This is a genomic window from Pseudomonas chlororaphis subsp. piscium (genome assembly GCF_003850345.1).
In the GTDB taxonomy this organism is placed as follows: domain Bacteria; phylum Pseudomonadota; class Gammaproteobacteria; order Pseudomonadales; family Pseudomonadaceae; genus Aquipseudomonas; species Aquipseudomonas piscium.
In genome coordinates this window covers 5,423,099-5,536,540 of the sequence record NZ_CP027707.1, presented here as the reverse complement: position 1 = coordinate 5,536,540, position 113,442 = coordinate 5,423,099, and the positions used below count along the sequence as shown (strand labels likewise).

Below are 113,442 nucleotides of genomic sequence, written 5' to 3'. Positions count from 1 at the left end.
CGCCAACATGGCTTCGGGCATGATCGAAGTCCTGGGCTACCAGCTGGAAGTGCTGAACGAAGCGGAAACCCCGCCGTTCCCGCTCAACGAATACTCCGACGTGGGCGAAGAAACCCGTCTGCGCTATCGCTTCATCGATCTGCGTCGTCCGGAAATGGCCGAGAAGCTGCGTCTGCGCTCGCGCATGACCACCAGCATCCGTCGCTACCTGGACGAGAACGGTTTCCTCGACGTCGAAACCCCGATCCTGACCCGTGCCACCCCTGAAGGCGCGCGTGACTATCTGGTACCGAGCCGTACCCACGCCGGCAGCTTCTTCGCTCTGCCGCAGTCGCCACAGCTGTTCAAGCAGTTGCTGATGGTCGCCGGCTTCGACCGCTACTACCAGATCGCCAAATGCTTCCGCGACGAAGACCTGCGTGCCGACCGTCAGCCTGAGTTCACTCAGATCGACATCGAAACCAGCTTCCTCGATGAAAAAGACATCATGGGCCTGACCGAAGGCATGATCCGCAACCTGTTCAAGGAAGTGCTGGATCTGGAATTCGGCGAATTCCCCCACATGACCTTTGAAGAAGCCATGCGTCGCTACGGTTCCGACAAGCCGGACCTGCGTAACCCGCTGGAACTGGTGGACGTTGCCGACCAGCTCAAGGAAGTGGAGTTCAAGGTGTTCAGCGGTCCGGCCAACGATCCGAAATGCCGTATCGCCGCCTTGCGCGTTCCTGGCGGGGCGAGCATGCCGCGCAAGCAGATCGACGACTACACCAAGTTCGTCGGCATCTACGGTGCCAAGGGCCTGGCCTACATCAAGGTCAACGAGCGCGCCAATGGCGTTGATGGTCTGCAGTCGCCAATCGTCAAGAACATCCCGGAAGCCAACCTGAATGTGATCCTCGATCGCGTGGGTGCGGTCGACGGCGACATCGTGTTCTTCGGCGCCGACAAGGCCAAGATCGTCAGCGAAGCCCTGGGCGCGCTGCGGATCAAGCTCGGTCACGACCTGAACCTGCTGACCTGCGAATGGGCGCCGATGTGGGTTGTCGATTTCCCGATGTTCGAAGAGAACGACGACGGCAGCTTCACCGCCTTGCACCACCCGTTCACCGCGCCGAAATGCTCGCCGGAAGAACTGGAAGCCAACCCGGCGACCGCGCTGTCCCGTGCCTACGACATGGTGCTCAACGGCACCGAGCTGGGTGGCGGTTCGATCCGTATCCACCGCAAGGAAATGCAACAGGCGGTATTCCGTCTGCTGGGCATCAACGAAGCGGAACAGGAAGAGAAATTCGGCTTCCTGCTGGACGCCCTGAAGTACGGCGCGCCGCCGCACGGTGGCCTGGCGTTCGGTCTGGACCGCCTGGTCATGCTGATGACCGGCGCCCAGTCGATCCGTGAAGTGATCGCCTTCCCGAAAACCCAGAGCGCTGCTTGTGTGATGACCCAGGCTCCTGGCCTGGTCGACGCCAAGGCGCTGCGCGAACTGCACATCCGTTTGCGCGAACAGCCAAAGGCTGAGTAAGGCCGACCTGAAGGCGCATCTGCGGATGCGCCTTTTTCTATTGGGTCGAGATATTTGTTGCCCGCCCGCCGTTACAGGCGTTGCGGGCAATGTTTCAAAGAGAATTTGGAGCGCGTTATGGCAGGTCATTCCAAGTGGGCGAACATCAAGCACCGCAAAGAGCGTCAGGATGCCAAGAGAGGCAAGATTTTCACCAAGTGGATCCGTGAACTGACGGTTGCCGCCCGTCAGGGCGGTGGCGATCCGGGTTCCAACCCGCGTCTGCGTCTTGCCCTGGACAAGGCCCTGGGTGCCAACATGAGTCGCGACATCATCGATCGCGCCATCGCCCGTGGCGCCGGTGCGACCGAGGCCGACAACGTCGAAGAGCTGACCTATGAGGGTTATGGCCCGGGCGGCGTGGCGGTGATGGTCGAATGCATGACCGACAACCGCAACCGTACCGCGGCTGCCGTGCGCCATGCTTTCAGCAAATGTGGCGGCAACCTTGGCACCGACGGTTCGGTGGCGTATCTGTTCGAACGCAAGGGGCAGATCAGCTTTGCGCCGGGCGTCGATGAGGACACACTGACCGATGCGGCGTTGGAAGCCGACGCCGATGACGTGGTTGTTCACGAAGACGGCTCGATCGATGTGTTTACCTCGTTCACTGGCTTCTATGCGGTACGTAACGCACTCGAAGAGGCCGGTTTCAAGGGCGACGACGCGGAAATCATCATGCAGCCGACCACCAGTGCCGAGCTGGATCTGGAAGGCGCCGAGAAGGTCCTCAAGCTGATCGACATGCTCGAAGACCTGGACGATGTGCAGAACGTCTACTCCAACGCGGATATTCCCGAGTCGGTGGCCGAGCAACTCGGCTGATAGCGCGATAAAAGATCGCAGCCTTCGGCGGTTTCCCCCCTTTACACACAGGGTTAGGCTGTACCTGTAGGGGAGCTGTCGAAGGCTGCGATTTTTTGTTTCTCCGGCTTCTTCCGGCGTTACCTTAGGCAACCGAATTTTCTCTTTGCAGGCGTTATGACTCTTATTCTTGGTATCGACCCGGGTTCGCGCATCACCGGTTACGGCGTAGTACGTGATACCGGGCGTGGCTGCGTGTACGTGGCTTCGGGTTGCATTCGAACAGGCGCCGGCGAGCTGCATGAGCGGCTGCAAATCGTCTATCGCGGGGTTCGTGAGGTCATTCAGACCTACGGTCCGGTGACCATGGGCATTGAGAAGGTGTTCATGGCGCGTAATGCCGACTCGGCCCTGAAACTGGGCCAGGCCCGTGGCGCGGCGATCGTGGCGGGGGCCGAGGAAAGCCTGGAAATCGCCGAATACACCGCCACTCAGGTCAAGCAGGCCGTGGCGGGCACCGGCGGGGCTAACAAGGAACAGGTGCAAATGATGGTCATGCACTTGCTCAAGTTGACCAGCAAGCCGCAGATCGACGCCTCGGACGCCCTGGCGATTGCCATCTGCCATGCCCATACCCGTTCCAGCCTGCTGCCCCACGGCCTGGGTACCGCACGCAGTCGTGGCGGCCGCCTGCGTCTCTGATAGCATCTGCGCAAACATTTGATGAGTGGAGTATCCCGCGCCTGTCTGCCCGGCCCGGAACTCCGCTCTGTGACTCGCCGGCCGCTGGTCTGGCCTGAGCTAAGGATCTGAAACGTGATTGGACGCTTGCGCGGCACCTTGGCTGAAAAACAGCCGCCGCACCTGATTCTCGATGTAAACGGTCTGGGTTACGAGGTGGAAGTGCCCATGACCACCCTGTACCGCCTGCCGTCGGTCGGTGAACCGCTTACCCTGCACACCCATTTGGTCGTGCGTGAAGATGCCCAGTTACTCTATGGCTTTGCCAGCAAGCGCGAGCGGGACTTTTTTCGCGAACTGATTCGCCTCAATGGCGTAGGGCCGAAGCTGGCGCTGGCGCTGATGTCCAGCCTGGAGGTCGATGAGCTGGTGCGTTGCGTGCAAGCGCAGGACACCTCGGCGCTGACCAAGGTGCCGGGGGTCGGTAAAAAGACCGCGGAGCGCCTGCTGGTCGAGCTCAAGGACCGCTTCAAGGCCTGGGAAACCGTACCGAGCATGTTTGCCCTGGTGCCGAACCAGCCGGACGCGCCGATGCCGGTGGCCAGCGCCGAGACCGATGCGGTCAGTGCTTTGATCTCCCTGGGCTACAAGCCGCAGGAAGCCAGCAAGGCCGTTTCCGCGATCAAGGAAAAAGGCCTGAGCAGTGAAGACATGATTCGCCGCGCCCTGAAGGGAATGATTTAAGTGATAGAAGCAGATCGTCTGATCGCCGCCACGGGCCCCCGTGAGCGCGAGGAAGTCCAGGACCGTGCGATTCGCCCCGTCAGCCTGGCCGAATACATCGGCCAGCCGACGGTGCGCGAGCAAATGGAGCTGTTCATCCAGGCTGCCCGCGGGCGCAACGAGTCGCTGGACCATACCCTGATCTTCGGCCCGCCGGGCTTGGGTAAGACCACGCTGGCCAACATCATCGCCCAGGAAATGGGGGTGTCGATCAAGAGCACTTCGGGTCCGGTGCTGGAGCGCCCCGGGGATCTGGCGGCGCTGCTGACCAATCTCGAACCGCACGACGTGCTGTTTATCGATGAAATCCATCGCCTGTCGCCGATCGTCGAAGAAGTGCTGTACCCGGCCATGGAAGATTTCCAGCTGGACATCATGATCGGCGAAGGCCCGGCGGCCCGCTCGATCAAGCTCGACCTGCCGCCATTCACCCTGGTGGGGGCGACGACTCGCGCGGGCATGCTGACCAACCCGCTGCGCGATCGCTTCGGCATCGTCCAGCGCCTGGAGTTCTATAGCACCGCGGACCTGGCGACCATCGTCGGGCGCTCCGCCGGCATTCTCGGCTTGCCGCTGGACCCGGACGGCGCCTTTGAAATCGCCCGGCGTGCCCGGGGGACGCCGCGTATCGCCAACCGTTTGTTGCGCCGGGTGCGGGACTTCGCCGAAGTTCGCGCCAAGGGCCACATCACCAAACCCATCGCCGACCTGGCGCTGAACCTGCTGGATGTCGACGAGCGTGGCTTCGATCACCAGGACCGGCGCCTGCTGCTGACCATGATCGAGAAGTTCGACGGCGGGCCGGTGGGGGTCGACAGTCTGGCGGCCGCCATCAGCGAAGAGCGGCATACCATCGAGGACGTACTCGAGCCCTATCTGATCCAGCAGGGCTATATCATGCGTACGCCGCGGGGCCGTGTGGTGACCCGGCATGCCTATCTGCATTTCGGTCTAAACATTCCGTCACGATTGGGGGAGATGCCTGTGGTAGACGAATTCCTCGATGCCGTGGACGATTAATAGCCGCTTCGGCAGCGATTTATTCGCAGCCTGTGTGGTCCTAGGGGGCTGGCATTGCCGTTATTTCGCCAGAAAGCCGTTCGAGAATGAAAAACAGTTGCCCGGCCGGATTGGCAACCTGAGGAGTAAGCACTAGAGTATGCGCGCGCAAAACGGGCTTGAGTCGTTCGCACATCGTTGTCGCGTTTATTACGAAGACACCGATGCCGGCGGCATCGTTTATTACGTTAATTACCTTAAGTTTATGGAACGGGCTCGAACCGAGCGGCTACGAGATCTGGGCTTTGCCCAATCGCAGCTGGTAGGGGAGAACCTGTTGTTCGTCGTGCATTCCAGCGAAGCGCGCTACCACGCGCCGGCGCGACTGGACGACGAGCTTCTGGTAAGTGCAGAAGTCATCGAATTGAACCGGGCCAGCCTGCGCTTCAAACAGCAGGTCAGGCGAGCCACGGATAATGCACTGCTCTGTGAAGGGCAGTTTCTGGTGGCCTGTGTGCGCACCGACAATTTGAAACCCCGGGCCATTCCCGAAGCTCTACGTGCGGCCTTTGCCGGCGTGAGCGGCGCGGGTACACACTCAGAGCAGGAGATAAAGCGTGGAAGCTAACGTCGTCGACCATTCCTCCATGTGGAGCTTGGTCAGCAATGCCAGCATCGTTGTGCAGTTGGTAATGCTGACCCTGGTAGCCGCATCGGTGACCTCATGGATCATGATCTTTCAGCGCAGCAACCTGCTGCGTGCCGGTCGACGCGCCCTGGAGAGCTTCGAAGAGCGCTTCTGGTCGGGTATCGACCTGTCCAAGCTGTACCGTCAGGCGGGCAGCAACCCGGACCCTGATTCGGGTGTGGAGCAGATCTTCCGTGCCGGTTTCAAAGAGTTCTCGCGCCTGCGCCAGCAATCGGGCGTTGATCCCGAGGCGGTCATGGAAGGTGTCGCGCGTGCCATGCGTGTCGCCATCTCCCGTGAAGAAGAGAAGCTGGAGCAGAGCCTGCCGTTCCTCGCCACTGTCGGCTCGGTCAGCCCCTACATCGGTCTGTTCGGTACCGTCTGGGGGATCATGAACTCCTTCCGCGGCCTGGCCAGCGCCCAGCAGGCGACCCTGGCGACCGTAGCACCGGGTATCGCCGAAGCCCTGATCGCTACCGCGATCGGCCTGTTTGCCGCGATCCCGGCCGTTATTGCCTACAACCGTTTTGCGGCCCGTGGCGAGACCCTGATCAGCCGTTACTACACCTTCGCCGACGAGTTCCAGGCGATCCTGCACCGTAAAGTGCACACCAGCGAAGAGTGAGCAGGTAAATCCCCATGGCCCGAGTTCGCCACAAACGCAAGCCGGTTGCCGAGATGAACGTGGTGCCCTACATCGACGTGATGTTGGTACTGCTGGTTATCTTCATGGTGACCGCGCCGATGCTCAATCAGGGCGTGAAAGTCGATCTGCCCAAGGTTTCCAGCGAAGCCTTGCCGCAGGACAACAACACCCAGGTCCTGACCATTTCGATCAAGGCTGACAAGACCTACTACTGGAACCTTGGCAGCGAAGTCGACACCGACAAGCAGATGGACAAGGCCATGACCTTGCCGCAGATGACCGACGCGGTGACCAAGATCATTCGCGCCGGCAATGAAGGCGGCAAGCATACCCAGGTGTTCATCCGCGGCGACAAGTCCGTTGACTACGGTGCCGTCATGGGCGCCATGGGCGGGCTGCAGAAGGCCGGCGTCGGTAACGTTGGCTTGATTACCGAGGCGCCCTGATGCAGCAACAGCGAGAGCCGTCCGCCTCGGAAAGCTACTTCTGGCCTAGCGTGTGGGCAATTGCCCTGCACGTTCTGGTGTTCGGCATGCTGTTCGTCAGTTTTGCCATGACGCCGGAGTTGCCGCCGTCCAAGCCGATCGTCCAGGCGACCCTGTATCAGCTGCAATCGAAAAGTCAGGCGACCACCCAGACCAATCAGAAGATTGCGGGTGAAGCGAAGAAATCCGCCGCGCGCCAGACCGAAGTCGAGCAGATGGAGCAGAAAAAGGTCGAGCAGGAAGCGGTGAAGGCTGCGGAACAAAAGAAAGAAGAGGCTGCTCAAAAAGCCGAGGAAGCGAAAAAGGCCGACGAAGCCAAGAAAGCGGATGAGGCAAAGAAGGCTTATGAAGCCAAGAAAGCCGACGACGCGAAGAAGGCTGCGGAAGCGAAGAAGGCCGAAGAGAAACAATTGGCTGATATAGCCAAGAAGAAAGCCGAAGAAGAAGCCAAGAAAGCCGCTGAAGAAGAAGCCAAGAAAAAGGCCGCTGAAGAGGCGAAGAAAAAGATAGTCGAAGACGCGAAGAAGAAAGCCGCGGAAGACGCCAAGAAGAAAGCTGAAGCAGACGAGGCGAAGAAGAAGGTCGCCGAGGACGCGAAGAAGAAAGCCGCCGCCGACGCAGCCAAGAAAAAGGCTCAGGAAGCAGCGCGTAAATCCGCCGAAGAGAAAAAGGCCCAGGCCCTGGCTGATTTGCTTTCCGACACGCCACAGCGTCAGCAGGCCTTGGCGGACGAGCAGGGCGACGAAGTCGCGGGCAGTTTCGACGATCTGATTCGTGCTCGTGCAGCGGAAGGCTGGGCTCGTCCTCCTTCGGCGCGCAATAACATGACTGTCGTGCTGCAAATCGGCATGTTGCCGGATGGTACGGTGACTTCCGTGTCGGTGGCCAAGTCCAGCGGCGATGGTCCGTTCGATGCCTCGGCGGTAGCTGCGGTCAAGAACATTGGACGTTTGACAGAAATGCAGGGAATGAAGCCGAGCGATTTCGCTCCGTATCGTTCATTCAAGATGACATTCACACCTGAGGATCTAGCCTTGTGAGAAACCTTCTTCGAGGATTGCTTGTCGTTATTTGCTGTATGGCAGGGATAGCGACAGCGGATGAAAAGAATATTCTGGTCACCAGTGGCAGTGACCGGGCCACGCCAATCGCCGTAGTGCCATTCGGTTGGCAAGGGGGCAGCGTGCTGCCCGACGACATGGCGGAAATCATCGGCAACGACCTGCGCAACTCGGGTTACTACTCGCCGATTCCAAAGCAGAACATGATCAGCCTGCCGACCCAGGCCAGCGAAGTCATCTACCGTGACTGGAAGGCCCTGGGCGCCCAGTACATCATGGTCGGCAGCATTGTTCCGGCAGGCGGCCGCCTGCAGGTGCAATACGCCCTGTTCAACGTCGCCACCGAACAGCAAGTGCTGACCGGCAGCGTCTCGGGCAGCGTCGACCAGTTGCGCGACATGGCTCACTACATCTCCGACCAGTCGTTCGAGAAACTCACCGGTATCAAGGGCGCCTTCTCGACTCGCATGCTGTACGTCACGGCAGAGCGTTTCTCCGAGAAGAACACGCGCTACACCCTGCAACGCTCCGACTACGACGGCGCGCGTGCGGTGACCCTGCTGCAATCCCGTGAGCCGATCCTGTCGCCGCGCTTCGCGCCGGACGGCAAGCGCATTGCCTATGTGTCGTTCGAGCAGAAGCGTCCGCGCATCTTCGTCCAGCACATCGACACTGGCCGTCGCGAGCAGATCACCAACTTCGAAGGCCTGAACGGCGCGCCTGCCTGGTCGCCGGACGGCCAGCGCCTGGCGTTCGTGCTGTCCAAGGACGGCAACCCGGACATCTATGTGATGAACCTGGGTTCGCGCCAGATCTCGCGTGTGACCGCAGGTCCTGGCATCAACACCGAACCGTTCTGGGGCAAGGATGGTTCGACCATCTACTTCACCTCGGACCGTGGCGGCAAACCACAGATCTACAAGACCAGCGCCGGTGGTGGCGGTGCGGAGCGGGTGACTTTCGTGGGCAACTACAACGCCAACCCGAAACTGTCCGCGGATGAAAAAACCCTGGTCATGATTCACCGGCAGGATGGCTTCACAAACTTCAAGGTAGCTGCCCAGGATTTGCAGCGTGGCAACGTAAAAATCCTTACAGACAGCACACTTGATGAGTCGCCTACTGTTGCGCCCAACGGCACCATGGTAATCTACGCCACCCGCCAGCAGGGCCGGGGAGTCTTGATGCTCGTGTCCATTAATGGACGCGTGAGGCTCCCGCTTCCTACCGCTCAAGGCGAAGTCAGAGAACCGTCCTGGTCCCCTTACCTGAACTGACGCGGCGCTTTACGTTTTACTTAACACACTGGGGTTCATTAGGAGTTTCACGATGGAAATGCTGAAGTTTGGTAAGTTTGCTGCGCTGGCTCTGGCCATGGCTGTAGCTGTAGGTTGCTCCTCCAAAGGCGGCGACAACGCTGGTGAAGGCGCTGTTGATCCAAACGCTGGTTACGGCGCTAACACCGGTGCAGTTGACGGCTCCCTGAGCGAAGAAGCTGCTCTGCGCGCAATCACCACCTTCTACTTCGAATACGACAGCTCGGACCTGAAGCCAGAAGCCATGCGCGCTCTGGACGTTCACGCCAAAGACCTGAAAGCAAACGGCGCTCGCGTTGTTCTGGAAGGCAACACCGACGAACGTGGTACTCGTGAGTACAACATGGCTCTGGGCGAGCGTCGTGCGAAAGCCGTTCAGCGCTACCTGGTGCTGCAAGGCGTTTCCCCAGCTCAGCTGGAACTGGTTTCCTACGGCGAAGAGCGTCCAGTTGCTACCGGCAACGACGAGCAGTCCTGGGCTCAAAACCGTCGCGTCGAACTGCGTAAGTAATTCGTCATGCGAACGTGCCGTCGTGCTCTAACTGTCTTGGCTCTCAGCCTCGCGCCGCTTTCGGTGTGGGCTGCGGTTCCTGTGGTCGATAACAACTCAGGCTATAACAATAGCGGAGGCAGTTATCCGCCAGCGGGTTATGGCACGAACGGCGCCTATGCCGGGGGAGGGGTTTCGACCCCTGTCTCGGCACAGGGCGAGCTGTTCCAGCAACTGCAGCAAATGCAGGAGCAAATCGCACGGCAACAAGGTGTGATTGAAGTGCTGCAAAACGATGTTGCGCGCATGAAGCAGGAAAGCCTGGAGCGTTACCAGGATCTTGATCGGCGCATTGGAGCGGGCGGTGCACCTGCCGCGACTCCTGATAATTCTTCTGCCGGTGGCGATGCAAGTGCCGCCGGTGCAGCTGCCGGGGCTGCCTCGCAAGCTCCAGCGGCAAGCAGTGAACCGGGCGATCCGGCGAAGGAAAAGCTGTATTACGACGCCGCCTTCGACTTGATCAAGGCCAAGGACTTCGACAAGGCCAGCCAGGCTTTCGCCGCGTTCCTGCGCAAATACCCGAACAGTCAGTACGCGGGCAATGCCCAGTACTGGTTGGGCGAAGTGAACCTGGCCAAGGGCGACCTGCAAGGTGCCGGCCAGGCATTCGCCAAGGTCTCCCAGCTGTATCCGAAGCATGCCAAGGTGCCGGACTCGCTGTACAAGTTGGCTGACGTAGAGCGCCGACTGGGCCACACTGACAAGGTCAAGGGCATTCTGCAGCAGGTGGTGGCCCAATATCCGGGTACTTCCGCCGCCCAGCTGGCTCAGCGCGATCTGCAACGTATGTAATCGAGTTTGAGCTGTTTTGAAGAAACCCGCGCTTGCCGCGGGTTTTTTCGTTAGAATCCATGCCCTTTTTATGAAACACGCTTCCTGGGATTACCGTGTTTGCGGGATTCCTCGAGGTGCCTGACGGAGGCGGACAGCCTGTTTAGCTGTTACGCCCGTGGCGACTATGCAAGACACATTGAGAATTACCGAAGTTTTCTACTCGTTGCAGGGTGAAACTCGGACCGCCGGCCTGCCCACGGTATTTGTGCGCCTGACCGGTTGCCCGCTGCGTTGCCAATACTGCGACAGTGCCTACGCCTTCAGTGGCGGCACCATCCGTACCCTCGAGAATATTCTTGAGCAGGTCGCCGGTTTCCGCCCGCGTTACGTCTGTGTGACCGGGGGCGAGCCTCTGGCGCAACCTAATGCCATTCCCTTGCTCAAGCAGCTGTGTGACGCCGGTTACGAGGTCTCGCTGGAAACCAGCGGGGCCCTGGATATTTCTGCGGTCGATCCGCGCGTCAGTCGAGTGCTCGACCTGAAGACGCCAGGATCGGAAGAGGTCCAGCGTAATCGTTACGAAAACATCGAGCTGCTGACGCCGAACGACCAGGTCAAGTTTGTCATCTGTTCCCGCGAGGACTACGACTGGGCGGTTTCCAAGCTGATCCAGTATGGTCTGGAGCGGCGGGCGGGCGAGGTGCTGTTCTCGCCGAGCCATCACGACCTGAATGCGCGCGATCTGGCCGACTGGATCGTTGCGGACAACCTGCCGGTGCGCCTGCAATTGCAGCTGCATAAATATCTTTGGAATGACGAGCCGGGGCGCTGAGATGACTGAACAAGCACAGAACCAGGTTGCCACTGAAAAGCGTGCAGTAATCCTGCTGTCCGGAGGCCTGGATTCGGCCACCGTGGTGGCCATGGCTCGTGCCGAAGGTTACCGCTGCTACACCATGAGCTTCGATTACGGTCAGCGTCATCGCGCCGAGTTGCAGGCGGCCGAGCGTGTCGCTCGTGATCTGGGCGTGGTCGAGCACAAGGTGATCGGTCTCAACCTCAACGGTATTGGCGGCTCCGCGCTGACCGACAGCGCCATCGATGTGCCTGAGGCCCCGAGCGAAGGGATCCCGGTCACCTACGTGCCGGCGCGTAACACGGTGTTCCTGTCCCTGGCACTGGGCTGGGCGGAGGTGCTGGGCGCGCGGGACATCTTCATTGGCGTCAACGCCGTGGACTATTCGGGTTATCCGGATTGCCGTCCGGAGTTCGTCGAGGCCTTCGAACGCATGGCCAACCTGGCGACCAAGGCCGGGGTAGAGGGGCAGGGGTTCCGTATCCAGGCACCGCTGCAGAACCTGAGCAAGGCCGATATCGTCAAGGCAGGCGTCAAGCTCGGGGTTGATTACGGCCTGACCGTGTCCTGCTACCAGGCCGATGATCAAGGGCGTGCTTGCGGTAAATGCGACAGTTGCCGTCTGCGTGCGGAAGGTTTTGCTGCGGCCGGTGTCAGCGACCCAACAGCTTATTTTTGATTTTTTTCATATTGGGTGTTGAATTCTTTTTATAAATCAGTATTATACGCGCCACCACACAGCGGGTCGTTAGCTCAGTTGGTAGAGCAGTTGGCTTTTAACCAATTGGTCGTAGGTTCGAATCCCACACGACCCACCATTTTCTAGCAGTATTTAAAATCCGAAAGGCCCACGAAAGTGAGGATTTTCGGGTTTTTTTTTGCCTGCAGAAACGTATGGGGCTGGATTGGCCTGTTCATCGGCCTTCGATACGCAGCGGCAGGCTGTCGATCACCTGAGACAGTGTTTGCTCCAGTTCCACCTCTTCTTTTTTTACCAGTTCCGGGCTTCTTCGGCGTTGCCGGTATTCGCTGGGACTGGCGCCCGCGAATTGTTTGAAGGCGCGGGCAAAGTAGGACGGGTCCTTGAAGCCGACTTCATAGCCGATGCTGGTGATGGGCATCTGGCTGTTGTCGAGCAGATTCTTGGCGCAGTCCATGCGCTTGCTCAGGATGTAGTCCATGAACCCCAGGCCATGGACCTCCTTGAACAGACGGCTGAAGCGGAACGTGGTCATGCCGCAACGTTTAGCCAGCTCTTTCTGGTCGATGCTTTCACGAAAATTCTGCTCGATGTACAGCAGCACATCGCTGAGTGCCTGATGTTTCTGGTGCTCTGCGGTCAGCCGGATGCTGTCCGGCAGGGACGGGCCATGTTCGATCTGCAGTGTCTTGGCGCCGGATCCGTTGCTGTGGCGCAGTTCGTAGAGCTGCTTCAGCGCATGCAGGAAGCGCCGGATCTCCGCACTCGCGAGAGGGAGCACCATGTATTCCCAGACACGCGAACGCATGGCCCACACGGCGAGTTCTTCGGAGTGCTGCACCGTGAACATGGCGATGGGAATGGAGGGAATCTTGTGTTTGATCTCCAGCAACAGATTGAGCCCCGGCATGTCCGGGCGGTCATAGTGCATGCAGATCATGTCCGGTAGAGGATGAGCGTCCTTTTCGGGCAGAGACGCATCTTTCGCCACCCGGCAATCGCAGGCTGGACGAAACAGCGCGATCAGTTCTTCAGACGATCGGTCGCGGGTGAGGTCGAACCATAAAAGAGAGGGTTTTTGGGCCGACTCAGGTTTCATTTCCTTATTCCTTCCTGGTGTCTCACTGTCATTTCCTGGGCTGTCAGTATCGCCATTGGGCTTTGCGGGCAAAGGATCAAGTTCTGATAACGCTTCATAAATTTTCTTGATTACCTTCTATGTCTGACAGCGAGATAAGAGTCACAGGCAGCTCCTTGCTGTTGTGATCGCCTTTCTTGCACCACCGGCCACGGCTGAATCAATTTAGTGTTATATGAGAACAGCTTCTTTTCTGAAAAAAACTCTATCTGCCTGGTTTAGTTTCATTGGGGTTCTTTGCTGTCTGGCCAAGGGTCGCAAAAAAGTCCTAGAAGCCGACAATAAACTCCTAACTCTTTCTGTTAGCCCCTGACTAGGATTCAGTCAGGCGGTACAAATACTGATCGCCTTAAAGCAACTTTACTTATATGAGGTGAATAAAATGAATCTGCAAACAATCAAAACCTCGGTGCTGGCATTCATCGCGGACGAAGATGGTTTGACCATCGTGGAATATGCCGTGGCCGGTGGCCTGATCACTCTGGGGGCCGTTGCCGCGTTCGTGACTCTGGGCGGCAACGTGGCCACTGCCATTACCAGCCTGGGCTGTGCTGTTCAGGGCCAGGTGTGCTAACGACAACCGTTGTGCCAAGTCCTCAGTCCTGGGCTGGAGTTGCTTGTTGCTCGTACGCAGCCAGACTTCTCGGGTCTGGTTGTGGAGAGCGGTTTCCCTCGGGCTGAGGCCGTACCTGTGGTGCATGTGTGTTCCCGCCGTTTTTCTGTCTGATTTCGCCTGGACAGGATGGAGCCTTCTCAATCGGTATGTGCAGTCAGCGCACAGTACATGACGGATGGCTCCAGTCTTGGTCTCGAACGAGACAAATCGTCAAATGACCTTTGGCCTAGCACGGCTCCCATCGCTCTGCAGCGGCCTGCAAATTCTCTTTGCAGCTTCTGGAGTATCGTCGCTGTATTGCTCGCGTGAAGATCAAATCCTGATATGGAAGCCTCGGGTTACTTCGTTTCGCACTATGGTTTTGGTGCAGCGAACATGGCCGGGGCTTTTGTCGTTATCGACTGTGGCTCAGGCCGTTCTCGCGCCGAGGTCGAGGCTGTTTCAAGGGGCTTCAATTACTCTTTCCTTAGATAAACCATCTGTTCCTTGGGGTGTGTTGTTCCTGGTGCTTTTTTGCTTCTTTCAACAACAGCAATAAAGTCCTAACGATCAGCAAAAAACTCCTAACCCTCCCAATGTTCCCCTGACTAATGTTCAACCAGGCAGTACGCAAGTGCTGCTCTTAAACAAAAATACTTGAGTGAGGTGGGAAAATGAATCTGCAATCGATCAAGACTTCGGTCATCAAGTTCGCCAAAGACGAAGATGGCCTGACCATTGTGGAATATGCCGTGGCCGGTGGCCTGATCACTTTGGGCGCTGTTGCTGCGTTTATCACCTTGGGCGGGAACGTGGCCACTGCCATCACCAGCCTGGGATGCGCTGTCCAGGGTCAAGTCTGCTAACGCGCCAACTTCCACCGAGGGCTGCAGTCATGGGCAAAGAGCAATTGTTCGTTATTGCATTGATGCTGGGACTGCTGGGGATTGCGGTGGTGAACGATCTTCGTCACCACCGTATTCCCAACCTCTTGGTGCTGTTGGGGCTGGGACTGGGGATTGCCGGTCAGGCCTATTCCTCAGGCGTCATCGGGTTTGGTTATGGACTGCTGGGCATGTCGATCGGTTTTGCGGTTTTTCTCCCCATGTACGCCTTTGGCGGGATGGCAGCCGGCGACGTCAAGCTCATGGCCATGGTTGGCACCTTTCTCACTCCGCAACACGCCCTCTGGGCTGCGTTTTTCAGCCTGATTGCCGGTGGCGCGTGCGGGGTACTGATCGTGTTGGTACGTGGTCAAGTTCAACAGACCATGGGGCGCTACTGGCAGATGGTGAGAGCCAGGGCCTATTTTCCGCCGGCGGATGATGAAGTGGCCGGCAAACCCTTTCCCTATTCGGTTGCGATCCTGCTCGGCACATTGGCCAGCTTTCTCTGGTTGCCCCTTGGCCAGTAGCTCAGGAGAACATTATGTATGCCATCAGTAACAGCCGTCCGACCGGCAACGACCGGGAAGCAGTGCAGCGACTGGCTCCACAGCCACGCACGATCCTTGAGACCGGGCTGGCGGACAATTTCCTCGGAGACCTGGTCTGCAAGCATCTGCACGATGCGGGCGTACTGGACATGCCTCGACTGGTAGAGCGCCTGGCGCTGACGGGGGCGGTGGTTGAAGAAATCCTGACCTTCCTGCGCCAGGATCATCGGGTCGAGGTCCTTGGCCAAGCCGGTGGCCAGGGCTTGCGCTACGGGCTGACCGAGCGCGGCCGCAATGCTGCCCGGGATGCCTTGTCGCGCAGTGGTTATATCGGTGCGGCGCCATTTCCGGTGGGCGCGTACCGCTCGCTGCTCAAGGTACAGACCATTCACCATGGCCGTATCAGCGCCCGGGACATGCAGGCTTCCTTCGGCTCCATGGTGCTGGCGCAGAACATGCTCGATCAACTGGGCGTGGCCCTGAATTCCGGGCGCGCCATCATGATTTACGGGCCAGCAGGGACCGGCAAGACCTATGTCAGCAGTCGGTTGATCCGGCTGTTTTCCGAGTCCATCTGGGTGCCCTATGCCATTGCGATCAACGATGCGGTGATCGAGATCTACGACCCCCAGGTACACCGGCGTCTGGATGTCGGTGATCCGCAGAACAGTCTGATGCTCAATGAGGGGATCGACCGCCGGCTCCTGTGCTGTGAACGGCCGATCGTCATTACCGGCGGCGAGCTGACCATGGAACAGCTGGATATCCGCTACGACCCCTTCACTCGCCAGTACCAGGCGCCGTTGCAGCTCAAGGCCAGCAATGGTCTGTTCGTCATCGACGACATGGGGCGCCAGCGCATGGCTCCCGCGGAGTTGCTCAATCGCTGGATCGTACCGATGGAGGAGAAGCGTGACTTCCTCAACCTCGGCGGCGGGCGGCACTGCGAGTTGCCGTTCGACCTGATCCTGGTGTTTTCCACCAACCTGAACCCGTTGGAGCTGGCCGATGAGGCGTTCCTGCGGCGGATTGGCTACAAGCTGCAGTTCGGCTACCTCAAGCCCGAGGAGTACGAACGTATCTGGATTCAAGAGACGGAGCGCATGAACATCCAATACGACCCGCTGCTGTTGCGCTACGTCCTGGATGAACTCTATGGCGCTGAAAACATGCCGCTGGTGCCTTGCCACCCACGGGATCTCTTGAGCATGGCGCTCGATCGCCAGCGTTATCTGGGCGCCATCGGACCACTGTCAACCCTGGAACTGGAGTGGGCCTGGCACAGCTACTTCGTCCAGCTCGATTTTCTTTGAGTAAGGAGATTTCGACATGAGTTCTCGTACTTTCACTCTGGTGACCTTGTCCGTGGTTCTGGGCCTGGGCGCGGCATGGATGGCCAACAGCTGGCTCAATGCAAGGCTCAATGCCACCCCCGACGATAACCAGCAGAACGTGGTAGTGGCGACCGTGGAAATCGCTTTCGGGCAAATGGTCGAGCCACAGCAGGTCGCGCTGGTCCGTATGCCCAAGGAGACCGTACCCGAGGATGCTTTCGACGCGACCGAGAAGGTCGTAGGCAAGATCGCCACCTTCTCCATGCTGCGCGGCGACATCCTGCGCGGTGCGCGTCTGGCCGAACACTTGGGCGGCAGTACCCTGGCGTCGCTGATCGAACCTACCAAGCGTGCGATCTCGGTCAGGGTGGACGACGTGGTCGGCGTGGGTGGGTTCCTGTTGCCGGGTAACCGGGTCGATGTGCTGGCTACCCGGCAGACCGGCAATACCGGCGACGCCGAATCCAAGACCATCCTGCAAGACCTGCGGGTGCTGGCAGTGGACCAGACGGCCAGTACCGACAAGACCCAACCGGTGGTCGTGCGCGCCGTGACCCTGGAAATGACCCCCCTCCAGGCCGAGGAATTGGTCAAGGGGATGGCGGCCGGCAAGCTGCAACTGGCTCTGCGCAACCCGCTGGACAACCAGAAGCAACCGGCGATGGTCGAGCCGGTCGCGATGATCCAGGACGTGCCTGCTCCTCCAGTGGTTCGGCCGATTGTCCGTCGTCGTGCCAGCGGCGATAGCGGGATCACGGTGATTCGTGGGATCGAGGTCAACGTTGTGAAGTCCCAGCTGTAAATGATCGGGTACGACATAGACGAACGATGAGGGCTTGATGATGAGTACGCATATCCAACAGCCATTGAGTGCATTTCCACGGCAGCAGCGCGGAGCAATGCTTGTACTGGTGGTGATTGCCCTGGCCTCGATGCTGCTGATGGGGGCCCTGGCGCTGGATGGCGGCCATATGCTGGTGAACAAGTCCCGCCTGCAAAATGCGGTGGATGCAGCGGCGCTGAGCGGTGCCAAGACGCTCAGCACGGTAATGGGCACGACAGGGGCCGCGACCCTGGCGCAGACCGCTGCGCTCAATACCCTGACCCTGAATGCCAGTGCCAGCGGCAATCAGGAGCTGGCCACCGCCATCGGCAACAATGTCGGCGGTTTTGCCACGGTGGAGTTGGCGTCCACTGTCTATGGACCTTTCTCTTTCCCGGGGCCGGCCAATGCGAGCTATGTGCGGGTGACGGTCACGAACTATTCCCTGGCCGGATTCTTCTGGGGCGTCTTTCAGACCCTGGGCAATGGTGTCGGTAACAAGTTTGTGAGCGCGGTCGCCACCGCCGGGCCAAGCCCTGCCAGCCCTTGTGACCTCACGCCGCTGATGGTGTGCGGCGATCCAACGAAAAACAACCCGGCCACCGGGATGTTCTGGGGGTTCCAGTTCGGCGATGCGCAGGTGTTGAAAACCGCCGCGGGCAACAGCTCGCCGATTGGCCCCGGCAACTTCCAGCTGCTCGATTTCGGCTCGGGCGGCAGCACGATCAGGCAGGGGCTGGCAGGCGGTATCACCCAGTGCAACAGCGTCGGTTCGAATGTCCAGACCAAGCCGGGGAACACTGTCGGGCCTGCCTCCCAGGGCCTCAATACGCGCTTCAACCAGTATTCCGGTGGCCTCAGCGCGGCGAACTATCCTCCGGACCTGGTGATCACGACCAACTCCAAGTCGTTCACTTACGACGATACGCTCAAGCAGATTCAGTACAACAATCAGGCGGTCACCTCGAGCAGCGGCAATTTGTCCGCGGGCGGCAGCGCCTTGTACGACTACAACAACTGGGTGCAGGAGTCCGCCAACTGCGTTGCCGGTGGCGGCGGTTGCCAGAACGGCGGGTCGTTCGAACGGCGGATCATCAAGATCGTGATCGGTGATTGCTCGGGCAAGAACGACGGGACGTCCTCGATACCGGTGCTGGGTTTCGCCTGCTACTTCGTCCTGCAACCGGCGTCGCAAAAGGGCAATGAGGCGCAGATATTCGGCCAGTTCGAGAAGGTGTGCGAAGGCGACAACGTGCCAGGCCCCAACCCGGCCAATACCACCGGGCCGCAGATCATCCAGCTGTACAAGACCTATATCGACAACAGCCAGACGCCAAGTACCGACTCTTAGGAGGTCTTATGGGACGCACAGGATTCAGGTCGCCGCGTAGCCAAAGCGGATTGGCGATGGTGGAGCTGGTGTTGACGCTGCCGCTGCTGCTGTTGCTGATGCTGGCCTTCGCCGAGTTCGGTCGCATGCTGTTTCAGTACAACAGCCTGATGCAGGCCAGTCGCGACGCCGGGCGTTATGTCGCTGACAAGGCGTGGAACTCCACCCTCGGCAAGCTTGAACTGAGTGGCACGCTGCAGACCCAGGCCAAGAACATCGCTGTCTATGGCGTGCCCGCCAACCCCAATGGCTACCCGGCGGCGGTGTCGGGGCTGACGCCAGCAGCTGTCGCGGTCACCGCGGTGGGTGCCCAGCATATCCAGGTCAGCATTACCTACACCTATGTGCCGGTGATCGGCAGTGCCTTGCCCGCCTTGTTTGGCAGCAACGTGCCGCTGGGCCTGGCCTTGACTTCCACCGTCGTCATGAGGGCCTTGTGATGAACGTCAAAGGTATGCGTGGGCTGTACACCGTCGAGTTCGCGATCACCAGCCTGGTGCTGTTCACCGTGCTGTTCGGTGTGCTGGAAATGGGCCGGCTGTACTTCACGGTCAATGCCCTGAATGAAACCGTGCGCCGCGGCGCCCGCCTGGCGGCGGTGTGTGACATCAACGATCCGGTGATTCTGCGTCGGGCGATGTTCAACGCTTCCACCAACGGCGGTCCGAGCAGCCTGCTCAATAATCTGACGTCCGCCAACCTGAACCTGGTTTATCTGGACGCCAACGGCGCGGTCGTCGCCAGCCCCAACGATCTGAGCGGCAGCAACGGCTTTGTCGCCATTCGTTATGTCCAGCTACAGGTATCCAACTTCAGTTTCAATCTGCTGATTCCTGGGTTCAACGGGGTGTTTGTCTTACCGGTATTCAGGTCGACCGTGCCACGTGAAAGCCTCGGTCGGCAGCCCCAGGCAGCAGTCACACCGGAGATCACACCATGTTGAGTACCCGAGAAGCGCCCGTCGCTGCCGCTACTGAAAAGCAAGGCAAACGCCTGCTGATCAGTGGGCGCGACGCGACGACCTTGAATCATCTGAAAGCGTTGAGCCAGGGACTGCCGAACATTCAGGTCAGCACTCGCCTGGTGAGCAACGGTCATACCGATCCGCTGTATGGGCTGGAGCAGATGCCCGACTTCCTGCTGTTGCGCGTCAGCCATCTGTGGCGTGAAGAGCTGGCGGCCCTGTTGCAGCATCCGCTCAAGGAGCGCCCACCGCTATTGGTCTGCGGCCCGCTGGATGAGCGTGAGGGCATGCGCCTGGCGATGCAGGCCGGCGCCCGGGATTTTCTTCCCGAGCCGGTAGCGGCCGAAGAGTTGCAGGCGGCCATCGGCCGTATGCTCATGGAAGCCAATGCGGAGCAGGGGACCGGTGGCAAGCTGGTTGCGGTGATGAATGCCAAAGGCGGTTCGGGAGCCTCGATGCTGGCTTGCAACCTGGCGCATCAGCTCGCCACCCGTGGTGGCAGGACCCTGCTGCTGGACCTGGACCTGCAGTTCGGCAGCGTGGCGCATTGCCTGGATGTGGTGCCTACCCACAGCCATGTGGATGTGCTGAAGCAGGTCGAGTCCCTGGACAGCATTGCCTTGCGTGGCTATTGCAACCATTTCAGTCCGACCCTGCATGTGCTGGGCGGGCGTACCGGGGAGCTGTGCCTGACGCAGGATGTGCACCTGGATCAGCTGGAAAAACTGTTGCGTCTGGCCCGTGGGACCTACGACTGGGTGGTGGTGGATCTGCCGCGACAGATCGATCACCTCACCGGTGTCACGCTCGAACAGGCCGACCGTATCTACGTCGTGTTGCAGCAGAGCCTGAGCCACCTGAAGGACGGCACCCGCCTGACCCGCATCCTGCGCGACGACCTGAATGTGCAGAGCAACCGGATACAGGTGGTGGTCAATCGCTACAACAAGACCTCGCCAGTGAGCCTCAAGGATGTTGCCGATGCCTTGCGCTGCACGACCCTGCAAGCCGTGCCCAATGACTATGCGGTGGTCAGTGAGAGCCAGAACACCGGTGTGCCGCTTGAGCTGCACGCTCCACGTTCGGGGGTGACCCTGGCCCTGCGTGAGCTGACCCAGAACCTGATCGGAATCGAGGTCGCCGAGAAGAGTTTGTTCAAACGTACCTTCAATCGTCTGTTCGGAGGCTAGGCCATGCTCAGCGACTTTCGTAACCGCCTGCGTCAGCAACCCGGCAAACAGGCATCGGCAGAAACGCAGGATGCGTCCCTCGACGGCAAAGAGTGCGCCAGCGTACTCATGGCCTGGGAGGCCAGTGTGCCGGACCTGCTCTATGAAACCAGGACCAAGCTTGGTCCGATGGAGGCCGAGTGGCGGGAAAAGATCTACCAGCAGTTGCTCAAGGTCATGGACCTGTCGCTCCTCGATTCCCTGGAGCCGGCCGAGGCCGGGCGGCAGATCCGTGACATCTGTCAGCGTCTGCTCGATGAGCATTCGGCGCCGATCAATGCCAGCAGCCGCCAGTTGATCCTCAAGCAGATCACCGACGAGGTGCTCGGTCTCGGACCTCTGGAGCCGTTGCTGAATGACGCGAGTGTGTCCGACATCCTGGTCAACGGTCATGCCTCGGTGTACGTCGAGCGCTTCGGCAAGCTGCAAAGGACGGATGTGCGTTTTCGCGACGACCAGCACCTGCTGAATATCATCGATCGCATCGTTTCCAGCCTGGGGCGGCGCATCGATGAGTCCTCGCCGCTGGTGGACGCGCGCCTGAAGGACGGTTCGCGGGTCAACGCCATCATTCCACCGCTGGCCATCGATGGGCCGAGCATGTCGATCCGCCGCTTCGCCGTGGATTTGCTCAACACCGAGAGCCTGGTGCAGATGGGCACCCTGACCCCGGCCATCGCCCTGATGCTCAAGGCCATCGTCCGCGGCCGGCTGAATGTCCTGATCTCCGGAGGGACTGGCAGTGGCAAGACCACCATGCTCAACGTGTTGTCCAGTTTCATTCCGCACAACGAGCGGATCGTGACCATCGAAGACTCGGCCGAGCTGCAACTGCAGCAACCCCATGTGGTGCGCCTGGAAACCCGTCCGTCGAACATCGAGGGCCGTGGCGAGGTGGGCCAGCGGGAGCTGGTGCGCAACAGCCTGCGTATGCGGCCGGACCGCATCGTGATCGGCGAGGTGCGTGGCGCCGAGGCGCTGGACATGTTGACGGCGATGAATACCGGCCACGACGGCTCGCTGACCACCATCCACGCCAACACCGCCCGCGATGCCCTGGGACGGATCGAGAACATGGTGTCGATGACGGGGGCGACCTTTCCGATCAAGGCCTTGCGTCAGCAGATCGCTTCGGCCATCGGCGTGGTCATCCAGCTGGAGCGGCAGGAGGACGGTACGCGACGGCTGGTCAGCGTGCAGGAAATCAACGGCATGGAAGGGGAAATCATCACCATGACCGAGATCTTCTCTTTCGCGCGCAGTGGTCTGGGCGAGAAAGGCGAGGTCCTGGGCGAGTTCCGCCCCACGGGCATGGTTCCGGCGTTTCGCGATGTGCTGGCCAAACGGGGCATCGAGCTGCCGCTCAGCCTGTTCCGGCCAGACTGGATGGAGGGCTAGTCATGCATCAGATCCCCAGCGAATTTATCCTGGCGTTTCTCGGCATGGTATTCACCGCCATATTCCTGCTCAGCCAGAGCGTGGCGGTGCCGGTGTTCGGCGAGGCCGGCAAGGTGCGCAAGCGTATTCGCAGTCGCCTCGACCTGCTGGAGCGGGCCAGTAACCTGGAGAACATGCAGTCGGTACTGCGCCAGAAATACCTGCGCCGTTTGTCCCCGCTGGAGGCGCGCCTGGAGCAGTTGCCGGCGATGGAGGCCCTGGCGCAGATGATCGAGCAGGCCGGGCATGAGTACCGCGCCTATCGGGTGCTGATGCTCAGCCTGGTCCTGATGATGGTGGCTGGTATGGGGATGTGGCTGTTCACGCAACTCTGGTGGGCGGCGCTCCCGGCTGCGGCTGCGGCCTTCTGGCTGCCGGTGCTGAAAATCTCCCGGGACCGCAACAAACGCTTTGCCCTGTTCGAGGAGCAGTTGCCGGATGCACTGGATGCCATGTGCCGGGCGCTGCGTGCCGGACATCCGTTCAACGAAACCCTGCAATTGGTGGCCGACGAGCACAAGGGGCCGGTTGCCCACGAGTTCGGCCTGACCTTTGCCGACATCAACTACGGTAACGATGTGCGTCGGGCCATGCTTGGCCTGCTGGAGCGCATGCCGAGCATGACGGTGATGATGCTGGTGACCACTGTGCTGATCCATCGCGAGACGGGCGGCAACCTGACAGAGGTACTGGAGCGTTTGAGCAGCCTGATTCGCGGCCGCTTCCGCTTTCAGCGCAAGGTCAAGACGCTCTCGGCCGAAGGGCGCCTGTCGGGCTGGATCCTGGTGGCGATGCCTTTTGTACTGGCGGCGGGGATTGTGCTTTCGAGCCCGACCTATCTGCCTCTGCTCATCAATGAGTCATTGGGGCGCAAGATGGTGCTTGGCGCGTTTGTGGCGATGCTGGTGGGAATCTTCTGGATACGCAAGATCATCCGGATTCAGGTGTGAGCACAATCACTCGTAGGGGGTGAGGTCATGGAGTATCTACTGAGTCTGATCAACAGTGTGGTCGGTAACGAACAACTGGCGCGCCTGCTGTTCGCCGGGGCCATCGGCCTGAGCGTGGTACTGGCCGTGGCGACCCTGGTGTTGCTGGCGCAAGGCCTGCAGGACCCCGTGCACCGTCGTCTGTTGCTGATCAAGCGCGGCCATGGCGGCGACGGTCATCGGCAGGGGGCGCCGAGCAATCTGCAATTGATGCTGGAGCAGGTCGGCCAGCGCTTTGTCTCCGGTGAGCAGGAGCAGGCCTCGGCGACCCGGACCTTGCTGATCCATGCGGGCTTTCGCTCCCAGGCCGCTGTGCAGATGTACTGGGCGGTGCGCCTGCTGACGCCGTTGGTATTGATGGCGCTGGCGGTCCTGGCGCTGCCGCTGATACCGAAGGTCTCGCTGCTTCTGGGGATGGGGCTGGTGCTCCTGGCGCTGGGGGTAGGCTGGCTGGCACCGGCCATCTATGTCGACAGCCGCAGGAACGCGCGGATGACCCGTTTGCTCGTCGCCTTTCCGGATGCGCTGGACTTGATGGTGGTCTGCGTGGAGTCAGGCCTTGCCTTGCCCCAGGCGATCGAGCGGGTGTCGGAAGAGATAGCGGTCAGCCAGCCTGAGCTGGCCATGGAGCTGGCCCTGGTCAACTCCGAGATCCGGGCCGGGATTCCCAGTACCGAAGCGCTCAAGCATCTGGCCGAGCGTACCGGGCTGGAGGACATTCGCGGGTTGGTGAGTCTGTTGGCGCAGAGCATTCGCTTCGGGACCAGTGTCGGTACGACCTTGCGTGTCTATGCCGAGGAGTTTCGTGACCGGCGCACCCAGCAGGCCGAAGAGAAGGCCGCAAAAATCGGCACCAAGCTGGTGTTTCCGCTGATCTTCTGCCTGTGGCCAAGCTTCTTTCTGGTGGCCATAGGACCGGCAATCATCGGTGTGTTCAAAGTATTCGGGAAGCTATGAAAGAGGGGAGGGGCAAGGGCCATCTGCATGGATGGCATTGCCCCCTCTGAACTGAACACCATCGCGATTCATTGTCACTTTGAACTACCCGAACTACCCGAACCTACGTACTCCTTGTAGTACTCGGGGATCGGGTGTTTGTAGTTGTCCAGCCAGCGCTGCAGGGTCAGTTCCCGTTCGCTGGGCGAGGCGTTCTGCGGAATGGGCGACTTGACCTGGTTACGACTCTGCAGCAGCAGCCAGGTTTCGGTCGACTGTTGTGACAGGGAGGCCGGGCCGGGTTCGATAGCCTGGGTCACCAGCGGAAGAAGCAAGAGTCCCAGGCAGCTAAGCGTTTGGTATTTCATCACTACCTCTGCGTTATTGGTTGATTGACACTCGATGGCGACGAGTCCGTAGCAGTGACTGCCTGATCCTTAGCTGACTTCTTCGTCGCGTTCCTGAGTTTTTCGGCCCGCTCCTTGGCACTGGTGACTTGTTCGGGTTTCAGGCCGGCACGATTGACCAGGTCCGAGGCCTGTTTCCAGTTGCCTTGATAAATCAGCAAGGTCACCAGGTTGAGGGTTGCCAGCTGGTTGTCCTGTTTCAGCTCCATGGCCGTGAGGAACTCAAAGCGGGCCCGGTTGGTATCCCCCTGGTTGAGGTAGACCACCCCCAGGTCGTTGCGGATTTTCTCGTCGGTGGGGGACAGGCGTGCCGCCCGCGTCAGATGTTCCAGGGCCAGAGCGTTATCGTTGCGTGACGCTGCCAGTTGGCCCAGGCCATGCTCGCCTTCGGCGGCCAGGCAGGTGCTGAGCAGGCTGCGGTACAGGGGTTCGGCCTCGCTTTGGCCGAGCTGGCGATAGATCTTGGCCTTGCGCATGCGAACCTGTGCCAGGTCATCCGGCAGGCGTTGCAGATTGGCCAGGCCGGCATGCAGCTTGCCTTCGCCGATCATGTCGTCGGCCAGGCTCAGCGACAGTTCCTGGTCCGAATCCAGCTTGCTGCATGCCTGCTTCGACCAGGCACCGCCGCCGTTCGTGGCACAACCGCCGAGCATGAGCAGCCCTAAGGCAGCAATGACTACTTTCATTTTTCCCTCCTGGAACAATCCGATTGTCGAGGAATGGCCGGCACCGGACTTGCCGAGTCCGGTGCCATTGAGCTTGAGCGCGGTAAGCGACGAGTCAGAACCTTGGGTCATTGCGACAGCCCGCTGGAGGCCTGGTCATAGTTGCCGTTTTCCAGGAAGTACAGACGGAACCAGTTCGGGTCGTAGTTGCGCAGTGGCTCGCCAGGCAATACTGGCAGCTTGGCGTTGACCGCCAGCGGTTGCACCAGATGCGGGGTGACGATCATCAGCAGTTCCTTCTCTTCGCGTCTGATCGAAGAATCACGGAAGAATGCGCCCAGGATCGGAATATCTCCCAGGCCGGGGAACTTGTTCACGGCCGTAGTATTGGTGGTGCTGATCAGGCCGCTGATCACGAAGCTCTCACCGTCGGCCAGGGAAATGCTGGTGTCGGTGCGACGCACAACCAGGGCTGGCACCGAGATGTCGTTGACGGTAATCCCGTTGGTGAAGTCCAGTTCGCTGACTTCCGGGGCGACCTTCAAGGCGATGCGGTCATTTCCGACGATTGTGGGGGTCAGGGTCAGGCGAATACCGAATTCCTTGTACTGGATGGTAATGCTGTCGCTGCCGCTGCTGGGGACCGGGATCGGCACCTCGCCACCGGCCAGGAAGCTTGCGCTTTGTCCGCTCAGCGCCACCAGGCTTGGACGCGCCAGGGTGTAGGCAAACCCACTGCCTTCCAGGGCGTTGATCAGCCCCAGGACGTTACCGCCGCCAAAGCCGATATTATATGCGCCGTTGTTGAGCAGTATGTTCGGTGCGAGGCCGCCGATATTGCCGGGTGTCACCCTCAGGTTCGGAACCGTGCCCGGGGAGCTGAACAGAAAGTTACCGCTCTTGCCGAAGATCGAGGTGCCGGCCTCTTTCAGCTTGGTGCGGCTGACTTCGACAAAACGGATATCGGTCTGCACCTGGCTGGGCAGAGACGGATCTTCGGAGGGGGGCAATAGCGAACTGACCATCGAATGCGGACCTTTGCCCTGAACGAATACCATGCTCTGGCGAGGTTCCTTGTCGCAGGCTGTCCAGACCATCAGGCTGGTTGCGCCGGGCGCAATGCCCGTCAGCAGGTATGAATCCCGCCCATTGAGATACACATCGGCAATTTTCGGGTCGCCCACGGCCAACCGGGTAATGGCGACGGGGGAGTGCATTATCGTCTGCTGACCCTCTCCCACTTCCACCGTCGACGGCAGTGGTTGCAATCCAGCGCAGTTATTTGATGCCGCCATGGCCATTCCGGTGGGAAGACCAGCGACAATCAATGTCCACGCCACTCTCCTGAGCACCTGTACACAATCACTGTTCATGCACTGCTTCCTTGTTTGGGCTGGGGTAAACCGCAAGGGCCGGTCAGCAGGGATCATTTCTCCGTCATCTGAACCAGAGCCCGCCAAGTGTTGCTGCAACCAACCAGCAGTTAGCTGTTTCTGTAACTGACGTTAGCGCAGAAAGATAAAATTGCTATGAAGTGTAAAAAAACGCTTGGTCGATCGAGGGGATTCGCCGCCGGGCTGAGGCTCGCCTGCCTGTGATGCTCAAAAATGGTGCAAGTGCGCATTGCGCGTCACTGAGCCGTTTGCGCTGAGGCGCTTGTGCAGAGGCTGCAATTTGTGGGCTTGCGTGCTGGGGCGAGCCCTGTGACACAGGTCAGAATCATCTTTTACATCAAGGGGATATTCTGTAGCCTTGCGCAGTTTCAACGCTGCACCTACCTGATGAATACTCACTCTCCCGGCGGTACCCTCAACGGGTCCGGAGCCGGGTGTATACTCGACTTTCGCGCATAAGCGCCCGCAGGTCTTGCGATCATGACGCAAATTTCCGAACGCCTTCTGGTTCAGGCCCACCTTGACGCCAAACAGCCCAAGCCGCTGACGGCCGCAGAGGAATCCCATTACCGTGCCGCGATAGCTGCCGAGCTCAAGGCTCAGGACGCGGTGCTGGTGGCTCACTTCTACTGTGACCCGGTGATTCAGGCCCTGGCCGAAGAGACCGGCGGCTGCGTGTCCGATTCCCTGGAAATGGCCCGCTTCGGTAACGCTCACCCGGCCAAGACCGTGGTGGTCGCCGGTGTCAGGTTCATGGGCGAGACGGCGAAGATCCTCAACCCCGAGAAACGGGTACTGATGCCCACCCTCGAAGCCACCTGCTCCCTCGACCTGGGTTGCCCGGTGGAAGAGTTCTCGGCGTTCTGCGACCAGCATCCGGAACGCACCGTGGTGGTCTACGCCAACACCTCGGCAGCGGTCAAAGCCCGGGCCGACTGGGTGGTGACCTCCAGTTGCGCCCTGGAAATCGTCGAAAGCCTGATGGATAACGGCGAAACCATCATCTGGGGGCCGGACAAGCATCTGGGCACCTACATCCAGCGCCAGACCGGTGCCGATATGCTGCTGTGGGACGGTGCCTGCATCGTCCACGAAGAGTTCAAGTCCAAGCAGTTGGAGGACATGAAGGCGCTCTATCCCGATGCGGCCATTCTGGTCCACCCGGAATCGCCTACCTCGGTCATCGAGCTGGCCGATGCGGTGGGCTCCACCAGCCAGCTGATTGCCGCCGCGCAACGTTTGCCGAACAAGACGCTGATCGTGGCGACCGACCGCGGCATCTTCTACAAGATGCAGCAGCTGTGCCCGGACAAGGTGTTTATCGAGGCGCCAACGGCCGGTAACGGCGCGGCTTGCCGCAGCTGCGCCCATTGCCCGTGGATGGCCATGAACACCCTGGAGCGCACCTTGCAGAGCCTGCGTGAGGGCAGCAACGAGATATTCGTCGACCCGGCGCTGATTCCCCAGGCCATTCGTCCGCTCAAGCGCATGCTGGATTTCACCCAGGCGGCGCGGATGAAGCTGGCGGGCAATGCCTGATCGCCTTCGACAAGCGCACAGAAAAACGCCCCGACATTCGGGGCGTTTTTGTATGCGGTGGATTATTTTTTCTGCTTGGGAATGCGCACGATCTGGCTGGAAGAGTAGATGTCGGGCCAGCTGCGCTTCTGCTTGTCGACCAGGACCCAGAGGAAACCCAGCCCGGCGCACAGCCAGGAAGCGATCGAGACCATGAAGCGCAGGAGGGCCTGCCACAGGCTGATGCGGCTGCCGTCGGCGTTCTGCACGCGAATGCCCCAGACCTGCATGCCCAGGGTCTGGCCGGAATGGGTCCAGAACTTGGCGAAGAAGGCGAACAGCACGAACAGCAGGACGGTGGAGTAGAGCGGATCGCCGTCCAGGGCGCCGGATTCGGTCAGGGTGCGCATCCGGGTTTCACCGAGGATCTGCAGCTGGATGAATTTGTAGATGCCGCCCGTGACGATCAGCAGTGCGGTGCACAGCAGGAAATCGTAGAACATCGCTGCCAGACGACGGCCCAGGCCAGCGGCGGGAAAATCGCCCTGGGGGGTTAGCAGGTGCTTTGGCATCACAGGCCTCTCGATCGAAAAAAGAAGCCATTTTACGGAATTGCGCGCACAAAAAAGCCCCTGATGTCAGCATCAGGGGCTTTTTCGTTACAGACGATCAGCCTTCGGCTTGAACTTCGTCAGCCTGCATGCCTTTTTGGCCCTGCACAGCGATGAAGGTCACTTTCTGGCCTTCTTTCAGGCTCTTGAAGCCGTTGCCCTGAATAGCGCGGAAATGCACGAACAGATCCGGACCGCTTTCTGGAGTGATAAAACCAAAACCTTTCTCGTCGTTAAACCACTTGACGGTACCGCTCTGACGTTGGGACATTTCTTATTTCCTTTGACGCTAAAAAATTAATGACAGTCTCTTCCTCATGAAAGAGTACTGGGCTGGGTTGCAGGAAAGTAAGAGACGTCGAACGGGTTGTAGCAAACTTGTTGGCTACTGCCCAGGTCACGATTCCAAGCGACCCATGCAAACACAGTGGGGAAACTCTACGCCAACTATGGGAGAAAAAACAAGCCCTGCGAAGCCCCGGTTTTCCTCAGCTTGGCAGCTGTTGCCGGAACTAGGCGTCTGGGCTTATTCGATAGAGTTGTTCAATTGTTTTCAACTGTTATAAGGCAAGTTCAATATCGAAAATATGCACTATTTTATGGCGGTTGCGTTACAGATTAGTGCACTTTTAACGCAACCGCGTTACTTATAGAAACAGTCGATCAACCGCGATAGTAGCGTTGTGCAACGAATGGCATTTTGCTTACAAGCATTGACACCTTTTTCCCACGAACAATTGCCCAAACTGGCGTATCGAGTGCGACATAGGCGCTGTCGATGTAACCCATGGCCAACGGACCGCCCAGGCTCGGACCAAAACCGCCGCTGCAGACGCTACCGATCACCTCGCCCGCTTCGTTGACGATCTCCGCGCCTTCACGCACCGGTGTGCGTTCCTGGGGCAGCAGGCCCACGCGCTTGCGCTGCACGCCATTGAGCTGCTGGGCGAACACCTGTTCCGCGCCCGGGAAGCCGCCGGCCCGCGCGCCATCGGCACGACGTGGCTTGGAGATGGCCCACAGCAGGCTGGCTTCGATCGGTGTGGTCTGGCTGTTCATGTCGTGGCCATACAGGCACAGGCCGGCTTCCAGGCGCAGCGAGTCCCGGGCGCCGAGGCCGATGGCGGCCACTTCCGGCTCGGCCAGCAGGGCGCGGGCCAGGGTTTCGGCGTCGGCCGCCGGCACCGAGATTTCGAAACCGTCTTCGCCGGTGTAGCCCGAACGGCTGACAAAGCAGTCCACGCCCAGCAGCTTCACGCGGGTGAATTGCATGAAGGTCATCTTCGCCACTTCCGGCGCCAGGCGCGCCAGCACGGTGACGGCCGCCGGGCCTTGCAGGGCGAGCAGGGCGCGCGTCTCGAACAGCGGCTCGATGCCGCACGCCTGGCCAATGTGCTGGCGCAGGTGAGCCAGGTCCTGGTCCTTGCAGGCGGCGTTGACCACCAGGAACAGTTCGTCGTTGCCCAGGTTGGCGACCATCAGGTCGTCGAGGATGCCGCCGTTTTCGTTGGTGAACATGGCATAGCGCTGCATGCCCACGGGCAGGTCGATGATGTCCACCGGCACCAGGGCTTCCAGGGCCTGGGCGGCATTGGCGCCGGTCAGGCGGATCTGGCCCATGTGCGAGACGTCGAACAGGCCGGCCTGCTCACGGGTGTGCTGGTGTTCTTTCATCACGCCCAGCGGGTATTGCACAGGCATGTCGTAACCGGCGAACGGCACCATGCGCGCGCCGAGTTCGAGGTGCAGCGAATGCAGCGGGGTCTTCAACAGTGTTTCGGTGGACATGTTCAGCTCCTGGATAAACGTGAGATGCCTGTGTGCCTGCATCAGCACTCGATAATGTTGACTGCCAAACCGCCGCGGGCGGTTTCCTTGTATTTGCTTTTCATGTCGGCGCCGGTCTGGCGCATGGTGCGGATGACCTTGTCGAGGGAGACGAAATGCTGCCCGTCGCCACGCAAGGCCATGCGCACGGCGTTGATCGCCTTGACCGAACCCATGGCGTTGCGCTCGATGCAGGGCACCTGCACCAGGCCGCCGATCGGGTCGCAGGTCAGCCCGAGGTTGTGTTCCATGCCGATCTCGGCGGCGTTTTCCACTTGTTGCACGGTACCGCCGAGCACTTCGCACAGGCCGCCGGCCGCCATCGAGCAGGCCACGCCGACCTCGCCCTGGCAGCCGACTTCGGCGCCGGAGATGGAGGCGTTTTCCTTGTAGAGAATGCCGATGGCGGCGGCGGTCAGCAGGAAACGCACCACCCCGTCTTCGTTGGCGCCGGGGATGAAGCGCATGTAGTAATGCAGCACCGCTGGGACGATGCCGGCGGCGCCATTGGTGGGCGCGGTGACGACACGCCCGCCGTTGGCGTTTTCTTCGTTGACCGCCAGGGCGTACAGGTTGACCCAGTCCAGCACCGACAAGGAATCGCGCAGGGCCGCCTCGGGGTGCTTGCACAGCTGGCGGTGGAGGGCGGCCGCACGGCGCTTGACCTTCAGGCCGCCAGGCAGGATCCCTTCGTTGCGACAGCCGGCATCCACGCAGTCCTGCATCACTTGCCAGATCTTCAGCAGGCCGGCGCGGGTTTCCGCTTCCGGTCGCCAGGCGCTTTCGTTGGTCAGCATCACCTGGCTGATGGACAGGCCATAGGTGGTGCAGTGACCGAGCAAGTCCTTGGCGCTCTTGAAGGGGAAGGTCAGCTTGGTGGTGTCTTCGACGATGCGGTCGGCCCCCGCGGCGTCCTCGTCGACCACGAAGCCGCCGCCCACCGAGTAGTACTCGCGGCTGCGAATCTGCAACCCGGCGGCATCGAAGGCGCGGAAGATCATGCCGTTGGGGTGGTAGGCCAGGGGCTTGCGGATCATGGCCAGGTGTTCTTTCTCGTTGAACGCGATGACGTGTTCGCCGAGCAGGGTCAAGCGTGCGCTGCTGCGTATTTCCTGCAGGCGCGCGGCAATGTTTTCGGTATTCACGGTATCCGGGTGTTCACCTTCCAGGCCCAGGAGCACGGCCTTGTCGCTGCCGTGGCCCTTGCCGGTGGCGCCGAGCGAGCCGTACAGCTCGACCTTGACGCAGGTGGTGGCGCCCAGCAGTCCGTCACGCCGCAGGCCTTCGACGAAGCGCGCGGCCGCGCGCATCGGGCCAACGGTGTGGGAGCTGGAGGGGCCGATGCCAATCTTGAACAGGTCGAACACGCTCAAGGACATGTTGGTTCTCCGGTTTCTTATTGTGTTGATCGGCACGCACGGGGGAAGCGGGTGTTGCGGTTCGGTCTGGCCGGTATTCGTCGCAAGCCGCCTCGCTCCTACAGGTATACGCAGAAACTGTAGGAGCGAGGCTGGCCTGCGATGGACGGCGATGCCGTTTTACGCGTCCTGATAACTTTCGATCGACGGGCAGGCGCATACCAGGTTGCGGTCGCCGAACACGTTGTCGACGCGGCCGACCGGAGGCCAGTACTTGCCGTCGATCAGCGAGGCCACCGGGTACACCGCCTGTTCGCGGCTGTAGGGGTGCGACCACTCGCCAACGATTTCCGCCGCGGTGTGCGGGGCGTTCTTCAGCGGGTTGTCGTCCTTGTCCAGGCTGCCGTTTTCCACCGCGCGGATTTCTTCGCGGATGCGGATCATGGCGTCGCAGAAGCGGTCCAGCTCTTCCTTGGATTCGCTTTCGGTCGGCTCGATCATCAGGGTGCCGGCCACCGGGAACGACATGGTCGGGGCGTGGAAACCGAAGTCGATCAGGCGCTTGGCGACGTCGTCGACGCTGATGCCGCTGCTGTCCTTGAGCGGGCGCAGGTCGAGAATGCACTCGTGGGCCACCAGGCCGTTGCTGCCGGTGTAGAGCACCGGGTAGTGCTCTTCCAGGCGACGGGAGATGTAGTTGGCATTGAGGATCGCCAGCTGTGAGGCCCGCTTGAGGCCTTCGCCGCCCATCATGCGGATGTACATCCAGGTGATCGGCAGGATGCTCGCGCTGCCGAACGGCGCGGCGCAGACCGCGCCTTCCTTGCGTTCCATGGCCGCGTGGCCCGGCAGGAACGGTGCCAGGTGCGACTTGACGCCGATCGGGCCGACGCCCGGGCCGCCACCGCCGTGGGGAATGCAGAAGGTCTTGTGCAGGTTCAGGTGCGACACGTCGCCGCCGAACTTGCCCGGGGCGCAGAGGCCGACCATGGCGTTCATGTTGGCGCCGTCGATGTACACCTGGCCGCCGTTGTCATGAATGATGCCGCAGATTTCGCGGATGCCTTCCTCGAACACGCCGTGGGTCGAGGGGTAGGTGATCATCAGCGCGGCGAGGTGCTCGCGGTGCTCGATGGCCTTGGCCCGCAGGTCATCGATATCGACGTTGCCGCGGGCGTCGCAGGCGGTGACCACCACGCGCATGCCGGCCATGTTGGCGGTGGCCGGGTTGGTACCGTGGGCGGACGAAGGGATCAGGCAGATGTCGCGACGGTCGTCGCCACGACTCTGGTGATAGGCACGAATGGCCAAGAGGCCTGCGTATTCACCCTGGGAGCCGGCGTTCGGCTGCAGGGACACCGCATCGTAGCCGGTGGCGGCGCAGAGCATGGCTTCCAGTTCGGACGTCAGTTGCTGGTAGCCGGCGCTTTGCTCGGCCGGGGCGAACGGGTGCAGGGCACCGAATTCGGCCCAGGTGACCGGGATCATTTCGCTGGCGGCGTTGAGCTTCATGGTGCACGAGCCCAGCGGGATCATGGTGCGGTCCAGGGCCAGGTCCTTGTCCGCCAGCTTGCGCAGGTAGCGCATCAGCTCGGTTTCCGAGTGATAGCGGTTGAACACCGGGTGGCTGAGGATCGCCGATTGACGCACCAGCGGCGCCGGGATACGGCTCTGTACCGTGGTGGCCAGCGCGGCGAAGTCCGGCAGCGCCTGGCCGTCGGCCAGCAGGTTCCACAGCGCTTGTACGTCGGCCTGGCCGGTGGTTTCGTCGAGGGACAGCCCCAGGCGCTCGGCGTCAATCACCCGCAGGTTGATGCGCTGGGCGCGGGCCTTGTCGTGCAGCGCCGAGGTGCGCGCGCCGGTGTGCAGGGTCAGGGTGTCGAAGAAGCTTTCCTGCTCGACCTTGATCCCCAGTTTGCTCAGGCCCTGGGCCAGGATCGCGGTCAGTTGGTGGATGCGCCGGGCAATCCGGGTCAGGCCTTTGGGGCCGTGGTACACAGCGTACATGCTGGCGATGTTGGCCAGCAGCACCTGGGCGGTGCAGATGTTGCTGGTGGCTTTCTCGCGACGAATATGTTGCTCGCGGGTCTGCATGGACAGGCGCAGCGCCGGCTTGCCGAAACGGTCCACGGACACCCCGACCAGACGGCCCGGCATGTCGCGCTTGAACGCGTCCTTGGTGGAGAAGTAGGCCGCATGCGGGCCACCGAAGCCCAGCGGCACGCCGAAGCGTTGGGCGCTGCCGATGGCCACGTCGGCGCCGAATTCGCCCGGCGGGGTCAGCACGGTCAGCGCCAGCAGGTCGGCGGCGACCGCCACCAGGGCGTTGGCGGCGTGGAAGCGCTCGGTCAGCTCGCGGTAGTCGAACAGGTCGCCGTTGCTCGCCGGGTATTGCAGCAGGGCGCCGAAGAACGGGCTGACGTCGGTCAGTTTGCGCTCGTCGCCGACCACCACGTCGATACCCAGCGGCTCGGCACGGGTGCGCAGCACGTCGAGGGTCTGCGGGTGGCAATGGCTGGAGGCGAAGAAGGCGTGGCTGCCCTTGTTCTTGCTCAGGCGTTTGCAGAAGGTCATGGCTTCGGCGGCGGCGGTGGCTTCGTCGAGCAGGGAGGCGTTGGCGATCGGCAGGCCGGTGAGGTCGCTGATCAGGGTCTGGAAGTTCAGCAGCGCTTCCAGGCGGCCCTGGGAGATTTCTGGCTGGTACGGGGTGTAGGCGGTGTACCAGGCCGGGTTTTCCAGGAGGTTACGCAGGATCGGCGACGGCGTGTGGCAGTTGTAGTAGCCCTGGCCGATGTAGGTCTTGAACAGCTGGTTCTTGGCGGCGATGGCCTTGATCGAGGCCAGTGCGTCAGCTTCGCTCTGGCCGGCGGGCAGGTCGAGGACGCTGGTGCCCTTGATGCTGTCGGGGATCACGCTGGCGCTCAAGGCTTCCAGGGAGTCGAAGCCCAGGCTGTTGAGCATGGCTTGCTCGTCGTCCTGGCGCGGGCCGATGTGGCGCGCGATGAATTCGTTGGCGGTGCTCAGGTTAACGTGAGTCATGGCGGCTCCTCAGGCGTCGGCGTTGGCTTTGATCAGGCGGTCGTAGGCGTCCTGATCCAGCAGTTGGCCGACAGCGGCGGCGTCCGCGGGAATGAAACGGAAGAACCAGCCGTCGCCCAGCGGGTCTTCGTTGACCAGCTCCGGGCTTGCTTCCAGGGCCGGGTTGGTTTCCACCACTTCCCCGTCCAGGGGCATGTACACGCCGCTGGCGGCTTTTACCGATTCCACGGTGGCGGCTTCAGCGCCCTTGTCGTAGGCCTGCAGTTCCGGCAATTGCACGAACACCACATCGCCCAGGGCGTTTTGCGCGAAAGCCGTGATGCCGACGGTAACGCTGCCATCGGCTTCGGTACGCAGCCATTCGTGATCTTCAGTAAAACGCAACTCGCTCATGGAAACTCCTCAAGGGGCCAGATTCGTCTGGTGGACGCGATTGAATGCTCGTGTAGGGCCGAGCTGAATGGATAAGCCCTTAGCAAAAATGCGGCCAATGTTTTTTAGTTGTTATAAATCAATGAGTTAAATGTTTTTCTTGGCGAGTGGAAGCTGACAGCTGTAGCGAAATCGCTACAGTTGGAGGGCCAGGGAAAAGCCTATGGGGATCAAAGCCTTGCGTAGCGCCGATTGCAACCGAGTGTAGCGATATCGTTCCGCTGTAGCGCTTTCAGTACAGGTGGAGGTCGCTTTTCGCACTGTTTTTTGTAGGAGCGAAGCTTGCTCGCGATGGTCGTCAACGATGACGCGTACTCCCTGGCTGAATGCGGCGCCCTCGGGCTCATCGCGAGCAAGCTTCGCTCCTACAGAAGCAAGAAGTGCAGGCAGAAGCGGCAGGCTCAGGGCTTGTTGGGGATGCCGTATTTGCGCAGGCGATGGGCGATGGCGGTGTGGGAGGTCTGTAGGCGGCTGGCCAGTTGGCGGGTCGAGGGGTAGTTGACGTAGAGGCCTTCGAGCAGAGTCTTCTCGAACTCCTCGACGGCCTGTTCCAGGCTCTCGACTTCGGTGTCGTTCTGGCGCGCCACCGAGGTGCCGGCGATATCCAGGTCGCCGATGTCCACCAGGCTGCTTTCGCAGATCGCCGCCGCGCGGAAGATCACGTTCTGCAGCTGGCGCACGTTGCCGGGCCAGCGGTTGCCCAGCAGCGCCGGATAGGTGCCGGGCGCCAGGCGACAGACCGGGCGCTGGATCTGCGCGCAGGCCTGCTGCATGAAGTAGCGCGCCAGCAACAGAATGTCCTGGCCGCGCTCGCGCAGGGGCGGCACTTCCACATTCAGCACGTTGAGGCGATAGAACAGGTCTTCGCGAAAGCTGCCCTCGGCGACCATCTTTTCCAGGTCGCGGTGGGTGGCGCTGAGGATCCGCACATTGACCTTGATCTCACGGTCGCCGCCCACCCGGCGAAAGCTGCCGTCGTTGAGAAAACGCAGCAGCTTGGCCTGCAAATAGGGCGACATTTCGCCGATTTCGTCGAGAAACACCGTGCCCTGGTTGGCCAGCTCCATCAGCCCCGGCTTGCCGCCGCGCTGGGCGCCGGTGAAGGCGCCGGGGGCGTAGCCGAACAGTTCGCTTTCGGCGAGGTTTTCCGGCAAGGCCGCGCAGTTCAGCGCGAGAAACGGCGCGCCGTGCCGCGCGCTGATGGCGTGGCAGGCCCGCGCCACCAGCTCCTTGCCGGTACCGGTTTCGCCCTGGATCAGCAGCGGCGCATCCAGCGCGGCGACGCGCTGGGCGCGGGCCTTGAGGGTACGGATGGCCGGGGAGTCGCCGAGCAGGGCATCGAAGCCTTCGGCATGGTCGTGGTGCAGGGCCGACAGGCGCTCGCCGATGCGATTGGGTTGATACAGGGTCAGCAGCGCGCCGGCGTCGGTGATCGGTGTGGCGTCCAGCAGCAGGGTCTGGCCGTTGAGGGTGATTTCCCGCAAGGGCAGGCGAAAGCCCTGTTCCAGCAGGGTGTCCAGCAGCGCCGGGTCGTCGAACAGCTCGGCCACGCTTTCCCCGGCCGGCTCGCGGCCATAGAGGGCGATCAGCGCCGGGTTGGCCAGCAGCACCTTGCCGGCGCTGTCCAGGGCCAGCACCGGGTCGGTCATCGCCGCCAGCAGGGCATCGAGCTGCAGGTGGCGACGCTGGCCGGGCAGGATGTCGACCACCGTCACCGCCTGCACGCCGCGCACGCTGAACAGTGCGTCGCGCAGCTCTTCCAGCACTTGTGGGCTGAGGGTCGGGGCGTCGATGTAGACGTTGGGCGGCACCATCTCCACCGCATCCAGGTTGAGGTTGCGCCCACCGAGCAGGGCCAGGACTTCCTGGGTGATACCGACGCGGTCGATAAAGCTGACGTGGATGCGCATGGGGCGATCAAGGGTTCTGGAAAACGGAGGGTGGCAAGTATGCCTTGGCGGACGGGGTTTGGTGAAATCCGCTGTAGGGTCCGCCGGGGCTTCTGTAGGAGCAAGGGGGACGCCCAGTTCTTGCTCGCGATGAACTCAACGACGCCGCGGCGTATCAGGCTGCCCGCGTCATCCTTGACGACCATCGCGGGCAAGCCTCGCTCCTACAAGTCAGAGGTAGAGGAAGCCCGCGACCCACGGGCTGGGGTTATTCGAGATGTTCGGGTTTTACCGGATCCCCGGATTTCATGTTCAACTGCACCCGCACATCCTCGAACATCGCGTCGTAGTGCTTGTGCACCGAACCGATGCTGCTCATTGCCTTGGGAATCCCATACTTCTCGGCGATTTTCGTCACGTTGCTGGCGAAGTTGTACGCCTGATCCTTGGGCAGGAAGAAGGGTTCATCGATCGTCTTGCCCTGAATCGTTCCGTGCATCTTGAACTGCATCCCTTTGCCTTCCTTGGGATCCTGCGCGACCTCGTAGTCGATGCAGATGTTGTAGCTGACATCGTCCTTGTTCAGCGCGTGTCGTTCGATGTGCAAATGACCGGGTTCGAACTGGGCCATGGTTCTCTCCTTTCAAGGCATGGGAGAGGGGGTAGGCCTGGAGCCTGCCCCCTGGGTTTCTCTTATCGGTAGGTGATGCCCGGCTGGGCCGTGCTGATGCGCGTACCGGCCTGGCCCTGGACGATCGCTTCGATGTCCGAGAGTGAACCGATCACCGCGACTTTTCCAGTATGGCGGGCGAACTCGCAGGCCGCCTGGACCTTTGGTCCCATGGAGCCGGCGGCGAAGCCGAGTTTTTCCATTTCGTCCGGGTGCGCCTGGGCGATGGCCTTCTGCGAGGGCTTGCCCCAGTCGATAAAGGCCGCGTTGACGTCGGTGGCGATCACCAGCAGATCGGCTTCCAGCTGTTCGGCCAGCAGCGCCGAGCACAGGTCCTTGTCGATCACCGCCTCGATGCCCCTGAGCTTGCCATCCTCGCCATACATGGTCGGGATGCCGCCACCGCCGGCGCAGATCACGATGCTGCTCTTTTCCAGCAGCCATTTGATCGGGCGGATTTCAAAGATGCGCTTGGGTTTCGGGCTGGCCACCACGCGGCGGTACTTGTCGCCATCGGGGGCGATGGCCCAGCCTTTTTCCTTGGCCAGCTTTTGTGCCTCTTCCTTGCCGTAGACCGGGCCGATGGGCTTGGTCGGGTTCTGGAACGCCGGGTCCTTGGCGTCGACCTCGACCTGGGTCAGCAGGGTGGCGAAGGGCACTTCGAAGTCCAGCAGGTTGCCCAGTTCCTGTTCGATGATGTAGCCGATCATGCCTTCGGTTTCGGCGCCGAGCACGTCCAGCGGGTAAGGCGACACCGAGGTGTAGGCCGCCGCCTGCAGCGACAGCAGGCCGACCTGCGGACCGTTGCCGTGGGCGATCACCAGCTGGTTGCCGGGATGGATCTTGGCGATCTGTTCGGTGGCGATCCGGATATTGGCGCGTTGATTGTCCGCGGTCATGGGTTCACCACGGCGGAGCAGGGCGTTGCCGCCCAATGCGACGACGATACGCATAATGCATTCCTTCCAGAATTCGGTGATCCCGTGGGCGCGTGGCTTGCCTGCGATGGTGTGATGTCAGGTTTGACGCCATCGCGGGCAAGCCTCGCTCCTACAGGTCGAGGGGCCGGCCGCCAGGCGGTCGGCCCGGACGTCGTGGTTACAGGTCGGCCAGGGTCGAGACCAGGATCGCCTTGATGGTGTGCATGCGGTTTTCCGCTTGCTCGAAGGCGATGCAGGCCGGCGACTCGAACACGTCGTCGGTCACTTCGATGCCGTTGGCCAGGTTCGGATACTGCTCGGCGATCTGCTTGCCGATCTTGGTATCGCTGTTGTGGAACGCCGGCAGGCAGTGCATGAACTTGGTCCGTGGGTTGCCGGTGGCCTTCATCAGCCCGGCGTTGACCTGGTACGGCAGCAGTTGCTGGATACGTTCGGCCCAGGCTTCCACCGGCTCGCCCATCGATACCCAGACGTCGGTGTGGATGAAGTCGACGCCCTTGACCGCGGCTTTCGGGTCTTCGGTCAGGGTGATGCGGGCGCCGCTTTCTTCCGCGTATTGCTTGCAGCGGCTGACCAGGTCGTCATGGGGCCACAGGGCCTTTGGCGCGCAGATGCGCACGTCCATGCCGAGCTTGGCGCCCACCAGCAGCAGGGAGTTGCCCATGTTGTTGCGGGCGTCGCCCAGGTAGGCGTAGCTGATGTCATGGATCGGCTTGTCGGCGTGCTCACGCATGGTCAGCACGTCGGCGATCATCTGGGTCGGGTGGTATTCGTCGGTCAGGCCGTTGAACACCGGCACCCCGGCGAACTTCGCCAGTTCTTCGACGATTTCCTGCTTGAAGCCGCGGTACTCGATGGCGTCGTACATGCGCCCGAGCACGCGGGCGGTGTCCTTCATGCTTTCCTTGTGGCCGATCTGCGACGAGTTCGGGTCGATGTAGGTGACGTTGGCGCCCTGGTCATAGGCGGCGACCTCGAATGCGCAGCGGGTACGGGTCGAGGTTTTCTCGAAGATCAGGGCGATGTTGTTGCCCTTGAGGTGCTGCTGCTCGGTGCCGGTGTACTTGGCGCGCTTGAGGTCGCGGGACAGGTCGAGCAGGTAGCGCAGTTCGCGCGCGGTATGGTGCTCGAGGCTGAGCAGGTTACGGTTGTGGATGTTGAAAGCCATGATGGATCTCCTTTGATTTCGGTCGTCCACTTGCCGAGGCCCTTCGTGGGGGCAACGGCAAGCTGCTATGTCGGAATAAGAGGCGCTTAGTAATCGATCGGGTCGCGCACGATCGGGCAGGTCATGCAGTGGCCGCCGCCACGGCCGCGGCCGAGTTCGCCGGCGCTGATGGTGATCACTTCCACGCCGGCCTTGCGCAGCAGGGTGTTGGTGTAGGTGTTGCGGTCATAGCCGATGACCACGCCCGGTTCCAGGGCCACCACGTTGTTGCCGTCGTCCCACTGCTCGCGTTCGGCGGCGAAGCTGTTGCCGCCGGTTTCCACCACGCGCAGTTGCTTGAGGTTCAGGGACTCGGCCACCACCTCGATGAATGATTTGTTCTCCCGTCGCACGTCCATGCCATAGGGCTTGCTGGTGTCGGGACGGATGACGAACGGCACGATTTCCTTGACCACTTCCGGGAAGACCGTGACCAGGTCGCGATCGCAGAAGCTGAACACGGTGTCCAGGTGCATTGCCGCACGGGATTTCGGCAGGCCGGCCACCACCACTTTTTCCACCGCGCCCTTGGCGAACAGGGATTGGGCAAGTTGGCCGATGGCCTGGCGCGAGGTCCGCTCGCCCATGCCGATCAGCACCACGCCATTGCCGATCGGCATGACGTCGCCGCCCTCGAGGGTGGCCTGGCCGTGATCCTTGTCCGGGTCGCCGTACCAGACCTCGAAGTCGGCGTTGGCGAACTCGGGGTGGAATTTGTAGATGGCGCTGGCCAGCAGGGTTTCCTGGCGACGGGCCGGCCAGTACATCGGGTTGAGCGTCACGCCGCCGTAGATCCAGCAGGTGGTGTCGCGGGTGAACTGGGTGTTGGGCAGCGGCGGCAGCAGGAAGCTGGAGTGGCCCAGGTAGTCGCGGTACATCTTGATCACGCTGGCGCCTTCGCTTTCCGGCAGGTCCTCGCCGGCCACGCCGCCGATCAGGAACTCGGCCAGCTTGCGCGGCTCCAGGCTTTCGAGCCAGCTGCGCACTTCGTTGGTCAGGCCGACACCGACGGTGTCGGGGGTGATCTTGCGATCCAGAATCCACTTCAGGGCTTCGGGGTTCTGCACCGTATCGGTCAGCAGGTTGTGCATTTCCAGGACTTCGATCCCACGCTCGCGCATTTTGGTGACGAAGTCGAAATGGTCGCGCTTGGCCTGGTTGACCCAGATCACATCGTCGAACAGCAGTTCATCGCAGTTGTTCGGGGTCAGCCGCTGATGGGCCAGGCCTGGGGAGCAAACCATGACTTTGCGCAGTTTGCCGGCTTCGGAATGGACGCCGTACTTAACTTTTTCCGTGGTCATTACAGTGATCCTCCAGAGGTAGAAACAATCGTGCCGTTACAGGGTCAGGAAGCCGTCGTAGAGCCCGTAGGCGGCCAACAGGGCGCCTATGACCACTGCGGCGAAAATCAGCTTCTCGACGTTGGTGAAAATCGGTTTGCCCAGCTCCAGCTTGGCCTTGGCGAACAGGATCGCGCCGGGGGCGTAGAGCAGGGCGGAGAGCAGCAGGTACTTGACCCCGCCGGCGTACAGCAGCCAGATCGCGTAGATCAGGGCAATGGAGCCGATCAACAGGTCTTTCTTGCGTTCGGCCAGGGCCGTTTCGTAAGTTTCGTTGCGCACCGCCAGCAGCACGGCATAGGCCGCCGACCACAGGTAGGGCACCAGGATCATCGAGGTGGCGAGGTAGATCAGCGACAGGTAGGTACTGGCCGAGAACAGGGTGATGACCAGGAAGATCTGCACCATGGCGTTGGTCAGCCACAGGGCGTTGACTGGCACGTGGTTGGCGTTTTCCTTACGCAGGAACTCCGGCATGGTGTGGTCCTTGGCCGCGGCGAACATGATCTCCGCGCACAGCAGCACCCACGACAACAGCGCCCCCAGCAGCGAGATGATCAGGCCGACGCTGATCAGCACCGCGCCCCAGTGGCCGACCACATGCTCCAGCACCGCCGCCATCGACGGGTTCTGCAGCTTCGCCAGTTCCGGCTGGGTCATGATGCCCAGCGACAGCACGTTCACCAGCACCAGGAACAGCAGCACGGTGATGAAGCCGATCACGGTGGCCTTGCCCACGTCCGAGCGTTTTTCCGCGCGGGACGAGAAGATGCTCGCGCCTTCGATGCCGATGAACACCCAGACGGTGACCAGCATCATGTTGCGCACCTGGTTCATCACGCTGCCCAGGTCGGGGTTCTTCACGCCCCAGATGTCCGCGGTGAAGATGTCCAGCTTGAAGGCGAACAGGGCGATCAGCACGAACAGCAGCAGCGGCACCACCTTGGCGACCGTGGTCACCAGGTTGATGAAGGCCGCTTCCTTGATCCCGCGCAGCACCAGGAAATGTACGGCCCACAGCAGGACCGAGGCGCCGATCACCGCGGCCGGCGTGTTGCCCTCGCCGAAGATCGGGAAGAAGTAGCCCAGGGTACTGAACAGCAACACGAAGTAGCCGACGTTGCCCAGCCAGGCACTGATCCAGTAGCCCCAGGCCGAAGAAAAGCCCATGTAGTCGCCGAAACCGGCCTTGGCATAGGCGTAGACACCACCGTCCAGATCGGGCTTGCGGTTGGCCAGGGTCTGGAACACGAAGGCCAGCGTCAACATACCGACAGCGGTAATAGCCCAACCAATAAGAACAGCGCCTACATCGGCACTTGCCGCCATGTTTTGTGGCAAGGAAAAGATCCCGCCGCCAATCATCGAGCCGACTACCAAGGCGACTAACGCACCAAGTCGTAGTTTTCCGGGAGTGTCAGACATTGCGTGACTCCATTGCAGGAGAAGAGAGACGTCAGAGTAGATCTGCGCGTAATAAAAACAGCTGACTTAGATCAGGTCATCGCTACATTCCATTGTGAATGAATGACTTAAGCAGTCTTTGCGGTAGTCGGCAGGAGGCCTGAAAGCAGTGTTTCAGAAGGCCTGGAAGGCAAGGTGGCAGGGCTTCTTGTTAACGCAAAGTTGAAACTAGTCTGCTTTTAAGAATGTGCAACTAGTAAAAAAGTTATAAGGAGGCTGGCCGGTTGATGGCATTCAGTCTTTACAAAAAATAAAACTCACCAAGATTCAGTAAGTTCTGATCGGTGTCATGTCATTGGATCCATAAAAGATCAATAATTGACTCTTTTAGTCTGTCGCCAGCGTGTGGAAGTAATTTATTTGCATATAGTTTGGTTGTCGGACAATTGGACCGGATGCAGAGGTAGGCATGCCACAAACCACACAAAAACTGCGACTCGGCGCCCTGATTGCCCTGGTGGTGGGTTCGATGATTGGCGGCGGGATCTTTTCCTTGCCGCAGAACATGGCGGCCCGGGCCGACGCGGGGGCGATCCTCATCGGTTGGGCGATTACCGCCGTGGGCATGCTGACCCTGGCCTTCGTGTTCCAGACCCTGGCCAACCGCAAGCCCGAGCTCGATTCGGGGGTGTATGCCTACGCCAAGGCCGGCTTCGGTGACTACATGGGCTTCTCGTCCGCCTGGGGCTACTGGATCAGTGCCTGGCTGGGCAATGTCGGCTACTTCGTGCTGCTGTTCAGTACCCTGGGTTATTTCTTCCCGGTGTTTGGCCAGGGCAACACCCCGGTGGCCATCGCCTGCGCCTCGGTCTTGCTGTGGGCGGTGCATTTCCTGGTACTGCGCGGGATCAAGGAAGCAACCTTCATCAACCTGCTGACCACCGTGGCCAAGATCGTGCCGCTGGTGATGTTCATCGTGATTGCCGCGGTGGCGTTCAAGGCGGACATTTTCACCCGCGACATCTGGGGCCGCGGCAACCCGAACTTCGGCGGGGTGATGGACCAGGTGCGCAACATGATGCTGGTCACGGTCTTCGTGTTCATCGGTATCGAAGGCGCCAGCGTCTATTCGGCCCGGGCCGAGAAGCGCGCGGATGTCGGCCGGGCCACGGTGATCGGCTTTATCGGCGTGCTGGCCCTGTTGGTGCTGGTCAACGTGCTGTCCCTGGGGATCATGAGCCAGCCGGAACTGGCGACCTTGCAGAACCCGTCCCTGGCGGCGGTGCTGGAGCACATCGTCGGTCCCTGGGGCGCATTGCTGATCAGCGTCGGCCTGGCGGTTTCCCTGCTCGGCGCCTTGCTGTCCTGGGCACTGCTGTGTGCCGAGATCCTGTTCGCCACGGCCCGCGACCGGACCATGCCGGCCTTCCTGAAAAAGGAAAACGCCAACCATGTGCCGGTCAACGCCCTGTGGCTGACCAACAGCATGATCCAGGTGTTTCTGCTGATCACCCTGTTCTCCGCCGGGACCTACACCAGCCTGATCTACCTCGCCTCGTCGATGATCCTGGTGCCTTACCTGTGGTCGGCGGCCTACGCGGTGTTGCTCAGCGGCCGCGGCGAAACCTACGAGCAGGCCTCGGCCGAGCGCATGAGAGACCTGTGCATCGGTGGCGTGGCTCTGTGTTATGCGGTCTGGCTGTTGTACGCCGGTGGGGTCAAGTACCTGCTGCTGTCGGCCCTGCTGTATGCCCCCGGAGTGATCCTGTTCGCCAAGGCCAAGCGCGAGCAGGGCGAGCCGTTGTTCACCGGCATCGAGAAGGGCATTTTCGCCTGCGTGGTCGCCGGCGCCACCCTGGCCGCCTATGGCTTGTACAGCGGTGTGCTGTCGCTGTGAGGCTCGCTTACCAGCCGCCCTATGACTGGCCGGCGATGCTGGGCTTTCTCCGGGCGCGGGCCATCGACGGGCTGGAGACTGTCAGCGGCGACTGCTACTCGCGCAGCATTAGCCTCGATGGCGTGCACGGCTGGTTCAGCGTAAGCCCGGGTGACAGCGCTGCGCTGGCCCTGACCCTGCACTTTCCCGACCCGCAAGCCCAGGCGCAGATCGTTGCGCGCATCCGCCGGCTGCTGGACCTGGACACCGACCTGGCGCCAATCCACCGGCAACTGTCCGCCGACCCGCTGATGGCCCGCTTGATCGCCTCGCGGCCGGGGCTGCGGGTACCCGGCGCCTGGGACGGTTTCGAACTGGCGGTGCGCGCGGTGCTGGGGCAACAGATCACGGTGGCGGCGGCCATCCGTCTGGCGGGCAAGCTGGTGGCGCAGTATGGCCAGCCATTGATCTGTATGGGGGCGCCGGCGGGGTTGAGCCATGTGTTTCCTGAGCCGGGGCGAATGGCCGGCGCCGATCTGGCCAGCCTGGGTATGCCGCGCAGCCGGGGGCGAACCCTGTCCGGCGTGGCTCAGGCGCTGCTCGACGATCCGCAGCTGTTTGCCCCCAAGGCCAGCCTCGAACACAGCCTGTCCGCCTTGCGGGCGCTATGGGGTGTCGGCGACTGGACCGCGCACTACGTGGCCCTGCGCCAGTTCCGCGAAGCGGATGCCTTCCCCGCGGCCGACGTGGGCCTGCTCAATGCCCTGGCGGCGCTCGAAGGCGGGCCGGTCAGCGCCAGCCAACTGCTGGCCCGCGCCGAGGCCTGGCGGCCCTGGCGCGGCTACGCGGCGCAGCATCTGTGGACTACTTTGTAATCCCCCGTACCTGTAGCCGCTGCCGAGCCTGCGAGGCTGCGATCGGCTGCGAAGCAGTCGTAAAGTCCATCAGCCAAACCGCGTTTGCAGGGTTGGCGAGGACTGCGTCGGAATGCCGCCCACCTCGTTCGCAGCCTCGCGTTGCTCGGCAGCGGCTACAGGATTACGCGTTACAGGCTCACCATTTCGCCCGATGGGCGCCCAGGTCGCTGGCGGGGTAAGCCCATTGCAGGGGCGTGCCGCTGATCTGCAAGGGCACTTGCAGGCGATGGGCCGGGCCCCAGGAAGTCTGCTCCACCAGCAGTCCCTGATCGTCCTGGTCTTCGGCGCGCAAGGCGGGCTCGGCGTTGCCATGGGAGTGCTCGATCAACAGCTTGGCGGTCCGTGCCAGCGACAGCCGCGCGCTGCCGACGGCCCCGGTTTTCAGTCGTTCGTTCAGGGTGCGGATCGCGGCGGCGGCCATCAGGTAGCCGGTGGCGTGGTCCAGGGCCTGCACCGGCAGCGGCATGGGTTTATCGGCCTGCTGCCAGCGCTGGCCGGCCTCGGCAATGCCGCTGCTCATCTGCACCAGGCTGTCGAAGCCACGGCGGTTCTGCCAGGGGCCGCTCCAGCCATAGGCATTCAGGCACACGTCGATCAGCCCCGGGGCGAGGCGCTGGCGCTCGGCCGCACCGTAGCCGAGGCGTTCCAGGGCATCGGCGCGATAGCCGTGCAGCAGCAGGTCGGCTTCGCTTAGCAGGCTTTCGAAGACCTGGCGATCGGCGGCGTCGTGCAGGTTCAGGCGGGCACAGCGTTTGCCCAGGGTGACTTCCGGGACCACGCCGGGCTCGTTCCACTCCGGCGGGTCGATGCGTAGCACGTCGGCGCCCAGCCCGGCCAGAAAGCGGCTGGCGATGGGGCCGGCCAGCACCCGGGTCAGGTCCAGCACCTTGATCCCGGCCAGGGGGCGTGACAGCGATCCGCGCCAGGGCTGCGTGGCGTCTGCACCTTGCTTCACGTAGTGCACCAGGGGCTCGGCATTCACGGCCTGCCCCTGGGGGTGGGCTTGCCACTCGCTCCAGCTGCGCATTTCCGCAGCGCAGCCGCCTGCCTCGACCACCGCCTGCTCCAGGTCGCTCTTGTTCCACTGCGCAACCTTGGCGGCCATGGCCGGCCGGTCCGTGACCCGGCCGAGCACCTGTTCGGCCGCCTGGCGATGATGGGGCGCGTTGGTGTGCAGGCGAATCCAGCCGTCCCGGGTGGCGTAGTCGCCGGCGACCGGGTCCCACAGCGGCGGCACGCTCCAGCCGAGCGGACGCAGGGAGGTGGCGAACCAGAAGGAGGCCAGGCGTCGGTCGACGCTCAGGGTGGGCTGGCGCCCGGTATGGCTGAACAGCAGCCCGGCCACCGCCTGGCCAGCCGCCGCGATGCTGGCGCTGGCCAGTTCGGTCACGGCGAAGGCCGAGGGCAGGGCGCCGCTCGAGGTCAAGGCAATCGGGGTAAGAGGCAAGCCAAGCGCGGCTTGAACAGACGACAGCACATCGGTCATTGCAGGCCCTCCGCAAGAGAGGGGCCAGCATAGATCAAAAAAGTGAAGCGCCGCAGCCCTGACTATCTGTAGGAGCGAAGCTTGCTCGCGATGCTCGTCAACCATGACGCGCACTCACAGGTTGAATGCGGCGCTCTCTGGTTCATCGCGAGCAAGCTTCGCTCCTACAGGGGCAAGGTCAAACGCGGAACTGATCCATCAGCTTCATCTGCTGGGTGGTCAGGGCATTGAGCTGGCTGCTGACCTGAGCCGATTCGGTGGCCTGTTCGGTGAGGGATTCGGTCACGCTGCGGATCGCCGAGACGTTGCGGTTGACCTCTTCGGCCACCGCGCTCTGCTGTTCGGCGGCGCTGGCGATCTGCAGGTTCATGTCGCTGATCACCGTGACCGCGTCGCTGATCTTGCCCAGGGCCTGCACCGCTTGCTGGATCTGCCCGGCGTTGCTCTGGGCCTGGGCCTGGCTCGAATGCATGGTCGCCACCACGCCCCGGGTGCCGCTCTGGATGCGCTCGATCACCAGGCGAATCTCTTCCACCGAATCCTGGGTGCGCTTGGCCAGGTTGCGCACCTCGTCGGCGACCACCGCGAAGCCGCGGCCGCTTTCCCCGGCGCGCGCCGCTTCGATGGCGGCGTTGAGGGCCAGCAGGTTGGTCTGTTCGGCAATGCTGCGGATCACTTCCAGCACCGAGCCGATCTGTTCGCTGTTGACCGCCAGGGCCTCGACCTCGACCACCGCCTTGCTGACTTCCTCGGCCAGGGTGCTGATGTCGCGGGTACTGCGCTCGATGATGGTCATGCCGTCCTTGGCCGACTGGTCGGCGCCACGGGCGGCGTTGGCGGCGTTCGAGGCACTGTTGGCGACGTCGTGGGCGGTGGCGCTCATTTCGTTGGAGGCGGTGGCCACCTGGTCGATTTCACGGAACTGCACCTGCATGCCTTCGCTGGTCTGGCGGGCGATTTCCGAGGACTGGTCGGCGGTGCCGCGGGCGTCGGTGATGCTCTGCTTGATCTGCGCAATGGTCGGTTGCAGCTTGTCGAGGAAGCGGTTGAACCAGCCCACCAGCTCGCCCAGTTCGTCTTGTTTGCTGTACTTCAGGCGCTGGGTCAGGTCGCCGTCGCCGCTGGCGATTTCCTTGAGCATCTGCGCGACGCTATTGATCGGCCGGGTCACGCCGGAGGCGGTCAGCCAGATCAGCAGCAGGCCGACCAGGCCAGCGATCGCCGCCACCAGCAGGGACACCAGGGTGCCCTGGGTCTGGGCGTCGTCGAGCACGCTCTGGAGTTTCACGGTGTCGGCCAGCAGCACCTGCTCCGGCAGGTCGATCACCACGCCCCAGGGGCGGGCGTCGGCGATCGGGCTGACCGGATACACGGCGCGGATCAGGTCGCCCTGCTTGAGGATTTTCGGGGTATTGCCGACCAGCAGTTGCAGGACATCCTTGCCTTCGGCGCCCAGGGTGTCGGCGATGCCTTTGCCGACCTTGGCCGCGTCGTTGCTGTAGGCGGCGAGGATGCCGCTGCCAGCGACGATCAGCATGTGCCCTGCACCGTCGAACAGCCCGCGCTGGGACTCGGCGGCCGCGGCCTGCAGGGCATCCAGGGCGATGTCCACGCCGACCACGCCTATGACTTTGCCATCGACGATCAGCGGCAGGGAAATGGTGGTCATCAGCATCAGCTTGCCGCCTACGGTGTCGGCGTAGGGGTCCAGCAGGCAGGTGCGCTTGCTGTCGCGCGGGCAGGTGTACCAGCTGTTGTAGGGGATGCCGCTGACGCTCAGGGTGGTCTTGTTCATGTCCTCTTCGACCATCACCGTGTTCAGCCCGGTGCCGCCGGCACGGCTCCAGTAACTGGCGAAGCGCCCGGCTTCGTTGGAGGCATGGCCGGCGTCGTTGGCGAACTCGCTGTCCTTGCCGTCGAGGGCGTTGGGCTCATAGGCGAGCCAGATGCCCAGCACCTTGGTGTTGCGTTCGAAGGCGGTTTTCAGGCTGTGGTTGAGCTCTTCACGCAGCGTCGCGGCGTCCAGCGAACGCTTGCCGGCCATGGTCCGCAGGTCGTTGATCTGGTCGGCCAGGGCGGTGATCACCAGCAGGCTTTCGCCAAAGGTTTTCTGCACCCGCACCGCCTGCTCGGCGGCCCGGGCCTGCAGCAGGTTCTGCACGCTGTCGGTGAGCATTCGCGAACTGGAGCTGCTGACCAGCTGATCGTTCTGGTTGGTCTGGTAGATGTTCATCCCGACGATCAGGCCCACCACGCCGAGCAGGCAGAGTCCGGACAACAGCACGATTTTCAGGCGAATGGACAGAGAGTCGAACATGGGGCGATCTCGCGAATGGACTGGTGGTGAGCGGTGAGTCGGATGACTCCGGTCGCCAAGTCCATTCAGCGCCATGCCCGGAACATCGGCTTGAGCGGCATTTGCCTGAGAAAAAGCCGACGAGCGGTCATGTGTTTGACATAAACGGGGAGAAGGGAGGTTTCGCTGGAGGGCATGTCGCGAGCAACCGAGCGTCGACCGGCTGCTCTTGCAGAGGAGTCAGGAGGCCTGGGCCAGAGCCTCAGGGCGCGACCAGATCCACAGGTTGCCCAGGCCCATGCCGGCCAGCGCCAGGTACAAGGTCCAGTGATGAGTGAGCAGGCTCAGCATCAGGCCGGCGCACAGCAGCATGCTGAGGGTGGCGCTGATCTTGGCCCGGCGACTGACGATCCGGCCGTTGCGCCAGTTGCTCAGGATGGGGCCGAACAGGCGGTGGTTTTCCATCCAGGCGCTCAGGCGTGGCGAGCTTTTGGTCGCGGCCCAGGCGGCGAGGAGCACGAATTCGGTGGTCGGCAGGCCGGGTATGACGATGGCGATCAGGCCGATGGCCAGGCTGACGTAAGCCAGGCAACCGAAGAACAGGCGGGAGGCTTTGGACGGGGATCGGGTTGTGCCGGTCATGGGTTCGATGATGAGGTGACGAGCATGGGGCTCAATCCACAAGGGGTGGGAAAACGGCTGACGCCAGCAGGTTCGTTCCTGCAACGGGCGTGAGTCTACGCCTTCAATACAGGAACGAGCGCGCCGGCGAAAAAATCAGGCCAGTTCAGGCGCCGTGTCGTAGGCCTTTTCCAGCAGCACAGTAAAGCGGTTGAAGGCATCCAGCGCGCCTTTTTCCGCCGCGGCTTCTTCTTCGGCGCTGAACTCCAGGCCGTCGAGGGTGCGGGTGAAGGATTTCCAGCCTTCGGCGCGACCGCCTGCGGGTTCGCCCAGGTGCCGGGCACCGAAGGTTTCGCTTAGGCCCAGGCCCACCGCGCGCTTGATCAGGAACGCCGCGCCCAGCTTGGAGCCTTCGGAGACGAACAGCCAGCCCAGGGCTTCGGCCTTGCTCGGGTTCTGCACCGCGCCTGCCACCGGGGCCGGGACTTCGGTTTCCAGGTCCGCCAGGTCGGCCTTGGCCGCTTCGGCGCGGCAACGTTCTGCCAGGTCCGGGACGATGGCGATCAGCGCCGGGTCGTTGTAGAGGGCGACCAGTTCGGACTGGAACAGGTACTGGGCGACGACAAAACGGGCAAAGCTGCTGGCGCTTTCAAACGGCGCGTGGGCCTTGACCAGGGCGTCGAGCTTGGCATGGGGTTCGTGGGTGATCTGGTTCAGGCGCTGGGAGCGCAGGCTCGGGCGCTGTGGGGAATCCTGGGTGGTCATGACAATGTCCTTGGGAAGTGAAAATGAGAGCTTGAAATGAGAAGCACTTGCTAACTAGACGAACAAGTAGACGCGGCACAGTAAAAAATCCTCACTGCGCCCCATCGAAAAGCGCAGTGAGGTAGGCCGGGTCAGATGTCCCAGATCAGGTTGACCGCGAAGTTGCGACCCGGCTGGGTCAGGCGGTCGAGGTTGGCCGGGCTGAGCACGGCGGCTTCGCCGACGCTGTCGTAGCCGCGCACGTCATCCCACAGCCAGTACTTCTTGTCGGCCAGGTTGTAGACGCCGGCGCTGAGGGTGACGTCGTCGCTGACCTTGTAGAAACCAGTCAGGTCGAGCACGCCGTAGCCCGGGGTCTTGAACTGGCTGCTGGTGCCATCCGGGGTCTTGAAGCTGCTGCTGTCGACGCGGTCCTTTTTCTTGACCAGGGTCCAGCTGAGCAGGGCGCCGTAGTTATCCTGGTCGTAGCCCAGGCCGAACACGCCGGTCAGCGGGTTGACCGCGTTCAGGGGTTCGCCGGTGTCATTGTTGCGGCCGTAGGCATAGGCCACCGAGCCCTGGGTGTACAGGCCCTGCGGCGCGCCCAGGGCGTCGAGGTTGAGCCGGCCTTTGACTTCCACGCCCTTGATGGTGGCGTGCTTGATGTTGTTGCTCTGGAACGTCAGCTCGTCGTAGCCCGGGGTCACCGCGTCTTCGTTGATGAAGTCGCGGTACTTGTTATAGAACACCGCCACGTCGAAGTTGCCGGACTCGAATTTGCCGCGCAGGCCGGTTTCATAGCTCTGGCTTTTCTCCGGCTTGAGGTTCGAGTTCGGCGCCACGCGGTAACCGGTGGTGGTGTTCTCGAAGCGGCCGTACAGCGCCTTGGCGGTCGGGGTGCGGAAACCCTCGGCGTACTGGCCGTACCAGGTGTACTGGTCGGTCAGGGCGTAGGTCAGGCCGAACTTGGGCGAGACCCGGTGCCAGGTCTTGTTCTCGTCGCTCACCTCACCCTGGCCATCGGCGGCCACGGTGTTGAGGAACTCCTGGGTGATGTGCGGCTTGAGCTGGGTGTAGTCGTAGCGCAGGCCCGGCAGGAAGGTCCACTTGTTCCAGCTGATCTGGTCCTGGGCGAACAGGCTGTAGGTGTTGATGGTCGGGTCCGGGAAGTCGCTGGACTTCTTCAGCACGTCGGACGGGCTGATGGCGCCGACCGCCGTGCAACCGCGGCCGACCGCCAGGCAGGTGCCGCTGCCGCTGCGCGAGCCGGTGACCTTTTCCTGCTTGATAGTGGTGCCGTAGGTCAGCAGGTGCTCGGTTTCACCGATGGCGAAGGCCTTGTCCGCCTGGGCGTCGAAGACCCATTGCTTCTCCTGGTAGAGGGTTTCGCGGCTGCGCATGACGTTGCGGGTGAACGGGAAGTAGTTTTCCAGGGTGCTCTGGTCGGTCTTGGCGATCTGGTAGTTCAGGCTCCACTTGACGTGGTCGGCCAGCAGGCTGTCGAGGGCGAAGCGGTTGTCCAGGCCGAAGCGTTCACGGGTGATGGTGTCGTTACCGGTGCGCGAGCGGTACATGCCCAGCGGCTGGCCGGCGTTGAACGGGCCGCCCACGGCGCTCTTCTGGTTGGTGTCGCGGTCGTCCTTGTACTTCTCGTAGGTCAGGCCCAGGCGTGCGTCGTCGGCGTAGTTCCAGCCGGCCTTGGCCAGCACGTTGGTGGTGCGCACGTCTTCCGGGTTGGCGGCGGTGCGCGCCAGGCCGGTGCCGTTGTTGCTGCCGTAGGAATCGGTTTCGTGGCCGTCGCGCTGGCTGAAGTGCAGCAAGCCATCGAACTGACCACTGCGTCCAGCCACAGTGGCGGATTTCAGCCAGCTGTCGTCGGCCGAGCTGTAGCCGGTCTTCAGGCGGGCGCCGACGTCTTTACCGGGCTTGATGATGTCGTCCGGGTCGAGGGTGAAGTAACTGACCGCGCCGCCGATGGCGTTGCTGCCGTACAGCACCGACGCCGGACCACGCAGGATCTCCACGCGCTTGACGATTTCCGGGTCGACGTAGTTGCGCTGGGTCTTGGCATAGGGGCCGTTGAAGAAACCGTTGGGAATCTCCACGCCGTCGACCTGGGTCAGGATGCGGTCGCCGTCGATGCCACGGATGTTGTAGCCGCTGATGCCGCCACGCTGGCCGGCGCCGCCGACCGAAACGCCCGGCTCGTAGCGCACCAGTTGCTTGATGGTGTTGACGTTGTTGCGGTCCAGGTCCTGGCGGTCATGCACGGTGACGGTGCTGGGCACGCTGTCGACGTCCTGCTCCTGGCGCGTGGCGCTGATGGTCACTTGTTGCAGGGTCAGGGCGCTGCCGTTGGCGCGCTTTTCCAGGACGATGTTGTTGGCGCCCAGTTTGCGGTAGCTCAGGTTGGTGCCCATCAGCAGGCGGTCCAAGGCTTTTTCCGGTGGCAGCGAACCGCGCACGCCCGGAGAAGCGATGCCTTCGCCCAGTTCCGCCGGCAGGCCGACCTGCCAGCCGGTGACGGCGGTGAAGGCGTTCAGTGCCGACACCAGCGGTTGCTGGTCGATGGCGAAGCTGTAGTCGCCCATGTTGCGCGCCGGTTGGGTGGCTGCGGTGGCGGCCATGACCGGCGCGGCCTGGGCCCCGGCCAGCAGGATGGCGGCGGTCAGCAGGGACAGCGTGCAGTGCTGCAGGCGGGCCTGGCGGGAGGGTGAAGAGGACCGGCTGTTGAGGCGAGAGGACATCGATAGCGCTCCGTGTCGCACGAATCTTTATAGGTGCTGATTCGGCATCTTTAATGCGAATCAATTGCATTGGCTATAACGAGACGAACGACCGATAGCGATCGCGTAAAAATAAATCCGTGCTAGTTGAGAATCACCAGGGCGGGGAATTCTTGAAGGCGCGCCGAGGTGATGTGAGCCAGGGAGCGCACCACGTCCAGCGGCTGGTCGAGGCGGTAGTTACCGGTGACCGCGACATCGGCCAGGCGCTCGTTGTTGTTGACGATCCAGCCCGGGTAATAGCGACGCAACTCGGCCAACACCTGGTTCAGCGGACAGTTCTCGAACACCAACCGGCCCTGGACCCAGGCCAGGTCCTTGTCGAGGTCGAGCTTGGCCGGGCGGTCGAAACCCTTGGGGCCGATGCGGATGCTTTCGCCGGCCGACAGGCGCACCCGGGCATCGTCGTGGGTGGCGCGCAGGTCGACATCGCCACGCTGCACCCGCACCTGGGCCACGCCGTCCAGGTAACGCACGGCGAAGGCGGTGTCGCGCACGCTGGCGCGTACCGGGCCGGCGTCGAGTTCCAGCGGCTGGCCGCGGCTGGCGGGGATCTCGAAGAAGGCTTCGCCCTGGTACAGGCGGGCCACGCGCTGGCGCTCGTCGATGGTGCTGGAGAAGGCCGAATTGGTGTTGAGCAGGACTTTCGAGCCGTCCTCCAACTGCAGGCGCTGGCGCTCGCCGACCACCGTCAGGTGATCGGCCTGCAGGCGCAGTGGCAGGTTGCTGAAGCTGAACAGGCCGAGGATCAGCGCCGCCGCGACCGCCAGGGGCCGCCAGTGCGGACGCAGGCGCGACAGCACCCTGACCTTGGGCTTTTGCCTGTCCAGGCTTTGCGCGCAGCGGACTATTTGCGGACCGTTCCAGATCGCCTGGGCCTTGTCGAAGGCTGCGCTGTGCAGGGGCGAGGCATTCAGCCAGTCGTGGAATTGCCGGGTCTGCTCGGGGCTCGGGTTCTCCAGCAGGATCAGCCAGTCCAGGGCCTGGTCCATGGCCTGACCTGCGGTGCAGGTGGTGGATGTTTCCCCGTCCTGGGCGGTCGGCTGGGTGCGGTGGATGTCCGTCACGGGTGTTCCTCGGCTGTGTCTGTGCACGGCTGTTTTTTAGATGGAGAGCGCAGGGCGGTCAAGGGTAGCAAAGGGCTGCGGCTGGCGCCCGCCCGGCTGGGCCTCAATGACCGTTCAAGCGCTCGGCGACGCCGATGCAGATGGCCATGATCAGCTTCAGTTCCTTTTGTACGGTGCTCTGGGAGACCTCGAGCTTCTCGGCGATCTCCAGGTAGCTGTGGCCGTGCAGGCGGCTGAGGATAAAGATCTGCTGTTGGCGCGGGCTGAGTTGGGCAAGGCTCATGTTCAGGCGTTCCAGCAACTGTTCGGCATGGGCGGCATCCTCGGCGCTGCTCAGGGGCGCGGCCACGCTTTCGACCACGTCCACCGGCACGTCTTCGAGCAGGGTGCGGGCCTGGATGCGTCGCGCGCGCAGGTGGTCGAGCGCCAGGTTGCGGGCGGTCTGGAAGACGAAGGGTTCGAGGTGGTCGATGGCCCGTTCGCTCAGGGCCCGGGTCACGCGCAGGTAGGTTTCCTGCAGCAGGTCCTCGGCGGTGCTGTGGTTGTTGACCATCCGCTCCAGCGTGCGCAGCAGCGAAACGCGCTGGGTGAGAAAGACGTGATTGAAGCGAGATTGGCTCACAACAGGACCTGGCTGATTTTTCAGCGGATGATAATGCTTATCATCTACGTCGAAGGTCAAGCCCTGAGTGAATCATCGACGCCCTGAGAGGTAGGCCGGGTAGTCCGGAATCCGGTAGCTGTGCGCTTGCTCCATCAGCGGGCTGCTGAGCAGGTAGTCGGCGCTGCATTCGTTGCAGGCCACGGGAATGTTCCAGACCGCCGCGACCCGTAGCAGGGCCTTGATGTCCGGGTCGTGGGGCTGGGGTTCGAAGGGATCCCAGAAGAACACCAGCATGTCCACCCGCTGCTCGGCGATCCGTGCGCCGAGTTGCTGGTCGCCGCCCAGGGGGCCGCTGATCATGCTTTCCATCGGCAGGCCGAGGCGTTTGTGCAGCAGCTGGCCGGTGGTGCCGGTGGCCAGCAGATCGTGCTCGGCGAGCCTGTCTTTCTGCCGCTCGGCCCAGTCCAGGAGGAAGCTCTTGCAGTGGTCGTGGGCCACCAGGGCGATACGCTTGCGCGCCGCCATGCTGGCCTGGGTGAAACTGATACCGATCATCGGTGGCGACTCCGGGAGGGAGGGGGCAGCAGGAGCTGCCGAGGCTGCGATCTTTGCGCGCTTGAACCTCGAATGTGAAGATCAAAAGATCGCAGCCTGCGGCAGCTCCCGCGTCGCAGGCCGTGGGCTTACTCGGCGCTGCACAGGGCCAGGCAGTTATCCAGCATGCGGTTGGAGAAGCCCCATTCGTTGTCGTACCAGGCCAGTACCTTGAGCAGCTTGCCGCCGCTGACCTTGGTGTGATTGGCGTCGAAGATCGACGACAGCGGGTTGTGGTTGAAGTCGCTGGAGACCAGCGGGAGGCTGTTGTAGCCCAGGATCTTCGAGTGCTGGCTGGCGCTCTTGAGCAGGGCGTTGACCTCCTCGGCGGTGGTGTTGCGCTTGAGCTGCACGGTCAGATCCACCAGCGATACGTTGATCACTGGAACCCGCACTGCCATGCCGGTCAGCTTGCCCGCCAGTTCCGGCAGCACCAGGCCCACGGCTTCGGCCGCGCCGGTCTTGCTCGGGATCATGTTCTGGGTGGCCGAACGGGCGCGGTACGGATCGCTGTGGTAAACGTCGGTCAGGTTCTGGTCGTTGGTGTAGGCGTGGATGGTGGTCATCAGCCCGCTTTCGATGCCCAGCTCGCGGTTCAGCACCTGGGCCACCGGCGCCAGGCAGTTGGTGGTGCACGAAGCGTTGGAAATGATCTGGTGCGACTGGCGCAGAATGTCGTGGTTCACGCCATACACCACGGTGGCGTCGGCGCCTTTGGCCGGGGCGGAAATAATCACTTTGCGGGCGCCGGCGCTGAGATGGGCGGCGGCCTTGGTACGGTCGGTGAACAGACCGGTGCATTCGAATACGACGTCTATCTTCTCGGCGGCCCAGGGCAGTTCGGCCGGATTGCGGATGGCGCTGACCGAGATCCGGTCACCGTTGACGGTCAGGCTTTCCTGATCGTGCTGCACATCGGCATCGAAGGTGCCGTGGACGGTGTCGTATTTGAGCAGGTGGGCATTGATCGAGCTATCACCCAGATCGTTGATGGCGACGATCTGCAGATCCTGACGATAGCCTTGGGTATAAAGTGCGCGCAGGACGTTGCGGCCGATACGGCCAAAACCATTGATTGCGATTCGTAGAGTCATTAGAAAAGCGCCTGCCGTAGTTTTGTTGTTGGAATTACAAGATTATTCGCAAAAAAATAGAAAACAAGCCTTTTTGGTGGCAATATTTTGTTTTATCTACAACGAGTGACCTGAATCAACTGGTCCAAATGGTCAAGAAACCCTCTGCCATCCCCTGTGCCGCGGGCGTTTTGACCAGCATAGACAAACAGGTCGCCACATCCGTTAGCCTGGAGTTCTACACATGCATCCCCGCGTTCTTGAGGTCACCGAACGGCTTGTCGCCCGCAGTCGCGCCACTCGCGAGGCTTACCTCGCCCTGATCCGCGGCGCCGCCAGCGATGGCCCGCAACGGGGCAAGCTGCAGTGTGCGAACTTCGCCCACGGCGTTGCCGGCTGCGGTTCCGAAGACAAACACAGCCTGCGCATGATGAATGCCGCCAACGTGGCAATTGTTTCGTCATATAACGACATGCTCTCGGCGCATCAGCCGTACGAGCACTTTCCCGAACAGATCAAGAAGGCCCTGCGCGAGATGGGGTCGGTCGGCCAGTTCGCCGGCGGCACCCCCGCCATGTGCGATGGCGTGACCCAGGGCGAGGCCGGCATGGAGCTGAGCCTGCCGAGCCGCGAGGTAATCGCGCTGTCCACCGCAGTGGCCTTGTCCCACAACATGTTCGACGCCGCGCTGATGCTCGGCATCTGCGACAAGATCGTCCCGGGCCTGATGATGGGCGCGTTGCGCTTCGGTCACCTGCCGACCATCTTCGTTCCGGGCGGGCCGATGCCGTCGGGCATTTCCAACAAGGAAAAGGCCGACGTGCGCCAGCGTTACGCCGAAGGCAAGGCGACCCGCGAAGAGCTGCTGGAATCGGAGATGAAGTCCTACCACAGCCCGGGTACCTGCACCTTCTACGGCACCGCCAACACCAACCAGCTGCTGATGGAAGTCATGGGCCTGCACTTGCCGGGCGCGTCCTTCGTCAACCCTTACACACCACTGCGCGACGCCCTGACCCATGAAGCGGCGCAGCAGGTCACCCGCCTGACCAAGCAGAGCGGCAACTTCACACCGATCGGCGAGATCGTCGACGAGCGTTCGCTGGTCAACTCCATCGTCGCCCTGCACGCCACCGGCGGTTCGACCAACCACACCCTGCACATGCCGGCGATTGCCCAGGCCGCGGGCATCCAGCTGACCTGGCAGGACATGGCCGACCTGTCCGAGGTGGTGCCGACCCTGTCCCACGTCTATCCGAACGGCAAGGCTGACATCAACCACTTCCAGGCGGCAGGCGGCATGGCGTTCCTGATCCGCGAACTGCTGGAAGCCGGCCTGCTCCACGAAGACGTCAACACCGTGGCTGGCCGTGGCCTGAGCCGCTACACCCAGGAACCCTTCCTGGACAACGGCAAGCTGGTGTGGCGTGACGGCCCGATCGAAAGCCTCGACGAAAACATCCTGCGTCCGGTGGCCCGCGCGTTCTCGCCGGAAGGCGGCCTGCGGGTGATGGAAGGCAACCTCGGTCGCGGGGTGATGAAAGTCTCCGCCGTGGCGCTGCAGCACCAGATCGTCGAAGCACCGGCGGTGGTGTTCCAGGACCAGCAGGACCTGGCCGATGCGTTCAAGGCCGGCGAGCTGGAAAAGGACTTCGTGGCGGTGATGCGCTTCCAGGGCCCGCGCTCCAACGGCATGCCGGAACTGCACAAGATGACGCCGTTCCTCGGTGTGCTGCAGGACCGTGGCTTCAAGGTCGCGCTGGTCACTGACGGGCGCATGTCCGGGGCCTCGGGCAAGATCCCGGCGGCGATCCACGTCAGCCCGGAAGCCCAGGTCGGCGGAGCGCTGGCGCGGGTACGCGATGGCGACATCATTCGCGTGGATGGCGTAAAGGGCACGCTGGAGCTTAAGGTAGACGCCGATGAATTCGCTGCCCGCGAACCGGCCAAGGGCCTGTTGGGTAACAACGTTGGCAGCGGTCGCGAATTGTTCGGTTTCATGCGCATGGCCTTCAGCTCGGCGGAGCAGGGCGCCAGCGCCTTTACCTCTGCCCTGGAGAACCTTAAGTGAAGTTAGCGCTGGTCGGTGACATTGGTGGAACCAATGCGCGTTTTGCGTTGTGGAAAGACCAGCGCCTGGAGTCGATCCAGGTGCTGGCGACGGCGGACCACGCCAGCCCGGAAGAAGCCATCGGCATTTACCTGAGCGGCCTCGGCCTGGCGCCGGGCTCGATCGGCGCGGTGTGCCTGTCGGTGGCCGGCCCGGTCGGCGGCGACGAATTTCGTTTTACCAACAACCACTGGCGCCTGAGTCGCAAGGCTTTCTGCCAGACCTTGCAGGTGGATGAGCTGCTGCTGGTCAATGACTTCTCGGCCATGGCCCTGGGCATGACCCGCCTGCAGCCTGGCGAGTTCCGGGTGGTCTGCGAAGGCACTGCCGAGCCGTTGCGCCCGGCGGTGGTGATCGGGCCGGGCACCGGCCTGGGCGTGGGCACGCTGCTGGACCTGGGCGAAGGCCGCTGGGCCGCCTTGCCGGGCGAGGGCGGGCATGTCGACCTGCCGTTGAGCAGCCCGCGGGAAACCCAGTTGTGGCAGCACATCTACAGCGAGATCGGCCACGTCAGCGCCGAGACCGCGCTCAGCGGCGGCGGTTTGCCCCGGGTGTACCGGGCAATCTGCGCGGTGGACGGGCATGAGCCGGTGCTCGATACCCCGGAAGCCATCACCGCCGCGGGCCTGGCCGGCGACCCCATCGCCCTGGAAGTGCTCGAGCAGTTCTGCTGCTGGCTGGGCCGGGTGGCGGGCAACAACGTGCTGACCACGGGTGGGCGCGGTGGCGTGTACATCGTCGGCGGGGTGATCCCGCGGTTCGCCGACTTTTTCGTCGAGAGCGGTTTCGCCCGTTGTTTTGCCGACAAGGGCTGCATGAGCGATTACTTCAAGGGCATTCCGGTGTGGCTGGTGACGGCGCCGTACTCGGGCCTGACCGGTGCCGGGGTGGCGTTGGAACAGGCGTTTGCCTGATCGAATACGCCGTCTCTGTAGCCGCTGCCGAGCTTGCGAGGCTGCGATCGAGGACGAAGTCCTCGCGAAACCTGAGCACACGACTTGCCAGGAAGAACTGGTCGCCTGGTTTACGCCCGCTTCGCGGTCGATCGCAGCCTCGCAAGCTCGGCAGCGGCTACAGCTACGTTTTGTTGATCGGTAAGGCATAATTCGGCCCCATTCATAACAACAAAGGACGGCCCGCGTGAGTTCAGTCAGTAAGTCGATCTTGTTGGTTGATGACGATCAGGAAATCCGCGAGCTGCTGGAGACCTATCTCAGTCGCGCCGGCTTCCAGGTCCGCAGCACGCCCAACGGCGCCGGCTTTCGCCAGGCGCTGAACGAGGCGCCGAGCGACCTGGTGATTCTCGACGTGATGCTGCCGGACGAAGACGGCTTCAGTCTGTGCCGCTGGATCCGCCAGCACCCGCGGGTCGGCCAGGTGCCGATCATCATGCTCACCGCCAGCTCCGACGAAGCCGACCGGGTCATCGGCCTGGAGCTGGGTGCCGACGACTATTTGGGCAAGCCCTTCAGCCCCCGGGAATTGCAGGCGCGGATCAAGGCCCTGTTGCGCCGCGCGCAGTTCGGTCAGGAGCGGGTCGGCGGCGAGGTGCTGTGCTTCGACGAGTGGCGCCTGGACATGGTCAGCCACCGGCTGTTCCACAACGACGGCGAGGAAGTGATCCTCTCCGGCGCCGATTTTGCCCTGCTCAAGCTGTTCCTCGATCACCCTCAGGAAATCCTCGACCGCGACACCATCGGCAATGCCACCCGCGGGCGCGAACTGATGCCCCTGGACCGCATCGTCGACATGGCGGTCAGCCGCCTGCGCCAACGCCTGCGCGACACCGAGAAGCCGCCGCGGCTGATCCGCACCGTGCGCGGCAGCGGTTACCAATTGGCAGCCAATGTGGTTGCCGGCAATGCTCACTGAGTTTGCGCGCAAGCTGCTGGCGCGGGTGCCGGTGCCGCGTTCGCTGCTGGGCCGGATGCTGCTGCTGACGCTGCTGGTGGTGCTGTTCGCCCAGGCCTTGTCCAGCGTGATCTGGGTTTCCCAGCTGCGCGCCACCCAGCTCGAAGGCCTGGTCACCAGCGCCCGCAGCCTGGCCCATTCGATGACCGCCAGCGTCAGCTACTTTCGTTCGTTGCCGGTGGCGTACCGGCCGCTGGTGCTCGATCAGTTGCGCAGCATGGGCGGCACCCGTTTTGTCGTGACCCTCAACGACAAGCCGCTGGGCATGGAAGTGCTGCCGATCACGCCGCGCAAGCAGGCGGTGCTCAAGGCGGTGGAGGAAGTGCTGCGCCAGTCCCTGGGCAACGACGCCTATATCTCGGTGACCTTCGTCAGCCCCGAGGACCTGCGGATTTTCAATGGCGGCCTGAAGCTCGATGAGTTGCCGCGTTCCTGGGCCCACTACGCCCTGACCTTGGAACCGGTGAACCCGCCGGTGCTGGTCACCCAAATCCAGATGGCGCCGGGGGAGTGGCTGTACATCGCCTCGCTGTTGCCCGAGCCCTACACCAGCCTCGAAGAGCAGGGGCTGCCGGCGCAGCAGGTGTGGTTCATCGTGCTTACCAGCGGTTTCCTGCTGCTGTTCATCGGCCTGCTGGTGCATTGGCAGAGCCGGCCGCTCAAGCGCCTGGCGCGGGCCGCGCGGGACATGTCCCTGGGCGCCGATGTGCAGCCGGTGGCCGAAGGCGGCGGCAGCGAAGTAGTGGAGGTCGGCCGGGCTTTCAATGCCATGCGCGAGCGCATCAGCCGTTACCTGACCGAGCGCAGCCAGCTGTTCAGTGCGATTTCCCACGACCTGCGCACGCCCATCACCCGCCTGCGGCTGCGGGTCGAACTGCTGGAAGACGAGCAGCTGCAAGCCAAGTTCGGCCGCGACCTGGATGAGCTGGAGCTGCTGGTCAAGGGCGCGCTGCAATGTGTCAAGGACACCGATATCCACGAGAATATCGAGCCGGTGGACCTCAATCAGGTGCTCGACTGCCTGGTGGAACCTTACCTCGCGCCCAACGGCAACGGCCGCGTGACCCAGCAGGGGCGGGCGTTGGCGCCTTATCCGGGCAAGCCCCTGGCGCTCAAGCGCTGCATGGGCAACCTGATCGACAACGCGCTGAAGTATGGGCAGAACGCCCATCTGCACATCGATGACGATGCCAACGCGTTCATCCTGCATGTCGACGACGAAGGCCCGGGCGTGCCGGAGCAGCGTCTGGAGCAGGTGTTCGAGCCGCACTTCCGCCTGTCCGGCCAGCAGCAGGGCTATGGCCTGGGCCTGGGTATCGCGCGCAACATTGCCCACAGCCATGGCGGCGAGGTCAGCCTGCAGAACCTGCGCGAAGGCGGTTTGCGCGTGACCCTGTACCTGCCGCGTTTCATGGATTGATGCCTCTGTGTAGGAGCGAGGCTTGCCCGCGAAGCGTCGTACCTGACACGACGCGTTGTCCTTTATCGCGAGCAAGCTTCGCTCCTACAGAATCAGGGTTATTGTCACTGTTTGGTGACATTTCCTGTGACCTTCGTTACCTGCCCGCGCGAACCCGTTGTTTAGACTCAAGTCCCTGATAAGAACAACAACAGGTCCGCCATGAACCCTATTCCCCTGACGTTCAGCAGCTGGCTGAACGCTCCTGCCCATCATCACTGGCTGGCCGCCGAAGGCCAGCGCCTGCTGGGGTTCGCCCGCGCGGCCCGGCTGCCCGAAGGCTTCGGCGACCTGGACGAGTGCGGGCGCCTGCCGAGCGGTGCCCGGGCCGGCACCATGAACACCGCACGGATGACCCACAGTTTCGCCATGGCCCATATCCAGGGCATTCCCGGTTACGCCGCGCTGGTGGACCACGGCATTGCCGCCCTCAACGGCGCGTTGCGCGACGGCGAATACGGCGGCTGGTTCGCCGCCCCCGGGCATGCCGACGGTAACAGCGGCAAGGCCGCCTACCTGCATGCCTTCGTCGCCCTGGCGGCGAGTTCCGCGGTGGTGGCCGCGCGCCCCGGCGCCGAAGCCTTGCTGGCGGAGGCGATCCGGGTCATCGAAACGCACTTCTGGAGCGAGGAGGAGGGCGCGATGCGCGAGTCCTTCAACCGCGACTGGAGCTGCGAGGAGGCCTATCGCGGCGCCAACAGCAACATGCACGCCACCGAGGCGTTCCTCGCCCTGGCCGATGTCACCCAGGACCCGCGCTGGCTCAACCGCGCCCTGCATATTGTCGAACGGGTCATCCACCAACATGCCGCCGCCGGCGATTACCGGGTCATCGAGCATTTCGACCGGCAGTGGCAGCCATTGCCGGATTACAACCAGGAGCATCCGGCCGACGGTTTCCGCCCCTATGGCACCACCCCCGGGCACGCTTTCGAGTGGGCCCGCCTGCTGCTGCACCTCGAAGCCGCGCGCTGCCAGGCCGGCATGCTCAGCCCCGGCTGGCTGCTGCTGGATGCCCAGAAGCTGTTCGAAACCGCCTGCGCTGATGCCTGGGACGTCGATGGCGCGCCGGGCATCGTCTACACCCTGGACTGGCAGCAGCGCCCCGTGGTGCGCCAGCGCCTGCACTGGACCCACGCCGAGGCCGCGGCGGCGGCCAGCGCCTTGCTGCAGCGCACCGGCGACGTGCAGTACGAAACCTGGTATCGGCGCTTCTGGGAGTTCACCGCCGAGCACTTCATCGATCCGCTGCACGGCAGCTGGCACCACGAGCTGGACAGCAGCAACAGGCCCAGCGCCGAGATCTGGGCCGGCAAGCCGGACCTGTATCACGCCTGGCAGGCGGTGCTGATTCCGCGCCTGCCCCTGGCGCCGAGCATGGCCTCGGCGCTCGCCGAAGTGTCTAGACTGCAGGTTGTGTAACCATGTGGTGACATTCGCGCATCCCTTCGTTACCTGCGCGGGTAGGCCCCCTGTTTAGAATCCTATGCAGCGCAAGCACCAGACTTGCATGCATAACAACAAGAAAGGTACACCTCAGATGAATGCGATTTCTCGTCTAGCTGCTGTCATTTCCGTTGCCTCGTTGTTTCCCCTCAGTGCATTCCCTCTCGTTTCCGTTGCCGCCGACGCCAAAGGCTCCGTGGAAGTCGTCCACTGGTGGACTTCCGGCGGTGAAAAGGCTGCGGTCGATGTGCTCAAGGCCCAGGTCGAAAAAGATGGGTTCACCTGGAAAGACGGCGCAGTCGCCGGCGGTGGCGGTGCCACGGCCATGACCGTGCTGAAAAGCCGCGCCGTTTCCGGCAACCCGCCGGGCGTTGCCCAGATCAAGGGCCCGGACATCCAGGAGTGGGGCAGCACCGGCCTGCTCAGCACCGACGCCCTGAAAGACGTGGCCAAGTCGGAAAACTGGGATGGCCTGCTCTCCAAGAAAGTCTCCGACACCGTGAAGTACGAAGGTGACTATGTCGCCGTGCCGGTGAACATCCACCGCGTCAACTGGCTGTGGATCAACCCGGAAGTCTTCAAGAAGGCCGGGATCGACAAGGCCCCGACCACCCTCGAAGAATTCTATGCCGCCGGCGACAAGCTCAAGGCCGCCGGTTTCATCGCCCTGGCCCACGGCGGCCAGCCATGGCAGGACAGCACCGTGTTCGAAGACGTGGTGCTCTCGGTCATGGGCGCCGATGGCTACAAGAAAGCCCTGGTCGACCTGGACCAGAAAACCCTCGCCGGCCCAGAGATGACCAAGGCCTTCACCGAGCTGAAGAAAGTCACCAGCTACATGGATCAGAACCGCGCCGGGCGTGACTGGAACATCGCCGCCGCCGACGTCATCAACGGCAAGGCCGGCATGCAGATGATGGGCGACTGGGCCAAGAGCGAGTGGACCGCGGCGAAGAAAGTCGCCGGCAAGGACTACCAGTGCGTGGCCTTCCCGGGCACCGACAAAGCCTTCACCTACAACATCGACTCCCTGGCGGTGTTCAAGCTCAAGGCCGATCGCAAGGGCGATATCGCCGCCCAGCAGGACCTGGCCAAGGTTGCCCTGGGCAAGGACTTCCAGAAGGTCTTCAGCATCAACAAGGGTTCGATCCCGGTGCGCACCGACATGCTCAACGACATGGCCGCGCAAGGCTTCGACTCCTGCGCCCAGGCGGCGGCCAAGGACTTCCTGGCTGACGACAAGACCGGCGGTCTGCAACCGAGCATGGCGCACAACATGGCCACCTCCCTGGCCGTGCAGGGCGCGATCTTCGATGTGGTGACCAACTTCATGAACGACAAGGACGCGGACCCGGCCAAGGCCAGTGCGCAGCTGGCATCGGCCGTCAAGGCCGCCCAGTAAGGTCCGGTGCCGCAGGCCCGCCTGCGGCTGTTCCTGAGAGCGCTCTTCCCCTGTAGGAGCGAGGCTTGCCCGCGAAAGCGTCGTACCTGACACGACGCGTGATTGTTTATCGCGAGCAAGCTTCGCTCCTGCAGATACTCACTCCTTCAACTGGATTATCCCGATGAGCTCTGTGGCGGTTTTCAGCAAAGCCTCACCGTTCGACGCGCTGCAGCGCTGGCTCCCCAAGTTGGTCCTGGCGCCAAGCATGCTGATCGTCCTGGTCGGTTTTTACGGTTACATCATCTGGACGTTCATTCTGTCCTTCACCAATTCCAGCTTCATGCCGAGCTACAAGTGGGTCGGCCTGCAGCAATACATGCGCCTGATGGACAACGACCGCTGGTGGGTGGCGAGCAAGAACCTGGCGCTGTTCGGCGGCATGTTCATCGGCATCAGCCTGGTGCTGGGCGTGTTCCTGGCGGTGCTACTGGACCAGCGCATCCGCAAGGAAGGCTTTATCCGCACCGTCTACCTGTACCCGATGGCGCTGTCGATGATCGTCACCGGTACCGCCTGGAAGTGGCTGCTCAACCCTGGCCTGGGTCTGGACAAGATGCTGCGTGACTGGGGCTGGGAAGGCTTTCGCCTGGACTGGCTGGTGGATCAGGATCGCGTGGTGTACTGCCTGGTGATCGCCGCCGTGTGGCAGGCCTCCGGCTTTGTCATGGCGATGTTCCTCGCTGGCTTGCGCGGCGTCGACCAGTCGATCATCCGCGCCGCCCAGGTCGATGGCGCGAGCCTGCCGACCATCTACCTGAAGATCGTCCTGCCGAGCCTGCGCCCGGTGTTCTTCAGCGCCTTCATGATCCTCGCGCACATCGCGATCAAGAGCTTCGACCTGGTGGCGGCGATGACCGCCGGTGGCCCTGGCTACTCGTCCGACCTGCCAGCGATGTTCATGTATTCCTTCACCTTCAGCCGTGGCCAGATGGGCATAGGTTCGGCCAGCGCCATGCTGATGCTGGGCGCCGTGTTGACCATCCTGGTGCCGTACCTGTACTCCGAACTGCGAGGCAAACGCCATGACTAACCAGCTCGGAAAACCTGCGCTGAACTTCAGCCGCATCGCCATCTACGCCACCCTGCTGCTGGCAGCGGCGGTGTACCTGGTGCCGCTGGTGGTGATGCTGCTGACCAGCTTCAAGACCCCGGAAGACATCCGCACCGGCAACCTGCTGAGCTGGCCGGCCGTGATCGACGGCATCGGCTGGATCAAGGCCTGGGACGCGGTGGGTGGCTACTTCTGGAACTCGGTGAAGATCACCGTGCCGGCGGTGGTCGTCTCGACCTTCATCGGCGCCATCAACGGCTACGTGTTGTCGATGTGGCGCTTCCGCGGTTCGCAGCTGTTCTTCGGCCTGCTGCTGTTCGGTTGCTTCCTGCCGTTCCAGACCGTGCTGCTGCCGGCGTCCTTCACCCTCGGCAAGTTCGGCCTGGCCAACACCACCAGCGGCCTGGTGCTGGTGCACGTGGTCTACGGGCTGGCGTTCACCACGCTGTTCTTCCGCAACTACTACGTGAGCATCCCGGACGCCCTGGTCAAGGCCGCGCGCCTGGACGGCGCAGGCTTCTTCACCATCTTCGGCAAGATCCTGCTGCCGATGTCGGTGCCGATCATCATGGTCTGCCTGATCTGGCAGTTCACCCAGATCTGGAACGATTTCCTGTTCGGCGTGGTGTTCGCCAGCGGCGATGCGCAACCGATCACCGTGGCCTTGAACAACCTGGTCAACACCAGCACCGGGACCAAGGAATACAACGTTGATATGGCGGCGGCGATGATCGCCGGGCTGCCGACACTGCTGGTCTACATATTCGCTGGCAAGTATTTCCTGCGTGGGCTGACGTCCGGCGCGGTCAAGGGGTAAAAGATGGCAACTCTCGAATTACGCAACGTCAACAAGACCTACGGTACTGGCCTGCCGGATACCCTGAAGAACATCGAACTGAAGATCGATGACGGTGAGTTCCTGATTCTCGTGGGGCCCTCGGGCTGCGGTAAATCCACCCTGATGAACTGCATCGCCGGCCTGGAAAACATCAGCGGCGGGGCGATCCTGGTGGACGACGCCGACATCAGCGGCATGAGCCCGAAAGACCGCGACATCGCCATGGTGTTCCAGTCCTACGCGCTGTACCCGACCATGAGCGTGCGCGACAACATCGCCTTCGGCCTGAAGATCCGCAAGATGCCGGCCGCCGAGATCGACGAGGAAGTGGCGCGGGTGGCCAAGCTGCTGCAGATCGAACACCTGCTCAACCGCAAGCCCGGCCAGCTGTCCGGCGGCCAGCAACAGCGCGTGGCCATGGGCCGGGCCCTGGCGCGGCGGCCGAAGATCTACCTGTTCGACGAACCGCTGTCCAACCTCGACGCCAAGCTGCGGGTCGAGATGCGCACCGAAATGAAACTGATGCACCAGCGCCTGAAAACCACCACGGTCTACGTCACCCACGACCAGATCGAAGCCATGACCCTGGGCGACAAGGTGGCGGTGATGAAGGACGGCATCATCCAGCAGTTCGGTACCCCGAAACAGATCTACAACGACCCGGCCAACCTGTTCGTGGCCAGCTTCATCGGCTCGCCGCCGATGAACTTCATCCCCCTGCGCCTGCAGCGCAAGGACGGCCGCCTGCTGGCCCTGCTGGACAGCGGCCAGGCCCGTTGCGAGCTGCCCCTGGGCATGCAGGACGCCGGCCTGGAAGACCGGGAAGTGATCCTCGGCATCCGCCCGGAGCAGATCGGCCTGGCGAACGGCGAGGGCAACGGCCTGCCGACCCTGCGCGCCGAGGTCCAGGTCACCGAGCCGACCGGTCCCGACACCCTGGTGTTCGTCAACCTCAACGGCACCAAGGTCTGCTGCCGCCTGGCGCCGGATGTGGCGCCGCAGGTCGGCGAAACCCTGACCCTGCAATTCGATCCGGCCAAGGTTTTGCTGTTCGATGCCAAGAGTGGCGAGCGCCTGGGTGTTGCGGCCCCTGCGCAGAGCGAAGCCCATGCCAGCAACGTGGCGCAGTTCAAGGGGCGTTGAGTCCTGGGTTGTCAAAGCAGGACGTGCGAATGCGCGGCGGATGGCCTGTCATCCGTCGCATCAGGTGTAAACCGCGTTAGAGAAAAACAGTTAATAACAATAAAGACGAGGATGTAGGGATGAAAAAGAAGAGCACCAATGCACGCTTGATCTGCCAGTTGTCAGCGATTGCGGCAATGACCCTGGCCGGTAGCGCGCACGCTGACGAAGCGTTCAGCGCCGACTCGAAATGGATGACCGGTGACTGGGGTGGCGAGCGGACCAAACTGCTCGAGAAGGGGATCGACATCAAGGCCGATTACGTTGGCGAAATGGGCGCCAACCTGCACGGCGGCTACAACGACGACAAGACCGGGCGCTACAGCGACCAGTTCGGCCTGGGCGTGGCGCTGGACCTGGAAAAGCTCTGGGGCTGGGATAACACCCAGGCGAAGATCCAGCTGACCAACCGTAACGGCCAGAACATCTCCAACGACCGTATCGGCGACCCGCGTGCCGGCACCCTGAGTTCCTCCCAGGAAGTCTACGGCCGTGGCCATATGGTGCGTCTGACCCAATTGTGGATCCAGCACCAGTTCCTCGACGGCAAGCTCGACGTCAAGGCCGGTTACTTCGGCGAAGGCGAAGACTTCAACACCTTCCCCTGCGAGTTCCAGAACCTGGCGTTCTGCGGCTCCCAGGTGGGCAACTGGGCGACCAACATCTGGTACAACTGGCCGGTCAGCCAGGCGGCACTGCGAGTGAAGTACCACATCACCCCTGAGCTGTACGCGCAGATCGGCGCGTACAACCAGAACCCGTCGCAACTGGAGCACGGCAACGGCTTCAAGCTCAGCGGCAGCGGTACCAAGGGCACCGTGCTGCCGGTCGAGCTGGTCTGGTCGCCGAAGGTCAACAACCTGCCGGGCGAGTACCGCGTCGGTTACTACAAGAGCACGGCCGATGCCAGCGACGTGCGCGAGGACGTCAATGGCCAGGACGCCGCCGTCACCGGTGACAGCTATCGCGTGCACAGCAGCAAGCACGGCTACTGGTTCGTCGGGCAGCAGCAACTCACCACCCACAACGGCGATGCGACCCGCGGCCTGAACATCGCGGCCAACGCCACCTTCCACGACAAGGACACCAACTTCATCGACAACTACCAGTCGCTGATGCTGGTGTACAAGGGCCCGTTCGACGCGCGTCCGAAGGATGACGTCGGCATCGGTTTCGCCCGTATCCATGTCAACGACGACGTGAAGAAAAACGCCCAGTTGCTCAATGACACCAACGGCGTCAGCAACTACGACGATCCGCTGTTCTCGCCGCTGCGCGAGACTGAGTACAACTACGAAATCAACTACGGCTTCCATGTCACCAACTGGCTGACCGTGCGTCCCAACCTGCAGTACATCACCCATCCAGGCGGTGTGGATGAAGTCGACAACGCCCTGGTGGCCGGCCTGAAAATTCAGTCGGTGTTCTAACGCTGTTGCGATAAGCTCCTCCTCAATGTGCGCATTTTTGCGGATGGCCCAGGCTATCCGCTTTTTTTTGGGGACGAACCCGTTCCCTGTAGCCACTGCCGCAGGGCTTTGCGCATCAATGATGAATATCGGTACAGCAATGATCTTCAGGACCGTGGCCCATGCATGAGCATCCGCTACAACGCTTTTTCAAATCCTTGCGCGAGCGTCCGACTTTCGCCTGGGAGCGCTATCAGATGCGCGACGTGCTGGTGATCGACCATCCGCTGTGCCAGGCGGTGTTCAGTCGCCAGGGCGCGCAGCTCCTGCATTTCCAGCCGACCGGGCAGAAGCCCTGGCTGTGGTGTGCGGCGAAGTGGCCGCAGGTCGGGGCGATCCGTGGCGGGGTGCCGGTGTGCTGGCCCTGGTACGGCCGTCACCCGAGCGAAAACGCCTGGCCGTCCCATGGCTGGGCCCGGCTGATCGACTGGAAGCTGCTCGACAGCCGCAGCGATGACGAGGGCGTGTACCTGCACTGGCAGTTGCAGCTGTGCGACTGGCAGGTCGACCTGCACGCGCACCTGGGCGAAAGCATGGACCTGCGCCTGAGCACCGAGCACCAGGACAGCCTGCCGTGCCAGCTGAGCCAGGCTTTGCACGCTTACTGGCGTATTGGCGACGTCGGTGAGGTAGCGCTGTCTGGGCTCGATGGCGCCGAGGGTTACGACCAGTTGAGCCGCCAGGCGTGCCGGCAAACTGGCGAGCTGCGGGTCGATGGCGGCTGCCAGCGGGTGTTCCAGCACGAGGGCGAATTGCAGCTCAAGGACCACGCCTGGCAGCGCGAATTGCGCATCGACACCGGCAATGCCGCCGACACCGTGGTCTGGCATCCGGGCAGCCGGCCGCTGCTGGGGGTGAGCTGGAGCGAGGTGTCCGGGTTCGTCTGCGTCGAAGCGGCGGCGGGGGGCACCGACAGCCTGTGCCTGGCGCCGGGGGAGCGGGCGCACCTGAGTCTGCAGGCGCGGGCGGGGACGTAGTTTTGCGGTGTGGCTGATGCCGTCATCGCGGGCAAGCCTCGCTCCTACAGAACACATGTAGGAGCGAGGCTTGCCCGCGATAAGGCCGGAGGGTCCGGCGCTGGGCTGCGCGAGCCTCAGTTGTACTCGTCGCCCACCGGATAGCGGCTGGCGTTGAGGCTTTCCTTGATCTTGCGCAGGTGCGGCTGGAAGTCCACGCCGCGGCGCAGGGTCATGCCGGTGGCGAGGACGTCGAGCACGGTGAGCTGGATGATCCGCGAGGTCATCGGCATGTAGATGTCGGTGTCTTCCGGTAGCGGGATGTTCAGGCTCAGGGTGCTGGCCTTGGCCAGCGGCGAGCCGGCGGCGGTCAGGCCAAGCACCGAGGCGCCGTTTTCCCGGGCGATGCGCGCCACTTCCACCAGCTCGCGGGTGCGCCCGGTGTAGGAGATGATCACGAACAGTTCGCCGGTATGGGCCACCGAGGCGATCATCCGCTGCATCAGCACATCGGCGTGGGCGGTCACCGCCAGGTTGAAGCGGAAGAACTTGTGCTGGGCATCGAGGGCCACCGGGGCCGAGGCGCCGAGGCCGAAGAAGTGGATCTGCCGGGCCTGGATCAACAGGTCGACGGCGCGGCTGATCAGGTTCGGGTCCAGGGCCTGGCAGGCGCTGTCCAGAGAGGCGATGGCGCTGCCGAAGATCTTCTGGGTGTAGGCTTCGGGGTTGTCGTCGGCTTCCACCGCGCGGCTGACGTAGGCCGCGCCGCTGGCCAGGCTCTGGGCCAGTTGCAGCTTGAGTTCGGGGTAGCCGCTGACGCCGAACGAGCGGCAGAAACGGTTGACCGTCGGCTCGCTGACCGAAGCGGCCTGGGCGAGGGCAGCAATACTGAAGCGGGTCGCCTGCTGTGGGTTGAGCAGGATGACTTCGGCGACTTTACGTTCCGCCTTGTTCAATTCTTCAAGGCGATTCTGGATCTGTTCCAGAAGATTTCGCACGCGGTCCATTAGGGTTTTCCTGGTTCGGCAATGCAAAGGAAGCCGGTCTTAACCGGTCTTTGGCGGTGGCCTATCCTACTGATGGCTCTGACGGACCACCACTTCGAATCTGTATTTTGCTAAAATGTTGTGGTTATTACTACATTTTCCCTTGAGTGATGCCTTGAAAAAAGGTATTTGTAGCTTAACTTGATAAAAGAACAAACATCATGCCTTCGATAACGGTAGAACCCTGCACTTTTGCCTTGTTCGGCGCGCTGGGCGATCTGGCGCTTCGCAAATTGTTTCCTGCCCTCTATCAACTCGATGGCGCCGGCCTGCTGCATGACGACACGCGCATTCTGGCCCTGGCCCGCGAGCCGGGCAGCGAACAGCAGCACCTGTCTTTCATTGAAGCCGAATTGCGCAAGTATGTCGGTGCCAAGGAGATCGACCCCGCGGTGCTGGAGCGCTTCCTGGCGCGCCTGACCTACCTGCACGTGGATTTCCTCAAGGCCGAGGATTACCTGGCCCTGGCCGAACTGGCCGGGCGCGAGCAACGCCTGATCGCCTATTTCGCCACGCCGGCGGCGGTGTACGGGGCGATCTGCGAGAACCTGTCGAAGGCTGGCCTGGCCGAAAACACCCGCGTGGTGCTGGAGAAGCCCATCGGTTCGGACCTGGAATCGTCGCGCAAGGTCAACGACGCGGTGGCGCAGTTCTTCCCGGAGAACCGCATCTATCGCATCGACCACTACCTGGGCAAGGAGACGGTGCAGAACCTGATCGCCCTGCGTTTCGCCAACAGCCTGTTCGAGACCCAGTGGAACCAGAACTACATCTCCCACGTGGAAATCACCGTGGCCGAGAAGGTCGGGATCGAAGGCCGCTGGGGTTACTTCGACAAGGCCGGCCAGCTGCGGGACATGATCCAGAACCACCTGCTGCAGCTGCTCTGCCTGATCGCCATGGACCCGCCCGCCGACCTCTCGGCCGACAGCATCCGTGACGAGAAGGTCAAGGTGCTCAAGGCCCTGGCGCCGATCAGCCCGGAAGGCCTGACCACCCAGGTGGTGCGTGGCCAGTACATCGCCGGGCACAGCGAAGGCAAGGCCGTGCCGGGGTACCTGGAGGAAGAGAACTCCAACACCCAGAGCGACACCGAGACCTTCGTCGCCCTGCGGGCCGACATCCGCAACTGGCGTTGGGCCGGGGTGCCGTTCTACCTGCGTACCGGCAAGCGCATGCCGCAGAAGCTGTCGCAGATCGTCATCCACTTCAAGGAGCCGTCGCACTACATCTTCGCCCCCGAGCAGCGCCTGCAGATCAGCAACAAGCTGATCATCCGCCTGCAGCCGGACGAAGGTATCTCCCTGCGGGTGATGACCAAGGAACAAGGCCTGGACAAGGGCATGCAACTGCGCAGCGGCCCGCTGCAGCTGAATTTTTCCGATACCTATCGCAGCGCGCGGATTCCCGATGCCTACGAGCGGTTGTTGCTGGAAGTGATGCGTGGCAATCAGAACCTGTTTGTCCGCAAAGATGAAATCGAAGCCGCGTGGAAATGGTGTGACCAGCTGATCGCCGGGTGGAAGAAATCCGGTGATGCGCCCAAGCCGTATGCGGCCGGGTCGTGGGGGCCGATGAGCTCCATCGCACTGATCACGCGGGACGGGAGGTCGTGGTATGGCGATATCTAAATTGAAACTGCCCGCGGGCGTACACGCCCACGAGTTCCGCAGCCCGATGCTGCTGGCCGAAGGCCTGGCGCTGAAGGTGGCCGGGCAACTGAGCCAGGCGATCCAGGTTCGCGGCGAAGCCACGCTGGTGGTGTCCGGCGGGCGCAGCCCGGTGGCGTTTTTCCAGCACCTGGCCAAGCAGCACCTGGACTGGTCCAAGGTCCTGGTCACCCTGGCGGACGAGCGCTGGGTACCGGTGGAGCATGCCGACAGCAACGCAGGCCTGCTCAAGCGCTACCTGCTGCAAGGCCCGGCGGCCCAGGCGAAGTTCCTCAGCCTGTACAACGCCGCGGCGAACCTCGAACAGGCCGCGGAGCAAGCCGATCGTCTGCTGGCCGAGTTGTCGGCCATCGACGCGCTGGTACTGGGCATGGGCGATGACGGTCATACCGCCTCCCTGTTCCCCAACAGCCCGAACCTGACCGAAGCCCTGCAGGCCGACGGTCAGCGTCGCTGCTGGCCGATGCTGGCGCCGAGCGTGCCGCATCAGCGCCTGAGCATGAGCCGCGCCTTGCTGGCTTCGGCCACGTACAGCGTGCTGTCGATTTCCGGTCAATCCAAGTTGACCACCCTGAGTGCCGCACTGGCCGGTGACGATGTCGCCGCGATGCCGATTCGTGCCTTCCTGCAACCTCCGTTAGAGATTTACTGGTGCCCATGAGCCAAGGATCAGCCGCTATGACAATCCCACAACCGACCGTTTCCATGGCGGACAAAGTTGCCCTGATCGACAGCCTCTGCGCCAAGGCGCGGATTCTGCCGGTGATCACCATCGCCCGCGAACAGGACGTGCTGCCCCTGGCCGACGCCCTGGCCGCCGGTGGCCTGACCGCGCTGGAAGTGACCCTGCGCTCGCAGTTCGGTCTCAAGGCGATCCAGATCCTGCGCGAGCAGCGTCCGGAACTGGTGACCGGTGCCGGTACCGTGCTCGATCGGCAGATGCTGGCCGCTGCCGAAGCCGCCGGTTCGCAGTTCATCGTCACCCCGGGCATTACCCGCGACCTGCTGGAAGCCAGCGTCGCCAGCCCGATCCCGCTGTTGCCGGGGATCAGCAATGCCTCCGGGATCATGGAGGGTTACAGCCTGGGCTATCGCCGCTTCAAGCTGTTCCCGGCGGAAGTCAGCGGCGGCGTGGCCGCGATCAAGGCCCTGGGTGGCCCGTTCGGCGAAGTGAAGTTCTGCCCGACCGGCGGTGTCGGCCCGGCCAATATCAAGAGCTACATGGCGTTGAAGAACGTGATGTGCGTCGGCGGTAGCTGGATGCTCGATCCCGAGTGGATCAAGAACGGCGACTGGGCGCGGATCCAGGAGTGCACGGCTGAGGCCCTGGCGCTGCTGGACTGACAGCTTTCCTGCTGTTTTCAAAGATTCGTTGGTGTGTTCTACGGCTTTACGGTGCGCTTGGTCGGTGCACCGTTTTTTTTTGCCTGGAGAAAAGCTGGTCGGCTATTGCCGGGTCTTCTGTAGGAGCGAAGCTTGCTCGCGATCCGCGTAGCGGCCATTCAATCGCGTTGCCTGTCCCACCCTCATCGCGCGCAAGCTGCGCTCCTACATGAGGACGTACGAAAGATCTCAACCCAACTGCACCAGCGCCTTGACCAGCAGATGGATATCCGAGGCTGGCGTGGTAAACCCCGGTGTCACCCGGATACAGGGCCCGCAACGCGAACCGCTGCGCGCCACGGTGAACAGGTTGTATTCCTCGAGCAGCCGTTCGGCCATCGCCTGCTGGTCCGGCTGGCGGGTGAAGCGAAACGAGGTGATGCCGCAATACAGCCGCGGATCGTCCGGAGTCATGACTTCAATGCCGGGCAGCTCGCGCACCTGGCTCACCCACAGGTCGCGCAGGTAATTCAGGCGCGCGCCCTTGAGGGCCGAGCCGCCCATGCTGCGATGCTCCTCGAACACCCGGGGCAAGGTCAGCCAGGCCGGAATGTTCGGCGTGCCATAAGGCGCCCGTGAGCGGATATCGTCCAGGGCATAACGTTGCTCGCCCATGTCCGGATCGATATCGGCCAGGCGTTGCGGGTCGATGTAGACAAACCCCAGGCTCAGCGGTGCGCCAATCCATTTCTGCAGGTTATAGCCGGCGAACGCCACACCCAACTCACTGAGCTGGAAATCGACCTGGGCCAGGGCATGGGCGCCGTCGAGGATGACGTCGATTCCCCGTTCGCGGGCCTCCAGGGCAATGGCCTGCACCGGCAGCACCAGCCCGGTGCGGTGCGTGACGTGCGTCAGGGCCATCAGCTTCAGTCGTGGGTAACGCTCGAAGGCCTCGCGATAGCTGGCCAGCAGGCTGTCGAAACTCGCCGGGTGGGCATGCTCGATCTCGATGATTTCGACCCCGCGATGGCGCGCCAGCCAGTGCATGGCGCCCTTGACGCTGTCGTATTCCAGGTCGCTGAGCAGCACCTGATCGCCCGGCTGGAGGCGGTTGTAGTTGCGGATCAGCGATTGCAGCGCCTCTGAAGCGCTGCGGGTGAGGGCGATGGCCTGGCGGTCGACACCGAGCAGTTCGGCCAATTGCTGTCGAATCTGCAAATTGCCGATCTGTTCGAAATGCTGGCGCACATGCACCGAGTTGCTGCGGTTCACGAAGTCGATCTGCCGCTGGTATTCCTCGACCACGGCGCGGCTCATGCGCCCGAAGTAGCCGTTCTCCAGGTTGATCGGCCCGGGCTCGACGTCATAACGCCGGGCAATGGCCAGCCAGTAGTCTTCGTCGCGGGCGAGTTGGGCATTGCTTGGCATGGCGGGCTTCTTAATGACGGGGTTTGGGTTTGCCGTGTTTGGCACGCAGCGGGTCCAGCAGATCGGAAAGGCCGTTGTGATCGATTTCCTGCATCAGGGCCAACAGGCCGCCCAGCTCGCCGTGGGGGAAACCTTCGCGGGCGAACCAGTTCAGGTAGGGGCCGGGCAGGTCGGCGAGGATGCGGCCCTTGTACTTGCCGTAGGGCATTTCGCGGGTGACCAGGAGTTCTAGTTTTTCGGGATTCATGGCAGCTGTCTGTTGAGGTGACGAACACCTTGGAAAATACAGGCATTCTGCAAGCAGGCCAAATCACAGATCCTGCAAATAACGCGGATACAGAAACCGGATTAAAAGATAAATTTTTGAAAAATCAGATAAAAATTGGATTTCAGGGCTGGGATGAGGAGCATGGCGTAGAGCGTAACCACGATCAGGCCAAAGCCCCGCGTAACCAGGCGCGCGCCGGCTTGTAACGGCGCGAAGCTATCAAAAACGCCAGCCGGTCTGGCGTTTTTTTGTGCCTGGAAATTAGTGCTGGACGACTAATAGTTAGCTAGCTAATAATTGACGGGCGTCATCTCTCGCTCCAATGCATCTATCGTTGTTTTGTCCTTCCCGGGGTTCTTTCCGTGCGTATCACTTTGCAGGCGCTGTTCGCCCCCAATCTGGCGGCCGTGCAGTTCGCGACCAAGACCGTGCTTGGCGCCGGGCTGGCGTTGTGGCTCGCCATGCGCTGGGGTCTGCAGCAGCCGTCCTGGGCCCTGATGACGGCGATCATCGTCGCCCAGCCGCTGTCCGGGATGGTCCTGCAAAAGGGCATGGCACGGTTGGTAGGGACTTTGGTGGGCACCTGCATGTCGGTGCTGTTCATGGGGTTGTTCGCCCAGACCCCCTGGCTGTTCCTGTTGGCCCTGGCGCTGTGGCTGGGCTTGTGTACCGCCAGTTCGACCCTGCTGCGCAGCGCCTGGTCCTACTCGTTCGTGCTGGCCGGCTACACCGTGGCGATCATTGCCTTGCCGGCGATTTTCCACCCGTTGTCGATATTCGACCAAGCCGTAGCGCGTTGTACGGAAATTTCCCTGGGCATTATCTGCGCCACCGCCAGCAGTGCCTTGCTCTGGCCGATGCGGGTCGAGCGGCAGCTGACCGCCCAGGCGCGCAGCGCCTGGCAAAGCGGCATGCAGGCGGCGCGGGCGACCCTGGCCGGCGATGCCCTGGCGCGCAAGGGGCTGCTGGAAATCCTCGGGCGCATCGTCGCCGTGGACTCCCAGCGCGAACATGCCTGGTTCGAAGGTCCGCTCGGTCGGCAGCGGGCGCGGGCGATCAGCGCCTTGAGCCAGAAGCTGCTGATGCTGCTGCGGATCTCCCGTTCGGTGCGCCGGCAATGGAAGCAATTGGAGCAGGCCGAGGCGGATCAACTGGCGCCGTGGATGGAGCAGGTGCAGCAGGCCCTGGCGGCGATGGACAAGCCGACCTTGCAGGCGTTGCGGCCGCAGTTGCTGGACGCTTCCCATGACTCGGCCATCAGCTCGGCGCAAAGCTATTGCCTGGCCCGCTTCACCCTGTTGCTGGATACCGCCCTGGCCGCTGGGGCGGCGATGCAGGCGGTGGAGGAGGGCAAGGCGCCGGTCGAGCAGCCGGCGACCTTGAGCCCCCATCGCGATCTGTCGCTGGCGCTGCTGTTTGGCGCGCGCAGCGCCCTGGCCTTCCTCACCGTGGCCTGTTTCTGGCTGGCCACTGCCTGGCCGGCGGCCTCGGGGGCGATGCTGCTGACCTGTGTGGTGTGCGGCCTGTTCGCCAGTCGGGAAAACGGCGCGCAGATCGGCATGAGCTTCATGCGTGGCATCTTCCTGGCGATTCCGGTGGCCTTCGTGGTCGGGCAGATCCTGCTGCCGCAGTGGAGCAGTTTTGCCCTACTGGCGATGGTCATGGGCGTGCCGTTGTTTTTCGGCGCGCTGGGCATGGCCAAGCCCCAGATCGGTGCCACGGCGACCTCGTTCTGCCTGCACTTCGTGGTGCTGATTTCGCCGCAGAACCAGATGACGTTCGACGTCGCGAACTTCTTCAACAGCGCCCAGGCGATGGTGCTCGGCGTGGGTGCCGCGGTGCTGGCGTTCCAACTGCTGATCCTGCGCAACCCGGCCTGGCATGGGCGGCGCCTGCTGGCGGCGACCCTGCAGGATCTGGTGCGCCTGACCCGGCGCAACCTGCGTGGCGCGGAAAGCTGGTTCGGCGGGCGCATGGCCGATCGCCTGCTGCAACTGGCGCGGCATTACCCGGAATTGCCGGAGCAGGCGCGCAGCCGCTGGGACGATGGCTTGCTGGGCCTGGATATCGGCGATGAACTGATGCATCTGCGCTTGAGCCTGGCGGTGGCCCAGGTGCCCGCGGATGCTTCGCAGCGACGTTATTTCGAGTACCTGGAGCAGGTGCTGGAGCGTGGGCCGGGCGCCGGGCGCGGCGACGCGCTGGTCGACGCCAGCAGCGCCATGCTCGAGGCCTTGAGCAGCCAACCGCCCAGCGATGCGTTGAAGCTGGCCCAGGGCGCGGTGGTGCAGTTGCAGAAGAGCTGGCGCACCTGGTGCCGGCAGCAGGAGGAAAACCATGGGGCTGCGTGAGTGGTCGCTGGGCGGAGTATTGCTCAGCCCGTTTCTGATTTATGTGGTGCTGGCGCTGGTGCTGACCGGGGCGTTGCGCATGCTGTTGCGCGCAACGCCGCTGGGGCGCTGGATCTGGCATGAAGCACTGTTCGATGTGGCCTTGTACGTCTGTGTCCTGACGTTGGTCACTGTCGTACTCGGACCTTTATAAGGAGTTGTTCATGCGTGCCTCCGTACGTATCGCTTTTACCCTGTGCCTGGTGGCGGCGGCGCTGTTTGCCGGCTTTCATCTGTGGCAGTACTACATGCTCACGCCCTGGACCCGGGATGCGCGGATTCGCGCCGACGTGGTGATAGTCGCCCCCGATGTGTCGGGCTGGGTGCGTGAGCTCAAGGCCTATGACAACCAGGCGGTGAAGGCCGGCGACCTGTTGCTGAGCATTGACCGCGATCGCTTCGAGGCGGCGCTGGAAAAAGCCCAGGCGGTGGTGCAGACCCGCCAGCAGCAGCTCAACCTGAAAGAACGTGAAGCCAGCCGCCGGGCCAGCCTCGGGCCGCAGGCGATCAGCGCCGAGCTGCGGGAGAACGCGCAGATCAATGCCGGTGTCGCTCGTGGCGAGCTGCGCCAGGCCCAGGCCGACGCCAAGGTCGCCGAGCTCAACCTGGCGCGCAGCCAGGTCCGCGCGCCGCGCAGCGGGCATATCACCAACCTGCGTCTGGCTGAAGGTAACTATGTGAACGCCGGGCAATCGGTGATGGCTCTGATCGACGATTCGACCTTCTACGTGCAGGCCTATTTCGAGGAAACCAAATTGCCGCGGATCAAGGTCGGCGACCCGGTCAAGGTGTGGCTGATGAGCGCTGGGGAAGCCTTGCAGGGGCATGTGGAAAGCATCAGCCGCGGCATCACCGACCGCAACGCCACGCCGGACGGGCAACTGCTGGCCGAGGTGGAGCCGACGTTCAACTGGGTGCGCCTGGCGCAGCGGATTCCGGTGCGGATCAGGCTCGACAAGGTGCCCGAAGGCGTCAACCTGAGCGCCGGGATGACGGCGAGCGTGCAGGTAGAGGAGGGGAGTCAGTGATCGTGTAGCCGCTGCCGCCAGGCTGCGATCGATTGCGCAGCAATCGCAACCTGGCGAAAGCGGGATGCCTGCTACGAGGCGGCTTAGCCGATATTGATGGCCGGCAAGGTCGGCAGGGTGACGGTCTGCTGTTTGCGCGGGGCAAGGATTTCGGCTTCGCCGTCCACCACCAGCTCATCGCGCTGGTTGAACACGCGGGTAGCGATACGCACGCGGAACTTCGGCAGTTTTTCGAGGATTTCCAGGCGCACGGTCAGGGTGTCGCCGATCTTCACCGGCTTCTGGAAGCTCATCTGCTGGCCGATATAGATAGTGCCCGGCCCGGGCAGCTCGCAGGCCACCGCGGCGCTGATCAGCGCACCGCTGAACATGCCGTGGGCGATACGCTCCTTGAACATGCTGGCGGCGGCGAACTCGGCGTCCAGGTGCACCGGGTTGTGGTCGCCGGACATGGCGGCGAACAGCTGGATGTCACGCTCTTCCACGTGCTTGCTGTAGCTGGCGGTCTGGCCGACTTCGAGGGCTTCGTACGGGGTGTTGGTAACCTGGGTCATCTCTCTCAAGTCCTGTGCTGAGCGTTGATTGGCGTATCGATTGGAAACAGGGTCATTCAGTCTTCGGCGGTCGACGATGCTGCAGGGCCTGGTCGAGCCAGGCCAATACATCGGCAGTCACTTCGTCGCGGTTGCTTTCATTGAACAATTCGTGCCGCGCCTGCGGGTAGATATTGAGCTGCAGGTACTGGCTGCCGGCCTCGCGCAGAGCGCCGGCCAGATCCTTGAGACGTATGCCATTGCTCACCGGATCACATTCTCCGCCCATCACCAGCAATGGCAGGCCCGGATCGATCTGGGCCAGGTTGGAGGCTTTGCTGATTTGCTGCAGGCCACCCAGCAGGTCGATCCACAGCTGGTTGCTGCAGCGAAAGCCGCAGAGCGGGTCCTGGACGTATTTGTCGACTTCGTCGGGGTCGCGGCTGAGCCAGTCGAAGGCGGTGCGGTTGGGCTTGAAGGCCTTGTTGAACGAGCCGAAGGACAACCATTCGATCAACGCGCTGCGGCCCTGGGCGCCCTGGCGCCAGCGTTCGAAGCGGGCGATCTGGCGGGCCGCGCGGTACAGCGCCACTGGCTGGAAATTCGAGCCGCTGAGGATCGCCCCGTACAGGCTGGCGCTGTGGTGCAGCAGGTAGGCCTGGGCGATGTAGCTGCCCATGCTGTGGCCCAGCAGCACGATCGGGGTTCCCGGGTGCTGCTGGCCGATGTGCTGGTTGAGGCTGGCCAGGTCGCCGACCACCTTGCACCAGCCGTCATCGTCGGCGAAGTGCCCGAGTACCCCGTGCTCGGCGGTCTTGCCGTGACCGCGCTGGTCCAGCGCATAGACGCCGTAGCCTTCGTTGCACAGCGCCTGCGCCAGCCTGGCGTAGCGTCCGCTGTGTTCGGCCATGCCGTGGGCCAGCAGGATCACGGCCTTGAGCGGGGCCGCCGGGAGCCACTGGTTGACGTAGAGCTGGCTGTGGTCGCTCGCGGTCAGCCAGAAAGAGTGGTGGATCATGGCGATTCCTTTGCACGGGGTCGTTGCATTGTATAGCTCATCGTCGCGGCCCCGTCCGATCTGCGCGCGCCATGGCGGCAAGATTCACGTTGTCAATGACGCCATTGCCCGTATTTGCCCTATCCGCCATAGCTGCTAACGTCCGCAGAGCCCCGCCTTTCGTCGCGTCAGAGAAGCGGCCCGGACAACTCAGGTAACGAGGACAAGAACAATGCAGCCTGATTTCTGGAATGACAAACGCCCGGCCGGAGTGCCCGTCGATATCGACCAGGGTGCCTATAAGTCGGTGATCGAGGTGTTCGAGCGTTCCTGCAAGAAATTCGCCGACCGTCCGGCCTTCAGCAACATGGGCGTGACCATGACCTACGCCGAGCTGGAGCGCTACAGCGCGGCCTTTGCCGGCTATCTGCAGAGCAGTACCGACCTGGTGCCCGGCGATCGCATCGCGGTGCAGATGCCCAATGTCCTGCATTACCCGATCGCCGTGTTCGGCGCCTTGCGCGCCGGGCTGATCGTGGTCAACACCAACCCGCTGTACACCACCCGGGAAATGCGCCACCAGTTCAAGGATTCCGGGGCGCGGGCCCTGGTGTACATGAACCTGTTCGGGCAGAAGGTCGAGCAAGTGCTGCCCGATACCGATATCCAGTTCCTGATCGAGGCGAAGATGGGCGACCTGATGCCGTCCGCCAAGGGCTGGCTGGTCAATACCCTGGTCGACAAGGTCAAGAAGATGGTGCCGGCCTATCGCTTGCCCCAGGCCGTTTCCTTCAAGAGCGCATTGCGCCTGGGCCGTGGCCAGCCGATCAAGCCTTTGAACGCCCGCCTGGACGACGTCGCCGTGCTGCAATACACCGGCGGCACCACGGGGCTGGCCAAGGGCGCGATGCTGACCCACGGCAACCTGGTGGCCAACATGCAGCAGGCCAGTGCCTGCCTCGGGCAACTGGGGCCGGACGGCCACCCGCTGCTGCGCGAGGGCCGGGAGGTGATGATCGCGCCGCTGCCGCTGTACCACATCTATGCCTTCACCGCGAACTGCATGTGCATGATGGTCACCGGCAACCACAACGTGCTGATCACCAACCCGCGGGACATCGGCGGTTTCATCAAGGAGCTGAAGAAGTGGCGTTTCTCGGCGCTGCTGGGGCTGAACACGCTGTTCACCGCGCTGATGGATCATCCCGAGTTCAAGACCCTCGACTTCTCCAATCTCAAGCTCACCAACTCCGGGGGCACGGCGCTGGTCAAGGCCACCGCCGAGCGCTGGACGGAGTTGACCGGCTGCCGCATCACCGAAGGTTACGGCCTGACCGAAACCTCGCCCGTGGCCTGCACCAACCCTTACGGCGACCAGTCGCGCCTGGGCTCGGTGGGCTTGCCGGTGCCGGGCACGACCCTCAAGGTCATCGACGACCAGGGCGTCGAGCAGCCGCTGGGCGAGCGCGGCGAGCTGTGCATCAAGGGGCCGCAGATCATGAAGGGCTACTGGCAGAGGCCGGAAGCCACCGACGAGGTGCTGGATGCCGAGGGCTGGTTCAAGTCCGGCGACATCGCGGTGATCGATCCGGATGGCTTCGTGCGCATCGTCGATCGCAAGAAGGACATGATCATCGTCTCGGGTTTCAACGTGTACCCCAACGAAATCGAGGACGTGGTGATGGCCCACCCGAAAGTCGCCAACTGCGCGGTGATCGGTGTGCCGGACGAGCGTTCGGGGGAGGCGGTGAAGCTGTTCGTGGTGGCCCGCGAGTCGGGGGTCAGCCTTGAAGAGCTGAAGGCCTACTGCAAGGAAAACTTCACCGGCTACAAGGTGCCGAAACACATTGTGTTGCGTGAGTCGTTGCCGATGACGCCGGTAGGCAAGATCCTGCGTCGGGAGTTGCGCGACATCGCCTGATGTTTCACCGGATGTAACAGTCCCGCGCCAGGGCGCGACTATCGCGAGCAAGCCTCGCTTTTACCGGAACCCAGGGTTTCTGTAGGAGCGAAGCTTGCTCGCGATGCTTTTGAAGGGCGCAAAAGCCCGTTCCAGAGCCTTGGATGGCTGGATAGAATTTTTACTCTAAAAATGACCATTTAATATTCTTGAGTCACTAAAGTGACTGTTTAGGCCGATTTTGGCTCTAGTCGGCCTTTGGCAAAGCTGCTACTCTCGGCGCGCTTTGTGACTTCTCGGCCTATATAGACAGCCAGACTCACCAACAATAGACATCAATAAAAAACACACACAAATAATAATCGCATCAAGTGCGCTGACGAATTCGCGTTGCTGAGGAGTGGGCTTCCATGATCCAAGACTTTTGGAAGGATAAGTACCCAGCTGGGATTGCTGCCGATATCAATCCAGACGAGTATCCGAATATTCAGGCGGTGTTGAAGCAGTCCTGCCAACGTTTTGCCAACAAACCGGCCTTTAGCAACCTCGGCAAGACACTCACCTACGGTGAGCTGTACGAACTGTCCGGTGCTTTTGCCGCGTACCTGCAACAGCATACCGATTTGCAACCCGGCGATCGAATCGCCGTGCAACTGCCCAACGTCCTGCAGTACCCGGTCGCGGTATTCGGCGCCATCCGCGCCGGCCTGATCGTGGTCAACACCAACCCGCTGTACACCGCGCGGGAAATGGAACACCAGTTCAACGACTCCGGCGCCAAGGCCCTGGTCTGCCTGGCCAACATGGCGCACCTGGCCGAAGCCGTGGTGCCCAAGACTAGCGTCAAGCATGTGATCGTCACCGAAGTGGCTGACCTGCTGCCGCCGCTCAAGCGCCTGCTGATCAACAGCGTCATCAAGTACGTGAAGAAGATGGTGCCGGCCTATCACCTGCCCAAGGCCGTCAAGTTCAACGACGTGCTGAGCCAGGGCCATGGCCAGCCGGTCAAGGACGCCAGCCCGGCCAGCAGCGATGTCGCCGTGCTGCAATACACCGGCGGCACCACCGGCGTGGCCAAGGGCGCGATGCTGACCCACCGCAACCTGGTGTCGAACATGCTGCAGTGCAAGGCGCTGATGGGCTCCAACCTCAATGAAGGTTGCGAGATCCTGATCACCCCACTGCCGCTGTACCACATCTATGCCTTCACCTTTCATTGCATGGCGATGATGCTGATCGGCAACCACAACATCCTGATCAGCAACCCGCGCGACCTGCCGGCGATGGTCAAGGAACTGTCGAAGTGGAAGTTCAGCGGTTTCGTCGGCCTCAACACTTTGTTCGTGGCCCTGTGCAACAACGAAGCCTTCCGCAAGCTGGATTTCTCGGCGCTGAAAGTCACCCTGTCCGGCGGCATGGCGCTGCAACTGGCGGCGGCCGAACGTTGGAAAGACGTGACCGGTTGCCCGATCTGCGAAGGTTACGGCATGACCGAAACCAGCCCGGTGGCCACCGTCAACCCGATCCAGAACATCCAGATCGGCACCATCGGCATCCCGGTACCCTCGACCCTGTGCCGGATTGTCGACGACGCCGGCGTCGAACTGCCGCTGGGCGAGACCGGCGAGCTCTGCGTCAAGGGCCCGCAGGTCATGAAGGGTTACTGGCAGCGCCAGGACGCCACCGATGAGGTGATGAGCGATGGCTGGCTGAAGACCGGCGATATCGCGCTGATCCAGCCCAATGGCTATATCCGCATCGTCGATCGCAAGAAAGACATGATCCTGGTCTCCGGCTTCAACGTTTACCCGAACGAGCTGGAAGACGTGCTGGCGGCCCTGCCGGGCGTGTTGCAGTGCGCGGCCATTGGCGTGCCGGACGAGAAGTCGGGCGAGTCGATCAAGATCTTCATCGTCGCCAAGCCGGGCGTGACCCTGACCAAGGAGCAGGTGATGGAGCACATGCGCGCCAACGTCACCGGCTACAAGGTGCCCAAGGCCGTCGAGTTCCGCGATGCGCTGCCGACCACCAACGTCGGCAAGATCCTGCGTCGCGAACTGCGCGACGAAGAGCTGAAGAAGCTGGGCGTGAAGAAGTAAAACGCCAGGCAAACAAAAAGCCCCGCAGATGCGGGGCTTTTTATTGGGCGCTTGATGTCGCCGCCGGGTTACTGCTGGAACTGCGCGAAGTTCACGCCGGTGCCGGCGGGGCGCACGTCCTTGAGGAAGGAGTCCTTGTCGGCGCTCAGTTCCAGGCTCAGGGCCGCCTTGCGCTTGCCGGCGTTGCGTACCACCAGGCCTTCGAGTTTTTCCCGCAGGAACACAGTCGGCACCTTCAGGTGCAGCAACTGGTCGGTGCTCGGGGTGTGCAGCAGCAGGTGGACCCATTCGTACTGACCGATGGCCAGGCGGCTGACCGGCAGATCGAACCACCAGATATTCCGGCTGCGGCTCAGTTCCGCGAAGTGGCAGTTGTTGACGCCCAGCACCGCGCCGCCCAGTTCCTGGTTCCGGCGGGCGATGGCCAGCTTTTTATCGAGTTTCATAACATTCCTACGGGATTGGATCTTCAGCGCAGCGCCTGAATAGGTTGCGCATTCTCGTGGGTTGGCCGCCAAACATAAAGCGCAACCTGCGTGCGGCGGGCAAATAAGGCGATGAAATGCCCCGCTGAAAATATTTGAAACTCCGTGCCACGGCCTCGGGTCAACCTCAGGGCAAGACCCCAGCCCTCGATTGCCCTACGCAGGCATGCCATGGGCAGTACAGCGGATAAGGCGACAGGCCTGGCCAACGCGGCCGTTGGTAATATCAGGCAGGTGTCAGGCCTGATCCGCCGGCTCGCACTGCAACACGACGGCCATCCGCGGATGGCCGTTTTCATGGCGGTCACGGCACCAAATGAGACGAAAGGGTTCAAAGTCGCCAAACTAGGCTAGTTTGTTGTAGAAAACTTTGTTGTAGAAAACGGCTCTTGAGTCGCCACCGACCCTGAATGCTTGCGGCGAAAGGAGACGCTATGTTTTTGCCGAATTTGAAAGGCCTGCCCCTGCATCGTGTGCTGGTGCGCACGGTCACTGAGTTCATCGACGACGAAATGTCGACCTACGCCTCGGCATTGGCCTATCAGATGCTGTTTTCGTTGTTCCCCTTCATTCTGTTCCTGATCGCCTTGATCGGTTTCCTGCACCTGCCGGACTTCTTCTCCTGGTTGCGCCTGCAATCGGAACTGGTGTTGCCGCCCCAGGCGCTGGAACAGGTCAACCCGGTGATCGACCAGTTGCAGCAGTCCAAGGGCGGCCTGCTGTCGGTGGGTATCGTGATTGCCCTGTATACCGCCTCGGCCGGCGTGCGGCTGATGATGAGCGCGATGAACGCCGCGTATGACGTGGTGGAAAAGCGCCCGTTGTGGAAACGTTTTCCGCTGTCGATTATCTACACCATCGGCATCGCCGGCATGCTCCTGGCGGCCGCGGCCTTGATGGTGCTCGGGCCGCAGGTGATGGGCTGGATCGCCGCGCAGGTGGGCTTGGAAGACTTCATCGTCACTGTCTGGACCATCCTGCGCTGGCCGGTGATCGTGATCCTGATGATGGTCGCCGTGGCGCTGATCTACTACGTGATGCCCGACGTGAAGCAGGAGTTCCGCTTCATCACCCCGGGCTCGGTGCTGGCGGTGGTGGTGTGGATCATCGCCTCGTTGGGTTTCGCGTTCTACGTGAAGACCTTTGCCAACTACAACGCCATGTATGGCAGTATCGGAGCGATCATCGTCCTGCTGCTGTACTTCTATATTTCCTCGGCGGTGCTGTTGCTGGGGGCTGAGATGAATGCGGCGATCGAGCACATGTCGTCCGACGGCAAGAACCCTGGAGAAAGGGTTCCCGGCGAGCACGACGAGCCCAAACAACACGTATCGGGACTGGGCCGGGACCACTCGCTCAAGCCGACCACTGACGAAGTCTGATCATGATCCGTGAAATCCTCAAAATGGGCGACGAGCGCCTACTGCGTATCGCGCCACCGGTGCCGCCCGAGATGTTCGACAGCCCCGAGCTGTGGCAACTGATCGACGACATGTTCCAGACCATGGAAAGCGTCGGCGGGGTCGGCCTGGCCGCGCCGCAGATCGGCGTCGACCTGCAACTGGTGATCTTCGGTTTCGAGCACAGCGAGCGTTACCCGCAAGCCGAGGCGGTGCCGCAGACCATCCTGATCAACCCGCTGATCACCCCCTTGAGCCCGGTGCTGGAAGAGGGCTGGGAAGGCTGCCTGTCGGTGCCGGGGCTGCGTGGCGCGGTCGAGCGTTATCAGCACATTCGCTACGAAGGCGTCGATCCCAAGGGCGAGCCGATCGTGCGGCTGGCTTCGGGTTTCCATGCGCGGGTAGTGCAGCACGAATGCGACCACCTGATCGGCCGCCTGTATCCGTCGCGGATCAGCGACTTCAGCAAGTTCGGTTTTACCGAGGTGATGTTCCCCGACCTCGATCCCCACGCCGACGATTGAAGGATGAGGATCGCAGCCTGCCCGCAGGTTGCGATCCGCGCGGTTATTTCGCCGGCTTGACGAAGCGCAGCGTCATCCGGTCCGACTCGCCGATCGCCAGGTATTTCGCCTTGTCCACGTCCCCCAGCTTGAGCGCCGGCGGCAAGGTCCAGACGCCTTGCGCGTAGTCCTTGGTGTCTTGCGGGTTGGCGTTGATCTCGCTTTGCCCGTCCAGCACAAACCCGGCATCCGTCGCCAGCTTCACCACATAGGCGGTGCTCAGGTAGCCGCTGTGCTTGATGTCTTCCAGGGATGCGCCGTCCTTGGCGCGATGATCCACCACGCCCAGCACGCCCCCCGGTTTCAGCACGTTGAAGAAGGCCTGGAACATCGCCGGCGCGGTGTCGGCCAGCACCCAGTTATGTACGTTGCGAAAGGTCAGCACGGCGTCCGCCGAACCGGCCTGGCCGAGCACCGGTGCCTTGGGGTCGAACTCGACGAACCGGGCCTTGGCGTAGCGGGTCGGATCGGCGCTGAATTTCTGCTTCAGGCTGTCCGCCGATTTCTGGAAATACTCGCCGCTGGACGGGGCCTGGAGGGCGGCGATGTACTGCCCGTGGTCCTTGAGCAACGGCGCGAGGATCTCGCTGTACCAGCCGCCACCGGGAGTGATCTCGATCAGTTTCTGGTCGGCCTTGAGGCCGAAGAACTGCAGGGTCTGCTGCGGATGGCGATAGCGGTCGCGGGCACTGTTCTGCGGCGCTCGCCAGTCGCCGGCCAGGACCTTGGCGTACTGCTGGGGCGAGACCGCGGCGTCGGCGGCATGGGTCAATACGGGGAGCAGCAGGGCACTGAGGGAGACAGCCAGAAGCGTCGGTTTCATGGATCATCCTGATGGGGGCCGATTTGCCGCCGAGGCTAGCACGCGCTCCAGGGCCCGCGATCACACATTATCGCTGGTCGACCTAACCAAAGGATCTATGCCCATGGCGATCAGGCTCTTGCTCCTTCGATAGCGGGCCAGGCGATCCACCAGCGCCTGGGGCAGGGCGGGGGCCGTGGCAAAGCCCATGCGTTCGTACAGGGCTTGCAGGTCCGGATGACAGAACAGCCACACAGGGCCCGGCAACTGCGCGCGCGCCTGCTCGACCAGCACTGCGGCAATGCCCTGGCCGCGATGGGCGGGGTCGACGAACAGCCCGGTCAGCCAGTGACCCTGGGCAACCGGCGTGAGGCTCAGCCCGGCGACGATCGCTCCCCGTTTCGCCACCCATGATTGCCCTTCGCCGGCCGCGCGCATCGGCGAATTGTGGGCGCGATAGAACTTGTTCAGCAGCGGTCGCAGGGTGTCGGCAAGCAGCAGGTATTCGGTGTCGGGCATGGGGTTTCGCAGGGTGGGCCGGGGCGGTGATTATAAAAGTACGGAGCGCTTGGGATAGGTGTATACCTGATGAACGATCCCCTGCGAGCGGAGTGTGCATCATGAAAGGCGTGGAAGCGAAGAAGGTCGCGAAGAAGAAACCAGCCCGTACCGCGATCGAGAAACGCGCGGACAAGCGAGCGAAAAAGGCCGAGCACAATATTTTCGGTCATTGACTGACCCTCCCACGAAGCCCGCCCCGCGGGCTTCCTTGTTTTTGCTTCTAAGTAAATAACCCATCGATCTGCAAGTTTTTCCCTTCTCGTTGCACAGAACAGCAAGACGCCGAAGGTTCGCCCCTCGGCCAGCCCCTGTCCTGAGTAGCGCCATGGCCCATTACTTTGATCCGCTGCACCGCGAACAAATCGACACCCTGCGCCAGACCTTCACCGCCCGCACCGAATGGCCCACCTGGCTGTTGCTGATCGGCACCAGCGCCAGCTGGTTCGCCGTACTGCTGGCCAGCCCGCTGCTGGGGCTCTGGCCCAGTACCCTGTTGCTGATCCCGATCCTGGTGCTGTGGCTGTCGGTGCAGCATGAGCTGCTGCACGGCCACCCCACGCGCTGGTTGTGGCTGAACAAGCTGCTGGGCTATGCGCCTTTTGCCGTCTGGTACCCCTATACCCTGTACCGCGACAGCCACCTGCAGCATCACCGCGACGAAGACCTGACCCTGCCCGGTCGCGATCCGGAAAGCCGCTACCTGGGCCAGCGCCAATGGCACAGCCGTTCGCTGTTCGAGCAGGGCCTGCACTGGTTGAACAAGACCCTGCTGGGGCGGCTGCTGCTCGGCGCGCCCCTGGCCCTGCTGGCGCTGGCGCGGGAAGAAGGGTTGCGCCTGCGCCAGGGGCAACGCCAGGCCTGGCTGATGTGGCTGACCCATGGCGCGCTGACCCTGCTGATGCTGGCCTTCATTGCCCGCTACACTGTGTTGCCGGTCTGGCATTACCTGCTGCTGGTGAGCGTGCCGGCGCTGTCGGTGGCGATGCTCCGTTCCTTCTACGAGCACCGCCCCTACGCCCAGGTGGAGCAGCGCACGGTGCTCAACGAAGCGGCGTGGCCCTGGACCTGGCTGTTCCTGCACCTCAACCTGCACCTGGTGCACCATGATTTGCCCGGGCTGCCGTGGTACTGCCTGCCACGGGCCTATCGGCAGCGCCGCGAACAATGGCAGGCGCGCAGTGGCGGCTTTGTGGTGCAGGGTTATGGCGAGCTGCTGCGGCGCCATGCCCTCAAGCCGATCGACAGCCCCGAACATCCCTTCGCCCTGTAGTCGAGCCCGAAGAGCCTGAACCATGACTGCTTGTTATGCCGAACTGCTGATGTACGTCGCCCCCGAGCCGGTTCGCCAGGCCAATGAACAGTGGCTGGCGGCGATCCTGCAGCGCCTCGACTGCATCCGGCTCGATGCCCGGGAGCTGGACCTGATGCAGCTGTGGCTGTCGCCGCGCCTGCTGCTGACCCAGACCTGCGGTTACCCGCTGATGACCGCCCTGCGCGGCCAGGTCCGGGTCATCGGCCGGCCGCGTTACGAGCTGCCGGACAGCACGGCCGGCAATCATTGCAGCCTGCTGCTCGGCCGTGACAACGACCCGCGCCGAACCTTGCAGGCCCTGCGGGGCAGTCGTGGGGTGATCAACGGCGAAGACTCCAACAGCGGCATGAACCTGTTGCGCCAGCGCCTCGCGCCACTGCAGCGCGACGGCCGGTTTTTCGCCAGTGTCGGCATCAGCGGCAGCCACCGGGAAAGCCTGCGCTGGCTGCGGCAAGGGCAGGCCGACCTGGCCGCCATCGACAGCGTGACCTTCGCCTACCTGGCCCGTTATGCCGAGGAGGAGGTGGCTGGCCTGCGGGTGATCGCCCGCAGCGCTTTCAGTCCGACCCTGCCCTATATCGGGGTGGCCGGCCTTGGCGAGGAACAGGCCGAACGCATTCGTGCGGCGATGAACCAGGCGCTGCTGGCACTGCCCGCCGTGGCCGAAACCCTCGGGCTGCGGGAGGTGCTGCCGGCCGCTGAAACGGACTACCAGATCCTCCTCGACTATCAGCGCGAGGCTGAAGAGCTGGGTTACGCACGGCTGCGCTGAAAGCATCCCTGGAGAGGCGGGCTTGCTGGCGAAAATCCAGCAGGCGCCGCTTATCTTTTAATTCCATAAAATTCTATAAAAATGAAATTTAAATATTATTAAAGAATAAGCCTTCCTTGTTAGGATCGCCGCACCGGAACACCGGACATACCGCGCAACCTTCTTCATTGGAGCCACTATGTCCGGCGCCGACACCACTCACAGCGACTATGTGGGCGGTCTGTTCCGCAGTCATTACGACTGGCTGTGCAGCCGCCTGCGCTACCACCTGCACCACTCCCTGGATGCCGGCGCCAGCGCCGAAGACATTGCCGCCGACACCTTCGTCCAGCTGTTGAGCAGGCCCGAAGTATTGCCGATCCACCAGCCACGGGCCCTGCTGACCACCATTTCGCAACGCCTGGTGTACCAGCTGTGGCGCCGTCGCGACCTGGAGCGGGCCTACCTCGATGCCTTGCAGCATGACGACGAAGCCGTGCAGCCCTCGCCCCAGGACCTGGCGCAGATGCTCGAGGCGCTGGAAGCCATCGACCGCCTGCTCGACGGCCTGCCGGCCAAGGTCAAGGCGACCTTCCTGCTGTCCCAGGTCAACGGCCTGACCTACCCGCAGATCGCCGAGCAACTGGGCATCTCGCAACGTTCGGTCAGCGACTACATGACCCGGGCCGCCCAGCGTTGTCTGCGCCTGAGCCTGGAATGACATGAGCCACGAACCGAGTCGGGAACAGCTGATCGACGACGCCACCCGCTGGTGGGTGCTGATGAATTCGGGGCAGGCCAGCGAGGCCGAGCGCCGAGCCTACCAGCGCTGGCGCAATGCGGACCCGCGGCACGAGCAGCTGTGTCGCCAGTTGGAAACCCGCCTTGGGGTGTTCCAGGTGCCGATTGCCCAGGGCGTCAATGGCCAGCTGTTGCAGCGGGCGCTGAACGCCCCGAGCAGTCGGCGCAAGGTGCTACAGCGGGCCTTGCTCGGCGCCGGCGTAGTGCTGGGGGCGGGGGCGCTGGTCAGTCAGCGCGGCCTGCCTTTGGCCGAGCTGACCGCGGACCTGCACACCGGCACCGGCCAGCGCCAGTCGTTGAGCCTGCCGGACGGCAGCGAGCTGAGCCTGAATGCCCGGAGCGCGGCGAACATCGACTTCGATCGCCAGCGTCGGGTGGTGCATTTGCTGGATGGCGAAGTGCTGCTGAACCTGGCCAGCGATCCGGCCCGACCGTTTTTCATCCACACCGCGCAGGCGCGGATCCAGGCCACGGGCAACCGCCTGTTGGTGCGCGAACGCGACGGCCAGGGGCATGCCACGGCGCTCAACGGTCCCTTGGACATCGCCGGGCGCAGTGGCGAACGCCTGCAATTGCCCGGCGGCCATGAGGTGGCCTACGACGCCTTCCATTTCGGCCCGGTGCGCCCGAGCCGTGGCAGTGCCACGGCCTGGGTCGACGGCTTGCTGGAGCTGCGCGATACGCCGCTGTCGGAAGTGGTGGAAGCATTGCGCCCGTATCGACGCGGGGTGTTGCGCCTGGATCCGGCCATCGCCGGGCTGCGGGTCAGCGGCCTGTTCCGCCTGGACAACCCGCAACAGATCCTCGACAGCCTGGCCCGCACCCTGCCGATCCGCATTACCCGCCATACCGATCTGTGGGTAACCCTGAGTGCCGCCTGACCCTGCTTCTGTAGGAGCGAGGCTTGCCCGCGATGGCGGTTTTCCTGGCCCACCGCGTTGGCTGCATCGCGCGCAAGCTGCGCTCCTACAGAAGCATTGGCCTGCGCCGCTTGAGGTGGTTCTAAGACCATAACCAAAGGATCTGCAAGTTTTCGCCCGGCCGTTGCACATCACTCCCGTAAACGCTGCGGGGAGCAGCGTTGTTGGATTTCCATTGTTGGATGCTTTTGGGGGGAGTCATGTTGCCTATATCCACAACCGTGCAGCGTCGTTCGCGTCTGGCCTTGGCCATCGGCCCCTTGGCCGCGCTGTTTCTTGCTGGCGCCCAGGGGGCCGAAGCGGCTCGCCAGCAATACCACCTGGCACCCGGTCCGCTGGACGAGGTGCTGCTGAGCATCAGCCGGCAAAGCGGCCAGGTGATTTCCTTTACCCCGCAACTGGGCAACTACTCCTCGGCCAGGGTCGATGGTTCGTTGTCCGCCGAGCAGGCGGTGGCGGCTGCCTTGCGCGGCACCGGCCTGCAACTGCAAGTCAGCCCGGATGGCGCGTTCATCATCAAGGAAGGCCCGCAACCGGCGAGCGCGACCGGCAGCAAGGCCAAGGTCCAGGCCAGCGAAGCCGCGGCCCCGACCCTCGACCGGGTGGTGGCCATCGGTACCCGGCGCAGCGACGCCACGGCCCTGACCAGCGCGGCGCCGGTGGACGTGATCAACAGCGAGGAGTTGGTGCAGACCGGCGCCACCAGCCTCAACCAGGCGCTGTTCCAACTGCTGCCGTCGTTCAACTTTCCACAGAACCAGAGCGCCACCCGCGGGCAGAACCCCAAGGGCGCTTCCCTGCGCGGGCTGTCGCCGGACCAGACCCTGGTGCTGATCAACGGCAAGCGCCGGCACGCCTCGGCGGTGGTCAACATCTCCGGCGGCGTACCCTTCATTGGCGCGCAGCCGGTGGACCTGGACATGATTCCCATCAGCGCCATCGACCATGTCGAAGTGCTGCGCGACGGCGCCTCGGCGCAGTACGGTTCCGACGCGGTGGCCGGGGTGGTCAATATCGTGCTCAAGGAGCGCGACAGCGGTGGCCAGCTCAACACCCAACTGGGCCAGTACGCCCAGGGCGACGGTTTCAGCAAGAGCGCCGATGGCTGGTACGGCCTGGGCCTGCCGGGGGATGGTTTCCTGACCCTGAGCTTCAATGGCCTGAACAACAAACCCACCGACATCGGCGACAAATATGAAGCCGGCGGCCAGTTGCAGGACCCGCGCTGGGGCGGCGCCAGTCGCGACAAATACAACCTGGCGGCCAACGCCGAAGTCGGCCTCAGCGATCAGTGGCGACTCTACAGCTTCGCCACCTTCGGCCAGGACAAGTCGGTCAACAACACGCCGCCGCTGCTGGCCAGCAACCCCAACAACGTCGCCTCGATCTACCCCAACGGCACCATTCCCAAGTACCGCTACCGCTATGAGGATGGCGCGCTGACAGTGGGCAGCCGCTACGAGGACGAGAGCCTCGGGCGCTTCGACCTCAGCGCCACCTATGGCCGCGACAAGCACGACGAACTGGCCTTCAACACGGTCAACCCCAGTTACGGCGCCAACAGCCCGACCAAGTTCGACGTGGCCACGCTGGTCAACGAACAGACCAACCTGACCCTGGACTATGCCAAGGACCTGGACGTCGCCTGGTCGGAGCATCCGCTCACAGTCTCGGCGGGGGTGGCCTATCGCGACGAGCAGTACCGGCTGGAGGAGGGCGACTATTCCTCCTATTCCTTCGGCGGCATCGATGGCGTGCAAGTGGGCGCGGTGCAGGCATCCGGCCTGACCCCGGACGATGCCGGGACCTACAAGCGGCATGTCGGCGGGGTGTATTTCGGCATGGAAAACCAGGTCACCGACAAGTTCCAGCTGGGGCTTGCCGGGCGCACCGAGCACTATTCCGACTTCGGCTCGGCCACCACCGGCAAGCTCTCGGCGCGCTACGACTTCACCCCGCAGGTGGGTTTGCGGGCCACGGTCAACAACGCCTACCGGGCGCCGACCCTGGGGCAGATCGGCACTTCCTGGACCACCACCACCAACGTCGATATCAACGGCAACCCGGTGCTGACCCGCATGCTCCCGGCCGACCACCCGGCGGCCCGCGCCCTGGGCGCGCAGCCGCTGAAGCCGGAGAAGTCCACCAACTATTCCCTGGGCCTGGTGCTGCGGCCGAGCGAGCAGGCGTCGCTGACCATCGACGCCTACCAGATCTCCATCCGCGACCGGCTGCTCTACAGCGGCGGGATTTCCGGGCCGGACGCCGAGCGGATTCTCAGCGAGGCCGGGTTCGGCCAGTACACCTGGGCGCAGTTCATGACCAACGCCGCCGACACCCGCACCCGTGGCGTCGACATCGTCGGCAAGTACAACCTCGACCTGCAGCGCTACGGCGCCCTGAGCCTGTCGGCCGGCTACACCAAGGCCCGCACCAGCATCGAGAAGATCCATTCCAACCCGTTCGGCTTCGACGTGCTGACCCGCGAAGCCCAGGGCTTCCTCGAACACGGCTACCCGGAAGACAAGCTGGTGCTGGGGGCGATCCATCGCTACGGCCCCTGGACCATCGCGCTGTCCGAGACCCGCTATGGCGAGTACCGCAAATACGCGGCGTCGGCGGCCAACGCGCAGTACGACCAGACCTTCTCTGCGCAGTGGAACACCGACCTGGACGTCAACTACGCCTTCACCCGGCAACTGCGCCTGTCGGTGGGCGCCAACAACCTGTTCGACAGCAAGCCCGACGACTTCAACACCCGCCTGCGCCAGACCCCGGGGCAGCAGTACAGCTACCTGTCGCCGTCGGCGCCGGAGGGGGCGTTCTATTACACCAGGCTCAGCTACGACTTTTAACCCTGTAGCCGCTGCCGAAGGCTGCGCCAAGGTCCGCAGGACCTTCCCGGCGGCCTCGAAAATACGCAATGCCGTCCAGACCGGTCGCAGCCTGCGGCAGCGGCTACGGAATACGTGAATAACCAGCAAGAGGTTCACCATGAAGATCATCAAACACCTGCTCGGCACCTCGCTGCTGACTTTCAGCCTGCTGGCCCAGCAGGCGCCAGCGGCGGACAAGCCGGCGCCGATCCACTTCGGCGACATCACCTGGGAAAGCGGCAGCCTGATCACCGAGGTGCTGCGGCTGATCGTCGAGAAGGGCTACGGCTATCCGACCGAGACCCTGCCCGGCAGCACGGTCAGCCTCGAAGCGGCGCTTGCCAAGAACGATATCCAGGTGATTGGCGAAGAGTGGGCCGGGCGCAGTCCGGCCTGGGTCAAGGCCGAAGCCGAGGGCAAGGTGTTCGGCCTGGGCGATACGGTCAAGGGCGCCACCGAAGGCTGGTGGGTGCCGGAATACGTGATCAAGGGCGATGCCGAGCGCGGTATCAAGCCGCTGGCGCCGGAGCTGAAATCGGTGGCTGACCTGGCACGCTACAAGGAGGTGTTCCGCGATCCGGAAGACCCGGGCCGTGGGCGCTTTCTCAACAGCCCCACTGGCTGGACCTCGGAAATCGTCAACAGCCAGAAGCTCAAGGCCTATGGGCTGAGCGACAGCTTCGTGAACTTCCGCACCGGTTCCGGCGCGGCCCTGGATGCCGAGGTCAGCTCATCGATCCGCCGCGGCAAACCGGTGCTGTTCTATTACTGGTCGCCGACGCCGCTACTGGGCAAGTTCAAGCTGGTGAAGCTGGAGGAGCCAGCCTTCAACGCCGAGGCCTGGAAGACCCTGGCCGATGCCAGCAACCCCCATCCGCAGGGCACCCGGTCGATGCCGGCGCACCTGGCCATCGGCGTGTCCGCGCCGTTCAAGGCGCAGTACCCGGAGCTGGTGAGTTTCTTTGAAAAGGTCGACCTGCCGATCGACCTGCTGAACCGCACCCTGGGCCAGATGAGCGAAACCCGCCAGCCACCGCGCCAGGTCGCCGAGGCCTTCCTGCGCGAGCAGCCGCAGGTCTGGCAAGGCTGGGTGCCGAGCGAAATCGCCAGCCGCGTCAGCGCCGCCCTGTAAGCCGCTTGCGCCTGGAGCGGCAGCGCCTCTGTAGGAGCGCAGCTTGCGCGCGATACAGGCGGTGGGGTGTGTCAGGGGGATCGCTATCGCGGGCAAGCCTCGCTCCTACATTGGCCTGCGGCGTTTCTGGCTTCTGTAGGAGCCAGGCTTGCTGGCGATGAGGCCGTCATGGCCGACCGTGTTTTCAATTCGTTTGGGAGTCACCGATGTTCAAAGGTTTTATCGTCACCCTGTGTCTCACGCTCTGCGCTGCGCTGGTCCTGGCCGCCGAGCCTGGGCAATTGCGGATCGGCTATCAGAAAAGCTCGGTGAGCATGGTCCTGGCTCGCGAGCACCAGTTGCTGGAGAAAGCCTTGCCGGGCACCCAGGTGCAATGGATCGAATTCCCCGGCGGCCCGCAACTGATCGAGGCACTGAACGGCGGCAGCGTGGATGTGGGCAATATCGGTGACATCCCGCCGATCTTTGCCCAGGCCGCGGGGATCGACTTGCAATACATCGGCGTCGAGCCCAGCGACGGCAAGACCGAAGCCATCCTGCTGCCCAAGAACAGCCAGGCGCAGAGCCTGGCCGACCTCAAGGGCAAGCGGGTGGCGCTGCTCAAGGGTTCCAGCGCGCACAATTTCTTCCTCAAGAGCCTGCAACGCGCCGGCCTGAAACTCAGCGACGTAAGCCTGGTGTACCTGTCGCCGGCCGATGCCCGCGCGGCGTTCGAGCAGGGCAAGCTGGACGCCTGGGTGATCTGGGATCCCTACTATTCGGCAGCCTTGCTCGACGGCAGCGCACGCCTGCTCAGCGATGGCCAGGGCCTGGATTCCGGCGGCAGCTTCTACATCGCCAGCGGTGCGTTCGTGCGTCAGCACGGCGCTGCCGTGGCGCCAATCCTCAAGGCCTTCGGCGCGGCCCAGCAGCTGTCCTTCGACCAGCGCGACGCCAGCATCGACAGCATGACGCGCATCCTCGGCCTGCAACGGCCGGTGGTGGAAAGCTACTTCAGCCATCGTTCGCGCTCGCCGCTGCAAGGCATCGATGCCCGGGTCGTGGCCAGCCAGCAACGCACCGCCGACCTGTTCCTCGCCAACCACTTGATCCCCAAGGCCGTGCGGATCGAGCAGATCGTATTCAAGAGCGAGTGAGCCACATGAAACCCATCTATATCGATTTTCTCAACGGCCTGGACATCGCCGAGCTGGCCCTGAGCAACGACGAGATCCTCGCCGCCATCGAAGCCAGCCTGGCGCTCCAGGGCCGTGGCGAAGCGGTGATCGAGCCGCGCACCCACCTGATTCCCGGGGGCGTTATCAACGGCCATTTCAATGTGCTGCGCGGGGTGCTCGGTGGCGACATCGGCCACGCCGGGGTCAAGGTGGTGGGCGACTTCGTCGACAACTACCGCCAGGGCCTGCCGTCGGAACTGGCGATCCTCAACCTGCTGGACCCGGCCACCGGCGTGCCCCAGGCGATCCTTGATGCCTCGGCGATCACCGATATGCGCACCGGTGCGATCACCGCCATCGGCGCCAAGTACCTGGCCCGCCCGGACAGCAAGGCGCTGGCCCATATCGGCGCTCGCGGCACGGCGTACTGGAACGTGCGGCTGCTGGACCACCTGTTCGACTTCGAGGAAATCCGCGTGCACTCGCGTCGCGAAGACAGCCGCGAAGCCTTTGCCGAACGCCTGCGCCGCGACCTGGGCAAGCCGGTGATCGTCACCCACGACTGGGAGAGCGCGGTGCGCGGCGCGGACATTGTGGTCGAGGCGTCGCGGCTGAACCAGCCCGAACCGCTGCTGCGCACCGAGTGGATCAAGCCCGGTGCCTTTGTCGTGCCTTACGGCACCATGAGCGCGGTGGAGCTGTCGCTGACCGACATCATGGACAAGCTGGTGGTGGACGACTGGGGCCAGTGCAAGGGCGGGATGTTCGGTGCGCTGCGGGCCCACGTCGAGGCCGGCAAACTCAGTGAACAAACCCTGCACGCCGAGCTCGGGCAGATAGTCGCGGGCCAGCGTAGCGGCCGGCAGCATGCCGAAGAAAACATCCTGTTCTGGCACCGTGGCCTGAGCCTCAGCGATATCGCCCTGGGCCATGCCCTGCTGCAAAAGGCCCGGCGCCTGGGCATCGGCCAGCGGCTGCGTTTCGCATGATCGGCCTGGGCCCGCAAGGCCTGGCGCTGGCTGACCTGCTGCGCGTTGCCCGCGAAAATGCGGCGCTGCAATTCACCCCGGCCACCCGGCAACGGATCGCCGCCGGTCATGGGTTGTTGCGGGAACGGATGGCCGCGGGCGACGCCATCTACGGCGTGACCACCGGCCTCGGCGCGGCGGTGGATCTGACCCTGACCCAGCCGGATGACGACCTGCAACGGCGGATCCCCCTGGGCCGGGCCGTGGGTATCGGGCGCCTGGCCACGCGGACCGAACTGCGGGTGATGATTGCCGCGCGCCTGGCCGGGCTGGCCCAGGGCCGCTCGGGGATCTCCCAGGCCAGCGCCGACAGCTTGCTGGCCTTGCTCAACGCCGGGATCGAACCCGAGGTGCCCTTGCTTGGCTCCCTGGGGGAAAGCGATCTGGCGCCATTGGCGCACCTGAGCCTGGCGCTGCTCGGCGAGGGCTGGGTGCACTGGCGCGGCGAGCGGCTGCCGGCGCGGGAGGCTTTGCAGCGCAATGGCCTGCAACCGGCACGGCTGGTAGACAAGGACGGCCTGGTGCTGGTCTCGGCGAATGCCGCGAGCATTGGCCTGGGCGCCCTGTTGCTGGCCGAGGCCGACCAGGCCCTGGACAGCCTGCTGGCGGCGCTGGCGCTGTCTTGCGAAGGTTATCGGGCGAACCTCAGTCCCTTCCAGCCCTGGGCTGCGCGCCTGCGGCCGGCGGCGGGCCAGGCCGAGCAATCGGCGGCGCTGCTGGACTTGCTGGAGGGCAGCCAGTTGCAGCAGCCAGACAGCGCCCGGCGCTTGCAGGATCCCTTGAGCTTTCGCTGTGCCGGCGTGGTGCAGGGCGCCGCGCGACAGGCTTGGGCGCAGCTGCGCGAGCATCTGCAGGTGGAACTGGCCAGCGGCGCCGATAACCCGGCATTAATCGACGAGCAGCGCCAGGTCCTGGCCACCGCCAATTTCGACAGCACCCACCTGGCGCTCGCGGGGGAAGGCCTGGGGCTGGCTGTGAGCCGGGTCGCCGCCTGTTCCGCCGAGCGCATCGCCAAGCTGCTGTCTCCAGCCTCCAGCGAACTGCCGCGCTTTCTCATCGAGCGACCCGGGCATGTCGGCATGGCCGCCTTGCAACGCAGTGCCGCGGCGCTGCTGGCGGAGATCGGCCATCTGGCCAATCCGCTGCCGGCAGTCTGCGTGCCGGTGGCCGATCGAGTGGAAGACTACGCCGGCCAGGCCCTGGCGGTGATCGAGAAAACCCGGCAACTGACCCAGCGCCTGGCCTGGCTGGCGAGCATCGAACTGATAGTCGCCGCCCAGGCCATCGACCTGCGCGGGCCCTTGCAACTGGGCGTCGGCAGCACCCGCATCCACCGTGCGGTGCGCAGCCAGGTGGCCTTTCTCGATCAGGATCGGCCGGGCTCGGTGGATGTGCTGGCCCTGACTGAATTTATTCAACGGGGAGGGCTGGGCTGAGCAGGCGAGCGGCTTCTGTAGGAGCCAAGCTTGCTGGCGATGCGGGCAGTGCGGTGTATCAGAGAAATCGCCATCGCGGGCAAGCCTCGCTCCTACAGAGGCGTGGTGGGGCTTCTGCTTCTGTAGGAGCCAAGCTTGCTGGCGATGCAGACGGCGCGGTGTGTCAGGGCAATCGCCATCGCGGGCAATCGAGCGTCGACCGGCCGCTCCTACAGGGCTGTCTCGGCCGTGAGCGCTGCTTGCACCGCTTCGCGCTGGGCGATGCGGGCCTGGAAGCGCGACAGCGCCGGCCACTGTTCCAGGTCGATGGCAAAGCCGGCGGTCCAGCGCAGCACGGTGAACAGGTAAGCGTCGGCGACGCCGAAGGCTTCGCCCAGCAGGTAGCTCTGCTGCTCCAGCCTGCGGTCCAGCAGCGCCAGGCGCTTGAACAGTTTCTGCCGGATCAGCGCTTGGGTCGCTTCGGGAAACTCTGTATTGAACAGCCAGCCGAGGCCGCCATGGATCTCGCTGGAGACGAAGTTGAGCATCTCTTGCAAACGCACCCGTTGCCAGCTGCCGTTGGCCGGTGCCAGGCCCGTGTGCGGCTTGAGGTCGGCCAGGTATTGCAGGATCGCCGGCCCTTCGGTCAGCACCTGGCCGTCCTTCAGTTCCAGCGCCGCCACATACCCCTTGGGATTGATCGCCAGGAAGTCGGCGCCGTCGGCCGTGGTCTTGTTGCGGTTGTCGACCCGGACCAGATTGAACGGCAGGGCCAGCTCGCGCAGCACGATATGCGGGGCCAGCGAGCAGGCGTTGGGCGAGAAATACAGGTTCATCGAGGGCTCTCCAGAGGGGGGAGATCAGTGTCATAGTCCGCGCTGTTCTCAGTAAAATTAATCTTCCAGAAAACTCCCATAAGGACAGCTACTGCCATGATGAACCTGATGCACTGGCGCATGCTGGTGGCCGTGGCGGATACCGGCAACATCACCCGCGCCGCCGAGCGGGTCGGCATGACCCAGTCCGGCGCCAGCCAGGCCCTGGCGCTGCTCGAAGACAGCCTGGGCGTGCAGCTGTTCACCCGGGAGAACCGCCAGACCCTGCCCACTGCCGTCGGCGAACAGGTGGTCGAACAGGCGCGGCTGATGCTCGCGGCGTTGCAGAACATCCGCGACACCGCGGACGCCTGCCGGGACATTCAGCGCGGCACCATTCGCCTGGCGAGTTTCCCCATGGTGCTGGCGACTTTCCTGCCGCCGCTGCTACGACGCTTCAAGCAGCTGTATCCGGGCATCCAGGTGGTGGCGCTGGAGGTCAGCGACGACGAGGTCGAGGCCTTGCTCGAAGCGCGATTGATCGATGTCGGGGTGCTGCTCAATCCTGCGCCCGAGCGCAGCGTCGGCCTGCTGGGACGCGATGCCTGGGTGGCGGTGCTGCCGGCTGGGCATGCCCTGGCGCGCCGCGGTCAGGAGCAGGGCGTGACCTTGCAGGAGCTGGTGAGCCAACCCTTCGTGCTGGCCACCGGCGGCTGTTCGGTGAATGCCCGCAGCCTGGCGGCGGATGCCGGCCTGGAGCTGGCGGATGTGCGGGTCGAGGTGCGGGAGTGGAGCAGCGCCTTCACCCTGGTCCGCGAGCAGGTGGGGCTGACCCTGGTGCCGCAGATGACCTTGCCGGAGCAACGCCATGGGTTGTGCGTACTGCCCTTGGACGTGCCGATCCCGCGCACCTTTGCCCTGGTGCTGGCCGAGGGCAGCGAGCCGTCGCCGGCGCTGCGGGCCTTGCTCGATATGCTGGCCCAGGGCTGAGCGCAGCCGCTCAAGCCGACCCATGAAAAAGGGTTCCCGTGGGAACCCTGTTTCGACTGGCCGCTTTTAAAGCGCCGCGAGGAACTTGTCGGTGACTTGCTTATCGACGCTGCTGGCGTCCTTCTCGACTTGCGCCAGCTTCAGCTTGTCCTGGACCCGCTGGGCGATTTCCTGAGCCACCGCCTGCTGTTTCTCCGGCGGCATGTTTTTCAGGTCTTCCTCGGTAATGCCCATCTCTTCGAGGATGCGGTCGCGCATTCGCTGTTCAGGGGACTTGCTCATGTAGTCCTTGAACTCGTCCAGGGCCGAGCTCTGCGTGGCGCTGTTGGCCTGCGCGGTGCTGGCGGTCGGCGGCGTGGCCTGGAGCAGCACGCGGGTCTTGGCGAAGGCCGCCGCGACATTGTCATTGACCGTGTTGCTGGCCTGCTGCACGGCCTGGGATATCTGGTTGTTCGCCGCGTTCTGCACGTTCTGCATCAAACCGCTGTACAGCGCGCTGGCGGCCGCGGTGCTCGGGTCCATGTCGGACCGCTGGGTGGGCTGGATCGCCGAGGTTTTCTGGGCACTGACCAACATGATTGGGTACCTGTGTGTAAGGGCTATCGCAGGGCTGCGCAGCAATTTGCATGCCGCTACTGCGCAGGGCTCTGGGACAGGGCTCTGCGCCGGTTGCCCGGCAAGGCTGGCGGCACGCGGCGGACAAGCCTTGCCGCTTGCGGCCAGCGGCAACCGGTCAAGGATGGGCGATGTTCTCCAGGGCCAGGTTGCGGGTACGCGGGCCGAAACGGCCGATGGTGAACATCACGATCAGCATGCTGCTGACGATGAACGCCAGGACCCCGGGCGTGCCGAAGCGGTCGAGGAAAAAGCCGATCAGCAGGCTGCTGAACACCGTCGACAGGCGGCTGAACGAGTAGCAGAAACCCACCGCCCGGGCGCGGATATTGGTGGGGAACAGCTCGCTTTGATAGGAGTGGTAACTGAAGCTCAGCCAGGCGTTGCAGAAGGTGATCATCACCCCGCAGACGATCAGCCCCAAAGCCGTGCTCTGCCAGGCGAACAGGGTGCCGAAGGTCATGGCGCCGAGGGCCGAGCCAACAATCTGCCACTTGTTCTCGAAGCGGTTGGCGAACTTGACGAACAGCAGCGGCCCCAGCGGATAGGCGAGGGTGATGATGAAGGCGTACATCAGGCTGTGGGTGACGCTCACGCCCTGGCCCGAGAGCAACGCCGGCAGCCAGTTGCCGAAACCGAAGAAGCCGATGGCCTGGAACACATGGAACACGATCAGCATCAGCGCCCGGCGCCGATAGGGCGGTTGCCAGATATCGGCGAAACGCCCCGCGCCCTGGACGCCGAGGGGCTCGGGCTGCGGGGTGTCCAGCGGCTTGCCGTGATCCTTGGCGCAGCGTGCCTCGATGCCGTCCATGATCCGCTCGGCCTCGGCGAAGCGCCCATGCTGGGCCAGCCAGCGCGGCGACTCCGGCAGGCGGGAACGCAGCCACCAGATAAACAGCGCGAACACCGCGCTGGCCAATACCACCCAGCGCCAGCCGGCGATGCCGAACGGGTCCTGCGGCACCAGCCACCAGGACATCAGCGCCACCGCCGGCACCGAGAGAAACTGCACGAAAAAGGCAAAGGCGAAGGCCGAACTGCGCATGTGCTTGGGCACCAGCTCGGAGAGGTAGGCGTCGATGGTCACCAGCTCGATGCCCAGGCCGATGCCCACCAGAAAGCGCATGCCGATGATCCCCAGGGCCGAGGTCTGCACGCCCATCAGCACCGTGGCGCCGGTGTACCAGATCAGGGCGAAGGTGAAGATCGCCCGGCGCCCGAAGCGGTCGGCGATCGGGCTCAGCAGGCTGGCGCCGAGGAACAGGCCGAGAAAGGTCGCCGAGGCGAAGGCCGCCTGGTCGGAGAAACCGAACACGCCCTGGCTGCCGGTGGCGAAGATCCCGTCGCGGATCAGGCCGGGGCTGATATAGGCGGTCTGGAACAGGTCATACAGCTCGAAGAAACCGCCAATGGACAGCAGCGCCACCAGGCGCCAGACCGTGGCGACGGCGGGCAGACGATCGATGCGGGCGGAGATATCGGCGGCGCGGACCGGGTCGAGGCCGTCGGTAGCGACGGTGGGGGCGAGGGACGACATGGGCGGGATTCCAGGTTGCGATGAAGAGGAATCTTAGCTGGCTAACGGAAATTAATGATTGTGAATGCTGGCCCGGAAGATGGGTCGTTCAGTGATTTATTGTTGTATTTCGTTACATTTTGCTGGTTCATGCCGCTGCATCAGCCAAAACCGCATCCGGCTTCTGTAGGAGCGAGGCTTGCCCGCGAAAGCGCCCTTAATCACAACACCGATTCAGGATCCGAATTGGGTAGCGCCTGTCATGGCTTTATCGCGGGCAAGCCTCGCTCCTACAGAAGAAAAAGACGATTCAGGGAATGCCATTGCGTCCATGCAGCAGGAAGGCCGGACGCTCGCTGAGGCGTTGGTAGTAGGCGGCGACGGCGGGGAAGTCCGGATGTTCGATGGGCGCCATGGCCCAGCGATGCACCGACAGCCCGAGGACGATATCGGCCAGGCTGAACTGCGAGCCGAGCACATAGGCCCCGGTACTCGCCAGTTGCTGTTCAAGCAGGGCCATCTTGTCGTTCCAGCCGCGAATGCCGGCGGCGATCCGCTGCGGGTCCTGGAAGTCCGGGTTCTGCCGGACCAGGGCAACGAAGGCGTAGCTCCATGCGGGGTTGAGTTCCGTGGCCTGCCAGTCCATCCATTGCTCCACCAGCGCTCGGGCCCGAGGCTCGCCGGGCAGCAGCGTTTGCCCGGTGACCTTGCTGGTCAGGTAACGGCAGATGCTGTTGGATTCCCAGAGCGCGCCGGCGTCATCGATCAGCACCGGCACCTGGGCATTGGGGTTGAGCTTGAGAAACTCCGCTGTGTGGGTCGACTGGAAGCCGCTGCCCCAATCCTCGCGTTCGTAGGGCAGGCCCAGTTCCTCACAGGTCCACAGCACCTTTCTGACGTTGATCGACGAGGCTTTACCGAGAATTCTCAGGGTTCCCATGGAGGCTTTCCTTGGCGGGTGAAGGGCCCAGGAAATCTAACAGCGACACCGGCCTTCGGCGATGCCGATTTGCACCTTGGCCTCAGGCCGGATCCGGCAGCGCCGACGCCGGCAGGCCGAACACCCGGTCGAACAGCCAGTTGAAGACGAAGGTGTAGCAGGGGATGAACAGGATCAGCGCCAGGTCCAGCAGGAAGGCCTGCACCAGGCTGATGTGCATCCACCAGGCGATCAACGGAATCAGGAACAGGATCAGCGTCAGCTGGAAACCCACGGCGTGGGCGATCCGCCGCTTGACCGTGCGGGTCCGCGAGACCTGGCGGCTTTCCCAGCGCTCGAACAGGCTGGTGTAGATGAAGTTCCAGGTCACCGCGATGCTGGTGATCACCACCGCCAGCGGGCCGGTGCTGCTCGGCGAGGTGCCGGACAGCAAGGCCAGGCCCAGGGCCGAGAAGGTCATGCCGAACACCTCGAACAGTGACACGTAAACCAGTTTGCGCTTGATGCCTTGCATGCTTTTTTCCTCCGCGTTCGTTGGCCCGGGCCGCTCCTTTTGCAGGAATGGCTGGCGAATGCGGCGCAAGATAGCTTCAATATGTCTGACAGAAAAAGTCAGAAGCTTTCAGGTTTTTTGATAGGTCGGAATCAATAGACAGGCATCCCATGAATTTCTCCAGCGACAGCATCCAGTTGTTTCTCGCCGTGCTCGAGCGCGGTTCGTTTTCCGCGGCGGCCAGGGCCCTGGGCAAGGTGCCGTCGGCGGTGAGCATGGGCATCGCCAACCTCGAGGCGGAGCTGGGATATCCCTTGTTCGATCGCAGCCATCGCGAGCCGGTGCCCACCGCCATGGCCAACGCCCTGGCGCCCCACGCGCGGCTGATCGCCGAGCAGCTCAAGCACCTGCAGGTACATGCGGTGGAGCTGTCCCTGGGGCTGGAAAGCCGGCTGTCCATCGGCGTGGTCGAGGACATCGACAAGTCCCGGGTGCTGGCGGCGATCAAGCTGATCGCCGAGCGTCATCCGTTGCTCGATATCGAGGTGCTGAGCGCGCCCCAGGACGATGTGCTGCAGCTGCTGCACACTGGCCGGATCGCGGTCGGCGTGGCTTTCGCCGGGCTCAGCCTGAACGTGCTGGAGTATTTCCAGTACGTCGGCAGCGAACGGATGATCGCCTGCATTTCCGCGCGCCATCCCTTACCCGAGGCGCCGGACGCCACCCTCTATCTGGAGGAACTGGTCAACGTCCGCCAGGTGGTGGTCGCCAGTCGCGACCTGCCGATCCGCGATACCCGGCCGCTGATCGCCGAGTCCTACTGGCGCACCGACAGCCTGGCCATGGCCCTAGACATGGTCGAGTCCGGCATCGGCTGGGGCAACTTCCCGCTGTCGGTGATCGCGCCCTTGCTCAAGGCTGGAAGGTTCAAGCGCCTGACCTTCAAGAACATCGACAACGGCCTGCTGCTGCCGGTGCACGCGGTGTGGCTGAAGAACCAGCCGCTGCAAAAGGCTGCCCAGGCCTTTGTGCAGTTGCTGGGTGGGCAGGATCCGGCGCTGGCGCCGGAGGTTCATGCAGAGGTGAGGCCGTGAGCCCGTCTGCTTATGTGGCTGGGCGGGTGGCGCCGTGCTGCTCACCGTCCAGCGGCAGCGCCTGGTGGCGCAGCCAGTCGAGTAAGCGGGCGACGGCTGAGTCCGGGTCGATCGCCTCGGGTGACAACAGGTAATACGCGCTGCCGTCGGCGATAAAACCGAAAGGCGCGACCAGCAGGCCCGACTCCAGGTCGTCGCGCACCAGTTGCCAGGGCGCGATCGCCAGTCCCAACCCGGCGACCGCCGCTTGCAGGCTGAAGTAGAAATGCTCGAAGACCTGCTCCTTGCCCGGCGCCTGTTCCATTCCCTTGAGGGTCAACCATTGCTCCCAGGCCTGCGCCCGGGTCGCGCTGTGCAGGCGCGGTGCAGTGCTCGATAACCGGGCCGTGCCTGCTACATTGCGGGCCCAGTGGGCAGCCTGTTCCGGGCGGCATACCGGGCCGATGGCTTCGTCGAACAGCCACTGCGCATGGGTGTGCGGCGGCCAGGGAAAGTCGTTGCGGCGGATCGCCAGGTCGATGCCTTGAGCAAAAGCGAAGGGCCCGCCGCCGGCCACCAGTTGCAGGGGGATATCCGGATGAGCGGCGAAAAATGCCGGGATTCGGGGAATCAGCCAGCGCATCAGCAGGGTCGGCTCACAGGACAGCACCAGGGCCGCGGTCTTGTCCGGCGTTCGCAGTTTGCGTGCGGCGGCGTCGATCAGGTCGAAGGCATGCTCCACGCTGTGCAGCAATTCGCGGCCGGCCTCGGTGAGAAATACCCGGTGGCTGCGACGTTCGAATAGCCGTGTGCCGAGGTCTTCTTCCAGGGCGCGCACGGCACGGCTGATGGCGCCGTGGGTCAGGTGCAGGGCTTCGCCGGCGCGGGTGAAACTCTCCAGGCGAGCGGCGGCCTCGAAACAGCGCAGGGCGCTCAGGGGCGGCAGGCGGCGATTGGCTGTCTGTGAGTTTTTATCACCGAGAATGTCAGTTTTCATCGTTCGCTCTGTGAGGGTTCGTGCCCATAAAGTATGGGCCGGATTCTATAGCGAAGGTGTTTGAAAATGACTGAACTGTTAGTGGTAATCACCATCACTGTGCTGGCGGTGCTCAGCCCGGGGCCGGATTTCGCCATGGTCACGCGCAACAGCCTGGTGCTGTCGCGCCGGCACGGCGTGTTCACGGCACTGGGGATCGGGCTCGGGGTGATGCTGCATATCGGCTACACGCTGTTTGGCGTCGGCCTGCTGGTCAAGGAGTCGCTGCTGCTGTTCAGCGCGTTGAAGATCGCCGGGGCGCTGTACCTGGTTTATCTCGGTATCCGGATGCTGCGTACTCGCGCAGTCGAGGAGGAGGTGGCGACGGATGCGCCGCGGGTTTCGGCATGGACGGCGCTGCGCACCGGCTTTTTGACCAATGCGCTGAACCCCAAGACCATGATTTTTGTGGTCAGCCTGTTCATGCAGGTGATGCAGCCAGGGACCGCGCCGGGTGTGCAGATCGGCTATGGCGCGATCATTGTCCTGGCCCATGTGCTGTGGTTCGTGGCGGTGGCGCTGTTCTTCTCGACGCCGGGCATCCGGGCCCGGCTCATGGCTTACAAGCGGCGTATCGACCAGCTGTTCGGCGTTCTGCTGGTGGGCTTCGGCGTACTGCTCAGCGCCCTGAGCCTGCGTTCCTGAATGTGGCTCAGGTGCTTTCGCGCACCTTCAGTTCGAAGCCCATGTCCACCACCGGCTTGGCCACGCTGTTGCCGGCCATCAGGGTCAGCAGTTGTTCCGCGGCGCGGCGGCCGATGGCTTCGCGCGGGGTGCTGATGCTGCTCAGGCGCGGCACCATGTGCGCCGAGGCGGGCAGGTCGTTGAAGCCCATCACCGCCACTTGCTCGGGGATCCTGATGCCGCAGCGCATGGCTTCCAGCAGGGCGCCGTGGGCCAGGTCGTCGTTGCCGAAGAAGATCGCGTCGACGTCCGGGTGGCTGTGCATCAGTTGCAGGAAGAGTTCGCCGCCCAGGCCCACCGACGAAGGGCGCGGAGTGAGGACTTTCAGTTTCGGGTCGTACAGGCCGGCTTTCTCCAGGCCACGGCGGAAACCTTCGCCGCGCATCAGGGTGCGCTGGTCGAGTTGGGCGCCTATGTAGGCCAGGCGCTTGCGCCCGCGGGAGATCAGGTGCTCGGCGGCGGTTTCCCCGGCGTTGTGCTGGGAGAAACCCACGCAGTTCAGGCCGGCCTCGGGGTTGAGGTCCATCATGTAGACGCAGGGGACGTTGCTGGCTTCGACCATCCGTCGGGCGCTTTCGGTCCGGTCGAAGCCGGTCAGCAGCAGGCCACGGGGCTGGTAGGCCATGTAGTTGCGCAGCAGGTTTTCTTCTTCGTCGCGGGAGTAGTGGAAGTTGCCGATCAGCACTTCGAAGCCCTTGGGCCGCAGAACCTGATGAATGGCTTCCAGGGTATCGATGAACAGCAGGTTGGACAGCGACGGCACCAGCACCACAACCGAATGGCTCTGGGCCGAGGCCAGGGCGCGAGCGGCGGGGTTGACCACGTAGTTGAGTTCGCTGGCGGCCTTGCGCACCTTTTCCACCAGTTCGGTGGCCACCGTGTCGATGCCGCGCAAGGCTCGCGAGGCGGTGATCGGGCTGACGCCAGCCAGACGCGCGACTTCGTTGAGAGTAGGGCGCCCCGTGGTGCGGGTATTTTTATCGTTCTTGGAGGAGGTCATCAGACGGCTTGCCAAACAAAATTCAAGTCACTAAGGTAGCGCTGTCTCGAAACAGCTGCAATGCGTGAGCGCGGTCGGCCTGACCCGCACTCTTTGGTTTCGCGGCCTATATACGCGGCAACCCACAAAAATGACAAGAAGGCGTCGGCATAAACTATTTTTGCACTAGCGTTTTCAAGAGCGAAGGTAGCGCTGTCTGCGCGCTGAGGTGTTACATGAGTCAACCCATCACCGCCCTGGTCATCATGGGCGTTGCCGGCTGCGGCAAGTCCAGCGTCAGTGAAGCGCTGTGCCAGCGCAGCGGCGCCACGGCCATTGAAGGCGATACGTTCCACCCTGCCGCCAATATCGCCAAGATGAGTGCCGGTATTCCCCTGGATGACGACGACCGTGCCGGCTGGCTCGACAGCCTGTGCGACGAGTTGCGTCGTGCCCTGGCCGCCGGACAGCGTCCGGTGCTGACCTGCTCGGCGCTCAAGCGCAAGTACCGCGACCGCCTGCGCAGCGCCACGCCCGGCCTGGGCTTCGTTTTCCTGCAATTGACACCACAGGTGGCCGCCGATCGCGTGGCCCACCGTCCGGGGCATTTCATGCCTTCGACCCTGATCGACAGTCAGTTCGCTACCCTCGAATCTCCCGTGGGCGAACCCCTGACCCTGGCATTGGACGCCACCATCCACAGCGTTGACCGGCTGGCCGAACAGGCCCATGGCTGGTGGCTGGAGCACGGGCTGGACCCATCCCGATAAGCTTCGGTTCACACAGATAGCGCTATCCCACTCGGCTCACGTTTTTAACGCTTGAATAAAAACAACAAACCGGAGGCAACCCCATGTTTGGCATGTCCCAAGAGACCTATCTGCTGGTAGACGCAGTGGTCACCATTATCGGGCTGATCGTGCTGATCACCCGATTCAAGCTGCATCCCTTCATCGCCCTGACCATCGCCGCGGGTTTCCTCGGCCTGACTTCGGGCATGCCGGTGGACAAGATCATCAAGGCGTTCCAGGACGGCTTCGGTGGTGTACTCGGTTTCGTCGGGATCATCCTCGCGCTGGGCACCATGCTCGGCAAAATGATGGCCGAATCCGGTGGCGCGGATCAGATCGCCCAGACCCTGATCCGCTCGTTCGGCAAGGAGCGGGTGCAGTGGGCGATGATGTTCGCCGCCTTCCTGGTGGGCATCCCGCTGTTCTTCGAGATCGGCTTCGTGCTGCTGATCCCGCTGGTGTTCATCGTCGCCCGGCGCACCGGCGTGTCGATCATCAAGATCGGTATCCCGCTGCTGGCCGGCCTGTCCGCGGTGCACGGCCTGGTGCCGCCGCATCCGGGCCCGCTGCTGGCCATCGGCGTGTTTGGCGCCGACATCGGCAAGACCATTCTCTACGGCCTGATCGTGGCCCTGCCGACTGCGATCATCGCCGGTCCGATCTACGGCACCTTCATCGCCAAGCACATCCCGGGTCATCCGTCCCAGGAGCTGGTGGACCAGCTGGCGCGCGAGAACACCTCGGCCAACCTGCCGAGCTTCAGCGTGACCCTGCTGACCGTGCTGCTGCCGGTGTTCCTGATGCTGCTCAAGACCTTCGCCGACGTGGCCTTCCCGGACGGGCATTTCTTCCGCATCTGGATGGACATGATCGGTCACCCGATCAGCGCGCTGCTGCTGGCCTTGCTGCTGTCGCTCTACACCTTCGGCTCGCGCCAGGGCATCGGCTCCAAGCAGATCCTCAAGCTGCTCGACGCCAGCCTGGCGCCGACCGCGGCGATCATCCTGATCATCGGTGCCGGCGGTGGCTTCAAGCAGATGCTGGTGACCAGCGGCGTGGGTGACGTGATCGGCCACATGGCGGTCAACGCGCAGATCTCGCCGATCCTCCTGGCGTGGCTGGTGGCGGCGGTGATTCGCATCGCCACCGGTTCGGCGACCGTGGCGACCATCACCGGCGCGGGCATCGTGGTGCCAGTGGTCGGCATGATTCCTGGGGTCAACCGCGAGCTGCTGGTGCTGGCCACCGGTGCCGGTTCCCTGATCCTGTCCCACGTCAACGACGCCGGTTTTTGGCTGGTGAAGCAGTACTTCAACATGACCGTGGCGGAAACCTTCAAGACCTGGACCGCGATGGAAACCATCCTCTCGGTGGTTGGCCTGATTTTTATCCTGCTGTTGTCGCTGGTGGTTTAAACCCCGCGATACACCGCCCACAAAAAAACCGCAGCGATGCGGTTTTTTTGTGCCTGCTTGTTTGTCGGGGCGTATCAGCCTTTCTGCACCAGGCCATCGGCGCGGAACATGCCGCGGATACCACGCACGGCCTGGCGGATGCGGTCCTGGTTTTCGATCAGGGCGAAGCGCACATGATCATCGCCGTACTCGCCAAAACCCACCCCTGGCGAGACGCAGACCTTGGCCTCGGCCAGCAGTTTCTTGGCGAACTCCAGCGAGCCCAGGTGGGCATAGGCCTCGGGAATCTTCGCCCAGACATACATCGAGGCCTTGGGATTTTCGACCATCCAGCCCAGCTCGTGCAGGCCCTTGACCAGCACATTGCGGCGCTGGCGGTACTGCTCGGCGATGTCTTTCACGCACTGCTGGTCACCTTCCAGTGCGGCGATGGCCGCCACCTGCAGCGGGGTGAAGGTGCCGTAGTCGTGGTAGCTCTTGATCCGCGCCAGGGCGCTGACCAGCTCCGGGTTGCCGACCATGAAGCCGATACGCCAGCCGGCCATGTTGTAGCTCTTGGACAGGGTGAAGAACTCCACCGCGATGTCCTTGGCGCCCGGCACCTGCATGATCGACGGGGCTTTCCAGCCGTCGTAGACGATGTCGGCGTAGGCCAGGTCGTGGATCACCAGCACGTCGTACTGCTTGGCCAGGGCGATCACCCGCTCGAAGAAATCCAGCTCGACGCACTGCGCGGTCGGGTTGGACGGGAAACCGAGGATCATCATCTTCGGTTTCGGGATCGAGCCGCGGATGGCTCGTTCCAGTTCGTCGAAGAAGTCCACGCCCGGCACCAGCGGCACTGAACGCACCTGGGCGCCGGCGATTACCGCGCCGTAGATGTGGATCGGGTAGCTCGGGTTGGGCACCAGCACGGTATCGCCCTGGTCCAGGGTGGCGAGCATCAGGTGCGCCAGGCCTTCCTTGGAACCGATGGTGACGATGGCTTCGCTTTCCGGGTCGATATCGACCTCGTAGCGATCCTTGTACCAGCGCGAAATGGCCCGGCGCAGACGCGGAATACCCTTGGAGGTGGAGTAGCCGTGGGTGTCTTCGCGCTGGGCGACGGTGACCAGTTTTTCGACGATGTGCGGTGGAGTCGCACCGTCGGGGTTACCCATGCTCAAGTCGATGATGTCTTCGCCGCGCCGACGCGCAGCCATCTTCAGCTCGGCAGTGATATTGAATACGTAGGGGGGGAGTCGATCTATGCGCGCAAAGCGGCGCGGCGAACCTTGTTCGGCCATTGTTGCCTCGAGTACGTGAGCGCCCGGAACCGTCCGAGCGACGTCGGCCACTGCGGTGGCCTGGGGGCAGACGATAAGGGCTGTGGCGCCAGGCTGTCCAGAGGGGGGC

Annotated in this window: 106 protein-coding genes and 1 tRNA gene (1 of these 107 running past the window's edge); 66 read left to right on the top strand and 41 right to left on the bottom strand. The window is 63.0% G+C overall.

The genetic code is table 11. From position 1 onward, the window contains the following. The 15 genes from aspS to C4K38_RS24875 all read left to right on the top strand — a co-directional run. Positions 1-1,522, top strand: the 3' portion of a protein-coding gene (aspS, locus tag C4K38_RS24945; protein WP_053280613.1) for an aspartate--tRNA ligase. The gene continues 254 nt to the left of window position 1, outside the view; the window shows 1,522 of its 1,776 coding nt (coding positions 255-1,776); its start codon lies beyond the left edge, outside the window; it ends in the stop codon at positions 1,520-1,522. Between the two features lie 117 nt (positions 1,523-1,639). Further along, positions 1,640-2,386 carry a YebC/PmpR family DNA-binding transcriptional regulator gene (locus C4K38_RS24940; RefSeq protein WP_053280612.1) on the top strand — a complete coding sequence of 249 codons (747 nt, stop codon included), beginning with the start codon at positions 1,640-1,642 and terminating at the stop codon, positions 2,384-2,386. A 156-nt stretch (positions 2,387-2,542) separates the two neighbouring features. Then, the gene (ruvC, locus tag C4K38_RS24935) at positions 2,543-3,067 is read left to right on the top strand and encodes a crossover junction endodeoxyribonuclease RuvC (protein ID WP_007931118.1); all 525 of its coding nucleotides are present in this window, start codon (positions 2,543-2,545) and stop codon (positions 3,065-3,067) included. Between the two features lie 114 nt (positions 3,068-3,181). Beyond that, complete coding sequence (gene ruvA, locus C4K38_RS24930) at positions 3,182-3,790, top strand: Holliday junction branch migration protein RuvA (protein WP_009050469.1); 609 nt, start codon at positions 3,182-3,184, stop codon at positions 3,788-3,790. Further along, positions 3,791-4,849, top strand: a complete 1,059-nt coding sequence (gene ruvB / locus C4K38_RS24925) for a Holliday junction branch migration DNA helicase RuvB (RefSeq protein ID WP_009045286.1) — start codon at positions 3,791-3,793, stop codon at positions 4,847-4,849. It begins immediately after the preceding gene. A gap of 139 nt (positions 4,850-4,988) precedes the next feature. Next, entirely contained in the window at positions 4,989-5,456 is a 468-nt protein-coding gene (ybgC, locus tag C4K38_RS24920) for a tol-pal system-associated acyl-CoA thioesterase (RefSeq protein WP_053280611.1), read from the top strand. Further along, on the top strand, positions 5,446-6,141 hold the full coding sequence (gene tolQ / locus C4K38_RS24915) for a protein TolQ (protein WP_007931111.1): 696 nt from the start codon (positions 5,446-5,448) through the stop codon (positions 6,139-6,141). The genes ybgC and tolQ overlap by 11 nt, the downstream gene beginning before the upstream one ends. 14 nt (positions 6,142-6,155) lie before the next feature. Then, positions 6,156-6,608 (top strand): protein TolR, encoded by a 453-nt coding sequence (tolR, locus tag C4K38_RS24910; RefSeq protein WP_007931110.1) that lies wholly within the window; start codon positions 6,156-6,158, stop codon positions 6,606-6,608. Continuing rightward, entirely contained in the window at positions 6,608-7,687 is a 1,080-nt protein-coding gene (gene tolA / locus C4K38_RS24905; protein ID WP_053280610.1) for a cell envelope integrity protein TolA, read from the top strand. Before tolR ends, tolA begins: the two co-directional genes overlap by 1 nt. A gap of 38 nt (positions 7,688-7,725) precedes the next feature. Then, positions 7,726-8,985, top strand: a complete 1,260-nt coding sequence (gene tolB / locus C4K38_RS24900) for a Tol-Pal system beta propeller repeat protein TolB (RefSeq protein WP_007931107.1) — start codon at positions 7,726-7,728, stop codon at positions 8,983-8,985. A gap of 52 nt (positions 8,986-9,037) precedes the next feature. Beyond that, entirely contained in the window at positions 9,038-9,535 is a 498-nt protein-coding gene (gene pal / locus C4K38_RS24895) for a peptidoglycan-associated lipoprotein Pal (RefSeq protein ID WP_003178634.1), read from the top strand. Positions 9,536-9,541: 6 nt separating this feature from the next. Next, on the top strand, positions 9,542-10,366 hold the full coding sequence (ybgF, locus tag C4K38_RS24890) for a tol-pal system protein YbgF (RefSeq protein WP_025805899.1): 825 nt from the start codon (positions 9,542-9,544) through the stop codon (positions 10,364-10,366). A 166-nt stretch (positions 10,367-10,532) separates the two neighbouring features. Beyond that, positions 10,533-11,180 carry a 7-carboxy-7-deazaguanine synthase QueE gene (queE, locus tag C4K38_RS24885; RefSeq protein ID WP_053280609.1) on the top strand — a complete coding sequence of 216 codons (648 nt, stop codon included), beginning with the start codon at positions 10,533-10,535 and terminating at the stop codon, positions 11,178-11,180. 1 nt (position 11,181) lies between these two features. Continuing rightward, on the top strand, positions 11,182-11,883 hold the full coding sequence (gene queC, locus C4K38_RS24880) for a 7-cyano-7-deazaguanine synthase QueC (RefSeq protein WP_053280608.1): 702 nt from the start codon (positions 11,182-11,184) through the stop codon (positions 11,881-11,883). A 63-nt stretch (positions 11,884-11,946) separates the two neighbouring features. Then, positions 11,947-12,022, top strand: a tRNA-Lys gene (locus C4K38_RS24875). Positions 12,023-12,118: 96 nt separating this feature from the next. Here the strand turns inward: C4K38_RS24875 and C4K38_RS24870 are convergent. Continuing rightward, a complete protein-coding gene (locus tag C4K38_RS24870; protein ID WP_053280607.1) occupies positions 12,119-13,003 on the bottom strand; it encodes a helix-turn-helix domain-containing protein in 885 nt (294 codons plus the stop codon). A gap of 421 nt (positions 13,004-13,424) precedes the next feature. On the opposite strand from C4K38_RS24870, the gene C4K38_RS24865 reads away from it, so the two are divergent. From C4K38_RS24865 to C4K38_RS24810, 12 genes are all read left to right on the top strand, one after another. Continuing rightward, on the top strand, positions 13,425-13,616 hold the full coding sequence (locus tag C4K38_RS24865; RefSeq protein WP_025805894.1) for a Flp family type IVb pilin: 192 nt from the start codon (positions 13,425-13,427) through the stop codon (positions 13,614-13,616). 695 nt (positions 13,617-14,311) lie between these two features. Further along, the gene (locus tag C4K38_RS24860; protein WP_053280606.1) at positions 14,312-14,503 is read left to right on the top strand and encodes a Flp family type IVb pilin; all 192 of its coding nucleotides are present in this window, start codon (positions 14,312-14,314) and stop codon (positions 14,501-14,503) included. A gap of 29 nt (positions 14,504-14,532) precedes the next feature. Beyond that, the gene (locus C4K38_RS24855; RefSeq protein WP_053280605.1) at positions 14,533-15,051 is read left to right on the top strand and encodes an A24 family peptidase; all 519 of its coding nucleotides are present in this window, start codon (positions 14,533-14,535) and stop codon (positions 15,049-15,051) included. Between the two features lie 14 nt (positions 15,052-15,065). Next, a complete protein-coding gene (locus tag C4K38_RS24850) occupies positions 15,066-16,385 on the top strand; it encodes a DUF8689 domain-containing protein (protein ID WP_053280604.1) in 1,320 nt (439 codons plus the stop codon). 16 nt (positions 16,386-16,401) lie between these two features. Continuing rightward, on the top strand, positions 16,402-17,208 hold the full coding sequence (cpaB, locus tag C4K38_RS24845) for a Flp pilus assembly protein CpaB (protein WP_053280603.1): 807 nt from the start codon (positions 16,402-16,404) through the stop codon (positions 17,206-17,208). A 37-nt stretch (positions 17,209-17,245) separates the two neighbouring features. Further along, a complete protein-coding gene (locus C4K38_RS24840) occupies positions 17,246-18,580 on the top strand; it encodes a TadE/TadG family type IV pilus assembly protein (protein ID WP_053280602.1) in 1,335 nt (444 codons plus the stop codon). A gap of 8 nt (positions 18,581-18,588) precedes the next feature. Further along, positions 18,589-19,059, top strand: a complete 471-nt coding sequence (locus C4K38_RS24835) for a TadE/TadG family type IV pilus assembly protein (RefSeq protein WP_053280601.1) — start codon at positions 18,589-18,591, stop codon at positions 19,057-19,059. Next, positions 19,059-19,562, top strand: coding sequence for a TadE/TadG family type IV pilus assembly protein (locus C4K38_RS24830; RefSeq protein ID WP_053280600.1), 504 nt, complete (start codon positions 19,059-19,061; stop codon positions 19,560-19,562). Before C4K38_RS24835 ends, C4K38_RS24830 begins: the two co-directional genes overlap by 1 nt. Next, positions 19,556-20,773: a DMSO reductase family iron-sulfur subunit gene (locus C4K38_RS24825; RefSeq protein ID WP_053280599.1), complete on the top strand. Its 1,218-nt coding sequence runs from the start codon at positions 19,556-19,558 to the stop codon at positions 20,771-20,773. The genes C4K38_RS24830 and C4K38_RS24825 overlap by 7 nt, the downstream gene beginning before the upstream one ends. Before the next feature lie 3 nt (positions 20,774-20,776). Then, positions 20,777-22,210 carry a TadA family conjugal transfer-associated ATPase gene (locus C4K38_RS24820; RefSeq protein ID WP_053280598.1) on the top strand — a complete coding sequence of 478 codons (1,434 nt, stop codon included), beginning with the start codon at positions 20,777-20,779 and terminating at the stop codon, positions 22,208-22,210. A gap of 2 nt (positions 22,211-22,212) precedes the next feature. Beyond that, the gene (locus C4K38_RS24815; RefSeq protein WP_053280597.1) at positions 22,213-23,199 is read left to right on the top strand and encodes a type II secretion system F family protein; all 987 of its coding nucleotides are present in this window, start codon (positions 22,213-22,215) and stop codon (positions 23,197-23,199) included. Positions 23,200-23,226: 27 nt separating this feature from the next. Then, positions 23,227-24,195, top strand: coding sequence for a type II secretion system F family protein (locus C4K38_RS24810; protein WP_025805882.1), 969 nt, complete (start codon positions 23,227-23,229; stop codon positions 24,193-24,195). Between the two features lie 74 nt (positions 24,196-24,269). On the opposite strand, the gene C4K38_RS24805 is transcribed toward C4K38_RS24810, so the two are convergent. The 3 genes from C4K38_RS24805 to C4K38_RS24795 all read right to left on the bottom strand — a co-directional run bounded on the left by C4K38_RS24805 (position 24,270) and on the right by C4K38_RS24795 (position 26,619). Further along, complete coding sequence (locus C4K38_RS24805; RefSeq protein WP_025805881.1) at positions 24,270-24,542, bottom strand: DUF3613 domain-containing protein; 273 nt, start codon at positions 24,540-24,542, stop codon at positions 24,270-24,272. Between the two features lie 2 nt (positions 24,543-24,544). Then, positions 24,545-25,267 carry a tetratricopeptide repeat protein gene (locus C4K38_RS24800; protein WP_025805880.1) on the bottom strand — a complete coding sequence of 241 codons (723 nt, stop codon included), beginning with the start codon at positions 25,265-25,267 and terminating at the stop codon, positions 24,545-24,547. A 107-nt stretch (positions 25,268-25,374) separates the two neighbouring features. Continuing rightward, positions 25,375-26,619: a type II and III secretion system protein family protein gene (locus C4K38_RS24795; RefSeq protein ID WP_053280596.1), complete on the bottom strand. Its 1,245-nt coding sequence runs from the start codon at positions 26,617-26,619 to the stop codon at positions 25,375-25,377. A gap of 501 nt (positions 26,620-27,120) precedes the next feature. Between C4K38_RS24795 and nadA the strand changes: the two genes are divergently transcribed. Continuing rightward, positions 27,121-28,179 (top strand): quinolinate synthase NadA, encoded by a 1,059-nt coding sequence (gene nadA, locus C4K38_RS24790; protein ID WP_025805878.1) that lies wholly within the window; start codon positions 27,121-27,123, stop codon positions 28,177-28,179. A 62-nt stretch (positions 28,180-28,241) separates the two neighbouring features. Here the strand turns inward: nadA and C4K38_RS24785 are convergent, their stop codons facing one another. The 12 genes from C4K38_RS24785 to arcD (C4K38_RS24725) all read right to left on the bottom strand — a co-directional run bounded on the left by C4K38_RS24785 (position 28,242) and on the right by arcD (C4K38_RS24725) (position 42,900). Beyond that, on the bottom strand, positions 28,242-28,730 hold the full coding sequence (locus C4K38_RS24785; RefSeq protein ID WP_053280595.1) for an RDD family protein: 489 nt from the start codon (positions 28,728-28,730) through the stop codon (positions 28,242-28,244). A 97-nt stretch (positions 28,731-28,827) separates the two neighbouring features. Further along, positions 28,828-29,040: a cold-shock protein gene (locus C4K38_RS24780; protein ID WP_007931076.1), complete on the bottom strand. Its 213-nt coding sequence runs from the start codon at positions 29,038-29,040 to the stop codon at positions 28,828-28,830. A gap of 392 nt (positions 29,041-29,432) precedes the next feature. Further along, the gene (gcvT, locus tag C4K38_RS24775) at positions 29,433-30,557 is read right to left on the bottom strand and encodes a glycine cleavage system aminomethyltransferase GcvT (protein WP_053280594.1); all 1,125 of its coding nucleotides are present in this window, start codon (positions 30,555-30,557) and stop codon (positions 29,433-29,435) included. 41 nt (positions 30,558-30,598) lie between these two features. Further along, positions 30,599-31,975 (bottom strand): L-serine ammonia-lyase, encoded by a 1,377-nt coding sequence (locus C4K38_RS24770; protein ID WP_053280593.1) that lies wholly within the window; start codon positions 31,973-31,975, stop codon positions 30,599-30,601. 159 nt (positions 31,976-32,134) lie between these two features. Beyond that, on the bottom strand, positions 32,135-34,993 hold the full coding sequence (gene gcvP / locus C4K38_RS24765) for an aminomethyl-transferring glycine dehydrogenase (RefSeq protein ID WP_053280592.1): 2,859 nt from the start codon (positions 34,991-34,993) through the stop codon (positions 32,135-32,137). A gap of 9 nt (positions 34,994-35,002) precedes the next feature. Then, positions 35,003-35,386 (bottom strand): glycine cleavage system protein GcvH, encoded by a 384-nt coding sequence (gene gcvH, locus C4K38_RS24760; protein ID WP_053280591.1) that lies wholly within the window; start codon positions 35,384-35,386, stop codon positions 35,003-35,005. 440 nt (positions 35,387-35,826) lie between these two features. After that, positions 35,827-37,335 (bottom strand): transcriptional regulator GcsR, encoded by a 1,509-nt coding sequence (locus tag C4K38_RS24750; RefSeq protein WP_053280590.1) that lies wholly within the window; start codon positions 37,333-37,335, stop codon positions 35,827-35,829. A gap of 247 nt (positions 37,336-37,582) precedes the next feature. After that, positions 37,583-37,945 (bottom strand): DUF5064 family protein, encoded by a 363-nt coding sequence (locus tag C4K38_RS24745; protein ID WP_053280589.1) that lies wholly within the window; start codon positions 37,943-37,945, stop codon positions 37,583-37,585. A gap of 62 nt (positions 37,946-38,007) precedes the next feature. Further along, a complete protein-coding gene (gene arcC, locus C4K38_RS24740; protein ID WP_053280588.1) occupies positions 38,008-38,937 on the bottom strand; it encodes a carbamate kinase in 930 nt (309 codons plus the stop codon). A gap of 145 nt (positions 38,938-39,082) precedes the next feature. Further along, positions 39,083-40,093 carry an ornithine carbamoyltransferase gene (locus tag C4K38_RS24735; protein WP_053280587.1) on the bottom strand — a complete coding sequence of 337 codons (1,011 nt, stop codon included), beginning with the start codon at positions 40,091-40,093 and terminating at the stop codon, positions 39,083-39,085. 86 nt (positions 40,094-40,179) lie between these two features. Then, entirely contained in the window at positions 40,180-41,436 is a 1,257-nt protein-coding gene (gene arcA / locus C4K38_RS24730) for an arginine deiminase (RefSeq protein ID WP_053280586.1), read from the bottom strand. Positions 41,437-41,472: 36 nt separating this feature from the next. Next, positions 41,473-42,900: an arginine-ornithine antiporter gene (gene arcD, locus C4K38_RS24725; protein WP_053280585.1), complete on the bottom strand. Its 1,428-nt coding sequence runs from the start codon at positions 42,898-42,900 to the stop codon at positions 41,473-41,475. 448 nt (positions 42,901-43,348) lie between these two features. On the opposite strand from arcD (C4K38_RS24725), the gene arcD (C4K38_RS24720) reads away from it, so the two are divergent. Continuing rightward, positions 43,349-44,776 carry an arginine-ornithine antiporter gene (arcD, locus tag C4K38_RS24720; RefSeq protein ID WP_053280584.1) on the top strand — a complete coding sequence of 476 codons (1,428 nt, stop codon included), beginning with the start codon at positions 43,349-43,351 and terminating at the stop codon, positions 44,774-44,776. Next, positions 44,773-45,630: a DNA-3-methyladenine glycosylase family protein gene (locus tag C4K38_RS24715; protein WP_053280583.1), complete on the top strand. Its 858-nt coding sequence runs from the start codon at positions 44,773-44,775 to the stop codon at positions 45,628-45,630. The genes arcD (C4K38_RS24720) and C4K38_RS24715 overlap by 4 nt, the downstream gene beginning before the upstream one ends. A gap of 178 nt (positions 45,631-45,808) precedes the next feature. On the opposite strand, the gene C4K38_RS24710 is transcribed toward C4K38_RS24715, so the two are convergent. From C4K38_RS24710 to gap, 9 genes are all read right to left on the bottom strand, one after another. Further along, complete coding sequence (locus tag C4K38_RS24710) at positions 45,809-47,158, bottom strand: CoA transferase (RefSeq protein ID WP_053280582.1); 1,350 nt, start codon at positions 47,156-47,158, stop codon at positions 45,809-45,811. Positions 47,159-47,336: 178 nt separating this feature from the next. Then, entirely contained in the window at positions 47,337-49,475 is a 2,139-nt protein-coding gene (locus C4K38_RS24705) for a methyl-accepting chemotaxis protein (protein WP_053280581.1), read from the bottom strand. A gap of 219 nt (positions 49,476-49,694) precedes the next feature. Further along, positions 49,695-50,096 (bottom strand): YbaN family protein, encoded by a 402-nt coding sequence (locus C4K38_RS24700; protein WP_053280925.1) that lies wholly within the window; start codon positions 50,094-50,096, stop codon positions 49,695-49,697. A gap of 135 nt (positions 50,097-50,231) precedes the next feature. Further along, positions 50,232-50,840 carry a biliverdin-producing heme oxygenase gene (locus C4K38_RS24695; protein WP_053280580.1) on the bottom strand — a complete coding sequence of 203 codons (609 nt, stop codon included), beginning with the start codon at positions 50,838-50,840 and terminating at the stop codon, positions 50,232-50,234. Between the two features lie 131 nt (positions 50,841-50,971). After that, the gene (locus C4K38_RS24690; RefSeq protein ID WP_053280579.1) at positions 50,972-53,566 is read right to left on the bottom strand and encodes a TonB-dependent receptor; all 2,595 of its coding nucleotides are present in this window, start codon (positions 53,564-53,566) and stop codon (positions 50,972-50,974) included. Positions 53,567-53,688: 122 nt separating this feature from the next. Next, positions 53,689-54,672, bottom strand: coding sequence for a FecR family protein (locus tag C4K38_RS24685; RefSeq protein WP_053280578.1), 984 nt, complete (start codon positions 54,670-54,672; stop codon positions 53,689-53,691). A 103-nt stretch (positions 54,673-54,775) separates the two neighbouring features. Beyond that, positions 54,776-55,294, bottom strand: coding sequence for an RNA polymerase sigma factor (locus C4K38_RS24680; protein ID WP_007926306.1), 519 nt, complete (start codon positions 55,292-55,294; stop codon positions 54,776-54,778). 72 nt (positions 55,295-55,366) lie between these two features. After that, on the bottom strand, positions 55,367-55,831 hold the full coding sequence (locus tag C4K38_RS24675) for a methylglyoxal synthase (protein WP_053280577.1): 465 nt from the start codon (positions 55,829-55,831) through the stop codon (positions 55,367-55,369). 128 nt (positions 55,832-55,959) lie between these two features. Further along, complete coding sequence (gap, locus tag C4K38_RS24670; RefSeq protein ID WP_053280576.1) at positions 55,960-56,964, bottom strand: type I glyceraldehyde-3-phosphate dehydrogenase; 1,005 nt, start codon at positions 56,962-56,964, stop codon at positions 55,960-55,962. Between the two features lie 223 nt (positions 56,965-57,187). On the opposite strand from gap, the gene edd reads away from it, so the two are divergent. The 11 genes from edd (at position 57,188) to C4K38_RS24615 (ending at position 70,830) form a co-directional block, all read left to right on the top strand. Continuing rightward, positions 57,188-59,014, top strand: a complete 1,827-nt coding sequence (gene edd, locus C4K38_RS24665; RefSeq protein WP_009045235.1) for a phosphogluconate dehydratase — start codon at positions 57,188-57,190, stop codon at positions 59,012-59,014. Beyond that, positions 59,011-59,967: a glucokinase gene (locus tag C4K38_RS24660; protein WP_025805851.1), complete on the top strand. Its 957-nt coding sequence runs from the start codon at positions 59,011-59,013 to the stop codon at positions 59,965-59,967. Before edd ends, C4K38_RS24660 begins: the two co-directional genes overlap by 4 nt. A 226-nt stretch (positions 59,968-60,193) precedes the next feature. After that, complete coding sequence (locus C4K38_RS24655) at positions 60,194-60,925, top strand: response regulator (protein WP_053280575.1); 732 nt, start codon at positions 60,194-60,196, stop codon at positions 60,923-60,925. Between the two features lie 31 nt (positions 60,926-60,956). Beyond that, positions 60,957-62,384: an ATP-binding protein gene (locus C4K38_RS24650; RefSeq protein WP_414860362.1), complete on the top strand. Its 1,428-nt coding sequence runs from the start codon at positions 60,957-60,959 to the stop codon at positions 62,382-62,384. A 201-nt stretch (positions 62,385-62,585) separates the two neighbouring features. Next, positions 62,586-63,845, top strand: a complete 1,260-nt coding sequence (locus C4K38_RS24645; RefSeq protein WP_053280573.1) for a D-mannose isomerase — start codon at positions 62,586-62,588, stop codon at positions 63,843-63,845. A 118-nt stretch (positions 63,846-63,963) separates the two neighbouring features. Beyond that, positions 63,964-65,271: an ABC transporter substrate-binding protein gene (locus C4K38_RS24640; RefSeq protein WP_025805847.1), complete on the top strand. Its 1,308-nt coding sequence runs from the start codon at positions 63,964-63,966 to the stop codon at positions 65,269-65,271. A 163-nt stretch (positions 65,272-65,434) separates the two neighbouring features. Beyond that, complete coding sequence (locus C4K38_RS24635; protein ID WP_008032969.1) at positions 65,435-66,343, top strand: carbohydrate ABC transporter permease; 909 nt, start codon at positions 65,435-65,437, stop codon at positions 66,341-66,343. Further along, positions 66,336-67,181: a carbohydrate ABC transporter permease gene (locus C4K38_RS24630; RefSeq protein WP_025805845.1), complete on the top strand. Its 846-nt coding sequence runs from the start codon at positions 66,336-66,338 to the stop codon at positions 67,179-67,181. Before C4K38_RS24635 ends, C4K38_RS24630 begins: the two co-directional genes overlap by 8 nt. Before the next feature lie 3 nt (positions 67,182-67,184). Continuing rightward, complete coding sequence (locus C4K38_RS24625; protein WP_025805843.1) at positions 67,185-68,345, top strand: ABC transporter ATP-binding protein; 1,161 nt, start codon at positions 67,185-67,187, stop codon at positions 68,343-68,345. Between the two features lie 119 nt (positions 68,346-68,464). Then, positions 68,465-69,814: a carbohydrate porin gene (locus C4K38_RS24620; protein ID WP_025805842.1), complete on the top strand. Its 1,350-nt coding sequence runs from the start codon at positions 68,465-68,467 to the stop codon at positions 69,812-69,814. Between the two features lie 161 nt (positions 69,815-69,975). Continuing rightward, positions 69,976-70,830 carry a D-hexose-6-phosphate mutarotase gene (locus tag C4K38_RS24615; protein WP_053280572.1) on the top strand — a complete coding sequence of 285 codons (855 nt, stop codon included), beginning with the start codon at positions 69,976-69,978 and terminating at the stop codon, positions 70,828-70,830. A gap of 116 nt (positions 70,831-70,946) precedes the next feature. Here the strand turns inward: C4K38_RS24615 and C4K38_RS24610 are convergent, their stop codons facing one another. Then, positions 70,947-71,807 (bottom strand): MurR/RpiR family transcriptional regulator, encoded by an 861-nt coding sequence (locus C4K38_RS24610; protein WP_169914959.1) that lies wholly within the window; start codon positions 71,805-71,807, stop codon positions 70,947-70,949. A gap of 209 nt (positions 71,808-72,016) precedes the next feature. On the opposite strand from C4K38_RS24610, the gene zwf reads away from it, so the two are divergent. Genes zwf through C4K38_RS24595 form a run of 3 tightly spaced genes read left to right on the top strand, consistent with a single transcriptional unit; the run spans position 72,017 to position 74,869 of the window. After that, positions 72,017-73,486 carry a glucose-6-phosphate dehydrogenase gene (zwf, locus tag C4K38_RS24605; RefSeq protein WP_025805840.1) on the top strand — a complete coding sequence of 490 codons (1,470 nt, stop codon included), beginning with the start codon at positions 72,017-72,019 and terminating at the stop codon, positions 73,484-73,486. Then, entirely contained in the window at positions 73,473-74,186 is a 714-nt protein-coding gene (gene pgl, locus C4K38_RS24600) for a 6-phosphogluconolactonase (RefSeq protein WP_053280571.1), read from the top strand. Before zwf ends, pgl begins: the two co-directional genes overlap by 14 nt. A 17-nt stretch (positions 74,187-74,203) precedes the next feature. Continuing rightward, positions 74,204-74,869, top strand: coding sequence for a bifunctional 4-hydroxy-2-oxoglutarate aldolase/2-dehydro-3-deoxy-phosphogluconate aldolase (locus C4K38_RS24595; RefSeq protein WP_007921959.1), 666 nt, complete (start codon positions 74,204-74,206; stop codon positions 74,867-74,869). Between the two features lie 228 nt (positions 74,870-75,097). Here the strand turns inward: C4K38_RS24595 and C4K38_RS24590 are convergent, their stop codons facing one another. After that, a complete protein-coding gene (locus tag C4K38_RS24590) occupies positions 75,098-76,279 on the bottom strand; it encodes an aminotransferase class V-fold PLP-dependent enzyme (RefSeq protein WP_053280570.1) in 1,182 nt (393 codons plus the stop codon). 10 nt (positions 76,280-76,289) lie between these two features. Then, entirely contained in the window at positions 76,290-76,526 is a 237-nt protein-coding gene (locus C4K38_RS24585; RefSeq protein WP_007925076.1) for a DUF3820 family protein, read from the bottom strand. Between the two features lie 29 nt (positions 76,527-76,555). Here C4K38_RS24585 and C4K38_RS24580 point away from each other — a divergent pair, with 29 nt between their 5' ends. From C4K38_RS24580 to C4K38_RS24565, 4 genes are all read left to right on the top strand, one after another. After that, positions 76,556-76,753 (top strand): hypothetical protein, encoded by a 198-nt coding sequence (locus tag C4K38_RS24580; protein WP_124345319.1) that lies wholly within the window; start codon positions 76,556-76,558, stop codon positions 76,751-76,753. A 156-nt stretch (positions 76,754-76,909) separates the two neighbouring features. Further along, positions 76,910-78,898 (top strand): FUSC family protein, encoded by a 1,989-nt coding sequence (locus C4K38_RS24575; protein WP_053280569.1) that lies wholly within the window; start codon positions 76,910-76,912, stop codon positions 78,896-78,898. Then, positions 78,885-79,091 carry a DUF1656 domain-containing protein gene (locus C4K38_RS24570; RefSeq protein ID WP_023966774.1) on the top strand — a complete coding sequence of 69 codons (207 nt, stop codon included), beginning with the start codon at positions 78,885-78,887 and terminating at the stop codon, positions 79,089-79,091. The genes C4K38_RS24575 and C4K38_RS24570 overlap by 14 nt, the downstream gene beginning before the upstream one ends. Before the next feature lie 10 nt (positions 79,092-79,101). Beyond that, the gene (locus tag C4K38_RS24565) at positions 79,102-79,965 is read left to right on the top strand and encodes an efflux RND transporter periplasmic adaptor subunit (RefSeq protein WP_053280568.1); all 864 of its coding nucleotides are present in this window, start codon (positions 79,102-79,104) and stop codon (positions 79,963-79,965) included. 83 nt (positions 79,966-80,048) lie between these two features. Here the strand turns inward: C4K38_RS24565 and C4K38_RS24560 are convergent, their stop codons facing one another. After that, positions 80,049-80,519, bottom strand: coding sequence for a MaoC family dehydratase (locus tag C4K38_RS24560; protein ID WP_007925083.1), 471 nt, complete (start codon positions 80,517-80,519; stop codon positions 80,049-80,051). A gap of 52 nt (positions 80,520-80,571) precedes the next feature. After that, a complete protein-coding gene (locus C4K38_RS24555) occupies positions 80,572-81,516 on the bottom strand; it encodes an alpha/beta hydrolase (RefSeq protein ID WP_025805835.1) in 945 nt (314 codons plus the stop codon). Positions 81,517-81,727: 211 nt separating this feature from the next. On the opposite strand from C4K38_RS24555, the gene fadD2 reads away from it, so the two are divergent. Both fadD2 and fadD1 read left to right on the top strand, forming a co-directional pair. Continuing rightward, positions 81,728-83,416, top strand: coding sequence for a long-chain-fatty-acid--CoA ligase FadD2 (gene fadD2 / locus C4K38_RS24550; protein WP_053280567.1), 1,689 nt, complete (start codon positions 81,728-81,730; stop codon positions 83,414-83,416). Between the two features lie 389 nt (positions 83,417-83,805). Beyond that, entirely contained in the window at positions 83,806-85,494 is a 1,689-nt protein-coding gene (gene fadD1 / locus C4K38_RS24545) for a long-chain-fatty-acid--CoA ligase FadD1 (RefSeq protein ID WP_053280566.1), read from the top strand. 68 nt (positions 85,495-85,562) lie between these two features. On the opposite strand, the gene C4K38_RS24540 is transcribed toward fadD1, so the two are convergent. Beyond that, positions 85,563-85,940 (bottom strand): hypothetical protein, encoded by a 378-nt coding sequence (locus tag C4K38_RS24540; RefSeq protein WP_025805832.1) that lies wholly within the window; start codon positions 85,938-85,940, stop codon positions 85,563-85,565. Between the two features lie 473 nt (positions 85,941-86,413). Between C4K38_RS24540 and C4K38_RS24535 the strand changes: the two genes are divergently transcribed. Beyond that, entirely contained in the window at positions 86,414-87,361 is a 948-nt protein-coding gene (locus C4K38_RS24535; RefSeq protein ID WP_053280564.1) for a YihY/virulence factor BrkB family protein, read from the top strand. A 2-nt stretch (positions 87,362-87,363) separates the two neighbouring features. Next, the gene (def, locus tag C4K38_RS24530; RefSeq protein WP_025805831.1) at positions 87,364-87,903 is read left to right on the top strand and encodes a peptide deformylase; all 540 of its coding nucleotides are present in this window, start codon (positions 87,364-87,366) and stop codon (positions 87,901-87,903) included. A gap of 43 nt (positions 87,904-87,946) precedes the next feature. On the opposite strand, the gene C4K38_RS24525 is transcribed toward def, so the two are convergent. Then, on the bottom strand, positions 87,947-88,765 hold the full coding sequence (locus C4K38_RS24525) for a class I SAM-dependent methyltransferase (protein ID WP_053280563.1): 819 nt from the start codon (positions 88,763-88,765) through the stop codon (positions 87,947-87,949). Between the two features lie 60 nt (positions 88,766-88,825). Beyond that, a complete protein-coding gene (locus tag C4K38_RS24520; protein ID WP_053280562.1) occupies positions 88,826-89,263 on the bottom strand; it encodes a GNAT family N-acetyltransferase in 438 nt (145 codons plus the stop codon). Positions 89,264-89,630: 367 nt separating this feature from the next. Here C4K38_RS24520 and C4K38_RS24515 point away from each other — a divergent pair, with 367 nt between their 5' ends. From C4K38_RS24515 to C4K38_RS24475, 9 genes are all read left to right on the top strand, one after another. Next, positions 89,631-90,575 carry a fatty acid desaturase gene (locus C4K38_RS24515; RefSeq protein ID WP_053280561.1) on the top strand — a complete coding sequence of 315 codons (945 nt, stop codon included), beginning with the start codon at positions 89,631-89,633 and terminating at the stop codon, positions 90,573-90,575. 22 nt (positions 90,576-90,597) lie between these two features. Then, entirely contained in the window at positions 90,598-91,389 is a 792-nt protein-coding gene (locus C4K38_RS24510; protein WP_053280560.1) for a phosphate/phosphite/phosphonate ABC transporter substrate-binding protein, read from the top strand. Positions 91,390-91,567: 178 nt separating this feature from the next. Then, positions 91,568-92,089 (top strand): sigma-70 family RNA polymerase sigma factor, encoded by a 522-nt coding sequence (locus C4K38_RS24505; protein WP_053280543.1) that lies wholly within the window; start codon positions 91,568-91,570, stop codon positions 92,087-92,089. A 1-nt stretch (position 92,090) separates the two neighbouring features. Next, a complete protein-coding gene (locus C4K38_RS24500; protein ID WP_053280542.1) occupies positions 92,091-93,050 on the top strand; it encodes a FecR domain-containing protein in 960 nt (319 codons plus the stop codon). Between the two features lie 239 nt (positions 93,051-93,289). Further along, entirely contained in the window at positions 93,290-95,944 is a 2,655-nt protein-coding gene (locus C4K38_RS24495; protein ID WP_053280541.1) for a TonB-dependent receptor, read from the top strand. Positions 95,945-96,083: 139 nt separating this feature from the next. Further along, a complete protein-coding gene (locus C4K38_RS24490) occupies positions 96,084-97,097 on the top strand; it encodes an ABC transporter substrate-binding protein (protein WP_053280540.1) in 1,014 nt (337 codons plus the stop codon). 206 nt (positions 97,098-97,303) lie between these two features. Further along, on the top strand, positions 97,304-98,233 hold the full coding sequence (locus tag C4K38_RS24485) for an aliphatic sulfonate ABC transporter substrate-binding protein (protein WP_053280539.1): 930 nt from the start codon (positions 97,304-97,306) through the stop codon (positions 98,231-98,233). A 5-nt stretch (positions 98,234-98,238) separates the two neighbouring features. After that, entirely contained in the window at positions 98,239-99,243 is a 1,005-nt protein-coding gene (locus C4K38_RS24480; protein ID WP_053280538.1) for an ornithine cyclodeaminase family protein, read from the top strand. Further along, a complete protein-coding gene (locus tag C4K38_RS24475; RefSeq protein WP_053280537.1) occupies positions 99,240-100,718 on the top strand; it encodes an HAL/PAL/TAL family ammonia-lyase in 1,479 nt (492 codons plus the stop codon). Before C4K38_RS24480 ends, C4K38_RS24475 begins: the two co-directional genes overlap by 4 nt. Positions 100,719-100,927: 209 nt before the next feature. Here C4K38_RS24475 and gstA read toward each other — a convergent pair whose 3' ends face one another. Continuing rightward, the gene (gene gstA, locus C4K38_RS24470; protein ID WP_053280536.1) at positions 100,928-101,533 is read right to left on the bottom strand and encodes a glutathione transferase GstA; all 606 of its coding nucleotides are present in this window, start codon (positions 101,531-101,533) and stop codon (positions 100,928-100,930) included. A gap of 96 nt (positions 101,534-101,629) precedes the next feature. Between gstA and C4K38_RS24465 the strand changes: the two genes are divergently transcribed. Beyond that, positions 101,630-102,502: a LysR family transcriptional regulator gene (locus C4K38_RS24465; protein WP_053280535.1), complete on the top strand. Its 873-nt coding sequence runs from the start codon at positions 101,630-101,632 to the stop codon at positions 102,500-102,502. Positions 102,503-102,568: 66 nt separating this feature from the next. On the opposite strand, the gene C4K38_RS24460 is transcribed toward C4K38_RS24465, so the two are convergent. The 4 genes from C4K38_RS24460 to C4K38_RS24445 all read right to left on the bottom strand — a co-directional run bounded on the left by C4K38_RS24460 (position 102,569) and on the right by C4K38_RS24445 (position 106,090). Next, positions 102,569-103,078 carry a hypothetical protein gene (locus C4K38_RS24460; protein WP_053280534.1) on the bottom strand — a complete coding sequence of 170 codons (510 nt, stop codon included), beginning with the start codon at positions 103,076-103,078 and terminating at the stop codon, positions 102,569-102,571. 157 nt (positions 103,079-103,235) lie between these two features. Then, positions 103,236-104,657 (bottom strand): MFS transporter, encoded by a 1,422-nt coding sequence (locus tag C4K38_RS24455; protein WP_053280533.1) that lies wholly within the window; start codon positions 104,655-104,657, stop codon positions 103,236-103,238. Between the two features lie 289 nt (positions 104,658-104,946). Continuing rightward, positions 104,947-105,576 carry a glutathione S-transferase family protein gene (locus C4K38_RS24450; protein ID WP_053280532.1) on the bottom strand — a complete coding sequence of 210 codons (630 nt, stop codon included), beginning with the start codon at positions 105,574-105,576 and terminating at the stop codon, positions 104,947-104,949. An 82-nt stretch (positions 105,577-105,658) separates the two neighbouring features. Beyond that, on the bottom strand, positions 105,659-106,090 hold the full coding sequence (locus C4K38_RS24445) for a PACE efflux transporter (RefSeq protein ID WP_009050378.1): 432 nt from the start codon (positions 106,088-106,090) through the stop codon (positions 105,659-105,661). Between the two features lie 149 nt (positions 106,091-106,239). Here C4K38_RS24445 and C4K38_RS24440 point away from each other — a divergent pair, with 149 nt between their 5' ends. Next, positions 106,240-107,163: a LysR family transcriptional regulator gene (locus C4K38_RS24440; protein ID WP_053280531.1), complete on the top strand. Its 924-nt coding sequence runs from the start codon at positions 106,240-106,242 to the stop codon at positions 107,161-107,163. Between the two features lie 10 nt (positions 107,164-107,173). On the opposite strand, the gene C4K38_RS24435 is transcribed toward C4K38_RS24440, so the two are convergent. After that, on the bottom strand, positions 107,174-108,139 hold the full coding sequence (locus C4K38_RS24435) for a LysR substrate-binding domain-containing protein (protein WP_053280530.1): 966 nt from the start codon (positions 108,137-108,139) through the stop codon (positions 107,174-107,176). Between the two features lie 66 nt (positions 108,140-108,205). On the opposite strand from C4K38_RS24435, the gene C4K38_RS24430 reads away from it, so the two are divergent. After that, positions 108,206-108,823, top strand: coding sequence for a LysE family transporter (locus C4K38_RS24430; RefSeq protein ID WP_053280529.1), 618 nt, complete (start codon positions 108,206-108,208; stop codon positions 108,821-108,823). Positions 108,824-108,830: 7 nt separating this feature from the next. Here the strand turns inward: C4K38_RS24430 and gntR are convergent, their stop codons facing one another. After that, positions 108,831-109,862, bottom strand: coding sequence for an HTH-type transcriptional regulator GntR (gene gntR / locus C4K38_RS24425; RefSeq protein ID WP_053280528.1), 1,032 nt, complete (start codon positions 109,860-109,862; stop codon positions 108,831-108,833). Positions 109,863-110,077: 215 nt separating this feature from the next. On the opposite strand from gntR, the gene C4K38_RS24420 reads away from it, so the two are divergent. Beyond that, entirely contained in the window at positions 110,078-110,611 is a 534-nt protein-coding gene (locus C4K38_RS24420; RefSeq protein WP_053280527.1) for a gluconokinase, read from the top strand. An 83-nt stretch (positions 110,612-110,694) separates the two neighbouring features. Then, positions 110,695-112,047, top strand: a complete 1,353-nt coding sequence (locus C4K38_RS24415) for a GntP family permease (RefSeq protein ID WP_009050373.1) — start codon at positions 110,695-110,697, stop codon at positions 112,045-112,047. Positions 112,048-112,121: 74 nt separating this feature from the next. Here C4K38_RS24415 and alaC read toward each other — a convergent pair whose 3' ends face one another. After that, a complete protein-coding gene (gene alaC / locus C4K38_RS24410; RefSeq protein WP_007925133.1) occupies positions 112,122-113,333 on the bottom strand; it encodes an alanine transaminase in 1,212 nt (403 codons plus the stop codon). Positions 113,334-113,442: the final 109 nt, after the last annotated feature.

Bases quoted from the DNA above. Each gene is read 5' to 3' on its own strand.
- gcvT (WP_053280594.1), bottom strand. From the start codon at position 30,557: ATGTCCACCGAAACACTGTTGAAGACCCCGCTGCATTCGCTGCACCTC.
- C4K38_RS24570 (WP_023966774.1), top strand. From the start codon at position 78,885: ATGGGGCTGCGTGAGTGGTCGCTGGGCGGAGTATTGCTCAGCCCGTTT.
- C4K38_RS24705 (WP_053280581.1), bottom strand. From the start codon at position 49,475: ATGTTCGACTCTCTGTCCATTCGCCTGAAAATCGTGCTGTTGTCCGGA.
- C4K38_RS24555 (WP_025805835.1), bottom strand. From the start codon at position 81,516: ATGATCCACCACTCTTTCTGGCTGACCGCGAGCGACCACAGCCAGCTC.
- C4K38_RS24445 (WP_009050378.1), bottom strand. From the start codon at position 106,090: ATGCAAGGCATCAAGCGCAAACTGGTTTACGTGTCACTGTTCGAGGTG.
- C4K38_RS24455 (WP_053280533.1), bottom strand. From the start codon at position 104,657: ATGTCGTCCCTCGCCCCCACCGTCGCTACCGACGGCCTCGACCCGGTC.
- C4K38_RS24745 (WP_053280589.1), bottom strand. From the start codon at position 37,945: ATGGCCCAGTTCGAACCCGGTCATTTGCACATCGAACGACACGCGCTG.
- C4K38_RS24520 (WP_053280562.1), bottom strand. From the start codon at position 89,263: ATGCCCGACACCGAATACCTGCTGCTTGCCGACACCCTGCGACCGCTG.
- arcD (WP_053280585.1), bottom strand. From the start codon at position 42,900: ATGTCTGACACTCCCGGAAAACTACGACTTGGTGCGTTAGTCGCCTTG.
- C4K38_RS24510 (WP_053280560.1), top strand. From the start codon at position 90,598: ATGACTGCTTGTTATGCCGAACTGCTGATGTACGTCGCCCCCGAGCCG.
- C4K38_RS24440 (WP_053280531.1), top strand. From the start codon at position 106,240: ATGAATTTCTCCAGCGACAGCATCCAGTTGTTTCTCGCCGTGCTCGAG.
- C4K38_RS24450 (WP_053280532.1), bottom strand. From the start codon at position 105,576: ATGGGAACCCTGAGAATTCTCGGTAAAGCCTCGTCGATCAACGTCAGA.
- C4K38_RS24700 (WP_053280925.1), bottom strand. From the start codon at position 50,096: ATGACCGGCACAACCCGATCCCCGTCCAAAGCCTCCCGCCTGTTCTTC.
- arcC (WP_053280588.1), bottom strand. From the start codon at position 38,937: ATGCGTATCGTCGTCGCATTGGGCGGCAACGCCCTGCTCCGCCGTGGT.
- zwf (WP_025805840.1), top strand. From the start codon at position 72,017: ATGCCTTCGATAACGGTAGAACCCTGCACTTTTGCCTTGTTCGGCGCG.
- C4K38_RS24690 (WP_053280579.1), bottom strand. From the start codon at position 53,566: ATGTCCTCTCGCCTCAACAGCCGGTCCTCTTCACCCTCCCGCCAGGCC.
- gcvH (WP_053280591.1), bottom strand. From the start codon at position 35,386: ATGAGCGAGTTGCGTTTTACTGAAGATCACGAATGGCTGCGTACCGAA.
- C4K38_RS24435 (WP_053280530.1), bottom strand. From the start codon at position 108,139: ATGAAAACTGACATTCTCGGTGATAAAAACTCACAGACAGCCAATCGC.
- alaC (WP_007925133.1), bottom strand. From the start codon at position 113,333: ATGGCCGAACAAGGTTCGCCGCGCCGCTTTGCGCGCATAGATCGACTC.
- C4K38_RS24850 (WP_053280604.1), top strand. From the start codon at position 15,066: ATGTATGCCATCAGTAACAGCCGTCCGACCGGCAACGACCGGGAAGCA.
- C4K38_RS24480 (WP_053280538.1), top strand. From the start codon at position 98,239: ATGAAACCCATCTATATCGATTTTCTCAACGGCCTGGACATCGCCGAG.
- C4K38_RS24820 (WP_053280598.1), top strand. From the start codon at position 20,777: ATGCTCAGCGACTTTCGTAACCGCCTGCGTCAGCAACCCGGCAAACAG.
- C4K38_RS24540 (WP_025805832.1), bottom strand. From the start codon at position 85,940: ATGAAACTCGATAAAAAGCTGGCCATCGCCCGCCGGAACCAGGAACTG.
- cpaB (WP_053280603.1), top strand. From the start codon at position 16,402: ATGAGTTCTCGTACTTTCACTCTGGTGACCTTGTCCGTGGTTCTGGGC.
- C4K38_RS24785 (WP_053280595.1), bottom strand. From the start codon at position 28,730: ATGCCAAAGCACCTGCTAACCCCCCAGGGCGATTTTCCCGCCGCTGGC.
- C4K38_RS24735 (WP_053280587.1), bottom strand. From the start codon at position 40,093: ATGGCTTTCAACATCCACAACCGTAACCTGCTCAGCCTCGAGCACCAT.
- C4K38_RS24565 (WP_053280568.1), top strand. From the start codon at position 79,102: ATGCGTGCCTCCGTACGTATCGCTTTTACCCTGTGCCTGGTGGCGGCG.
- C4K38_RS24645 (WP_053280573.1), top strand. From the start codon at position 62,586: ATGAACCCTATTCCCCTGACGTTCAGCAGCTGGCTGAACGCTCCTGCC.
- C4K38_RS24840 (WP_053280602.1), top strand. From the start codon at position 17,246: ATGATGAGTACGCATATCCAACAGCCATTGAGTGCATTTCCACGGCAG.
- ybgC (WP_053280611.1), top strand. From the start codon at position 4,989: ATGCGCGCGCAAAACGGGCTTGAGTCGTTCGCACATCGTTGTCGCGTT.
- arcA (WP_053280586.1), bottom strand. From the start codon at position 41,436: ATGACCACGGAAAAAGTTAAGTACGGCGTCCATTCCGAAGCCGGCAAA.
- C4K38_RS24750 (WP_053280590.1), bottom strand. From the start codon at position 37,335: ATGCGCATCCACGTCAGCTTTATCGACCGCGTCGGTATCACCCAGGAA.
- C4K38_RS24585 (WP_007925076.1), bottom strand. From the start codon at position 76,526: ATGAATCCCGAAAAACTAGAACTCCTGGTCACCCGCGAAATGCCCTAC.
- C4K38_RS24805 (WP_025805881.1), bottom strand. From the start codon at position 24,542: ATGAAATACCAAACGCTTAGCTGCCTGGGACTCTTGCTTCTTCCGCTG.
- tolA (WP_053280610.1), top strand. From the start codon at position 6,608: ATGCAGCAACAGCGAGAGCCGTCCGCCTCGGAAAGCTACTTCTGGCCT.
- pal (WP_003178634.1), top strand. From the start codon at position 9,038: ATGGAAATGCTGAAGTTTGGTAAGTTTGCTGCGCTGGCTCTGGCCATG.
- C4K38_RS24475 (WP_053280537.1), top strand. From the start codon at position 99,240: ATGATCGGCCTGGGCCCGCAAGGCCTGGCGCTGGCTGACCTGCTGCGC.
- queC (WP_053280608.1), top strand. From the start codon at position 11,182: ATGACTGAACAAGCACAGAACCAGGTTGCCACTGAAAAGCGTGCAGTA.
- C4K38_RS24860 (WP_053280606.1), top strand. From the start codon at position 14,312: ATGAATCTGCAATCGATCAAGACTTCGGTCATCAAGTTCGCCAAAGAC.
- nadA (WP_025805878.1), top strand. From the start codon at position 27,121: ATGACGCAAATTTCCGAACGCCTTCTGGTTCAGGCCCACCTTGACGCC.
- C4K38_RS24460 (WP_053280534.1), bottom strand. From the start codon at position 103,078: ATGTTGGTCAGTGCCCAGAAAACCTCGGCGATCCAGCCCACCCAGCGG.
- C4K38_RS24940 (WP_053280612.1), top strand. From the start codon at position 1,640: ATGGCAGGTCATTCCAAGTGGGCGAACATCAAGCACCGCAAAGAGCGT.
- C4K38_RS24795 (WP_053280596.1), bottom strand. From the start codon at position 26,619: ATGAACAGTGATTGTGTACAGGTGCTCAGGAGAGTGGCGTGGACATTG.
- C4K38_RS24635 (WP_008032969.1), top strand. From the start codon at position 65,435: ATGAGCTCTGTGGCGGTTTTCAGCAAAGCCTCACCGTTCGACGCGCTG.
- C4K38_RS24630 (WP_025805845.1), top strand. From the start codon at position 66,336: ATGACTAACCAGCTCGGAAAACCTGCGCTGAACTTCAGCCGCATCGCC.
- gntR (WP_053280528.1), bottom strand. From the start codon at position 109,862: ATGACCTCCTCCAAGAACGATAAAAATACCCGCACCACGGGGCGCCCT.
- tolB (WP_007931107.1), top strand. From the start codon at position 7,726: ATGGCAGGGATAGCGACAGCGGATGAAAAGAATATTCTGGTCACCAGT.
- C4K38_RS24855 (WP_053280605.1), top strand. From the start codon at position 14,533: ATGGGCAAAGAGCAATTGTTCGTTATTGCATTGATGCTGGGACTGCTG.
- C4K38_RS24490 (WP_053280540.1), top strand. From the start codon at position 96,084: ATGAAGATCATCAAACACCTGCTCGGCACCTCGCTGCTGACTTTCAGC.
- C4K38_RS24830 (WP_053280600.1), top strand. From the start codon at position 19,059: ATGAACGTCAAAGGTATGCGTGGGCTGTACACCGTCGAGTTCGCGATC.
- C4K38_RS24525 (WP_053280563.1), bottom strand. From the start codon at position 88,765: ATGAAACCGACGCTTCTGGCTGTCTCCCTCAGTGCCCTGCTGCTCCCC.
- tolR (WP_007931110.1), top strand. From the start codon at position 6,156: ATGGCCCGAGTTCGCCACAAACGCAAGCCGGTTGCCGAGATGAACGTG.
- gcvP (WP_053280592.1), bottom strand. From the start codon at position 34,993: ATGACTCACGTTAACCTGAGCACCGCCAACGAATTCATCGCGCGCCAC.
- C4K38_RS24815 (WP_053280597.1), top strand. From the start codon at position 22,213: ATGCATCAGATCCCCAGCGAATTTATCCTGGCGTTTCTCGGCATGGTA.
- C4K38_RS24825 (WP_053280599.1), top strand. From the start codon at position 19,556: ATGTTGAGTACCCGAGAAGCGCCCGTCGCTGCCGCTACTGAAAAGCAA.
- ruvC (WP_007931118.1), top strand. From the start codon at position 2,543: ATGACTCTTATTCTTGGTATCGACCCGGGTTCGCGCATCACCGGTTAC.
- C4K38_RS24640 (WP_025805847.1), top strand. From the start codon at position 63,964: ATGAATGCGATTTCTCGTCTAGCTGCTGTCATTTCCGTTGCCTCGTTG.
- queE (WP_053280609.1), top strand. From the start codon at position 10,533: ATGCAAGACACATTGAGAATTACCGAAGTTTTCTACTCGTTGCAGGGT.
- C4K38_RS24625 (WP_025805843.1), top strand. From the start codon at position 67,185: ATGGCAACTCTCGAATTACGCAACGTCAACAAGACCTACGGTACTGGC.
- C4K38_RS24560 (WP_007925083.1), bottom strand. From the start codon at position 80,519: ATGACCCAGGTTACCAACACCCCGTACGAAGCCCTCGAAGTCGGCCAG.
- C4K38_RS24535 (WP_053280564.1), top strand. From the start codon at position 86,414: ATGTTTTTGCCGAATTTGAAAGGCCTGCCCCTGCATCGTGTGCTGGTG.
- C4K38_RS24810 (WP_025805882.1), top strand. From the start codon at position 23,227: ATGGAGTATCTACTGAGTCTGATCAACAGTGTGGTCGGTAACGAACAA.
- pgl (WP_053280571.1), top strand. From the start codon at position 73,473: ATGGCGATATCTAAATTGAAACTGCCCGCGGGCGTACACGCCCACGAG.
- C4K38_RS24800 (WP_025805880.1), bottom strand. From the start codon at position 25,267: ATGAAAGTAGTCATTGCTGCCTTAGGGCTGCTCATGCTCGGCGGTTGT.
- C4K38_RS24710 (WP_053280582.1), bottom strand. From the start codon at position 47,158: ATGACCGATGTGCTGTCGTCTGTTCAAGCCGCGCTTGGCTTGCCTCTT.
- C4K38_RS24515 (WP_053280561.1), top strand. From the start codon at position 89,631: ATGGCCCATTACTTTGATCCGCTGCACCGCGAACAAATCGACACCCTG.
- C4K38_RS24415 (WP_009050373.1), top strand. From the start codon at position 110,695: ATGTTTGGCATGTCCCAAGAGACCTATCTGCTGGTAGACGCAGTGGTC.
- C4K38_RS24620 (WP_025805842.1), top strand. From the start codon at position 68,465: ATGAAAAAGAAGAGCACCAATGCACGCTTGATCTGCCAGTTGTCAGCG.
- gap (WP_053280576.1), bottom strand. From the start codon at position 56,964: ATGACTCTACGAATCGCAATCAATGGTTTTGGCCGTATCGGCCGCAAC.
- C4K38_RS24420 (WP_053280527.1), top strand. From the start codon at position 110,078: ATGAGTCAACCCATCACCGCCCTGGTCATCATGGGCGTTGCCGGCTGC.
- C4K38_RS24485 (WP_053280539.1), top strand. From the start codon at position 97,304: ATGTTCAAAGGTTTTATCGTCACCCTGTGTCTCACGCTCTGCGCTGCG.
- C4K38_RS24500 (WP_053280542.1), top strand. From the start codon at position 92,091: ATGAGCCACGAACCGAGTCGGGAACAGCTGATCGACGACGCCACCCGC.
- C4K38_RS24695 (WP_053280580.1), bottom strand. From the start codon at position 50,840: ATGACCACCCAGGATTCCCCACAGCGCCCGAGCCTGCGCTCCCAGCGC.
- C4K38_RS24590 (WP_053280570.1), bottom strand. From the start codon at position 76,279: ATGCCAAGCAATGCCCAACTCGCCCGCGACGAAGACTACTGGCTGGCC.
- def (WP_025805831.1), top strand. From the start codon at position 87,364: ATGATCCGTGAAATCCTCAAAATGGGCGACGAGCGCCTACTGCGTATC.
- C4K38_RS24615 (WP_053280572.1), top strand. From the start codon at position 69,976: ATGCATGAGCATCCGCTACAACGCTTTTTCAAATCCTTGCGCGAGCGT.
- C4K38_RS24675 (WP_053280577.1), bottom strand. From the start codon at position 55,831: ATGATCGGTATCAGTTTCACCCAGGCCAGCATGGCGGCGCGCAAGCGT.
- C4K38_RS24595 (WP_007921959.1), top strand. From the start codon at position 74,204: ATGACAATCCCACAACCGACCGTTTCCATGGCGGACAAAGTTGCCCTG.
- fadD1 (WP_053280566.1), top strand. From the start codon at position 83,806: ATGATCCAAGACTTTTGGAAGGATAAGTACCCAGCTGGGATTGCTGCC.
- C4K38_RS24780 (WP_007931076.1), bottom strand. From the start codon at position 29,040: ATGTCCCAACGTCAGAGCGGTACCGTCAAGTGGTTTAACGACGAGAAA.
- C4K38_RS24835 (WP_053280601.1), top strand. From the start codon at position 18,589: ATGGGACGCACAGGATTCAGGTCGCCGCGTAGCCAAAGCGGATTGGCG.
- C4K38_RS24505 (WP_053280543.1), top strand. From the start codon at position 91,568: ATGTCCGGCGCCGACACCACTCACAGCGACTATGTGGGCGGTCTGTTC.
- C4K38_RS24465 (WP_053280535.1), top strand. From the start codon at position 101,630: ATGATGAACCTGATGCACTGGCGCATGCTGGTGGCCGTGGCGGATACC.
- C4K38_RS24495 (WP_053280541.1), top strand. From the start codon at position 93,290: ATGTTGCCTATATCCACAACCGTGCAGCGTCGTTCGCGTCTGGCCTTG.
- ybgF (WP_025805899.1), top strand. From the start codon at position 9,542: ATGCGAACGTGCCGTCGTGCTCTAACTGTCTTGGCTCTCAGCCTCGCG.
- arcD (WP_053280584.1), top strand. From the start codon at position 43,349: ATGCCACAAACCACACAAAAACTGCGACTCGGCGCCCTGATTGCCCTG.
- C4K38_RS24865 (WP_025805894.1), top strand. From the start codon at position 13,425: ATGAATCTGCAAACAATCAAAACCTCGGTGCTGGCATTCATCGCGGAC.
- gstA (WP_053280536.1), bottom strand. From the start codon at position 101,533: ATGAACCTGTATTTCTCGCCCAACGCCTGCTCGCTGGCCCCGCATATC.
- edd (WP_009045235.1), top strand. From the start codon at position 57,188: ATGCATCCCCGCGTTCTTGAGGTCACCGAACGGCTTGTCGCCCGCAGT.
- fadD2 (WP_053280567.1), top strand. From the start codon at position 81,728: ATGCAGCCTGATTTCTGGAATGACAAACGCCCGGCCGGAGTGCCCGTC.
- C4K38_RS24770 (WP_053280593.1), bottom strand. From the start codon at position 31,975: ATGTCCTTGAGCGTGTTCGACCTGTTCAAGATTGGCATCGGCCCCTCC.
- C4K38_RS24430 (WP_053280529.1), top strand. From the start codon at position 108,206: ATGACTGAACTGTTAGTGGTAATCACCATCACTGTGCTGGCGGTGCTC.
- C4K38_RS24870 (WP_053280607.1), bottom strand. From the start codon at position 13,003: ATGAAACCTGAGTCGGCCCAAAAACCCTCTCTTTTATGGTTCGACCTC.